Source organism: Allomesorhizobium aridi, assembly GCF_043769475.1.
GTDB lineage: Bacteria > Pseudomonadota > Alphaproteobacteria > Rhizobiales > Rhizobiaceae > Allomesorhizobium.
The window spans coordinates 2,779,217-2,894,559 of sequence record NZ_CP171729.1; the positions used below are offsets into that span (position 1 = coordinate 2,779,217).

At 64.0% G+C, this 115,343-nt stretch carries 93 protein-coding genes, 1 other RNA gene and 6 pseudogenes (2 of these 100 running past the window's edge); 36 read left to right on the forward strand and 64 right to left on the reverse strand.

The annotated features are described in order from the left end of the window. Positions 1–676: the 5' portion of a 16S rRNA (cytosine(1402)-N(4))-methyltransferase RsmH gene (gene rsmH / locus ACG873_RS15760; protein ID WP_394892926.1), read on the reverse strand. It extends 341 nt beyond the left edge of the window; 676 of the gene's 1,017 nt are visible here — the first part of the coding sequence; its start codon is at positions 674–676; its stop codon lies beyond the left edge, outside the window. Further along, positions 673–1,137, reverse strand: coding sequence for a division/cell wall cluster transcriptional repressor MraZ (gene mraZ, locus ACG873_RS15765; RefSeq protein WP_394893537.1), 465 nt, complete (start codon positions 1,135–1,137; stop codon positions 673–675). The genes rsmH and mraZ overlap by 4 nt, the downstream gene beginning before the upstream one ends. 397 nt (positions 1,138–1,534) lie before the next feature. Between mraZ and ACG873_RS15770 the strand changes: the two genes are divergently transcribed. Continuing rightward, positions 1,535–2,650, forward strand: coding sequence for a cystathionine gamma-lyase (locus ACG873_RS15770; protein WP_394892927.1), 1,116 nt, complete (start codon positions 1,535–1,537; stop codon positions 2,648–2,650). Positions 2,651–2,696: 46 nt separating this feature from the next. On the opposite strand, the gene rnpB is transcribed toward ACG873_RS15770, so the two are convergent. The 4 genes from rnpB to ACG873_RS15790 form a co-directional block, all read right to left on the reverse strand. Continuing rightward, positions 2,697–3,092, reverse strand: an RNA gene (rnpB, locus tag ACG873_RS15775) — RNase P RNA component class A. Between the two features lie 83 nt (positions 3,093–3,175). Continuing rightward, the gene (locus ACG873_RS15780) at positions 3,176–3,775 is read right to left on the reverse strand and encodes a lytic transglycosylase domain-containing protein (RefSeq protein ID WP_394893539.1); all 600 of its coding nucleotides are present in this window, start codon (positions 3,773–3,775) and stop codon (positions 3,176–3,178) included. Positions 3,776–4,407: 632 nt separating this feature from the next. Next, positions 4,408–5,172, reverse strand: coding sequence for an N-acetylmuramoyl-L-alanine amidase (locus tag ACG873_RS15785; RefSeq protein ID WP_394892929.1), 765 nt, complete (start codon positions 5,170–5,172; stop codon positions 4,408–4,410). Continuing rightward, positions 5,169–5,888: a TerB family tellurite resistance protein gene (locus ACG873_RS15790; RefSeq protein WP_394892931.1), complete on the reverse strand. Its 720-nt coding sequence runs from the start codon at positions 5,886–5,888 to the stop codon at positions 5,169–5,171. The genes ACG873_RS15785 and ACG873_RS15790 overlap by 4 nt, the downstream gene beginning before the upstream one ends. Positions 5,889–6,035: 147 nt before the next feature. Here ACG873_RS15790 and ACG873_RS15795 point away from each other — a divergent pair, with 147 nt between their 5' ends. Then, the gene (locus ACG873_RS15795; RefSeq protein WP_394892933.1) at positions 6,036–6,938 is read left to right on the forward strand and encodes a DMT family transporter; all 903 of its coding nucleotides are present in this window, start codon (positions 6,036–6,038) and stop codon (positions 6,936–6,938) included. 48 nt (positions 6,939–6,986) lie between these two features. Here the strand turns inward: ACG873_RS15795 and ACG873_RS15800 are convergent, their stop codons facing one another. After that, positions 6,987–7,166 (reverse strand): hypothetical protein, encoded by a 180-nt coding sequence (locus tag ACG873_RS15800; RefSeq protein WP_394892934.1) that lies wholly within the window; start codon positions 7,164–7,166, stop codon positions 6,987–6,989. 357 nt (positions 7,167–7,523) lie between these two features. On the opposite strand from ACG873_RS15800, the gene ACG873_RS15805 reads away from it, so the two are divergent. Together ACG873_RS15805 and ACG873_RS15810 are read left to right on the forward strand one after the other, a co-directional pair. Further along, on the forward strand, positions 7,524–8,768 hold the full coding sequence (locus ACG873_RS15805) for a DUF3419 family protein (protein ID WP_394892935.1): 1,245 nt from the start codon (positions 7,524–7,526) through the stop codon (positions 8,766–8,768). Next, positions 8,768–9,427: a class I SAM-dependent methyltransferase gene (locus tag ACG873_RS15810; protein ID WP_394892937.1), complete on the forward strand. Its 660-nt coding sequence runs from the start codon at positions 8,768–8,770 to the stop codon at positions 9,425–9,427. Before ACG873_RS15805 ends, ACG873_RS15810 begins: the two co-directional genes overlap by 1 nt. 7 nt (positions 9,428–9,434) lie before the next feature. Here the strand turns inward: ACG873_RS15810 and ACG873_RS15815 are convergent, their stop codons facing one another. Beyond that, positions 9,435–10,823: a serine hydrolase domain-containing protein gene (locus tag ACG873_RS15815; protein ID WP_394892938.1), complete on the reverse strand. Its 1,389-nt coding sequence runs from the start codon at positions 10,821–10,823 to the stop codon at positions 9,435–9,437. A 222-nt stretch (positions 10,824–11,045) separates the two neighbouring features. Between ACG873_RS15815 and ACG873_RS15820 the strand changes: the two genes are divergently transcribed. Both ACG873_RS15820 and ACG873_RS15825 read left to right on the forward strand, forming a co-directional pair. After that, on the forward strand, positions 11,046–11,834 hold the full coding sequence (locus ACG873_RS15820; RefSeq protein ID WP_394892939.1) for a GH25 family lysozyme: 789 nt from the start codon (positions 11,046–11,048) through the stop codon (positions 11,832–11,834). Between the two features lie 183 nt (positions 11,835–12,017). Further along, entirely contained in the window at positions 12,018–13,220 is a 1,203-nt protein-coding gene (locus tag ACG873_RS15825) for a lytic murein transglycosylase (protein WP_394892941.1), read from the forward strand. Between the two features lie 80 nt (positions 13,221–13,300). On the opposite strand, the gene ACG873_RS15830 is transcribed toward ACG873_RS15825, so the two are convergent. Further along, positions 13,301–14,521, reverse strand: coding sequence for an alanine racemase (locus ACG873_RS15830; protein WP_394892943.1), 1,221 nt, complete (start codon positions 14,519–14,521; stop codon positions 13,301–13,303). 190 nt (positions 14,522–14,711) lie between these two features. Here ACG873_RS15830 and ACG873_RS15835 point away from each other — a divergent pair, with 190 nt between their 5' ends. After that, complete coding sequence (locus ACG873_RS15835) at positions 14,712–15,629, forward strand: DMT family transporter (protein WP_394892944.1); 918 nt, start codon at positions 14,712–14,714, stop codon at positions 15,627–15,629. A gap of 350 nt (positions 15,630–15,979) precedes the next feature. Here the strand turns inward: ACG873_RS15835 and metF are convergent, their stop codons facing one another. Together metF and ACG873_RS15845 are read right to left on the reverse strand one after the other, a co-directional pair. Next, on the reverse strand, positions 15,980–16,915 hold the full coding sequence (metF, locus tag ACG873_RS15840) for a methylenetetrahydrofolate reductase [NAD(P)H] (RefSeq protein ID WP_394892945.1): 936 nt from the start codon (positions 16,913–16,915) through the stop codon (positions 15,980–15,982). Continuing rightward, positions 16,915–17,919 carry an ArsR/SmtB family transcription factor gene (locus ACG873_RS15845; RefSeq protein ID WP_394892947.1) on the reverse strand — a complete coding sequence of 335 codons (1,005 nt, stop codon included), beginning with the start codon at positions 17,917–17,919 and terminating at the stop codon, positions 16,915–16,917. Before ACG873_RS15845 ends, metF begins: the two co-directional genes overlap by 1 nt. A 117-nt stretch (positions 17,920–18,036) precedes the next feature. On the opposite strand from ACG873_RS15845, the gene tsaA reads away from it, so the two are divergent. From tsaA to ACG873_RS15860, 3 genes are all read left to right on the forward strand, one after another. Beyond that, positions 18,037–18,546, forward strand: a complete 510-nt coding sequence (tsaA, locus tag ACG873_RS15850; RefSeq protein ID WP_394892949.1) for a tRNA (N6-threonylcarbamoyladenosine(37)-N6)-methyltransferase TrmO — start codon at positions 18,037–18,039, stop codon at positions 18,544–18,546. After that, positions 18,543–18,857, forward strand: coding sequence for a DUF2293 domain-containing protein (locus ACG873_RS15855; RefSeq protein ID WP_394893540.1), 315 nt, complete (start codon positions 18,543–18,545; stop codon positions 18,855–18,857). Before tsaA ends, ACG873_RS15855 begins: the two co-directional genes overlap by 4 nt. Positions 18,858–19,030: 173 nt before the next feature. After that, positions 19,031–19,897 (forward strand): aminotransferase class IV, encoded by an 867-nt coding sequence (locus tag ACG873_RS15860; protein ID WP_394892950.1) that lies wholly within the window; start codon positions 19,031–19,033, stop codon positions 19,895–19,897. A 28-nt stretch (positions 19,898–19,925) separates the two neighbouring features. On the opposite strand, the gene ACG873_RS15865 is transcribed toward ACG873_RS15860, so the two are convergent. The 3 genes from ACG873_RS15865 to ACG873_RS15875 all read right to left on the reverse strand — a co-directional run bounded on the left by ACG873_RS15865 (position 19,926) and on the right by ACG873_RS15875 (position 22,587). Beyond that, positions 19,926–20,543: an MOSC domain-containing protein gene (locus ACG873_RS15865; protein WP_394892952.1), complete on the reverse strand. Its 618-nt coding sequence runs from the start codon at positions 20,541–20,543 to the stop codon at positions 19,926–19,928. A gap of 140 nt (positions 20,544–20,683) precedes the next feature. Next, entirely contained in the window at positions 20,684–21,349 is a 666-nt protein-coding gene (locus ACG873_RS15870; protein ID WP_394892954.1) for a hypothetical protein, read from the reverse strand. Positions 21,350–21,465: 116 nt separating this feature from the next. Further along, positions 21,466–22,587 carry a beta-ketoacyl-ACP synthase III gene (locus ACG873_RS15875; RefSeq protein ID WP_394892956.1) on the reverse strand — a complete coding sequence of 374 codons (1,122 nt, stop codon included), beginning with the start codon at positions 22,585–22,587 and terminating at the stop codon, positions 21,466–21,468. 233 nt (positions 22,588–22,820) lie between these two features. Between ACG873_RS15875 and ACG873_RS15880 the strand changes: the two genes are divergently transcribed. After that, the gene (locus tag ACG873_RS15880) at positions 22,821–23,234 is read left to right on the forward strand and encodes a hypothetical protein (protein WP_394892957.1); all 414 of its coding nucleotides are present in this window, start codon (positions 22,821–22,823) and stop codon (positions 23,232–23,234) included. Positions 23,235–23,254: 20 nt separating this feature from the next. Here ACG873_RS15880 and ettA read toward each other — a convergent pair whose 3' ends face one another. The 3 genes and pseudogenes from ettA to ACG873_RS15895 form a co-directional block, all read right to left on the reverse strand. Beyond that, positions 23,255–24,904, reverse strand: a complete 1,650-nt coding sequence (gene ettA, locus ACG873_RS15885) for an energy-dependent translational throttle protein EttA (RefSeq protein WP_394892959.1) — start codon at positions 24,902–24,904, stop codon at positions 23,255–23,257. 157 nt (positions 24,905–25,061) lie between these two features. Next, positions 25,062–26,096: pseudogene (locus ACG873_RS15890) on the reverse strand (ATP-dependent DNA ligase); the annotation flags it as partial. Positions 26,097–26,329: 233 nt separating this feature from the next. Beyond that, positions 26,330–27,022, reverse strand: a complete 693-nt coding sequence (locus ACG873_RS15895) for a DUF2461 domain-containing protein (RefSeq protein ID WP_394892960.1) — start codon at positions 27,020–27,022, stop codon at positions 26,330–26,332. A 597-nt stretch (positions 27,023–27,619) separates the two neighbouring features. On the opposite strand from ACG873_RS15895, the gene ACG873_RS15900 reads away from it, so the two are divergent. The 3 genes and pseudogenes from ACG873_RS15900 (at position 27,620) to ACG873_RS15910 (ending at position 31,469) form a co-directional block, all read left to right on the forward strand. Further along, positions 27,620–28,582, forward strand: a complete 963-nt coding sequence (locus ACG873_RS15900) for an alpha/beta fold hydrolase (RefSeq protein ID WP_394892962.1) — start codon at positions 27,620–27,622, stop codon at positions 28,580–28,582. A 63-nt stretch (positions 28,583–28,645) separates the two neighbouring features. Then, entirely contained in the window at positions 28,646–29,821 is a 1,176-nt protein-coding gene (locus ACG873_RS15905; RefSeq protein WP_394892964.1) for a CaiB/BaiF CoA transferase family protein, read from the forward strand. After that, positions 29,818–31,469: pseudogene (locus tag ACG873_RS15910) on the forward strand (thiamine pyrophosphate-binding protein). Before ACG873_RS15905 ends, ACG873_RS15910 begins: the two are co-directional and overlap by 4 nt. A gap of 53 nt (positions 31,470–31,522) precedes the next feature. On the opposite strand, the gene ACG873_RS15915 reads toward ACG873_RS15910, so the two are convergent. From ACG873_RS15915 to ACG873_RS15935, 5 genes are all read right to left on the reverse strand, one after another. Then, the gene (locus tag ACG873_RS15915) at positions 31,523–31,963 is read right to left on the reverse strand and encodes a CHRD domain-containing protein (RefSeq protein ID WP_394892965.1); all 441 of its coding nucleotides are present in this window, start codon (positions 31,961–31,963) and stop codon (positions 31,523–31,525) included. A gap of 146 nt (positions 31,964–32,109) precedes the next feature. Next, on the reverse strand, positions 32,110–33,081 hold the full coding sequence (locus ACG873_RS15920) for an ABC transporter substrate-binding protein (RefSeq protein WP_394892966.1): 972 nt from the start codon (positions 33,079–33,081) through the stop codon (positions 32,110–32,112). Between the two features lie 26 nt (positions 33,082–33,107). Continuing rightward, the gene (locus ACG873_RS15925; protein WP_394892968.1) at positions 33,108–34,229 is read right to left on the reverse strand and encodes an ABC transporter permease; all 1,122 of its coding nucleotides are present in this window, start codon (positions 34,227–34,229) and stop codon (positions 33,108–33,110) included. Beyond that, positions 34,226–35,104, reverse strand: a complete 879-nt coding sequence (locus ACG873_RS15930) for an ABC transporter permease (protein ID WP_394892970.1) — start codon at positions 35,102–35,104, stop codon at positions 34,226–34,228. Before ACG873_RS15930 ends, ACG873_RS15925 begins: the two co-directional genes overlap by 4 nt. Positions 35,105–35,300: 196 nt before the next feature. Beyond that, positions 35,301–36,092 (reverse strand): ABC transporter ATP-binding protein, encoded by a 792-nt coding sequence (locus tag ACG873_RS15935; protein ID WP_394892971.1) that lies wholly within the window; start codon positions 36,090–36,092, stop codon positions 35,301–35,303. A gap of 111 nt (positions 36,093–36,203) precedes the next feature. On the opposite strand from ACG873_RS15935, the gene ACG873_RS15940 reads away from it, so the two are divergent. Next, positions 36,204–36,614 carry a cupin domain-containing protein gene (locus tag ACG873_RS15940; RefSeq protein ID WP_394892972.1) on the forward strand — a complete coding sequence of 137 codons (411 nt, stop codon included), beginning with the start codon at positions 36,204–36,206 and terminating at the stop codon, positions 36,612–36,614. A gap of 2 nt (positions 36,615–36,616) precedes the next feature. Here ACG873_RS15940 and ACG873_RS15945 read toward each other — a convergent pair whose 3' ends face one another. The 4 genes and pseudogenes from ACG873_RS15945 to ACG873_RS15960 form a co-directional block, all read right to left on the reverse strand. After that, complete coding sequence (locus tag ACG873_RS15945) at positions 36,617–37,000, reverse strand: hypothetical protein (RefSeq protein WP_394892973.1); 384 nt, start codon at positions 36,998–37,000, stop codon at positions 36,617–36,619. Between the two features lie 3 nt (positions 37,001–37,003). Continuing rightward, positions 37,004–38,452 carry a dihydropyrimidinase gene (gene hydA / locus ACG873_RS15950; protein ID WP_394892975.1) on the reverse strand — a complete coding sequence of 483 codons (1,449 nt, stop codon included), beginning with the start codon at positions 38,450–38,452 and terminating at the stop codon, positions 37,004–37,006. 51 nt (positions 38,453–38,503) lie between these two features. Then, positions 38,504–39,755, reverse strand: a pseudogene (locus ACG873_RS15955) (Zn-dependent hydrolase). 77 nt (positions 39,756–39,832) lie between these two features. After that, positions 39,833–41,161, reverse strand: a complete 1,329-nt coding sequence (locus tag ACG873_RS15960) for an aspartate aminotransferase family protein (protein WP_394892976.1) — start codon at positions 41,159–41,161, stop codon at positions 39,833–39,835. Positions 41,162–41,401: 240 nt separating this feature from the next. Between ACG873_RS15960 and ACG873_RS15965 the strand changes: the two genes are divergently transcribed. Beyond that, positions 41,402–42,046: a TetR family transcriptional regulator C-terminal domain-containing protein gene (locus ACG873_RS15965; RefSeq protein ID WP_394892977.1), complete on the forward strand. Its 645-nt coding sequence runs from the start codon at positions 41,402–41,404 to the stop codon at positions 42,044–42,046. On the opposite strand, the gene ACG873_RS15970 is transcribed toward ACG873_RS15965, so the two are convergent. Continuing rightward, positions 42,043–43,815: a cation:proton antiporter gene (locus tag ACG873_RS15970; RefSeq protein ID WP_394892978.1), complete on the reverse strand. Its 1,773-nt coding sequence runs from the start codon at positions 43,813–43,815 to the stop codon at positions 42,043–42,045. The genes ACG873_RS15965 and ACG873_RS15970 overlap by 4 nt on opposite strands. Before the next feature lie 83 nt (positions 43,816–43,898). Beyond that, entirely contained in the window at positions 43,899–44,270 is a 372-nt protein-coding gene (locus ACG873_RS15975) for a DoxX family membrane protein (protein WP_394892979.1), read from the reverse strand. A gap of 317 nt (positions 44,271–44,587) precedes the next feature. On the opposite strand from ACG873_RS15975, the gene ACG873_RS15980 reads away from it, so the two are divergent. Continuing rightward, the gene (locus ACG873_RS15980; protein ID WP_394892981.1) at positions 44,588–44,896 is read left to right on the forward strand and encodes an EthD family reductase; all 309 of its coding nucleotides are present in this window, start codon (positions 44,588–44,590) and stop codon (positions 44,894–44,896) included. Between the two features lie 20 nt (positions 44,897–44,916). Here ACG873_RS15980 and ACG873_RS15985 read toward each other — a convergent pair whose 3' ends face one another. From ACG873_RS15985 to ACG873_RS16020, 8 genes are all read right to left on the reverse strand, one after another. After that, complete coding sequence (locus ACG873_RS15985; RefSeq protein WP_394893541.1) at positions 44,917–45,294, reverse strand: DoxX family protein; 378 nt, start codon at positions 45,292–45,294, stop codon at positions 44,917–44,919. 61 nt (positions 45,295–45,355) lie between these two features. Continuing rightward, positions 45,356–45,814 (reverse strand): carboxymuconolactone decarboxylase family protein, encoded by a 459-nt coding sequence (locus tag ACG873_RS15990; RefSeq protein WP_394893542.1) that lies wholly within the window; start codon positions 45,812–45,814, stop codon positions 45,356–45,358. A gap of 11 nt (positions 45,815–45,825) precedes the next feature. After that, the gene (locus tag ACG873_RS15995; RefSeq protein WP_394892983.1) at positions 45,826–46,344 is read right to left on the reverse strand and encodes an RrF2 family transcriptional regulator; all 519 of its coding nucleotides are present in this window, start codon (positions 46,342–46,344) and stop codon (positions 45,826–45,828) included. A 100-nt stretch (positions 46,345–46,444) separates the two neighbouring features. Beyond that, positions 46,445–47,758, reverse strand: a complete 1,314-nt coding sequence (gene preA / locus ACG873_RS16000) for an NAD-dependent dihydropyrimidine dehydrogenase subunit PreA (RefSeq protein WP_394892985.1) — start codon at positions 47,756–47,758, stop codon at positions 46,445–46,447. A gap of 2 nt (positions 47,759–47,760) precedes the next feature. Continuing rightward, a complete protein-coding gene (locus ACG873_RS16005) occupies positions 47,761–49,125 on the reverse strand; it encodes an NAD(P)-dependent oxidoreductase (protein WP_394892986.1) in 1,365 nt (454 codons plus the stop codon). A gap of 687 nt (positions 49,126–49,812) precedes the next feature. Continuing rightward, entirely contained in the window at positions 49,813–50,487 is a 675-nt protein-coding gene (locus ACG873_RS16010) for an isochorismatase family protein (RefSeq protein WP_394893544.1), read from the reverse strand. A 20-nt stretch (positions 50,488–50,507) separates the two neighbouring features. Continuing rightward, positions 50,508–52,931, reverse strand: coding sequence for a GcvT family protein (locus ACG873_RS16015; protein WP_394892988.1), 2,424 nt, complete (start codon positions 52,929–52,931; stop codon positions 50,508–50,510). A gap of 329 nt (positions 52,932–53,260) precedes the next feature. After that, positions 53,261–54,799 (reverse strand): trimethylamine methyltransferase family protein, encoded by a 1,539-nt coding sequence (locus ACG873_RS16020; RefSeq protein ID WP_394892990.1) that lies wholly within the window; start codon positions 54,797–54,799, stop codon positions 53,261–53,263. Positions 54,800–55,089: 290 nt separating this feature from the next. On the opposite strand from ACG873_RS16020, the gene ACG873_RS16025 reads away from it, so the two are divergent. Next, entirely contained in the window at positions 55,090–55,683 is a 594-nt protein-coding gene (locus ACG873_RS16025) for a hypothetical protein (protein WP_394892991.1), read from the forward strand. A gap of 196 nt (positions 55,684–55,879) precedes the next feature. On the opposite strand, the gene ACG873_RS16030 is transcribed toward ACG873_RS16025, so the two are convergent. The 4 genes from ACG873_RS16030 to ACG873_RS16045 all read right to left on the reverse strand — a co-directional run bounded on the left by ACG873_RS16030 (position 55,880) and on the right by ACG873_RS16045 (position 62,310). Further along, complete coding sequence (locus ACG873_RS16030) at positions 55,880–58,354, reverse strand: dipeptide ABC transporter ATP-binding protein (protein WP_394892993.1); 2,475 nt, start codon at positions 58,352–58,354, stop codon at positions 55,880–55,882. A 13-nt stretch (positions 58,355–58,367) separates the two neighbouring features. Further along, positions 58,368–59,519, reverse strand: coding sequence for an ABC transporter permease (locus tag ACG873_RS16035; RefSeq protein ID WP_394892994.1), 1,152 nt, complete (start codon positions 59,517–59,519; stop codon positions 58,368–58,370). 2 nt (positions 59,520–59,521) lie between these two features. Further along, positions 59,522–60,559, reverse strand: coding sequence for an ABC transporter permease (locus tag ACG873_RS16040; protein ID WP_394892996.1), 1,038 nt, complete (start codon positions 60,557–60,559; stop codon positions 59,522–59,524). Positions 60,560–60,654: 95 nt separating this feature from the next. After that, positions 60,655–62,310, reverse strand: a complete 1,656-nt coding sequence (locus ACG873_RS16045) for an ABC transporter substrate-binding protein (RefSeq protein WP_394892998.1) — start codon at positions 62,308–62,310, stop codon at positions 60,655–60,657. A gap of 547 nt (positions 62,311–62,857) precedes the next feature. Between ACG873_RS16045 and ACG873_RS16050 the strand changes: the two genes are divergently transcribed. The 3 genes from ACG873_RS16050 to ACG873_RS16060 all read left to right on the forward strand — a co-directional run bounded on the left by ACG873_RS16050 (position 62,858) and on the right by ACG873_RS16060 (position 71,225). Continuing rightward, entirely contained in the window at positions 62,858–68,332 is a 5,475-nt protein-coding gene (locus tag ACG873_RS16050; RefSeq protein ID WP_394892999.1) for an MG2 domain-containing protein, read from the forward strand. Between the two features lie 151 nt (positions 68,333–68,483). Continuing rightward, positions 68,484–70,574, forward strand: coding sequence for a penicillin-binding protein 1C (gene pbpC / locus ACG873_RS16055; protein ID WP_394893001.1), 2,091 nt, complete (start codon positions 68,484–68,486; stop codon positions 70,572–70,574). A gap of 201 nt (positions 70,575–70,775) precedes the next feature. Beyond that, positions 70,776–71,225 carry an RrF2 family transcriptional regulator gene (locus ACG873_RS16060; protein WP_394893002.1) on the forward strand — a complete coding sequence of 150 codons (450 nt, stop codon included), beginning with the start codon at positions 70,776–70,778 and terminating at the stop codon, positions 71,223–71,225. Here the strand turns inward: ACG873_RS16060 and ACG873_RS16065 are convergent. From ACG873_RS16065 to ACG873_RS16075, 3 genes are all read right to left on the reverse strand, one after another. After that, entirely contained in the window at positions 71,209–72,168 is a 960-nt protein-coding gene (locus ACG873_RS16065) for an LLM class flavin-dependent oxidoreductase (RefSeq protein ID WP_394893004.1), read from the reverse strand. The genes ACG873_RS16060 and ACG873_RS16065 overlap by 17 nt on opposite strands. 113 nt (positions 72,169–72,281) lie before the next feature. Continuing rightward, complete coding sequence (locus ACG873_RS16070; protein ID WP_394893006.1) at positions 72,282–72,419, reverse strand: hypothetical protein; 138 nt, start codon at positions 72,417–72,419, stop codon at positions 72,282–72,284. Positions 72,420–72,454: 35 nt separating this feature from the next. Further along, positions 72,455–72,823 (reverse strand): hypothetical protein, encoded by a 369-nt coding sequence (locus ACG873_RS16075; RefSeq protein WP_394893008.1) that lies wholly within the window; start codon positions 72,821–72,823, stop codon positions 72,455–72,457. 26 nt (positions 72,824–72,849) lie between these two features. On the opposite strand from ACG873_RS16075, the gene ACG873_RS16080 reads away from it, so the two are divergent. From ACG873_RS16080 to lpdA, 4 genes and pseudogenes are all read left to right on the forward strand, one after another. Further along, the gene (locus ACG873_RS16080) at positions 72,850–74,082 is read left to right on the forward strand and encodes a 3-methyl-2-oxobutanoate dehydrogenase (2-methylpropanoyl-transferring) subunit alpha (RefSeq protein WP_394893010.1); all 1,233 of its coding nucleotides are present in this window, start codon (positions 72,850–72,852) and stop codon (positions 74,080–74,082) included. A gap of 3 nt (positions 74,083–74,085) precedes the next feature. Continuing rightward, positions 74,086–75,099, forward strand: coding sequence for an alpha-ketoacid dehydrogenase subunit beta (locus ACG873_RS16085; protein ID WP_394893011.1), 1,014 nt, complete (start codon positions 74,086–74,088; stop codon positions 75,097–75,099). Positions 75,100–75,298: 199 nt separating this feature from the next. Continuing rightward, a complete protein-coding gene (locus ACG873_RS16090) occupies positions 75,299–76,639 on the forward strand; it encodes a dihydrolipoamide acetyltransferase family protein (RefSeq protein WP_394893013.1) in 1,341 nt (446 codons plus the stop codon). Positions 76,640–76,643: 4 nt separating this feature from the next. Continuing rightward, positions 76,644–78,040 (forward strand): annotated as a pseudogene (gene lpdA, locus ACG873_RS16095) (dihydrolipoyl dehydrogenase). Positions 78,041–78,195: 155 nt separating this feature from the next. Here the strand turns inward: lpdA and ACG873_RS16100 are convergent. Together ACG873_RS16100 and ACG873_RS16105 are read right to left on the reverse strand one after the other, a co-directional pair. Continuing rightward, complete coding sequence (locus ACG873_RS16100) at positions 78,196–79,623, reverse strand: aldehyde dehydrogenase family protein (protein ID WP_394893014.1); 1,428 nt, start codon at positions 79,621–79,623, stop codon at positions 78,196–78,198. A 132-nt stretch (positions 79,624–79,755) separates the two neighbouring features. Then, positions 79,756–80,784: a histone deacetylase family protein gene (locus tag ACG873_RS16105; protein WP_394893015.1), complete on the reverse strand. Its 1,029-nt coding sequence runs from the start codon at positions 80,782–80,784 to the stop codon at positions 79,756–79,758. 144 nt (positions 80,785–80,928) lie between these two features. Between ACG873_RS16105 and ACG873_RS16110 the strand changes: the two genes are divergently transcribed. The 6 genes from ACG873_RS16110 to ACG873_RS16135 all read left to right on the forward strand — a co-directional run bounded on the left by ACG873_RS16110 (position 80,929) and on the right by ACG873_RS16135 (position 87,864). Continuing rightward, positions 80,929–82,593, forward strand: a complete 1,665-nt coding sequence (locus ACG873_RS16110; RefSeq protein WP_394893017.1) for an amidohydrolase — start codon at positions 80,929–80,931, stop codon at positions 82,591–82,593. A gap of 145 nt (positions 82,594–82,738) precedes the next feature. Then, positions 82,739–83,839 (forward strand): ABC transporter ATP-binding protein, encoded by a 1,101-nt coding sequence (locus tag ACG873_RS16115; RefSeq protein ID WP_394893018.1) that lies wholly within the window; start codon positions 82,739–82,741, stop codon positions 83,837–83,839. A 1-nt stretch (position 83,840) separates the two neighbouring features. Beyond that, positions 83,841–84,767: an ABC transporter permease gene (locus tag ACG873_RS16120; protein WP_394893019.1), complete on the forward strand. Its 927-nt coding sequence runs from the start codon at positions 83,841–83,843 to the stop codon at positions 84,765–84,767. After that, complete coding sequence (locus tag ACG873_RS16125; RefSeq protein WP_394893021.1) at positions 84,760–85,563, forward strand: ABC transporter permease; 804 nt, start codon at positions 84,760–84,762, stop codon at positions 85,561–85,563. The genes ACG873_RS16120 and ACG873_RS16125 overlap by 8 nt, the downstream gene beginning before the upstream one ends. A gap of 23 nt (positions 85,564–85,586) precedes the next feature. Continuing rightward, the gene (locus ACG873_RS16130) at positions 85,587–86,621 is read left to right on the forward strand and encodes an extracellular solute-binding protein (protein ID WP_394893022.1); all 1,035 of its coding nucleotides are present in this window, start codon (positions 85,587–85,589) and stop codon (positions 86,619–86,621) included. A 67-nt stretch (positions 86,622–86,688) separates the two neighbouring features. After that, on the forward strand, positions 86,689–87,864 hold the full coding sequence (locus ACG873_RS16135; protein WP_394893023.1) for a serine hydrolase domain-containing protein: 1,176 nt from the start codon (positions 86,689–86,691) through the stop codon (positions 87,862–87,864). Between the two features lie 4 nt (positions 87,865–87,868). On the opposite strand, the gene ACG873_RS16140 is transcribed toward ACG873_RS16135, so the two are convergent. From ACG873_RS16140 to ACG873_RS16170, 7 genes and pseudogenes are all read right to left on the reverse strand, one after another. Next, positions 87,869–89,647, reverse strand: a complete 1,779-nt coding sequence (locus ACG873_RS16140) for an SLC13 family permease (protein ID WP_394893024.1) — start codon at positions 89,645–89,647, stop codon at positions 87,869–87,871. 76 nt (positions 89,648–89,723) lie between these two features. Beyond that, positions 89,724–90,938: an MFS transporter gene (locus tag ACG873_RS16145; protein WP_394893025.1), complete on the reverse strand. Its 1,215-nt coding sequence runs from the start codon at positions 90,936–90,938 to the stop codon at positions 89,724–89,726. Between the two features lie 122 nt (positions 90,939–91,060). Beyond that, the gene (gene ilvD / locus ACG873_RS16150; protein ID WP_394893026.1) at positions 91,061–92,896 is read right to left on the reverse strand and encodes a dihydroxy-acid dehydratase; all 1,836 of its coding nucleotides are present in this window, start codon (positions 92,894–92,896) and stop codon (positions 91,061–91,063) included. Positions 92,897–93,559: 663 nt separating this feature from the next. After that, the gene (locus ACG873_RS16155; RefSeq protein ID WP_394893028.1) at positions 93,560–94,435 is read right to left on the reverse strand and encodes a transglutaminase family protein; all 876 of its coding nucleotides are present in this window, start codon (positions 94,433–94,435) and stop codon (positions 93,560–93,562) included. A gap of 5 nt (positions 94,436–94,440) precedes the next feature. After that, a pseudogene (locus ACG873_RS16160) lies at positions 94,441–96,853 on the reverse strand (circularly permuted type 2 ATP-grasp protein). A 6-nt stretch (positions 96,854–96,859) separates the two neighbouring features. After that, a complete protein-coding gene (locus tag ACG873_RS16165) occupies positions 96,860–100,210 on the reverse strand; it encodes a DUF2126 domain-containing protein (protein WP_394893030.1) in 3,351 nt (1,116 codons plus the stop codon). Positions 100,211–100,687: 477 nt separating this feature from the next. Beyond that, positions 100,688–101,212: a hypothetical protein gene (locus ACG873_RS16170; protein ID WP_394893031.1), complete on the reverse strand. Its 525-nt coding sequence runs from the start codon at positions 101,210–101,212 to the stop codon at positions 100,688–100,690. 197 nt (positions 101,213–101,409) lie between these two features. On the opposite strand from ACG873_RS16170, the gene ACG873_RS16175 reads away from it, so the two are divergent. Beyond that, complete coding sequence (locus ACG873_RS16175) at positions 101,410–101,763, forward strand: hypothetical protein (protein ID WP_394893033.1); 354 nt, start codon at positions 101,410–101,412, stop codon at positions 101,761–101,763. Positions 101,764–101,772: 9 nt separating this feature from the next. On the opposite strand, the gene ACG873_RS16180 is transcribed toward ACG873_RS16175, so the two are convergent. From ACG873_RS16180 to ACG873_RS16235, 12 genes and pseudogenes are all read right to left on the reverse strand, one after another. Then, entirely contained in the window at positions 101,773–102,171 is a 399-nt protein-coding gene (locus tag ACG873_RS16180) for a cupin domain-containing protein (RefSeq protein ID WP_394893034.1), read from the reverse strand. A 151-nt stretch (positions 102,172–102,322) separates the two neighbouring features. Further along, positions 102,323–102,550: a hypothetical protein gene (locus ACG873_RS16185; protein ID WP_394893036.1), complete on the reverse strand. Its 228-nt coding sequence runs from the start codon at positions 102,548–102,550 to the stop codon at positions 102,323–102,325. Between the two features lie 103 nt (positions 102,551–102,653). Next, complete coding sequence (doeB, locus tag ACG873_RS16190) at positions 102,654–103,655, reverse strand: N(2)-acetyl-L-2,4-diaminobutanoate deacetylase DoeB (RefSeq protein ID WP_394893037.1); 1,002 nt, start codon at positions 103,653–103,655, stop codon at positions 102,654–102,656. A 3-nt stretch (positions 103,656–103,658) separates the two neighbouring features. Next, on the reverse strand, positions 103,659–104,840 hold the full coding sequence (doeA, locus tag ACG873_RS16195; protein WP_394893038.1) for an ectoine hydrolase DoeA: 1,182 nt from the start codon (positions 104,838–104,840) through the stop codon (positions 103,659–103,661). A gap of 40 nt (positions 104,841–104,880) precedes the next feature. Next, entirely contained in the window at positions 104,881–105,873 is a 993-nt protein-coding gene (gene eutC / locus ACG873_RS16200; RefSeq protein WP_394893040.1) for an ectoine utilization protein EutC, read from the reverse strand. After that, positions 105,870–106,868: a hydroxyectoine utilization dehydratase EutB gene (gene eutB / locus ACG873_RS16205; RefSeq protein WP_394893041.1), complete on the reverse strand. Its 999-nt coding sequence runs from the start codon at positions 106,866–106,868 to the stop codon at positions 105,870–105,872. The genes eutC and eutB overlap by 4 nt, the downstream gene beginning before the upstream one ends. A 7-nt stretch (positions 106,869–106,875) precedes the next feature. After that, positions 106,876–107,655 (reverse strand): ectoine utilization protein EutA, encoded by a 780-nt coding sequence (gene eutA, locus ACG873_RS16210; protein ID WP_394893545.1) that lies wholly within the window; start codon positions 107,653–107,655, stop codon positions 106,876–106,878. 21 nt (positions 107,656–107,676) lie between these two features. Continuing rightward, positions 107,677–108,336, reverse strand: coding sequence for an ectoine/hydroxyectoine ABC transporter permease subunit EhuD (ehuD, locus tag ACG873_RS16215; protein WP_394893042.1), 660 nt, complete (start codon positions 108,334–108,336; stop codon positions 107,677–107,679). After that, positions 108,336–108,995 carry an ectoine/hydroxyectoine ABC transporter permease subunit EhuC gene (ehuC, locus tag ACG873_RS16220; protein WP_394893043.1) on the reverse strand — a complete coding sequence of 220 codons (660 nt, stop codon included), beginning with the start codon at positions 108,993–108,995 and terminating at the stop codon, positions 108,336–108,338. Before ehuC ends, ehuD begins: the two co-directional genes overlap by 1 nt. Positions 108,996–109,157: 162 nt before the next feature. Beyond that, on the reverse strand, positions 109,158–110,018 hold the full coding sequence (gene ehuB / locus ACG873_RS16225; RefSeq protein WP_394893045.1) for an ectoine/hydroxyectoine ABC transporter substrate-binding protein EhuB: 861 nt from the start codon (positions 110,016–110,018) through the stop codon (positions 109,158–109,160). A 65-nt stretch (positions 110,019–110,083) separates the two neighbouring features. After that, positions 110,084–110,868 (reverse strand): annotated as a pseudogene (gene ehuA, locus ACG873_RS16230) (ectoine/hydroxyectoine ABC transporter ATP-binding protein EhuA). An 83-nt stretch (positions 110,869–110,951) separates the two neighbouring features. After that, positions 110,952–111,458, reverse strand: a complete 507-nt coding sequence (locus ACG873_RS16235) for an Lrp/AsnC family transcriptional regulator (protein ID WP_394893547.1) — start codon at positions 111,456–111,458, stop codon at positions 110,952–110,954. An 82-nt stretch (positions 111,459–111,540) separates the two neighbouring features. On the opposite strand from ACG873_RS16235, the gene ACG873_RS16240 reads away from it, so the two are divergent. From ACG873_RS16240 to ACG873_RS16255, 4 genes are all read left to right on the forward strand, one after another. Beyond that, entirely contained in the window at positions 111,541–112,926 is a 1,386-nt protein-coding gene (locus ACG873_RS16240) for a PLP-dependent aminotransferase family protein (RefSeq protein WP_394893046.1), read from the forward strand. 201 nt (positions 112,927–113,127) lie between these two features. Continuing rightward, the gene (locus ACG873_RS16245; protein WP_394893048.1) at positions 113,128–113,370 is read left to right on the forward strand and encodes a type II toxin-antitoxin system Phd/YefM family antitoxin; all 243 of its coding nucleotides are present in this window, start codon (positions 113,128–113,130) and stop codon (positions 113,368–113,370) included. Further along, positions 113,367–113,789 carry a type II toxin-antitoxin system VapC family toxin gene (locus tag ACG873_RS16250; protein ID WP_394893049.1) on the forward strand — a complete coding sequence of 141 codons (423 nt, stop codon included), beginning with the start codon at positions 113,367–113,369 and terminating at the stop codon, positions 113,787–113,789. Before ACG873_RS16245 ends, ACG873_RS16250 begins: the two co-directional genes overlap by 4 nt. Positions 113,790–113,912: 123 nt before the next feature. Beyond that, positions 113,913–115,343, forward strand: partial view of an NAD-dependent succinate-semialdehyde dehydrogenase gene (locus ACG873_RS16255; RefSeq protein WP_394893051.1) — the 5' portion only. 63 nt of this gene lie beyond the right edge of the window; only the first 1,431 of its 1,494 coding nucleotides appear in the window; its start codon is at positions 113,913–113,915; its stop codon lies beyond the right edge, outside the window.

Sequence of the window (115,343 nt, forward strand, 5' to 3'; positions counted from 1 at the left end):
CGGCGAGTTCGCCGAGCTCGTCGTTGACGAAAATGCGCAGCGCCTGGAACACCCTGGTCGCGGGATGGATCTTGTCCTTGGGATTGCGTCCGACATGGTCGGCGATCGCTTCGGAGAGATCGCGCGTGCGTTCGAACGGCCGGACCGCCCTGCGCTTCTCGATCATCCGCGCGATGCGGCCGGCATGCCGTTCCTCACCGAGGAAGCCGAAGATGCGGGCCAGGTCGCCTGACTTGAAGCGGTTGACCACGTCGGCGGCGCTCAGGCCCTCCTGCGCCATGCGCATGTCGAGCGGGCCGTCATTGCGGAAAGAGAAGCCGCGTTCGGCCTGGTCGAGCTGCATGGAGGAAACGCCGATGTCGAGCACGACGCCGTCGGCACCCTGCGCATGCTGGTCGAGTTGCGAGAACGGCGCCTGGACCAGCGTCAGGCGTCCGCCTGATGCCTGCTCCATCGCCCGCCCGGCCGCGATCGCATCGGGATCGCGATCGATGGCAATGACAGACGCGCCGGTTTCCAGGATCGCGCTCGTGTAACCTCCCGCGCCGAACGTGCCGTCGACGATCAGCTCGCCCGGTTTCGGCTTCAGCGCCGCCAGCACCTCATTCAGGAGCACCGGAACGTGGCGCGCCGGTCCGCCAACCACGGGTTCGTTCCCGCCGTGACCCGCCATCATTCCGTGCTCCCGGAGGCTTTCGCCCCCAAACCCTGCCGCAGCTTCAAAAGCCGCGCACGCGCTTCCGCGCCATAGGCCGCCAGCCGGCCCGGCTCCCATATCTGGAAAAAATTCCCGCGCCCGACGAAGGCCACTTCCGCCGAAATGCCGGTGTGCTCGCGGATGAACTCCGGCACCGTGATGCGGCCGTCCTGGTCGAGCTTCAGGAACGTCCCGTCGCCATGGCAAAAGAACGACATGTCGTCCGCCGTCTGCAGGAACGGATCTTCCTGCGCGATCCGCTGCTCGTAGCGGTCGAGCAGGTCGAGCCCACCCACATCCATGGCCGGGATATCCAGCGCCCGTAATGCGTAGAGTTCCGAATAGCCGCGCTTCTGCACCACGGAACGGAAATGCGCCGGCACGGAAACCCGCCCCTTGGCGTCGATCCTGTTCACTGCATTCGACAGAAACCGGTCCATCACTCGATACAGCCGCTTCCGCCGCCGCGCCCTTTTCATTGTTGCGTCCGCGCCGTCGTCGCGCGGCCCTTCTGCGAAAATCCGTTGCGTTCCACGGCCGGAAAAATCGCCCCACGCAGCCGCCCCGACTGCATGTCTGACGAACGCTTTCACCGGAACCGGAACAAAGACTTGATTGTCGAAATGGGATATCATGGGGCAGTATGGGCGTCAACGGGAGCAGGCTTCACAACTTATCTGCGCGGGCCCGTAAACTCGGCTTTGGCAGCTTCCCCAACTTTATCGTCCATTAAGGCTAACGAACCGTTTAGCCACACTTCTTGTTTGCGGCTCGGCTTGCCCGCGGACCAGCCCCGGCATAGCCTTGCAACCGGCATCTCCGCGAAAGAACAACAACATGACCGACAACGCTCAAGCGCGCGCCGCGCACCTCATCCACCTGCGCCGCAGCGGATATTCACTCGGCGATCCGGTCGCGCTGCCCCTGACCATGGCTGCGACCTACCACTCGCCCGGCGACGCCACCGGCTACAACCAATATGGCCGGTTTTCCAACCCGACATGGGATGCGGTTGAAAAAGTGCTCGCCCATCTGGAAGATGCGCCTTGCGTGGCCTTCCCCTCCGGCATGGCGGCAATCGCCTCAATATTCTTCGGCTTGCTGAAGACTGGAGATCGCGTCCTCCTGCCGTCGGACGGCTATCATACCACGCGCGGCCTCGCCGACCGCTTTCTTGGAAAGCTTGGCATCGGCGTCGATGTCAGGCCGACAGCGTCCTTTCTTGACGGCGGCTTTGCCGGTTATCGGCTGGTCTTCGTCGAAAGTCCGTCGAACCCGGTGCTCGATATCTGCGACATCGCGGCGGTCGCCCATGCAGTCCATGCGGCGAGTGGAATCCTCGCCGTCGACAACACCACCATGACGCCCTATGGCCAGCGTCCGCTCGACCTTGGAGCCGACATCGTCGTCGCCGCCGACACCAAGGCGCCGAACGGCCATTCCGACGCACTGTTCGGACATGTCGCCAGCCGCAACGCCGACACGATCACAGCGGTCATGGACTGGCGCGAGACTTCAGGCAGCATACCGAGCCCGTTCGACGCCTGGCTGGTGCATCGGGGGCTGGAGACACTGGAGGTGCGGTTCGACCGCATGTGCAGTTCGGCCGAACTGATCGCCGGCCGTCTTAAAGATCATCCGGCCGTTCACGGGCTGCGCTTCCCTGGACTTGAGGGCGATCCTTCCCACAATCTTGCGCGCATCCAGATGCAGCGTTTCGGCTTTCTAATCAGCTTTTCGCTGGCGTCTGCCGAACAGGCGGACGATTTCATCGCCGGCTGCGAACTGATCCAGCCGGCAACCTCGTTCGGAGGCGTGCACACATCGGCCGAACGCCGCGCCTGCCGAGGCGACGCGGTCGGCCCAGGCTTCGTCCGCCTCGCCATCGGATGCGAGCCAGCGGAGGAACTCTGGACGGCGATCAAGGCCTCGCTGGATCGGCTGGGAGGTTAAGCGCCTCGTTTGCCCCAGGCTCTGCAAGAATTTGCAGGTAAAAAAAATTGCCAGCCGGCCTGTAAGCCGGGTTCTGTATGGCCTTCGCGCCTTGCGGCGCGAAAACGTGGCGGCCATTCGTCTTGGGCGCATGTCGCCATGCGCCTCACGCAACCTACCCGGATGGCGGGGCCGGAAACAGCCCTGAGGTTTCCCTCATACCATCCCTATTCGGTCTTGCTCCCGGTGGGGTTTACCGTGCCGCTCCTGTTGCCAGTCGCGCGGTGGGCTCTTACCCCACCCTTTCACCCTTGCCGCGAAAAACGCGGCGGTTTGCTTTCTGTGGCACTTTCCCTGGGGTCGCCCCCGCCGGTCATTATCCGGCACCGTGTATCCATGGAGCCCGGACTTTCCTCACCCGCAGCCTTTCGGCATTTGCGGGTGCGGCCGCCCGGCCGGCTGGCAGTGCGTATAAAGGCATTCGCGCGACAAAATGCAAACAAAAAGCCCGTTCCGGAGAGCGAGCTTTTGTCTGGCAGCTTGCGATCAGACGCCGAGGAAGCGCTTAATCTTGACGCAATAGGCCGACGACACTGGATTCATGCGCTTGGCGGCGTGGCCGGCATTGTATTTCAGGATCGTGCCGCAAGTGGTCCCGCCGCCGAGCTTCTGTGCCTTGGCGAGATACTTCATGCCGAATTTTATGTTGGTTTCGGGATGAAACAGACCCTGGGTGCTGCCTTCGTAGCCCATCATGCGGGCGGTCGAGGGCTTGATCTGCATCAGGCCGATCTCGCCGGCGCTGCCGCGAGCGTTCGGCCGGTAATTGCTTTCGACCTGAATGACGGCGTGGGCCAACGATACGGGCACGCCGTAGGAAGCTGCATATTGCGCGATGATCGCGCTATACTGGCCGCCGGTGCCCTTCACCGTCTTCGCGCCCTTGCTGCCGATCGAAGCGGTTTCGACCAGGTCCAGCGCCGTCGGCTCCTTCACCGCCACCTGCCTGTCACCACCGTCCTTGGGCTTCGATGTGCTCTTTTCCGCGAACTTCTCGGCCTTGGGCGTGATCTTTTCTACGGCCTTCTTGGCTTTGGGAGTGCTCTTTTCCGCAACCTTCTGGGCTTTAGGCGCGCTCTTTTCCACGACTTGCTTGGCCTTAGGAGTGCTCTTTTCCACGACCTGCTTGATCTTCGGCGTCTTCTTTTCTGCTGTATGCTTGGTCTTTGACGAGCTCTTGGTCGCGACCCGCTTCGGCTCGGCCTTTTCGGCTACCCGCTTTTTGTTCGGCTCACTCTTTTCGGCTGCCTGTTTTTTTGCGGGTGCGCGCTTCTCGGCTACGCGCTTGGTTTTCGCCTGACTTTTCTCCGCCGCCTGTCTGGCGACGGCCTTGTTTTGCCTGCTCTTGTCGGACTTTGTCGTCGCCTGTTCCTGCTTCTCGCTTTTGGCGGTGGCTTTGTCTTGCGTTTTTGCCACGGGAGCGGTTTCGGAATCCTCGACCCTGAGGCTCTTGCTCGGATGTGGCGCTGAATTTGCGGCAAAGCTCGTCAGTCCGGCAGCGAATGCTGCCGCTAAAACGGTCAGTTTTTTCATTGTTTCCCGTGTGTATAGAGCCGCACGAAAGATCTTCGCACGACAGCCCAAACCTTAATGACGCTGCTTCTAGGAACAGCTTTGTCATCTGTACAGAAATGGCTTTGACGGTCGAATGAGTAGCTAAAAAGGCGTGGGAAATCACATTATGTTACAGAATGAAGCTTTGGCCGTACTGCCGCACGTCATACAAGACTGGCAGGCAGCGAAGCCAATAGACGGCGCAAGGTCTCGACCGTCGCGCGGTTAGCTATCCCGTCGACCTGCCTTGGGCGAAAATGCCGCTGGAACGCCGCGAGCGCGATCTCAGTCTGGCGGTCAAAAAGCCCGGTAATTTCCACTCCGTAGCCGTACAGCGCCAGCATCGATTGAAGTTCTTCGACCGGTCCGCCGTTGTCGCCCAGGCGAAGAACCGGCCCGCCGCGCAGCCGCGCAGGCTCTACGAAATGGCCGAGTCCGTGGCGTGCCAGAAGCCGCCATGGAAATTTCTCGCCAGGATCGACTTTACGGCCAGGGGCCACATCCGAATGACCTACTATCATCTCAGGCCGCACACCATGCCGGTCACAAATGCCGCGGCAAAGCTTCATCACCGCAAGTATCTGGGCTTCTGGAAATTTCCGATAGCCGAACTCGTGCCCCGGATTGACGATCTCGATGCCAATCGACCGCGAGTTTATGTCGGTCGCACCGCGCCACGAGCTTTTTCCCGCATGCCAGGCGCGATCGCTTTCGCGCACCATCTGCACGATGCGGCCATTCTCGTGCACCAGATAATGCGACGACACTTCGCTTGCCGGGTCGCAGAGCCGGGCTTCGGCTGCCTGTCCGGTCTCCATGCCTGTGTAGTGGAGCACGATCATGTCGGGGCGCGAGACGCCCTGCCGCGGTCCGAAATTGGGCGAAACCCTCACCTCCGCGCCGGAATGATCGGGCGCAAATCCGCTCATAGATGCCGGAAGCCCCGTTCGATCATTTCGTAGGCGGCATTGATGGCCGCGATGCGCGTGGTGGCGATCGCGATGAACTCTTCAGGCAGCCCGCGCGCGATCAACTTGTCGGGATGGTTGTGGGCGACGAGTTGGCGGTAATGCCTGCGCACCTCCTCGAACGGCTTGCCGCGCTCGATGCCAAGTACGGTATAGGGATCGGCTTCGCCGAGATCGAGATGGCGGGCGAGTATGCTCTGATAATGATCTTCGCCGATCATGAAGATCTGCGCCACGCGGTGGAGATACAATCCCTCCCTTTCGTGCAGCAGCCCGTCTGCCTTGGCGATGTGGAACAGGCCGTCGAGTACGTCTTCGAGCATCGCGCAGTTCGGCCGGCCCGACCCGCACAGTCTGGCCATGCGCTCCGCATAGGTCTCGAAACCGGCAACGTCGGCCTGCGCCAGGTCGTAGAGCCTGGCGACATTGCGCGTCTCTTTCGTCGGCACCGAGAATATCTGCTGAAAGGCGCGGATCTCGTCCTGCGTGACGATTCCGTCGGCCTTGGCCATCTTCGCCGACAGCGCGATCATGGCGATCGAGAAGGAAACGCGTCGGCGCAACTCCGCGTCGCCCTCAAAAATCGTTCGCACCGCCTCGACCACGTCCGCGACTCCCGTCGCGGCGGAGGAGGTTACGCGCGCGACGAATTCGCCAATGCGGTCCCAAATCGACATGCCGCTTCATAAACCATCATCCAACGCATTGGCGAGACGCAATACGCCGCGGCTGCGAAGCAGGAGATGCTGCGCGGCTCCGGCATGGCGCGCGTGGACCAAATGATTTGCCGCGACGAATGAACGCCCAGCCGTTATCCAGCCGCCATGAGCGACCCCGCTGAACTTGCCGGCAAACCGGCTCTATCGCGCGAGACCGCCGGTCTGGCGCTCGGCCTGCTTGGCGTCGTGATTTTCGGCGGCACGCTGCCCGCAACCCGCGTCGCGCTGCAGACGTTCAGCCCATGGTTCATCACTCATGGCCGCGCCGCGCTCGCTTCGGTAGCTGCTGCCATCCTGCTGGCGCTCATGCGCAAGCGTTTCCCGAGAGAGGATGCGCCGGCGCTTTTGCTTGCCGGCCTGCTCCTGGTCTTCGGATTTCCGGTCCTGTCCTCCATCGCCATGCAGACCGTACCTGCCGCGCATGGCGGCGTCGTGCTCGGCATATTGCCGCTCGCCACCAGCATTTTCGCCGCCCTGATCGGCGGCGAGCGGCCGTCCGTGCTGTTCTGGATTTGCGGGGTGGCGGGCGCGGCCATCGTGGTGACCTTTGCGGTGCGCGACAATGGCATGCAACTCGTTTCGGGCGACATCTGGCTTTTCCTGGCAGGAATTTCCGCCAGCCTGGGCTATGTCGTCTCCGGCAAGGTGTCGCGGAAGATGCCGGGTTGGGAAGTCATCTGCTGGGCGCTCATCCTAACCGCTCCGGTCACAATTCCCGGCACGGTACTGACCTTCCGGCCGGAATTCGCCCAAGCGGCGGCGCCGCAAATCCTTGCGTTCCTCTATCTCGGTTTCGGCTCGATGTTTTTTGGTTTCTTCGCCTGGAATGTTGGCCTGGCCATGGGTGGCATTGCACGCGTCAGCCAGGTTCAACTGATGCAGGTTTTCGTCACGCTGACGATTTCGGCGACGCTTCTCAGCGAGCGCATCGGCGGCGAGACGTTGCTGTTCGCACTGGCCGTGGTGACGGTGGTTATGATCGGACGCAAGGCGCGGGTCGCCCGCTGACCGCAGAAAAAGGCCGGGCAGGCCCGACCTTTTCTGCGTTGGACGCCGTTACTGGGCAGGCGCCGGAGCCGGCTCGGCCGGCGGGGTTGCCTCGGGCGCCGGAGCCGGCTGCGTGGTGTCGGCCGGCGGGGTGGTGCTCTGGGTGGTCGAGTTATCGGCCGTATCGCTGCATGCTGCCACGCCAAAGAGCGCGATTGCTGAAACGAAGGCCAAAATCAAATTTCTCATACCATTTTCTCCTCAAACAAACCCCCCGGTCGCACCTCATAATGCATTACGAACGGAAACGTTGCGTCACATCTACTGTCGAAACGTAATAATCTGTCAGACCCGAACGTCGGTCCGCCCGAAGAGCAAACCTCGAGCGCCGAACCTCGCGGCGGTTCGTCGCGTCACATGATCCGGTCGAACTCCGCGATATCGGCAGCTTCGATGGTCGGTGCTTCGGCGACGCAGGTGCCGACGATACGCCCGATGGCGCCGGGAGTTGCGCGCCCTACGCCCGGCCTTTCAAGCGACTGTCACGGGCCTGTCATGGGCTTCCGGTACCCGCTTGCGTTGACGCACAACCGGATTCGCCTCGCAATGACCGACCTTTCTTCGGAACTTGGCTTTCCTCGAAACAGGCGGCTCGGCAAGGCGGTCTACCAGAACCGCGCGTTGTCAAAAGCCGGCCTCTCGGAGCGCCTGTTCACATTCCTCTTCTCCGGCCTCGTCTATCCGCAGATATGGGAGGATCCCGAGATCGACATGGAGGCGATGGCCCTCGCCGAGGGCCATCGTGTCATCACCATCGCGTCGGGCGGCTGCAACGTCCTTGCCTACCTGACGCGCTCGCCGGTGCGGATTGACGCCGTCGACCTGAACACTGCCCACATCGCGCTTAACCGCATGAAACTGGCCGCGGTCCGCCACCTGCCCTCCCAGGCCGACCTGTTCCGCTTCTTCGGCGAGGCTGGCAACCGCCACAACTCCTCGGCTTATGACCGATTCATCGCGCCACATCTCGACCGGGCCAGCCGGGATTATTGGGAAAAACGCAACTGGCGTGGCAAGCGCCGCATCGCGGCCTTCGAGGACAACTTCTACCAGCGCGGGCTGCTCGGCCTGTTCATCGCCGCAGGCCATCGCGCGGCGAGGCTCTACGGCGTCGACGTCTCCAGGATCATGGCGGCCGAAACGCTGGACGACCAGCGCGCCTATTTCGAGAAGCACCTGGCCCCGGTGTTCCGGCGTCCGCTCATCCGCTGGGCCACTTCGCGCAAGGCATCGCTGTTCGGCCTCGGCATTCCGCCTGCACAGTACGATTCGCTGATAACCTCCGGCGACGGCACGATGGCCAGCGTGCTCTCGGCAAGGCTCGAAAAGCTCGCCTGCGATTTCCCGCTGAAGGACAATTATTTCGCCTGGCAGGCTTTCGCCCGCCGCTATCCCTCGCCCGGCGAGGCTACCCTGCCCGCCTATCTCGACGCCGCGAACTACGCGACGATCCGGCGCAATCTCGGCCGCGTTTCCGTCCACCACGCCAATTTCACCGAACTGCTGGCGCAAAAGGGCGCGGGCCAAGTCGACCGTTTCGTGCTGCTCGACGCACAGGACTGGATGAGCGACCGCCAGTTGAACGAACTCTGGACCGAGATCACCCGCACCGCCGCCCCCGGTGCGCGTGTTATCTTCCGCACCGCAGCCGAACCCAGCCTGCTGCCCGGCCGCGTCTCTCAGGCGCTGCTAGACCAATGGAGCTACGAGGAGGCGCAGTCGAAAGACTTCTCTGCCCGCGACCGCTCCGCCATCTATGGCGGCTTCCATCTTTACGTGAAGAAGCCCTGATGAGCGCCGCTGAAAGCGGCCATGCCGCGCTGATGGACGGCGTCTATCGTCATCAGCGCCATGTCTACGACCTCACCCGCAAATATTACCTCCTCGGGCGCGACCGGCTGATCGAAGGCTTGCACGTCCCGCCGGGCGGAACCGTGCTGGAACTCGGCTGCGGCACCGGCCGCAACTTGATCCGGGCGGCGCAGCGCTATCCCGACGCCCGCTTCTTCGGCATCGACATTTCACATGCGATGCTGGAAACGGCCTCGGCCGCGATCTCCCGCCACGGCCTTTCCGGCCGCACGGCGCTCGCAAAGGGCGACGCCACCGCCTTCGACGCGAAAGCGCTGTTCGGCCAGCCGGCCTTCAACCGCGTCTTCATCTCATATGCGCTGTCGATGATCCCCGGCTGGGAGAAAACCATCCCTGCCGGTCTCGCCGCGCTAGCGCCGGGCGGGTCGCTGCACATCGTCGATTTCGGCCAACAGGAGCGGCTGCCGGGCTGGTTTCGCTCGGGCCTGCGCGCATGGCTGGCCAAATTCCACGTCGAGCCGCGTGATTCATTGCGCGAAGCGCTGGAATCGGAATGCCAGCGGACAGGTTCAAGCCTTTCCATTCAAACGCTTTATCGCGGCTACGCAGTTCATGCGGTCGTGACGCGGGCAAGCTGAGAACACGCTATTCCACCGCTTTCGCCAGCGCCTCGAGCATCCCCTGCGGCTTGTAGCCGAGTTTCGACGGCGTCAGCCCGAGCCGTACCACGACCAGCCTCTTCGAAGGCGCGACCGCGATCGACTGGCCGTCATGGCCGAGCAGCCAGAACGCGTCTGCTGGCAGATCGAAGCCGGCGTCCGGATCCTGCCCCTCAGCCGTGCCTGCCACCGGTCCGTGCAGCCACACCTGTCCGCGGCCGTATTCGCCGTTCGAAGCCGGCGCCGGTTCCCTCATCCATGCCGCGAAACCCGGCGGCAGAAGTTCTGCACTGCTCCAGATGCCGTCCTGCAACAGGAATTGCCCGAACCGCGCCCAGTCACGCGCCGTCGCATACATGTAGGATGAGCCGACGAAGGTGCCGCGCGCATCGGTTTCCATCACCGCACTGGTCATGCCCAGCGGCCCGAACAGCGCCTCCCGCGGCCAAACCAGCGCCTGTTCCGTGTCGCCCGCCGCCTCCTGCCACAGTCGCGACAGCATCACCGTCGTGCCACTCGAATAGGAGAACGCCTTGCCGACTTCGTCCGCCAGCGGCTTTGCCGCGGCGAAAGCGGCCATGTCCGGCTCGAGATAGAGCATGCGCGTGACATCGGTGACGTCGCCATAGTCCTCGTTGAATTCCAGCCCGCTCGACATCGCCATCAGGTCGGAGATCTTGATCGCCGCGCGTCCGTCGCCGGCCCAGGCTTCGAACAGGCGCGCCCGCTCGACATCGAGCCTGTCCTCCTTGACCAGCGTGCCGATGATCGCGGCGGTCACGCTCTTGGCAATCGACCAGCCGAGCAAGGGCGTTTCGGCCGAAAACCCGGCGCCGTAGCGCTCGCCGACAATGCGCCCGTCTTTCACCACGACGACGGCGCGCATGCCCGGCCCGGTCATCGCCGGGTCGTCGAGAATTTCCGTGATCCGGGGGTGCTGCGACGGTTCGACCCGGTTGCCCTCGGGCCATATTCCATCAGGAAGTTCTGCCGGCAGCTGGATTGCGATGTCGGTCACCTGCGCCGAAGCCAGGTCGCCGTCTGGAACCGCCGCGCAGCCGAAGCCTGTTCGGTCCACGGCCAGTCCCTTCCCGAACAGGCCGAACAGCCCCGCTGAAACCGTTCCGGTACTATCGTCGACATCCACGGAGATCAGCTTCAGGATCGGATGGCCGGGCGCCTGCACATCGGCCTGCAGCACCTCGCCGGCGTCGCGCCCGGCTATAAAGACGTTGGAGCAGACGATTTTGGCCGAGTAACCAGCCGCTACCCGGATCATCGCCGGCGGCGCGAAATAGAGCCATGCCGCGAGCCCGATGAGCACCGCGATGGCCAGCCCCGCCAGCCATTTCGCTATTTTCGCCGCAATCCTCATCCCATCTCGCCCCTTCGCCCGCCCGCCGCCATCGTTCCGCCGCAATTCCTCACGGAAATTTCGCTGCCTGTCGAGCGGGGATCAACCGTTTGTCAACCATGATCGGCCAAGACTGGAATATTCCGGCCTGTCACGAGATGGCGGCCCGGCTGCGCGTCCAAGGGGGACACGCATACTCGATGAATATCCGGATGGGCTGAGGTCCGTCCAACAGGAGACGCGATGCGCCGTTTTCCGGCCCTGATCCTGCTGGCGCTGCTTGGCGCCTGTTCAACCGTCGAGGATCTATCGCCGGTCGCCGGCAGCACCGAGGTCTCGGTCGGCTATCCGCGCTTCGACGACAGCGACCCGCATGACTGGACGGGCCGCACGCCCTGGAACCATGCCGTGCACGGCACCGACGTATCGAAATACCAGTCGTCCATCGACTGGCACACCGCCAAGACCAGCGGCATTTCCTTTGCCTTCATCAAGGCGACCGAAGGCGGTGACCGTATCGACGACTATTTCGCCGAGCATTGGCGCGGAACCAAGGCCGCCGGCGTGCCGCGCAGCGCTTATCACTTCTACTATTTCTGCCGCCCCGCCGCCGAGCAGGCGGCCTGGTTCATCCGCAACGTGCCGCGCGACCGGTCGTCACTGCCGCCGGTGCTGGACATGGAGTGGAACCCGCAATCGCCGACCTGCAAGCTCCGTCCACCCGCCGCCACCGTGCGCAGCGAGATGAAGATTTTCCTGGAGATTGTCGAAAGGCACTACGGCAAGAAGCCGATCATCTACACCTCGATCGATTTCTTCGACGATAACGGCCTCGCATCCTTCACCGGCTACCCCTACTGGCTTCGTTCGGTCGCCGGCCATCCGACCGATCGCTACGGCGGGCACCCCTTTGTGTTCTGGCAATATACGGGAACCGGCGTCGTTCCCGGCATCAAGGGCAATGCCGATATCAACGTGTTCAACGGCAGCCCCTCCGCCTGGAAGAAGTGGCTGAAGGCGAATACGATCTAGAGGCGAACCGAAGGTCGCGTAGCGAAAATTGCGGACTTTTCGGGCAAGATCATGCGGAATCAACAAATTGCAATCCCGTTCCGATTTCTTCGGAACGGATCAGGCACTAATCCCCCCGCCTCGCCCGCTTTTCGCCACGACTTTTGGGCAGACGACAGCCTGCAATCAGGCGGAGCATTGAATATGAAATCGCGGACCATGGCGCTGGCGCTGCTTGCCGCCTTCGCGGCCTCGCCCGCAGCGGCGCAGCAATGCGGCGGTGACTTCGACGCGTGGAAGCAGACGGTCGCCGCGGAGGCAAGGGCGGCCGGCGTAGGCGAAACAGGCCTAACGGCCCTGGCGCAGGCTGGCGTCGACCGGAAGGTGCTGGAGCACGACCGTGCCCAGGGCGTTTTCACCCAGAGCTTCATCGAGTTCTCCTCCCGTATGATCTCCGACTACCGGCTGCAGCAGGGCAAGGCCAATCTGGAGAAATATGCCGACATCTTCGCCCGCGCCGAACAGGAGTTCGGCGTGCAGGGCCCGGTCATCGCCGCCTTCTGGGCGCTGGAGACGGATTTTGGCGCGGTCCAGGGCGATTTCGACACGGTCAATGCGCTGCTGACCCTTGCCCATGACTGCCGGCGGCCGGAACTGTTCCGCCCCCAGGTGGTGCCGCTGCTCACCCTCATCGACCAGGGCATCCTGCCCGCGGGCGTCAAGGGTGCCTGGGCCGGCGAAGTCGGCCAGACGCAGCTCCTGCCCTCCGACTATCTGGCGCGCGGCGTCGATGGCGACGGCGACGGCCTCGTGGACCTGCGCAACAGCGCCCCCGACGTCATCATGACCACGGCCAACAAGATCCTGTCGCGCGGCTGGAAGAGCGGCGCGCCGTGGATCGAGGAAGTCCGCGTGCCCGAGGCGATGCCGTGGGCACAGACCGGCCGCACCAACAAGCTGCCTCTGTCGCAATGGGCGGCGTGGGGCGTGACCCGTCGCGACGGCACGCCACTGACCGACAACGGCCTGAAGGCCGGACTGGTCCTGCCGATGGGCCACAAGGGCCCCGCATTCCTTACCTACGATAATTACGACGTCTATCTCGAGTGGAACCAGTCGATCACCTACACGATGACTGCCGCCAATTTAGCCGCCCGGCTTGCCGGCGCGCCGGCCTATGACAGGCGTAATCCCGAACCCGGGCTCGATGGCGGCCAGATGAAGGAGTTGCAGCACAGGCTGCAGGCGAAAGGCTATGATGTCGGCGGCATAGACGGCATCCTCGGCACCAACACCCGCGAGGCTGTCCGCCAGGAGCAGATGCGCCTCGGCCTGCCGGTGGACGGCTGGCCAACGCCGGCGCTGCTGGCGGGATTGGATCAGGGGAGTAGGGGAGTAGGGGAGTAGGGAAATCGCATTCGCCAAGCCGAAACAAGCTTTTCCCACTGCCTACTGCCTGCTGCTTACCGCCCTACTCCCGCACTCCCTCAATCCGCCATCGTCTCCAGCGTCGCAAAGCTCTCTGGCGCCTCGCCCTCGTCGAAAGGCGTCGCCACTTCCACGAACGTGTCGGGATAGAACCCGTTGAAGCGCGTCCGGAGCGACAGCGAGTATGCGCCGATATGGCCGATCTCGACCCAGTCGCCGGTGTCGATCGTCTCCGGCAGCCAGAACGGCCGCGACAGTATGTCGACGGAATCGCAGGTCGCGCCGCACACCTTGAACGGCACGATGTTCCTTTCCTCGCCGTTGCGCGAGCGGATCGCCGGATCGGGAATGAAGCGCGCCGGCAGCGTGATCTTGCCGGTCCAGCTGTCGGACAATGACGCCCAGATGCCGTCATTGATGTAGAGCCGCCTGCCCTTGCGCAAAAGCACCCGCACGATCAGCGAGAACGCGCGTGCGACAATGACGCGGCCTGGCTCCGCCACCAGCGGCACCTCATCGAACCCATATTCCTTCAGGTCGCCGCGCAGCCGCGACATGATCTGGCCGATCGAAGGCATCTCGACCTTCTTGCGATTGGGGTCGCGGCCGTATTCGGCCGGGAAGCCGCCACCGACATCGAGCCCCGCGATCGGAAAGCCCATGCGGTTGCGAACCCAGTCGGCCGACGCCAGCGCCCGCTCATAGGTGTCGGGATCCTCGATCTGGCTGCCGACATGAAAGCAGATGCCGACCTTGTAGCCGTTGCGATGCAGCCTGTGCGCCAGTTCCACCGCATAGGCGGGCCCGGCGCCGAATTTCTTCGACAGTTCGTAGGCCGCAAGTCCCTTGGTCTGTATGCGCACGAACACCGTGATCACGCCAGGATCGATGTCCAGCGCCCGCACCACCCGCGTCAGCTTGGTGATCTCATCCTCGTGGTCGAGCGCGATCACGCGGATGCCGTATTTTTCGAGCGCCAGCCGGATATCCGACTGCGCCTTGACCGGATGCATGTAGAGCATCTCGGCATCCGCGGAAACGGCGCGGACCGCCGCGAATTCGCCTGGCGAGGCCACGTCGAACGCCGTGACGCCGGCCTCGACCAGCGTCTTCAGCACCATGTGCTCGCCATTGGTCTTGACCGCATAAGCGGTTTTGCCCGGAAACATGTCCATGAACTGGCGGCAGTCGGCCTTCAGCACTTCGGGGCGAAAGCAATAGACCGGATCGTCGGGACGAAGCGCGAGCGCGGCCTCTTTCGCATTCTCGAATCGCTGCATCAGGTGCTCCTCGGCCAGTCGCCGTTACTTAGAGCACGTTCGCCGCAAAGGGAACGATTGTGTGCCCTGCGTTGAGCTTCCGCAGCCGCTGGCCGTGGCAGGAGAAAGCCCTACGCAAACGGGAATCGGGTGGCAGCGGCAGGTGAATGCCGCTAAGGCTTGGTGCGGACAAAGCATCCCAGAGGCTTCGATGACAGCGGTTCCGGCGGCGGTGGCCCCGCAGACGACAATGACAGCGCGGGATTGGGGCCAGCTTCTGCTGCTGGGGGCGATCTGGGGCGGATCGTTTTTCTTCGCTCGCATCGCGGTCGCCGAGATTCCGCCGCTGACGCTGGTCCTGTTTCGCGTGGCGATCGCGGCCATCGCCCTGCATCTCTATCTCCTGGTGCGTGGGCCTTCCTTCAAGCTCGCTTTGCCCCACGCGGCGGCCTTCTTCCTGCTCGCGCTGCTCAACAATGTCATCCCGTTCTCGCTGATCTTCGCCGGCCAGACCGTGCTCGGAGCCGGCCTTGCCTCGGTGCTCAACGCCACCACGCCGTTCTGGACGCTGATCGTCGCCAACGCGCTTACCAGCGACGAGAAGCTGAGCTGGAACAAGGTCGCAGGCATCCTGCTCGGCATCGCCGGCACGGCGGTGATGATCGGGCCCGGCCTGATCGCCGGCCTGGGAGGGCCGGTCTGGGCCAAGTTCGCGCTTGTCGGCGCTTCGCTTTCCTACGCCTTCGCGCTGATCGTCGCCCGCCGTTTCAAGGGCGTGCCGCCATCCGTCGTGGCGGCCGGCCAGCTCACCGCCTCGACGGCGATGATGCTGCCGGTAGTGCTGATCATGCACGGCACGGCGGGACTGTTCGAGGCAAGCGCGCCGGTATGGACGGCGGTGCTGGCTCTGGCGCTCATCTCCACTGCCTTCGCCTACATCCTCTATTTCAACGTTATCGCCTCGGCGGGTGCGACCAACGCCTCGCTGGTTACGCTGATCGTGCCCGCAAGCGCCATTCTTTTGGGCATCACCTTTCTCGGCGAAAGGCTCGATCTGTTCGAACTAGCCGGCATGGCGCTGATCGCGTTTGGCCTTGTCACCATCGACGGCAGGCTGTTCCGCCGGTAACGGTCCGAATTTTTTGTTCACAGCCCGTGAAGCCGATTTTAGCCGAATATTTTCAAGAACTAACGCGACGCAACGGGTCGGATTTTTCACAATCCTGCCGCAATGCAGCACGTTTTCCGCTTGCCTGTTGCACAAAGTCCCCTAGACTCGGCGGATAGCTCTTAATCAGGAGGCTACGCATGGGACTTACTCGGCCGATCAATGCATTGATGATTTGTGCTGCGTTCGCTTTTATCGGCGCCCTCATCATGGGAGTTCTTCCTTAAGCCACCGAAGCTTGGAGGAGGCCAGCTAGTCTGGCAGGGATTTAGGAAAAGGCCGGGCCACACGCCCGGCCTTTTCTTTGCCCCTCACGCCGCCGCGGAACCGGCCGCGGCAGCCGCCGGCATTGCAGCCGGTTCGTGGGCGCGGATGCCGATCATGTGGCAGACCGCGAACGCCAGGTCGGCGCGGTTCATTGTATAGAAGTGGAAATCGCCGACGCCGCGCTCGATCAGGTCCATCACCTGCTCGGCCGCAACCGCCGAAGCCACCAGCGCATGGGTCTGCGGGTCCTCGTCCAGGCCCTCGAAGCGTTCGGCCAGCCAGGCCGGAACATGCGCGCCTGCCCTTGACGAAAAGTTTGCCACCTGCCGGAAATTGTGAACCGGCTGGATGCCGGGCACGATCGGGATATAGATGCCGGCCCGGCGCACCCGCTCGACGTAGCGCTCATAAATGTCGTTGTCGAAGAAGAACTGGGTGATTGCGCGCGTCGCGCCATTGTCGACCTTGCGCTTCAGCATTTCGATGTCGGTCGCGAAATCCGGGCTTTCCGGGTGTTTCTCGGGATAGGCGGCGACGGAAATATCGAAATCGGCGATCGATCTCAGGCCGGCCACCAGTTCGGCGCCGTTCTCATAGCCGCCGGGATGGGGCGAATAGGCTTGGCCGACGCCCGACGCCGGGTCGCCGCGCAGGGCGACGAAACGTTTGATGCCGAGCGCGTCGTATTCGCGGATGACCGCGTTCACCTCGTTCCTCGACGCACCGACGCAAGTCAGGTGCGCAGCGGCAGGAATGCCCGTCTCGGTCAGAATGCGCTTGACCGTGCGAGCGGTGCGCTCGCGCGTCGAGCCTCCGGCGCCATAGGTGACCGATACGAATTCCGGCTGCAGCGGCTCCAGCCGCGTGACCGTGTTCCACAGCCGCGCCTCCATCTCGTCCGTCTTCGGCGGGAAGAACTCGAACGATACGCTTACCCGTTTGCCTATGTCGGGACGGCGTGAAAAGCGGAACTGGTTCATCAGGCGGTTTCCCTCTGCTCGGCGCCCTGCGCGGGGTCCGCGATTAAAAGTCGGCGATCGCGTCCAAGCCACAGCTTCACGGTAAGCTTCGCGTCAGGCGTGGCGCGCGGTTCGAATTCCAGCGTCTCCTCGAGGTCGAGCCCGGCCTCGGCGAACCATTCCGCGATCTGGCGATCGGAAAAGCCGAGCCTGATATGGGCATGCTCCTCGCGCAGGAATTCCAGCGCATGCGGCGCGAAATCGACGATGACCAGCCGGCCCGACGGCCGCAGCAGGCGCGCCGCTTCGCGAATGCCCGTCGCCGGATCATCAAGATAATGAAGAACCTGATGCATGGTCACCAGGTCGAAGGCGTCACGCTCCACGGGCGGCGCAAAGATATCGCCCTGCCGTACCTGTGCGTTGGATACGCCGGCCTTGTCGAGATTGGCTCGGGCGACGGTCAGCATTTCGCGCGACATGTCGATGCCGACGCCGCGTCGGTAGAGCGGCGCGAACAGCTCCAGCAGCCTGCCAGTGCCCGTGCCGAGATCGAGCATGGACTGGAATGGCCGCTTGCCGACGAGCTTCAGCAGCGCCGCCTCGACGGCTCGGTCCGGCGCGTGCAGTGAACGTATCTGATCCCAGCTCGCGGCGTTGCGGCTGAAATAGGAAGCGGCCCGCTCCTGGCGCTTGCGCTTGACGCCTGCCAGCCGCTCCAGGTCGCGCTCGATCTGTGGATCGCCGTCATGCACGCGCGACACCAGGCCGTGCACGAAGTCGCGGGTCGCGTCGTCGTCCGACAGGCGAAAAAACGCCCAGGAACCCTCCTGATAGCGTTCGATCAGCCCGGCTTCGAGCAGCAGCTTCAGATGGCGCGAGACGCGGGGTTGTGACTGGTTGAGGATTTCGGTCAGGTCGGAAACGGTGAGGTCGCCGCGCGAAATCAGCGCCAGGATTCTCAAACGGCTGGATTCGGCCGCCGCCTTCAATGTATCAACCATCAGGTCCAGGGTTACGCGCATCGCTATTGATTTATCCAAAAAGACATAAACATATCTTTATGTGAAAAGTTGACGCCATGCAACCGCAATGTCGCGGACTGGCCAGAAAATGACGCGACCGTATCGGGAGGCGCCGGCATGTTCGAAAAACGCGACGGCGAGATTGCGCTTGCCGACGATCCGGCGGCGATGCCGGCCGACGGCCATGTCGTGTTCATCGGCCGCATCCGCTCGCCCTGGACCTCGCGCGCCGACTGCCCGAAGAACATGGCTGCCGCCCGCGAACGCGGGCTGATGGCTACGGTCGAGATCGACGAGGCCTTCCGCCCCGGGCTGGAACGGCTGGACGGCGCCAGCCACGTCATCATCCTGTCCTGGTTCCACCATGCGCCGCGGAATCTGATTGTCCAGAAACCGCGCCATGCCTCTGAACCCAAAGGCGTTTTCGCCCTGCGCTCCCCTGCCCGGCCGAACCCGGTCGGCCTGCATGTGGCGAAGCTGCTCGCGCTCGACGTTGCGGCCGGCCTGCTGACGCTCGACGCCATCGACGTGCTGGACGGCACGCCGGTGATCGACATTAAACCCTACTTCGCGTCGATCGACGCCTTCCCCGACGCAACGATCGCCCGTCGCGAAAGCGGCGAATAACGATGGCGACCGGCCGCCAGCGCGCGATCGCCAAGGCGCTGACGGCGCTGCTGCCGCTTGCCCCCTATGCCGACACCGAAAAGATCCGCGCCGAGGCCGGCGCCCGGCATCTGAAGACCATGCCGCCGGCGATCGCCGTCTGGCTCGCGGCCATCGCCCACATTCGCCACGAGCACACCGATTACGAAAAACTGCTCGGCGAAGGTTACGACCGCGATTCGGCCCGCTTCTTCGTCGTCGACCAGACCAACGAAGTGCTCACCCGCTGGCGCGCGACGAGACTGCTCGATCCGGATGAGGACGAAGAATAGCAGCGCTTTCGCGGGGTTTGGCTCTATGCGACGATTTCCAGCAAGAGCATCGAGACGTGTAGCCAATCCAAGAAACCTGGGATGAACTGATGGTCGAACCCCGTGCCAATTCGCTTCCGCAAGTCCTGAGCCGTCACGCAGACCCGCATAGCTACCCCAACGGAGTAGCTTTCATGGACAGCCAGTATCTGCCTATGTCGGAGGCAAAGATTTCAGTACTCGATTGGGGTTTTCTGCATTCCGACGCCACGTACGACACGGTCCACATTTGGGGCGGGCGTTTCTTCCGCCTCGACCTTCACCTCGACCGCTTCTTCGCCGGGCTCGAAAAATTGCGCATGACGATCCCCTTCGATCGCAATGGCGTCGCCGAAATCCTCCACAATTGCGTGGCCCTTTCGGGCCATCGCTCTTCCTATGTCGAGATGATCTGCACCCGTGGCGCATCGCCCACCTTCAGCCGCGATCCGCGCGATGCGGTCAACCGCTTCATGGCCTTCGCCATCCCTTATGGCTCGGTCGCCGATGCGGAGCAGATGCAGCGCGGATTGCATGTCGCCATCAGCCAGACCGTGCGGATTCCCGCGGCCTCCGTCGACCCGTCCATCAAGAACTATCATTGGCTGGACCTCGTCCGCGGGCTTTTCGATGCCTATGACCGCAATGCCGAAACGGCGCTGATCCTCGACACGGCAGGCAATGTCGCCGAAGGTCCGGGGTTCAACGTCTTCATCGTCAGGGATGGCGCCCTGACCACGCCGGCGACCGGCGTGCTGCCCGGCATCACCAGACGGACAGTCTTCGACCTCTGCGCCGAGCAGGGTATTCCGGTCACCGCCGGCGAGGTGAGTGTCGATGCGCTCCGCAAGGCCGACGAAGTTTTCATCACCTCGACCGCCGGCGGCATCATGCCCGTCACGGCGTTGGACGGTCAGCCCGTGGCGGATGGCAAGGTCGGGCCCGTCACCATGCGCCTTACGGCGCTCTATTGGGAAAAGCATGCTGATCCGGCCTGGTCTACGCCGGTGCGCTATCCCTAAACCGATGGAACGCGAAAGCCTCGCGCGATCAGGCCCCGTAAATCCACTGCTCCGGCACGCGCGCCGAAACCTCCTCGCCGGACGCAATCGTGCCCGGCTTCTCGACCCAGGCGACCAGCCCGCGCAGGCGTTTCGCCGCTTTGGGAAACAGGAGCGAGCCGGCTTCGATGTCAGGCATCTCCGCGCGCTCGGCGATCTGCCGGCCCGCGATCCGGCACGGGCCGTTCTGCGCATCCACCTTGAGCGTCACGCCGCCCTTGAAGAACAGCATGGTGCCCGAAGGCAGCATCGATAGATGCGGCACGCCGGCCAGAAGCAGGTTGGCGCCTATCCATTCCGGCCTGATTTCGGCGAGCCCCATGCGCGCGGCGACGATATCGAGTTCGTCCGGCGCCACGATTGAAAGCTGCCGCTCGTTGCGCATCTCGGTGCCGCGCGGATACCAGGGTTCGCGCCCGCCGGACCTGCGCGTATAGCCCGCGTGGATATCTCCTTCGATCCCCTCGAAGCCGAGCCTCAGCATCTCCGTTGTAACCGTCTCGAAATGGTCCGCCGGCGCGACATAGAGGCCCGCGACCCTGCCGGCGAGCTTTCGTGCGGGAAGGATTTGCGGCTCTCCGTTCAGCGGAGCGAGCAGGTCGAGCATCGGCGTTTCCCTGGTTGAGGATTTCGCGAAACTGCCGTCGAACGGCTTCGGCGTCCAGCCAAAAAGCCTGATCGGTTTATGACAGCCGCTGATGCGACCCTGCGGTTTTGCTGAATCCTCGCGCGCCGAACTGCCGCCGCTCAGAACTCGCACGCCCCGGGTAGAATGTCTCCCGTCCAGTCCGCAAGCTTCACGGGCGTGAACGTCCCTTCGATTGGTTGATTCTCTTCGTCCAGACCTTGCGTCACGACGCCTTTCCCGGCGAGAAAATCGATCTCGCAGCCCCCTATGACCGTCTCCACATTGCCGTCCGCGGTGTGGGTGTTCCAGTCCCAATCCTTGGCGTAGTCGGCCACCACGAACTCGCCGTCGCGGTAGGCGATCGTCAGCGTCTCTCCCCATGTCTTGCTGGCACCCCAGCCATAGACCGACGTGACAGCCAGCGATCCGTCGCCATCGCTTTCGAGAGGCTGGACCCAGGGCGTGCGATCCGTATCGGCGATCGCCTTTTTTGCGAACGAAGGCTTGCGTGAAAGATCGAGTTTTTCCTCGCCTCCGGCCAGATAGATGTTCAGGTCGACCCGTTCGCCCGGGCTGAGGCCATACCGCTCTTCGGTCAGCGGATGAAAATCGGTGCGGCCTGGTCCCACCAGCACAAGCACGGCCCGGTCCATCTTGCCGTCCCTGTCGAGGTCCAGCGTGGCCTCGTAAAGCGCTTCCGTCTTTTCCTCCGCGAGGGCAGGCGGCGCGAAAGCCGCCAGCACGGCAATTAGGAACAAGGCCGCGTGTCGAGACGATGTCTTCATGGCCAAACTATCCGGGCTTCGGTCCAGCCACGATAGCACCGGTCGGGTGAGGACGAAACTCGCGAACAACTGTGGCGAGTGGTGAAAACTCGGAGAACTCGCCGGCAAGGCTCCTGTCAGAGCTTCCTCAGCAGCGCGCCGCCGATCGAGTACCCCGCCCCGAAGGCGCAGAGCAGGCCGTAGTCGCCCGCCTTCATGTCCTCGTGGTTTTCCTTGAACGCGATGATCGCGCCGGCCGCGGCGGTGTTGCCGAGCCGCTCCAGCACCATCGGCGCGCGGTCGTGACCGACATCGTGGCCGAAGGAGAGCTTCAGGATCATGGCGTTCATGCGCGCATTGGCCTGATGCAGCCAGAACCGCCTGATGCCATGCGGCGTCAGGCCGTGCTCGGCAAGGAAATCCACGATGAAGCGATGGCCGGCCACCGTCACCTCCTTGAACACCTTGTTGCCGACCTGCTTGATCATGTTGCCGCGCATGTCGATCGCGGAGGTGTCCTCCTGCCCGGCCCGCAGCAGGAAGCCGAGATTGGTGCGGATGTTGCTGGAAAACTGTGTCCAGCCGCGCGTGTCGAGCACCTCGAACTTGCCCGGCCGGGTCTCGCCCTCCTCCAGCGCCTCCACAACCATGGCCGTCGAGGCGTCGCCGAAGATGAAATGCGTCTGCCGGTCGCGGAAGTTCAGATGCCCGGTGATGATCTCGGGCGTCACCACCAGCACCCGCTTCTGCCCGCCCGCCCGCACCAGGTTCGACGCCACATGCAGGCCGGCGGCGGCCGACGAGCAGCCGAGGCCCATGTCGAAGGCCGCGCCCTTGATCCCGAGCGCATTCTGGATTTCGATCCCGATCGCCGGATAAGGCCGCTGGTGATGCGAGGCCGCGCAGATGACGAGGTCAATGTCTTCGGGGCCGAGCCCCGCATCGTCGAGCGCGCGCCGCGCCGAAGCGACGCCGAACTCCGCCATCACCGACAGTTCGTCATCGCCGCGCGGCGGGATGCGCGGCGTCATCCGCTCAGGATCCAGAATCCCGTCCAACACTAGTACGTGGCGCTTCTTGACCCCCGACGCATAGACGATGAAGTCGGTATCGGACTTCGCCAGCTTCTCTTCACCGGTGATCTCGCGGCGCGCGTTCTCGGCGTCCACCCAAATGTTGAAGCTGTCGACGAGCTCCTCATTGGTGATGGAGGCCTCGGGGATGACGACGCCGACGCCGCTGATGATGACGCGATGCATGCTGCTGAACGATCCCCGTGCGGTTGCCGCGACCCTGCCCACGCACGCCCTACAGTTTCGCGGTCTCCCGGTCGACACTTTTGCCGTGTAGCAGTTTACGCCGGCTTAAGCGCCACGCCCGCGATCCTGTCAAGCGCCACGCCGATCTTTCGGCCGCAGCCGACGCTTTACGCTCACGCTGGCCAGGCGTATCGTCGCTGCGGGCCGGGAAGAGCAATGCGTCAGGAGGGTTCATGATGCGCGCGACTTCCATAGTTCCTGCAATTATGTCGATTCTAGGCATTGCCGCGCCGGCCGTGGCGGCCGACGTCGCCTGCAACGGCCTCGTCACCTCTGGCGACACCATGATCTGCTCCGGTTTCGAGCCGAACTGGGCGGTCGAGCTGAGTTGCGTCGGCGGGACGATGCAGTCCTCCTTCATCGACGCATTCTCCGGCGACGGCATCCAGACCACGCCGGGCACTGTAACCTTCTCATCCGAAGACCCATGGACCTTCGAGACCAGCCACGGCATCCGCGGCACGATCGCTGCGACGCCGGGCGGCTGCACCGACGAAAGCGACGCCGTGCGCGACTACACTTTTACGCCGACCGCCGTGCCGGGTCTGAGCGGCCCGTTTTTTCCGTTCTGCTGCCGGATGAGGTGAGCGACGCCGTCCGGATCGACCTACCTTGTCAGCCGCTTATACGTCATCCGGTGCGGATTGACCGCATCCGGCCCGAGTCGTCTGATCTTGTCCTGCTCGTAATCCTCGAAATTGCCCTCGAACCATTCGACATGGCTGTCGCCCTCGAAGGCGAGGATGTGCGTGGCCAGCCGGTCGAGGAACATGCGGTCGTGCGAGATGATGACGGCGCAGCCGGCATAGTTTTCCAGCGCGTCTTCAAGCGCGGCCAGCGTCTCGGTGTCGAGGTCGTTGGTCGGTTCGTCGAGCAGAAGCACGTTGCCGCCGGTCTTCAGCATCTTGGCCAGGTGCACGCGGTTGCGCTGGCCGCCAGACAGATTGCCGACCTTCTGCTGCTGGTCGCCGCCGCGGAAATTGAACGATGAGCAGTAGGCGCGGGTGTTGACGTCGTGCTTGCCGAGCTTGACCACTTCGGCGCCGCCGGAAATCTCCTCCCACACGGTCTTTGACGGGTCGAGCGTGTCGCGGCTCTGGTCGACATAGCCGAGTTTCACCGTCTCGCCGACGCGGATCGTGCCCTCGTCGGGTGTCTCCTGGCCGGTGATCATGCGGAACAAAGTCGTCTTGCCGGCGCCGTTCGGGCCGATCACGCCGACGATGCCGCCGGGCGGCAGCTTGAATTCCAGATCCTCGATCAGCAGCCTGTCGCCATACCCCTTGTTCAGGCCGGCCACCTCGATCACGACATTGCCGAGACGCTCCCCATGCGGAATGACGATCTGCGTGTCGGAAGGACGGCGCTTGTCGGCCTGCTCCAGCAGATTCTCGAACGCCTGGATGCGGGCCTTGGACTTGGTCTGGCGCGCTTTCGGGCTGGAGGCTATCCACTCGCGCTCGCGCGTGATTGCGCGCTGGCGCGCATCGTCCTCGCGGCCCTCCTGCTTCAGCCGTTTGGCCTTGGCTTCCAGATAGGCGGTGTAGTTGCCCTCGTAGGGAATGCCGCGGCCGCGGTCGAGCTCGAGGATCCAGCCCGTCACATTGTCGAGGAAGTAGCGGTCGTGGGTGATGATCATCACCGCGCCCTTGTAGGCGCGCAGATGTTTTTCCAGCCAGGCCGTGGTCTCGGCGTCCAGATGGTTGGTCGGCTCGTCGAGCAGCAGAAGGTCGGGCTCGCGCAGCAGAAGCTGGCACAGCGCCACGCGGCGGCGCTCGCCGCCCGAAAGGTTGGTCACGTCGGCGTCCTTGGCCGGGCAGCCCAGCGCTTCCATCGCCATCTCGACCTGCTGTTCGAGATCCCACAGGTTCAGTCGGTCCATCTCGTCCTGGAGCTTGGCCGACTCGTCGGCCGTCTCGTCGGAATAGTTCATCATCAGCTCGTTGTAGCGGTCGATGATTGCGGTCTTCTTGGCAACGCCTTCCATAATGTTGCCGAACACGTTGAGCGCCGGGTCGAGCTCCGGCTCCTGCGCGAGATAGCCGACGGTCGCGCCCTCGGCGAGCCAGGCTTCGCCGCTCCATTCCGTGTCGATGCCGGCCATGATCTTGAGCACGGTCGACTTGCCGGCGCCGTTCGGGCCGAGAATGCCGATCTTGGCGTCGGGGTAGAAGGAGATGTTGAGGTTTTCGAGGACCTTCTTGGTGCCGTAGGCCTTGGTCAGGTCGGCCATGTGATAGATGAACTGGCGTGCCACGCGCGCATATCCCGTAATGTTGAGGAGAGTTGGGCGCTATGTAAGCGAAGCCACCCGCAACGGCAATGCTTTCGCGCCGGTTGGGGCGCCATGCCGCGTCGCACGTCAGGCCGGTGCGATCACCTCCCCGATCAGTTCTGCCCGGCCGCGCCTCGCGCTCCAACTGCTCAAAGGTGCATTGGCGCGGCGCCTTGTCCGGCCGCCAGCGCAGGAGTTTGGTGCCGTGGCGGAAGCGGTCGCCTGTCACATGATCGTAGCGCACCTCCACCACCAGTTCCGGCCGCAGCTTCTCCCATTGCGCCGAGCGCTCGGTCGACCAGCGGCTCGGCCCGCCCGGCGCGCGGCCGGTGAAGCCGGTCCCGCCCTTCAGAGCCTCCAGCTTCTCCGTCAACTCAGCCCGCTCCGCATCGTAGATCGTCGAGGTGAAGCCGACATGGTGGAGCAGGCCGTCATCGTCATAAAGGCCGAGCAACAGCGAGCCGACAAGCGTGCTTGCCGAGCCGTAGCGAAAGCCGCCGACCACGCAGTCGGCCGAACGCATTCGCTTGACCTTCAGCATTGCGCGCTCGCCGCTTTCATAAAAACCGTCGAGCTGCTTGGCGACGACGCCGTCGAGCGCTCCGCCGGCCCGCGCCAGCCAGGCCGCCGCTTCCTCGCGGTCGCGCGTGAAGGGCGAAAGCCGCAGCCCCGACGCATGCCCGATCCGCGCGAAGAAGCTTTCCAGCCTGGCGCGCCGTTCGGTCAGAGGCGCCTTTACCAGGCTTTCGCCGCCGGGCGCCATCGGCATGTCGAACAGGATGAACATCGCCGGCGTCTCGCGCGCCAGCTTGCGTATCCGGCTTTCGGCGGGATGAAGCCGCATCTGCAGCGCATCGAAGGACAGCGTGTCGCCCTCGGGGATGGCGAGTTCCCCGTCCAGCACGAAATCCTCGCCGGGCAGGTTTTTGACGGTCTCGACCATTTCCGGAAAGTAACGCCCCAGCGGCTTGCCCGATTTCGCGTAGAGTTCGACCTCGCCGCCGGCCTTCACGGCCAGGCAGCGAAAGCCGTCCCATTTCGGCTCGAACTGCCAGCCGGGTTCGTCCGGCAGCTCGTCGACCTGCTTCGCCTCCATCGGCTCGATCGGCGCTGAGAGCGGAGGTGCAGTTCGGCTGTCGGCAGCAATTTCGTCACGGGCGGGCATGGACGGCATCCTTGTGCTCGATAAGACCCAGCACTCCCGGTTGTTCCAACAGACGCGGCAGTGGTTCAGGCTCCAGGGTGTGTTGAGATTCAGGTCAGGCCAAGTCGGAATCGAAGAGGGCGCGCAGCGACCAAAATGGTGGATTTCGAGAACCGGAGCGGAGCGTACGTTTAGGTACGTGAGCACCGGAAGCGCAGAAAGCCGCCATTTGCAGACCGGCATCACCTGAATATCAACACACCCTAGTTCGCCACCTTGTCGAGCAGCCAACTGCCGACTGGCCAGCTCGCGGCGAAATGCGCCAGCGCGCGCTCGGCGAAACCGGGCGTCGTGGCCTCCTCAGCCGGAAGTTCCTTTCCGGCGTAAAGCCCCTCATGCAGCAGAAAGCGGGCGCGCTCATGGGCGCCGTCATAGCCGCGCGGGACGCTTTTGCGCGTTGCTCCGCCGATCTCGTAGCCCGCCGCCGCAACCGAGCCGGCAATTTCGGCGAGTTCCCGGCCCGACCGCCCGTCGAGCGCGGCCAGCCGAAAACGCTCCAGCATCTCGTCCTTGAGAACATGCATCCCGCTACCGATGAAGATCGTTTCCGGCGCGATGCGCAGATAGAAGCCGGGCCGGTCCCAGCCTTTCTTGTCGCCGTGCCAGAACCAGATATCGAGATGATCCTTGTAGGGCCGCTTGTCCCTGGAGAAGCGGATGTCGCGATTGATGCGGGCAATCGAACCGTTCACTTTCGGCTCGTAGCGCACCCTCTCTGAAACGCCCGCGAGCTTCGGACCGACCGTCTCCACGAAACGTCGCGCCGGCTCGACATAGCCCGCCTCGTAAAGTGCGCGGTTGGCCTCAAACCAGTCCCTGGAATTGTTGTCAGCGATCCCCCGCAGGAATGTGAGAGTTTCGTCCGGAAACCGCGAGAACTCCTTGCCGGCCATCATCTCCCTCCCGAACTTCGACAAACAACCATAGCACGACGACATCTAGGCGCATCCGACGTGAATGGAATCCACTCCCATTTTGGCTCCAGTGAAGAAATACGCTTCGAAAATCAATGGGATGCACGATTTTTGAAGAATCTTCGCACCCGTGTTTATCCACACCCCCTGCCACCTCCACCATACTCGATCCCGGCAGCTTGCTGGTGGGAACGGGTGTACACGACCGGCATCCAGGCAAGTGTGGCGCCGGAGATGATTCCCGCATGGTCGCGCGGGGCGCTCCGGCCCCGGGTCGAACCTGTGCGCCCGCGCTCCGTCCCACATTACCGGGACGGGGCATGGGCCGGGAGCGGCAAGGGGATAAAACGTCGGCGGCGCATGGCAGCGCGTCAAATAACTAAATTGATCCGGCGTGGTTGCCATGCGCCGCTTCCCACAATGGCCAGACCGGAAACGGGGCGTGGCGCCGGAGAGGTGCGTGCCGGAGCGAATGCCGGGGACATCGGCGGCAACCTCATCTCCTGCCGAAGACCGACGCGGAGCAACACCTTGACGCCCTGCCCATCTTCGCCAACAGTCCTCATCGGGGGAGAAAACATGCCTTTCGACGACCAACGCACGCTCGCCTCGCCAACCGGCGCAGCCCTCAATCTTTACCTGAAGCAGGCTGACGGCCCGGCGCGCGGCGTCGTTCACATCAGCCACGGGCTTGCCGAGCACGCCGAACGCTACGCCCGCTTCGCCGATTTCCTCAGCCAGCGCGGGCTCCACACCTACGCCCACGACCATCGCGGCCACGGCTTCACCACCGCGCCGGGCGCGCCGCAAGGCATGTTCGGCAGCCCCGATGGTGGCGCGAAGGTCCTGGCGGATATCGGCGCGGTCCACGACCTCATCGCCCGCGAACAGCCCGGCCTGCCGCTGATCCTTTTCGGCCATTCGATGGGCGGCATCGTCGCGCTCAATTTTATCCTACGCCATTCCGCGCATCTGCATGCGGCCGCGATCTGGAATGCCAACTTCTCCGCCGGCCTTCTGGGCCGGGTTGCGCAGGCCATCCTTGCCTGGGAGCGGTTTCGGCTGGGCTCCGACGTGCCGTCCCGCATGCTCCCCAAAATGACCTTCGTCGATTGGGGAAAGAAGGTGCCGAACCACCGCACCCTGTTCGACTGGCTGTCGCGCGATCCCGAGGAAGTCGACAAATACATCGCCGACCCGCTCTGCGGCTGGGACGCCTCGGTGTCGCTCTGGCAGGATGTCTTCCGCTTTGTCTTCCATGGCGCGGACGACGCGAATTTTGCCTCGATCCGCAAAGACATGCCCTTCAGCCTGGCAGGCGGCGAAAGGGACCCTGCGAGCGACGGCGGCAAGGCTGTCGAGGCGCTCGCCGCCCGCATGCGGCGGATGGGCTTTTCGAATCTGGTTTCAAAGGTTTACGCCGACACCCGCCACGAAAGCCTGAACGAGGTGAATCGAAACATCATCATGGAGGATTTTGCGGAGTGGGCAGACGCAATCCTGCCAAAGCCAGCGTCGTCGAGCGTCGGCGCAACGCAATGAGATGACATGCCGGGGCGAGACCTGTTAGAGCCTTGCGCCGAACCTGTTCAAACACGGTATGAAATGCCCAACCCCCCGCTCCACGGCGTCCGCGTCATCGAACTCGCCCGCATCCTGGCCGGCCCCTGGGCGGGTCAGCTGCTTGCCGATCTGGGCGCCGACGTCATCAAGGTCGAGAGCCCGGACGGCGGCGACGACACCCGCAAATGGGGGCCACCATTCGTCACCGGCAAGGACGGCGAGAATTTGTCGGCCGCCTATTATCATTCCTGCAACCGCGGCAAACGCTCGATCGCCATCGATTTCTCGAAACCCGAAGGCGCCGAGACGGTCCGCAGGCTGATTGCCACCGCCGACGTGATGATCGAGAATTTCAAGCTTGGCGGCCTGAAGAAATACGGCCTCGACTATGAGAGCCTGAAAAAAATCAACCCGAAGCTGGTCTATTGCTCGATCACCGGCTTCGGCCAGAACGGCCCCTACGCGCCGCGCGCGGGCTATGATTTCATCATCCAGGGTATGTCCGGCATGATGTCGATAACCGGGGCTGCCGGCGGCGAGCCGCAGAAGGCCGGCGTCGCCATCTCCGACATTTTTACCGGGCTCTATTCGGTCATCGCCATACAGGCAGCACTCCGCCATGCGGAAGCAACCGGCCAGGGGCAGTATATCGACATGGCGCTGTTCGACACGCAGATCTCCGTGCTCGGCAACCAGAACCTGAACTATCTCGTCTCAGGAAACTCGCCGGTTCAGATGGGCAACGCCCACATGAATATCGCGCCCTATGAAGTGGTGCCGGTGAGCGACGGCCATATCATCCTGGCTGTCGGCAATGACAGCCAGTTCCAGCGCTTCTGCGCAGTAGTGGGCCTGGATGAGCTGGCTGCCGATCCCGACTTCGCCACCAATTCGGCCCGCGTCACGAATCGCGCCAGATTGCGCGAGACGATCATCGAGCGACTTGCGGCCCGCAGCCGCGACGAACTGCTTTCGGCGCTGGAAGGGGCCGGCGTGCCGGCGAGCCCGATCAACACGATCGGCCAGATGTTCGCCGACCCGCAGACCATCGCCCGCGGCATGCGGCTCGATCTGGACGACGGCCACGGCAACACGCTGCCCTCGGTGCGCGCGCCGATGGTGATGTCGGAAACGCCGCTCGTCTATGAACGCCCCTCGCCGCGGCTTGGCGAGCACACGGCCGAAATCCTTGCCGAACTGGAGAGAACCGGATCATGAAAACCGGCGGAAAGCTGATCGTCGAGGCGCTGGAAACCAACGGTGTCGACCGCATCTATTGCGTGCCCGGCGAATCCTACCTTGCCGTGCTCGACGCGCTGCACGATTCGAACAGCATCCGCACCATCGTCTGCCGGCAGGAGGGGGCGCTGCGATGATGGCCGATTGCCACGGCCGGCTGACCGGCAAGCCCGGCATCTGCTTCGTCACGCGTGGCCCCGGCGCCACCAACGCCTCGGCCGGCATCCACATCGCCATGCAGGATTCGATCCCGCTGATCATGTTCATCGGCCAGGTGGCGAGCCATGCCAGGGAACGCGAGGCCTTCCAGGAGGTCGACTACCGGGCTTTCTTCGGTCCCCTCGCAAAATGGGCGACCGAGATAGACAACGCCGCGCGCATTCCCGAGATCGTCACCCGCGCATTCTCAGTCGCCACCTCCGGCCGGCCCGGTCCGGTGGTGATCTCGCTGCCGGAGGACATGCTGACCAGCCTCGCCGACGCGCCCGACGCCCTGCCCTTCACGCCGGTGGAGACCCGTCCGGGCGCCGAGGAAATGGCGCGGCTGGAGGAGCTTCTCGGCAAGGCCGAGCGCCCGATCGCCATTCTGGGCGGCTCGCGCTGGAGCGCCGAGGCGAAGTCGAAATTCGAGCGCGCCGCCGAAGCCTGGGCGCTGCCGGTCGGCTGCTCCTTCCGCCGCCAGATGTTGTTCGACCACCTCCACCCCTGCTATGCCGGCGATGTCGGCATCGGCCCGAACCCGAAGCTCGCCGCCTACATCAAGACGGCCGATCTCGTGCTCTTGATCGGCGGCCGCTTCGGCGAGATGCCGTCCTCCGATTACACGCTGATGAAGAGCCCATACCCGGACCAGACGCTGGTGCATGTGCACCCGGACGCGAACGAACTCGGCCGCGTCTATCGGCCGGCGCTGGCGATCAACGCCTCGCCCGATGCGTTCGTCGAAGCCTTTGCCGAAACGGGACCGGAGGCCGTGCCGGACTGGTCTGTCGAGACCCAGCGGCTGCATGGCCACTATCTCGACTGGTCGACGCCGCCCGAGACAGGGCCCGGTGCGGTGCAGATGGGCCCGATCATGACGTATCTCGAGTCGGTGCTGCCCGATGACGCGATCATGACCAACGGCGCGGGCAATTACGCCACCTGGGTGCATCGCTTCCACCGCTTCCGCCGCTACGCCACGCAGGGCGCGCCGACTTCGGGTTCGATGGGCTACGGCACGCCTGCGGCGGTCGCGGCAAAGGCGCTGTTCCCGGAGCGCGAAGTTATCTGCTTCGCCGGCGACGGCTGCTTCCTGATGAACGGCCAGGAATTCGCAACCGCCGTGCAATACGACCTGCCGATCATCGTGATTGTCGTGAACAATGGCATCTACGGCACGATCCGCATGCACCAGGAGCGGGAATATCCCGGCCGTGTCGTCGCCACCGACCTAAGGAATCCGGATTTCGCGGCCCTTGCCCGCGCTTATGGCGGCCATGGCGAGACGGTGGAGGCTACCGCCGAATTCGCTCCCGCCTTCGAACGCGCGCGGGCGGTGGGAAAGCCCACGATCATCGAGATCAAGCTTGATCCCGAAGCGATCACGCCGACGCGGACGATGACCGACATTCGCGAAAAGCGGTGACACAAAAAGGAGGCGTTGCCCGCCTCCTTTTTCAACGGGACCAAGCCCGCGTGTTACATTGCGGATTTCTCCACCTGGCCGCGGATTTCGCCATCGGGATGCGCCGCCGTGTGGATATTGACGTAGTACCTGCCCGCCGTCAGGTCGGCCGCCTGCGCATCGGTCAGCGTCGCCGTCCCGGTTGCGCCGCTTTTCGTATCCTCGATCGGCACCGCCACATCGGCATTCTCGCCTTTCGGCGCCGGCCCGTGGAAATGCGCGCCGGTCGCGTCGCCGGTCAGGCCGGAATATTCGATCGTCCAGTCGAGCTTCTTGGATTCTGTGTCGAAGGTGATGTCGGCGGTGCCCTTGCCGGCGCTGTCGTTCGGCGGCACCTCCTGAGCGGATTCCAGCGTCGCCGACATTTTCATCATTTCGGCCAGCGCCGGCGACGCGGCAAAGATTGCGGCGGAGATTGCTAGGCCGGCGGCAAGCGGCGAGAGATGGATGCGCATTTCATTCCTCCCGTGATGTTCTTTGCGAGAGCCGTGCGGATTTCCGGCGGCTGCGCAGCTAACGGCGTGCAACGGGATAAGTTTCCTGCACACGAAAAAAGGGGCGGTTTCCCGCCCCTTTTCCGGCTTGCCTGGTTGGACAGAAGCTACTGGATCGCCTTGTCGGTGATCGCCGAGGTCCAGGCGCCGGTCGGCTCCTTGGAGATGATCTTCTGGTCCTGCAATGCCTTGGCGGTGCGCTCGTAAGCCGCTTCGACCAGTTTGCCATCGGCATTGTCGATGAGCTTGGCGACCTCGCCCATCATGCGCTTCTGGTGGTTCTCGTCCTGCCCGCCATTCTCCACGACGATATCCGCCGCCTCATCAGGGTTTTCGACGGCGTATTTCCAGCCCTTCATCGAGGCGCGCACGAAGCGGACCATCTTATCCTCGAAGGCCGGATCCTTCAGCTTGTCTTCCATCGCGTAGAGGCCGTCCTCGAGCAGGTCGTTGCCCATCGCCGAATAGTTGAAGACGATCAGGTCTTCCGGCTTGTAGCCGGCGTCGATGAGCTGCCAGTACTCATTGTAGGTCATCACCGAGATGCAGTCCGCCTGCTTCTGGATCAGTGGTTGCACGTCGAAGCTCTGCTTCAGCACCGTCACGCCGTCGGCTCCGCCTTCCGTCGACAGGCCGAGCTTGTTCATCCAGGCGAAGAACGGATATTCGTTGCCGAAGAACCAGACGCCGAGCGTCTTGCCCTTGAAGTCGGCTTCGGACTTCACCGGGCCGTCCTTCGGGCAGACGAGCTGCATGCCCGCCTTCTTGAAGGGCTGGGCGATGTTGACCAGCGGCACGCCCTTTTCGCGTGCAGCCAGCGCGCCACCCATCCAGTCGACGATGACATCGGCGCCGCCGCCGGCGATCACCTGCTCGGGAGCGATGTCGGGCCCGCCCGGCTTGATCTCGACCTCGAGGTTCTCCTCCTCGTAGAAACCCTTGTCCTTGGCCACGTAGTAGCCGGCGAACTGGGCCTGCGTGACCCATTTCAGTTGCAGGGTCACCTCGTCGGCGGCCCATGCCTGTACGGCAGCCAGCGACATCGCGCCGGCAAGCATGGAAACAATCAGTTTTTTCATTTTTTCATTACCCTCTGAAGTTTCGTCTATCCCCCACGGACAGACGGATGCCAAAACGTGGTGGCCCTTTCGATCAGGGCGATCACGCCATAAAAGACCGAACCCGCGAGCGCCGCAACCGCGATTTCGGCCCATGCCATATCGACCCTCAAGAGGCCGATCTCTGTGGAGATGCGGAAGCCCATTCCCACGACCGGCGTGGTGAAGAACTCCGCCACGATGGCGCCGATCAGCGCCAGCGTCGAATTGATTTTCAGCGCGTTGAAGATGAAGGGCGCCGCCGCCGGAAGGCGCAGCTTGAACAGGGTCTGCCAATAACTCGACGCATAGGTGCGCATCAGGTCGCGCTCCATGTGGCCGGAGGCGGTCAGGCCAGTCACCGTGTTCACCAGCATCGGAAAGAAGGTCATGACCACGACCACGCCGGCCTTGGACGGCCAGTCGGGACCGAACCAGGTGACCATGATCGGCGCGACGCCGATGATCGGCAGCGCCGACATCATGTTGCCGATAGGCAGCAGGCCGCGGCGGAAGAACGCGATGCGATCGGCAAGAATGGCGACAAGGAAGCCCGCCGAGCCACCGATCACATAGCCGGTCAGCGCCGACTTGAAGATGGTCTGGTTGACGTCTGCGGCCAGCATCGGCAGCGAGGTGACAATGCGGGCGGCAATCGCGCTTGGCGGCGGCAGGATGATCGCGGATACGCCGGCGCCCCTGACGATCGCTTCCCAGATGACCAGGATCCAGACACCGAACAGCAGCGGAACGGCCAGCCGCACGAAGGTCCGGCCCTGCGCCGTGACAGGCCGAAGGTGTGAGAGAACGCTGACGGTGCGCCAAGCCAGCAGCCATGTCGCCGCCAGAAGCGCGAAATACGACAACCGCGCCGTGCCTTCATAGCCGGCGAGACCGGAAATCAGCAGCCACCCCGCGCCGTGCGTCGCAGCGAACAGCAGGAACACCGAGCTCGGCCGGAAGCCGCTGCCGGCCGAAAAGACGATCGCGGCGAGGATCATGGCAAAGATTTCCGCTGTCGCCACCGCGCTCATGCCCGGCTGGGCGCCGAACAGGGGCAGGCCGAATGCTGCGCCGACGCACAGAACGAGCGCCGAGAGCGCCTGCCAGGACAGCCCAAGACGGGTCATGCCGGCCGCCCTCCCATGCTCTTTTCGACCTGCCTGCCGGCGAACCCGACAATGCCGACCAGGATCAGCGCCACCACCGACCCGGCGATGAGCGCCGCCCAAATGTCGATGGACTGGCTGTGATAGGCGCCGATGAGCAGCTTCGCGCCGATGCCGGCGACCGCGCCGGTCGGCAGTTCGGCCACGATCGCGCCGACCAGGCTGGCCGCGATCGCGACCTTCATGGAGGTGAAGAGGAACGGCACCGAGGCCGGGACGCGCAGCTTCCAGAAGGTCTGCGACGGGCTGGCATTATAGGTGTGCATCAGATCGAGATGCATGATCTCGGGAGAGCGCAGCCCCTTCACCATGCCGACCGCGACCGGGAAGAAAGACAGGTAGGTTGAGATCAGCGCTTTGGTCACAATGGCGGGCGTATTGAACGGACCGAGCAGGAGGATAACCATCGGCGCCAGCGCGATGATGGGAATGGTCTGCGAAACGATGATCCAGGGCATCAGGCTGCGGTCGAGCGCCGTGACGTGCACGATGCCGACCGCGATCAATATGCCGAGCGCCGTGCCGAAAGCGAAGCCGAGCAGCGTCGACGAAAGCGTGACCCAGCCGTGGTAGACGAGGCTGCGGTTGCTGGTGATCTTCCGCATAAACGTGTTTTCGAAGAAATTCTGCGCCACCTGATGCGGGGCGGGCAGCGTCGGCTTGGGCTGCGACAGCGTCTTGCCCAGAAATTCCGTGAAGCCCGGCGTTTCGCCGGCACGGCGGTCGAGGTCGCGCTGGAACGGCGCGTTCAGGAGAATGGCGAAGCCGTACCAGACGACGACCAGCGCCGCGAGGATCGCGGTGACGGGGATGATCTTGTCGCGCAGGCGGTCCATCTAGCGAGGCTCCATTCCTCGCCCCTGCGAAGCGGGGGAGAGGTGCCGAGCAAAGCGAGGCGGAGAGGGGGTCAGCGGTGGCAATCCTGTCTCTGATTGCAGACGTCCAGAGGAAAAAGCAGCCCCCTCTCCGGTTTGCTTCGCAAACCACCTCTCCCCCGCTTCGCAGGGGCGAGGAACCGCTGCCTTGCCCCCCTCAATCTTCATAGCTGTGCCCTGCCCTGAGCCCATCACGCACCCGGGCCGCTATCGCCAGGAACTCCGGCGTCTCCCGAATGTCGAGCGGGCGCTCCTTCGGCAGCGTCGATTCGATCACGTCAGTGACGCGCCCCGGCCGCGGCGACATGACGACGATGCGCGTGGACAGATAGACCGCCTCGGGAATGGAGTGGGTAACGAAGCAGATCGTCTTGTTGGTCCGCCGCCAGAGTTCCAGCAATTGCTCGTTCAGGTGGTCGCGCACGATCTCGTCGAGCGCGCCGAACGGCTCATCCATCAGCAATAGGTCGGCGTCGAACGCCAGCGCGCGGGCGATGGAGGCGCGCTGCTGCATGCCGCCTGAAAGCTGCCACGGATATTTCTTTTCGAAGCCGGTGAGGTTGACCAGGTCGAGCGTCCGCTGGACGCGGTCCTTCTGCTCTGCCCTGGAAAGGCCCATGATTTCCAGCGGCAGCGAGACGTTTCGCTCGATAGTGCGCCACGGAAACAGCGCCGCCGCCTGGAATACGTAGCCGTAAGCCCGGCTCTCGCGCGCCTGTTCCGGCGTCATGCCATTGATCTCTATCGTGCCGTCAGTCGGCTTTTCGAGGTCGGCGATCACTCTGAGAAACGTCGTCTTGCCGCAGCCCGACGGCCCGATGAAGGAAACGAACTCCCCTTTGCCGATGGTCAGGTCGACATCGGAAAGCGCCCGTACCGGCCCGTCATTGGTCTCGAAGGTCAGGCCGAGCTTCCTGGCGGAGACAACCGCTGGCGAAGCATCTCTCATATCATCGCTTCGGCCTCGTGGCTCCAACCCAAAACTCATTGCATTTGTATTCGTGCTGATCTTCACTGCCACCGCGCCTGTCAGAAACATTTTCTTGGAAGCTATGCCACTATGACGGTTCAATCAAAACCCACCTGCCGTCTGGTTCGCCCCGACAGTTCCTATTACGGGAAGCAGGGCTTCAGCTACCTTGCCGGGATCGCCGCCGAAACAGTCGGCTCGTCGGGCATCTGCATGCACCTTCTCACCATTCCGCCGGGAGGACGCGCCAAGGCGCATATGCATGAAAGCCACGAGACGGCGATATACGTTCTGAGCGGTGAAACGCATACCTGGTACGGCGATAATCTTGAGCATCATGTTGTCGTCAAGGCCGGCGACCTCTTCTACATTCCGGCCGGCGTGCCGCATTTGCCAGCCAACCTCAGCGACAAGCCGGCCTCGGCGGTTATTGCCCGCACCGATCCCAATGAGCAGGAAAGCGTCGTGCTGCTGCCACATCTCGACGCACTGGTGCGATAGCCTCACGGGCACTTCCTGACCTCGCCCCAAGGCTCCCCGTTGGACGCTCGGATGCGGGTCAGCGCCGGATCGGTCATATCCTTTTCGACGATGAAGGTCTCGACCGTCCGGTAATCTTCGCCTTCGTGGCTGCAGAGCCCGGTTGCAACCTGGGTGCCGTCCTTGGCAGTCGACACCTGCAGCCAGTCGCAGCCGATTACATAGCGCTCGACGCCCTCGGCCTTCAGCACCAGCATTTCGTCATTGTCGTAATTGCCGTCGCGTACGAACTTGCAGCCGGCCTCGTTGCCCCAGGCACCCTCCAGGGCAAGGGTCTGTGCCTGCGCTGGACCAGCTACTGCGGCAACGATCGCTACTGCGAAAGTGATCTGGATATGCGGACCCAAGCCTTAAACTCCCGCCGGAATACCGGTTCGTTCCACCTTGCGCGGGGCGACGACTTCCTTCCATTTCGACAGCGCGCGATTGACCGCCGCATTCGGCTCGCGTCCGACGAACTCGCCATGGCCGGGCTTGGCCATCACGTCAGATTCCTGGATCACCAGTTCGCCGCGCGACAGCACGAAGCGCGGCATGCCCGTCACCTCGAAACCTTCGAAGACATTGTAGTCGATCACCGACTGCTGGTTCTTCGCCGAAATCGTCTTCTTGCGCTTAGGGTCCCACACCACGATGTCGGCATCCGCGCCTTCGACGATGGCGCCTTTTTTCGGGTACATGTTCAGTATTTTGGCAATGTTCGTCGATGTCACCGCAACGAACTCGTTCATTGTCAGCCGGCCGGTGTTGACGCCCTTGGTCCACAGCACCGGCATGCGGTCCTCGAGCCCGCCGGTGCCGTTCGGAATTTTCGTGAAATCGCCAACACCAAAACGCTTCTGCTTGGTCGTGAAGGCGCAGTGGTCGGTCGCCACAACCTGCAGCGAACCAGCTTGAAGGCCGGCCCACAGCGAATCCTGATGCAGCTTGTTGCGGAAAGGCGGGCTCATCACGCGCCGCGCAGCGTGGTCCCAATCCTTGTTCATGTATTCGCTTTCATCGAGCGTCAGGTGCTGGACCAGCGGCTCGCCGAAAACCCGCATGCCCTTTTGGCGCGCCCGGCGGATCGCCTCGTGCGCCTGCTCGCAGGACACGTGCACGACATAGAGCGGCGCGCCCGCCATGTCGGCGATCATGATGGCGCGGTTGGTCGCCTCGCCTTCCACCTCCGGCGGCCGCGAATAGGCGTGCGCCTCGGGACCGTTATTGCCTTCGGCAAGGAGTTTCTGCTGCAATTGCGCGACGACATCGCCGTTTTCGGCATGAACCAGCGGCAACGCGCCGAGCGCCGCGCAGCGCTGGAACGACGAATACATCTCGTCGTCGTCGACCATTAGCGCGCCCTTGTAGGCCATGAAGTGTTTGAACGAGGTGATGCCCTTGTCGACCACCTCCGCCATTTCGTTGAACACCTGCTCGCCCCACCAGGTGATCGCCATGTGGAACGAAAAATCGGCGCATGCCTTCGAGGTCTTGTTGTCCCACATCTGCAGCGCTTCGAGCAGCGACTGGCCGGGCGAAGGCAGGCAGAAATCGACCACCATGGTGGTGCCGCCGGCGAGCGCCGCGCGCGTGCCGCTCTCGAAATCGTCGGCCGAATAGGTGCCCATGAACGGCATTTCGAGATGCGTGTGCGGATCGATGCCGCCCGGCATCACGTAGCAGCCGGTCGCGTCATATTCATGGTCGCCATGCAGGTCCGGCCCGATGCCGATGATCTTGCCGTGCTTGACCAGCACGTCGCCCTTCCAGGTGCGATCGGCCGTGACGATGGTGCCGTTCTTGATGACTTTGGACATATTTTCGGTTCCCTGTTCTTGTCGCGCGCTTCTGCGAGCGCGTTGACGCCGTTACTCAACAATCACCGCCGTTTCGACCACGGCGTGGAACAGCACGTCGCAGCCGGCGGCGGCCCATTCGGGGAATATCTCCTCGGCCTCGTTGTGGGAAAGCCCGTCGACGCAGGGACACATGACCATCGCCGTTGGCGCCACCCGGTTGATCCAGCAGGCATCGTGGCCGGCGCCCGAGACGATGTTGCGGTGCGAATAGCCGAGCCTTTCGGCCGCTTCTCGGATTGCCTTGACGCAGCCCTCGTCGAAGGTGACGGGATCGAAATGGCCGACCTGCTCGATCTCGAATTTTATGTCGAGCGCCTCGCAGATCGTGGCGATGCCGTCGCGGATGCGAGCATCCATCTCGTCGAGCACGTCCTTGTTGGGCGAGCGTATGTCGATGGTGAAGACAGTCCTGCCGGCGATGATGTTGCGCGAATTTGGATAGGCTTCCATGTGGCCGATCGCGCCGACAGCGTCCGGCTGGTAGTCCATCGCGATCTCGTGCACGAGTTCGGTGACCCGCGCCATGCCGAGCCCGGCATTGCGGCGCTTGGGCATCGGTGTCGACCCGGTATGGCTTTCCTTGCCGGTGAGCCGCACCTCGAGCTCACTTCAAACCCTGGCCGTGGGTGACCACGCCGATGTCGATCATCTCGTCCTCGAGGATCGGCCCCTGCTCGATGTGAAGCTCGAAGAACGCCTTCATCTTGCGGGCGCCGACTTCCTCGTCGCCCTTCCAGCCGATGCGCTCCAACTCGTCGCCGAAGCGCTTGCCTTCCTTGTCTTTACGATCGTACGCAAAGTCCTGCGTGTGCACACCAGCGAAAACGCCGGAAGCGAGCATCGCCGGTGCGTAGCGCGTGCCTTCCTCGTTGGTCCAGTTGGTCACGACGATCGGATGTTTTGTCTTGATGTCGAGATCGTTCAGGGTGCGGATGATTTCCAGCCCGCCCAGCACGCCGAGCACGCCGTCGAATTTGCCGCCGGTCGGCTGGGTGTCGAGGTGGCTGCCGACATAAACTGGCAGGGCATCCGGGTCCGTGCCCTCGCGGCGGGCAAACATCGTGCCCATCTGGTCGACGGCCATTTCGAGGCCGGCTTCCTTGCACCATTTCTGGAAGAGATGGCGGCCCTCGCCGTCCTCGTCGGTCAGGGTCTGGCGGTTATTGCCCCCGGCGACGCCGGGACCAATCTTCGCCATCTCCATGATGGAATCCCACAAACGGTCTGAATTGATTCGCAGATTCTCGCCCGGGGCGGCCATGCGCTTATCGTCCTCTCATTTCACTTCGCGGAAAGGTCGGCGGTTCCCGACGCCGACCTTCCTGTTCTTCCAGTGATTCATTCCACGAGACGCAACACCTCGCGCACGTGGTCGATCAACTCGTCGATTTGGCCTTTGGTGATGATCAGCGGCGGCGACAGCGCGATGATGTCGCCTGTGGTGCGGATCAGCGCGCCGCGCTCGAACGCTTTCACGAAAGCCGAGAAGGCGCGCTTGGTCGGGCTGCCGGCGATGGGCGCAAGTTCGATCGCGCCGATCAGGCCGATATTGCGGATGTCGATGACATTCGGCTCGCCCTTGAGTGAATGCAGCGCATCCTCCCAGTAGGGGGCGAGTTCGGCCCCGCGGGTGAGCAGGCCCTCTTCCTTGTAGGTGTCGAGCGTGCCGAGTGCGGCCGCGCAGGCGATCGGGTTGCCCGAATAGGTGTAGCCGTGGAAGAACTCGATCGTGTGCTCCGGGCCGGTCATGAAGGCGTCGTGGATTTCCTTTGTGACGAACACCGCGCCCATCGGGATGACGCCGTTGGAGACGCCCTTGGCCGTCGTAATGATATCTGGCGTGACGCCGAAATAGTCCGCCGCGAACGGCGTGCCTATGCGGCCGAAACCGGTGATGACCTCGTCGAAAATCAGCAGAATGCCGTGCTTGGTGCAGATTTCGCGCAGCTTCTGCAGATAACCCTTCGGCGGGATGAGCACGCCGGTCGAACCGGCCACCGGCTCGACAATGACGGCGGCGATCGTCGATGCGTCGTGCAGCGTCACAATGCGCTCGAGTTCGTTTGCGAGTTCCACGCCATATTCCGGCTCGCCGCGGGTGAATGCGTTCTTCTCCGGCAGGTGCGTGTGTGGCATGTGGTCGACGCCGGCCAAAAGCGTGCCGAACATCTTGCGGTTGGTGACGATGCCGCCGACCGAGATGCCACCGAAATTGACGCCGTGATAACCGCGCTCGCGGCCGATCAGCCGGGTGCGCGAGCCCTCGCCCTTTACCCGCTGATAGGCCAGCGCCATCTTCAGCGCCGTGTCCACCGATTCGGAGCCCGAATTGGTGAAGAACACATGCTCCATGCCGGCGGGCGCAATATCGACCAGCCGGTTCGCCAGTTCGAACACGATCGGATGGCCCATCTGGAAGGCTGGCGCATAGTCGAGTTCGGCCGCCTGGCGCTGGATCGCCTCGGTGATTTTCGGCCGGCAGTGGCCAGCATTGACGCACCAGAGACCGGCGGTGCCGTCGAGGATCTTGCGGCCGTCACTGGCCGTGTAGTGCATGTCCTTGGCCGCGACCATCATGCGCGGCGCTTGCTTGAATTGCCGGTTCGACGTGAACGGCATCCAGAATGCGCTGAGATCGTTCGGCGCGACATTCGTTCTGTTGGACATGACCAAGCCTTCCCTTGAATCCCCTGTTTCGATACGGCCAACGCTTGGTCTTGGCTGCGTTTTCGTGCTACGCAAATTTTTGACCGATTGGACAAACGTTAGCACCGCCAGATCGGCGGTCAAGGAAATAGTAGCGGAAATGGCCGGGCGAAATCGCGCTCCACAAGGCAGGTTGAACTGGTCCAGCCGATTGGGCCACAGAACCGATTTCGCTGCTATATCGCGAGGAGCGGCATAGGCATGGACACCAAGGCGCTCCGCCCGAGGACACGCATCCAGACGGAAAAGCGCGAACTTATCCTGGAGGCGGCGCTCGAGGTTTTCTCGGCGCACGGCTTCCGCGGATCGACCATCGACCAGATCGCCGAAGCGGCGGGGATGTCCAAGCCGAACCTGCTCTATTATTTCCGCCGCAAGGAGGAAATCCACGAGACGTTGATGCAGCGCCTGCTCGACACCTGGCTGGCGCCGCTGAAGGAACTCGACGATATCGGCGACCCGCTGACCGAATTGCGCAGCTACATCAGGCGCAAACTCGAAATGGCGCGGGATTTCCCGCGCGAAAGCCGGCTCTTCGCCAACGAAATATTGCAGGGCGCGCCGCGCATCAAGCCGATGCTGGAAGGTGAACTGAAAACCCTTGTCGACGAGAAGGCCGAGGTGATCAAGGGCTGGATGCGCGCTGGAAAGATCGTCAAGACCGATCCCTGGCACCTGATCTTCTCCATCTGGGCGACAACCCAGCACTATGCCGATTTCGACGTGCAGGTGCGCGCCGTGCTCGGCCCCGACCGCGGCGGCGACGGCCGCTTCGATGATGCGGCCCGGTTTCTGGAACAGCTATTTCTCGACGGGCTGAGGCCAAGGCCGGACCGGCTGGCCTAGCGATCCGTGGCCGCGGCCCCCTGGTCAAGCCGCTCGTCGCGATACTCCGAACCGTTCGCGGCAGCGCGGTTCATGGCGAGACGCTCTTCCGCCATCGCCTGCACCGCAGCCCGCACCGCCGGATGCCGCGACATGAAGAGCCTGAAGTCGCGCAGCGACAGAACGAGGAAGTTGCAGTAGTCGACGGCCGTTACGTCGGCGGTACGCGGATCGCCCGTGAGCAACGCCATTTCGCCAAAGAACGACCCTGCTTCGAGCTTCACGGCGGTGCCGTTGACGTCCACCTCGACGGTTCCGGAAACGACGAAATACATCGCGTCGCCTTTCTCGCCGACGCGCACGATCCGGTCGCCCGGCGAGGCCGCCTTCGGCACGAAGAGCAACAGCAGTTCCTCCTGATCATCGGGCTTGATTGCCTTGAACAGCGGGAAGGTCTCGATGAACTCCGTAATCTTGCGGGCCTGCTCGTGCTCACGCTTCCTGGCCTGAACCTGGATGCGGTCGAGTTCCACGGCCAGCACGCGTCCGCGCCGCTTGCCGAAATTGGCCGACCACTGCGGGAAGCGGCCGCTTATCCACCGCTCGAGCGCCTCCGCCGTGGCAAAGGCAAGCGGATTGATGGTGATGGCCAGGAGTGCGGCTGCGAGGATGAGGCTCTGGCCCTCCTTGGTCACCAACCCGTAGGCGGCGCCGAGTCCAGCGAGAATGAAGGAAAACTCGCCAATCTGCGCGATGCCCGCCGCTACGCCGAGCGCCAGCCGGACCGGATAGCGCAGCGCAAGGATGAGCAGGAAAGCACCGATCGGCTTGCCTAAGGCTATGACCGCAACCACTGCGAGCACCTCAAGGGGCTTTTCGACGAGGATGGCCGGTTCGAACAGCATGCCGATCGAGACGAAGAACAGGACCGAGAAAGCGTCCTGCAGCGGCAGGGAATTGGCCGCGGCGCGGTGGCTGAGCTGCGACTCGCCCATGATCACGCCGGCGAAGAACGCGCCGAGCGCGAAAGACACTCCAAAGGCTGCCGCCGAACCGAAGGCGATGCCCAGCGCCAGCGCCAGAACCGAGAGCGTGAAGAGTTCGCGCGACCCGGTGCGCGCCACCTTTATCAGGATCCAGGGCACGATCCTCGGCCCGATCAGGGCTGCAACCAGCGCAAAGCCGGCGACCTTCGAGAGCGTGAGAAGAATCGTGAGGGCGATTGGCGCGCTCGAGGTCCCGCCGCCTGCCTCGGCATTTCCGCCCATGGTCTCGGCGAAGGCCGGCAGCAACACCAGCGCCAATACCATCGCCAGGTCCTCGACGATCAGCCAGCCGACCGCGACCCGTCCCTGAGTCGACTGAAGGAGATTGCGCTCCTCCAGCGCCTTGAGAAGCACCACTGTGCTCGCAACCGAAATGCACAGTCCGAAGACGATGCCGTGGCCGGTGTTCCATCCCCAAAGCCAGCAGAGGCCGAAGCCGAGCAGGGTTGCGAGCAGTATCTGACCCAGGGCGCCTGCCAAGACCACTCCGCGCACGGCGAGCAGGTCGGAAGCCGAGAAATGCAGGCCGACGCCGAACATCAGGAGAACGATGCCGATCTCCGCGAGTTGCCCCGCCATAGCCGCATCGGCCACGAAACCGGGCGTAAAGGGTCCGATGAAGATGCCGGCGACGAGATAGCCGACCAGAGCCGGCAGCCGCAGCCGGTCGGCCAGATAGCCGAAGATGGCCGCCAGCACGAAGCCGATGGCAATCGTTGCGACAAGGTTCACATCATGCGGCAAGGCTCGACCTCAACAGTCTTGCTCCCCTTCTGTCGGCGCAAGTTGGTGTAGTCAAACTATTTTCGCCGCTTGTCCGACCCAAATCAGCTAACGTCGGCCATGACGAGAAGCAGGCCGGCGGCCAGCGTTATGTTGACCAGGGTGAGGTATAGATGCGGGTCGCGCTCCTTGCCCCGGAACAGAAAAAGATTGTGGTAGAGCGAGGTCGCCAGAACGAGAAAGACGATGAGTGTGATCGCCGCCGGCACGGTCCAGACACCGAGGATCAGCGCCAGTCCGCCGAGCAACTGCACGGCGAAACCCGCCGCCATGATCGGCGCGGGCAGCTTCCAGCCGTAGTTGGTTGCGCCCTCCCGCCGTTCGCCGAAATGCAGCAAATTGCGGATGCCGGCGATAAGGAAGAAGCCGCCGAACACTAAGCGTCCGATGGTCATCAGAACTGCAGTCGTCGTCATTTGCGTACTCCCCTTCAGTCTTCCGATAGCCGGTTAGGTCCATGAGTGGAAGGGGCGGCCGTTCAACGGCCCGATGCTATGCCGATTTCGACGTGCAGGTGTGCGCCATGCTCGGCTCCGACCGCGGCGGCGACGCCGCCGCATTTGAGGGCGTCACGCACTTCGAACAGCTTTTCGCGGATGCGTTGCAACCGAAGCGCTGAACTCCTCCTACTATCGGTCAGACCGGCGGTTTCAGCTTGTGTTTGGCAGCCGTTGCACGCAGCCTTGCGGCGGGCGCCAGACACCGGAAATGCGACAGCGCGAGGAGGAAACCGATGGCGAAGCTCGTCGTTCTCTACAAGACACCCAAGGATACCGCCGCGTTCGACCGTTATTATGCTTCGACCCACATTCCGCTGGCCAGGAAAATTCCCGGCCTGCGGAGCTACGACATCAGCGACGGCGCCGTCGCGACCCCGGCCGGACCGTCGGGCGTGCACCTCGTGGCGACGCTCACCTTCGCTTCCATGGCGGACCTGCAGAAAGGCCTTGCCTCGCCCGAGGGCCAGGCGGCGGCGGGCGATCTCGCCAATTTTGCCGACGGCGGCGCGGACCTCCTCATGTTCGAGGCCAGGGACGCCTGACGTTCAGCGCCGGCGTATTTTCAAGATGCGCTGGCGATAACGACGAGAAAGCCGCCGATCAGCGCGATATTGCCGACGACGCCGTTGATCTTCGCCGCCCGTTCCTGGCCCTGATGATCCCAGAAATTGTGGAACATCGGTGTGCCGACGAGCAGGAAGAGGATGAGGCCCAAAGCCGCGGGCGCTGTCCATATGCCGGCGATCAGCAGCGCGCCGGCCGCGATTTGCAGGACTATGCCGAGCCACAGCATTGTTCGCGCCTGTGGCACACCGCGCGCCGACATGAGCTGCGTCAGCAAGGCCGCGTTGAGAATATTGCGAATGCCGGCAAACACGAAGGCGCCCCCGAGCAACAGGCGCCCGGCGAAAATAATCTCTACTGAAAGATCTGCACTCATCATCTTGTTCTTTCGATGAAAAATGGCCCGAGGCAGCAAAGCCCCAGGCCTGATCGGATGCTTACGCGGCGTTCGCCGCCGGCATCGGATGGACGGCATGGAAGCTGACGCAGAGCCGATTCCAGATGTTGATCATGCCCGTCGCCACCGTAAGCTTGGTGAGTTCCTCTGCGGAGAAATGCTGGAGCGTCTTCTCGTAGAGTTCGTCCGCAACCCCGGCTTCGGCGATCCTGGTCACCGCCTCGACCCAGGCAAAGGCCGCGCGCTCGCGATCGGTGAACAGCGGCGATTCCTTCCATGCGGAGACAAGATAGAGCCGCTGCTCGGTCTCGCCGTCCGCGCGCGCCTCGCGGCTGTGCATCTCGACGCAGAACGAACAGCCGTTGATCTGCGACGCCCGCAGCTTGATCAGATGGAGCAGGCTTTTTTCGAGCCCGCATTCGTCGACCGCCTTGTTGAGCGTGACGACCGCCTTGATCAATTCCGGCGCCTGACCATAGAAATTCAGCCTGGGCTTCATCTTCATTCCTTTCACTTCCTGCTGGTTGAAACGGATTTCTGCGGCCGCTGATGGCGCTCGACGAAAGCGCAGCCTGCGGCGACCGAACGCGGATCGGCTTCGGTCATGAAGTTTTGCACGATGTCGGACAGGCGCTCGCCGGCGAGTGCGGAGCGATACGCCTTTTCAGCCCTGAGCATCGCGGCATTGATGCCGCACGGCTTCACATAGGCGGACCGATCCAGCTTCACCGGGCCGTTCTGGCGGATTTCACCGCAGCGAAAGGCAGGCTCCGGCCCTTCCACCGCCAGCACGATATCGAGCAGCGATATGCGGTCGGCCGGACGCGCAAGCCTGTATCCGCCATAAGGCCCCGGTACCGATTCCAGAATGCCTGCCGCCGTAAGCGCATTGAGGTGCTTCAGCAGGTAGCTCGGCGACAGGCCGAACTGCTCGGCCAGCGCGCCGCCCGGTATGGTGCCCTCGCCTTCCACACTGACCAGCGTTGCGGCGCAATGGATCGCCGCTTCCACGCCCTCGCTCAGCTTCATCTGGTTGACCTCTTATTCATGGATATTCACTATCCTGGATATTTTATATCGTCAATAGGCATGTAAAAAAGGCGCGGAGGAACCGCGCCTTTGAATCCATCTACTCCGCCGCGACCTTGGCCATCGGGTTGTTCGGGTGCTGCGTCCAGTTGGCGTAGACCGGCGAAACCGGCATGCCCGTGCGCTTATCCATCACACCGGCGGCCAGCGGCTCCAAGGTGATGCAGTTCTCGACCGGGCAGACATTGACGCAGAGATTGCAGCCGACGCACTCCTCTTCGATGACCTCGAAGTGACGCACGCCATCCACCATCGCGGTGATCGCCTGGTGCGAGGTGTCCTCGCAGGCGATGTGGCAGCGGCCGCATTTGATGCAGGCGTCCTGGTCGATATGCGCCTTGGCGACGTAGTTGAGGTTGAGATATTGCCAGTCGGTGACGTTTGGCGTCGCGCGGCCGACGATGGCGTCGAGATCGGCGTGGCCCTTCTCGTCCATCCAGTTCTCCAGACCGGCGATCATCTCCTGGACGATCTTGAAGCCGTAGGTCATCGCCGCCGTGCAGACCTGCACGTTGCCGGCGCCGAGCGCCATGAATTCGGCAGCGTCGCGCCAGGTGGTGATACCGCCAATGCCGGAAATCGGCATGCCGCGCGTCTCCGGATCGCGCGCGATCTCGGCCACCATGTTGAGCGCGATCGGCTTGACCGCCGGGCCGCAATAGCCGCCATGGCTGCCCTTGCCGTCGATCGATGGATCCGGCGAGAAGCTGTCGAGATCGACCGCCGTGATCGAGTTGATCGTGTTGATCAGCGACACCGCATCGGTGCCGCCGGCAAATGCGGCCCGCGCCGGCTTGCGCACATCGGTGATGTTGGGCGTGAGTTTGGTGATGACCGGCATGCGGGTGTTGGCCTTGCACCAGCGCACCACCATCTCGATGTATTCCGGCACCTGCCCGACCGCGGCGCCCATGCCGCGCTCCGACATGCCGTGCGGACAGCCGAAATTGAGCTCGATGCCATCGGCCTCGGTTTCCTCGACCAGCGGCAGGATCGCCTTCCAGCTTTCCTCCACGCACGGCACCATCAGCGAAACGACGATGGCGCGGTCGGGCCATTCCTTTTTGACCTGCTTGATCTCGCGCAAATTCACGAACAGGTCGCGGTCGGTGATGAGCTCGATATTGTTGAGGCCGAGCAGGCGACGGTCGGCGCCCCAGATCGCGCCGTAACGCGGGCCGTTGACGTTGACGACAGGCGGCCCCTCCTCGCCGAGCGTCTTCCACACCACGCCGCCCCAGCCAGCCTTGAAGGCGCGGATGACGTTGTAGGCCTTGTCGGTCGGCGGCGCGGAGGCGAGCCAGAACGGGTTCGGCGATTTGATGCCGACAAAATTGTTGCGGAGATCTGCCATGCTCATGCCCTCCCGTTCGAGGTAAGTGCCCGGTGGATGCTTTCTGCCGCGTCGCGCCCCTGCGCGACGGCCGATACTGTCAAATCCTCGCCGCCGGCGATGCAGTCGCCGCCGGCCCAGACTTTCGCCAGCGAGGTGCGGCTCTCGGCGTCGACGGCTATCTTGCCGCCGTTCATAGCGATTGCCGCGCCGCTACCGTTCAGGCCGGCCGGATCGAAGGTCTGGCCGATCGCCTTGAAAATCTGGTCGGCCTCGATATGCATCGTCTGCCCGGTGCCGATCAGCTTGCCGTCGACCAGTTCGGTGTATTCGAGTTCGATGCCGGCGGCCTTGCCGAACTGCACCACGACGCGTTTCGGCTGCAGCCAATGGCGGATGACCACTCCTTTCGAGGTCGCCAGATCCTGCTCGAACTCCGACGCGTTCATGTGCTCTTTGCCGCGGCGGTAGCAGATCGTCACCTCCTCGGCGCCGAGCAGTTTCGACTGGACCGCGGCGTCGATCGCCGTCATGCCGCCGCCGATGACGACGACGCGGCGGCCGACTTCCAGTGCCGCCAGGTCCTGAGCCTGCCGAAGATCAGCGATGAACTCGACAGCGTTTTCGACGCCCTCGCTGTCCTCGCCCTCGGCCCGGAGCGCGTTGATGCCACCAAGGCCCATGCCGAGAAAGACGGCATCGTAGGTCGCGGTCAGGTCGGACAGGAAATAGTCGCGGCCGAGCGCCTTGCCTTCAACGATGTCGATACCGCCGATGGCGGTGACGTAATCGACTTCGGCCTGGGCAAAATCGTCGGTCGCCTTGTAGGCGGCGATGCCATACTCGTTGAGCCCGCCTGCCTTAGGCCGGGCTTCGAGCACCGTTACTTCATGGCCGTAGCGAGCCAGGCGATGCGCGGCGGCGAGGCCAGCGGGACCGGCGCCGACAACGGCTATCTTTCTGCCGGTGGGGGCGGCGCGCTCGTAAAACTGCTTGTCTTTCGCCATGGCGACGTCAGTGGCGTAGCGCTGGAGCCGACCGATCTGCACCGGCTTGCCTTCCGCAACCTCGCGCACGCAGACCTCCTCGCACAGCGTCTCGGTCGGGCAGACGCGGGCGCACATGCCGCCCAGAATGTTCTGGTCGAAGATGGTCTTGGCCGAGCCGAGCGGATTGCCTGTGGCGATCTGGCGGATGAAAAGCGGGATGTCGATGGAGGTCGGGCACGCATTCATGCACGGCGCGTCGTAGCAGAAATAGCAGCGGTCGGCCTCGACCAGCGCCTCATGATGATCGAGCGGCGGGTGCAGGTCCGAAAAATTCTCGGCGTATTTTTCCGGCGCGAGCCGGCCGCCGGCTATGCCTTCCCTGAATAGACCTTCGGCCATTTTCAGAATTCCCCATTTATTGGTTTTGAGGAAGGCTAGCACGTTTTGTTTTTTTATCAATCGGTCAAATTTTGCCAAGTAACTGGGAAGGCTAGATAATATGAGTATTACTGTCATGTTTATCGGAGCCCGGTTGGTGGCGGCGTCCTTCATCGTTGCCACGCTGCCTTTCGGCCCTGGCCATTGCGAGAGCCCTTCGACAGGCTCAGGAGTCGGGAAGACGGGCGGGCAGGAAAGCGCCGCACGAATTCGTAAGAAAAGAACAGGCACTCCCATGCCCGCCCGTCCGGTGTCTGTCGCCCCAGTCGACCGGTCACGCGCCCCGCTCCATGTTCTTTCCATGGACAATGACGCGCGGATGATCCGCCTTCCGTTCACGAAGCCTTGACGCTTCGCTCGGAATGCCGGCCCGTCGGACGCCCTCGGAGACGTGGATACCGAACCCACGCCGGGAGGTCACCGCCGTTCTGCCTGACACCCGGTGCGCACCAGGTCCCGCCAGAACGGTGAGGAGATTATGCACGAGGCGCAGGATGTGTGAACAAATCAGGCTGCGAAAAATTTTCGAACGGCTGTTATACCATTGATCCGCAACAGTTATTTTCGAGAACGAGCCGGAATGGAGGTCGATTCTGTCCACACCCACCGTCTTGGCCAGCGCGCATTGAGCGCGCCAGCAGCCGGCGGTCAAAGTGCGTCGAACAGCCGGGCCGCGTTGTCGAAGGTGAAGCGAAGCGGCACCGGACGGTCGGGCTGCCAGGCCTCGACGGTCTCGCCGGCCATCATAAGGCAGGCCGCGGCAGTATCCGTTACGGCGCCGCCATAGAGCCGGTTCGCGAGGTTCAGGATGCCGGTCTGGTGCATGGCGACGGACCCGCTGGCGCAGGCGTCCTTGACCAGCACGACGCGAAAGCCGAGTTTCAGCGCCGACTTCACGCTGGCATCGACGCAAGCCTCCGTCCACACGCCGCAGACGAACAGCCACTCGATGCCCGCCGCCTTCAGCTCGTCGCCCAGGCCGGCGCCGAAAGCGCTGGCCTCCGACTTGACGACGAGCCGCTCCCCATCCATTGGCGCAACTTCCGGGCAGATGGCCGTCAGCGGATCGTCCTTGTCGCTGAAGGCCGAACGGCCGTTCGGAAGTTTCGGATGATGAGGAAGCGACGCGGTGACATCGACGATATAGGCGAAGTGATAAAGCAGGATCGCATTGGCGCGCGCGGCATCCTGCAGAAGCCGGACGTTCGCAATGACGCCGTCGAAGCCTACGGCCAGAAGCCGCTGGTCCTGGCGATGCTCTTCCTGCAGGTCGATGCAGAGCAAGGCCGACCTGCCGGCCGGAGTTGAAAGAGGCTTTCTCAGGGACTCTAGGATCTGCCTGCTCATCCGCGCATCCGCTCGAGATTGGCGTCGAACAGCGGCGCGGGCTGGAGACGCGCGGCGTGGCGCTTGCCCAGCAGCTCGATCTCGAATCCGCCCGCCTCGTCGGCGATCTCCTTCGGCACGTAGCCCATGGCGACGGAGGCTCTCGAGCCGTGCGCGTAGCCGCCGGAAGTGACCCAGCCCCTGACCGCGCCGTTGAACCAGATCGGCTCGTCGCCGATCACGTCCGCATATTCGGCCTGCATGATGAACGCTCGCAGGCGCAGTCTGCCGCCCGTCCGCCTTTCCTCGATCGCGGCCGCCTTTCCGATGAAATCGGCGTCCTTGGAATAGGCGACGAAGCGGTCGAGCCCGGCTTCGAGCGAGCCGTAGATCGGGCGGTATTCGCGCGCCCAGGAACCATAGTTCTTTTCCAGCCGAAGGGCGTTGAGCGCACGTGAACCGAACAGGCCGATGCCGAACTCTTCACCTGCCGCCATCAGCGTGTTGAAGACGGCGCGCTGGTATTCCGGCTCGACCCAGATCTCGTAGCCGAGATCGCCGGTGTAGCTGACGCGGCCGACGAGACACGGCGCCATGCCGATGTCGATCTTCGTGATGTCCATGAACTTGAAGGCGGCTGCGGAAATGTCCGCCCGCGTGACCTTGGCGAGCAGGTTTCTCGCATTCGGCCCGGCAACAGATAACCCGGTGAGTTTCGCGCCCAGCGCTTCGATCACGACAGAACCATCCTTCGGCAGATGCTTTTCGAACCAGCGCATGTGGTACTGTTCGGCGATGCCCGAACCGGCAATGAACCAGCCGTCGTCGAGATTGGCGAGCGAGAAATCGCCGATGAGCTTGCCGTCCTCCTTCAGCATCGGGGCGAGCGTCATGCGGCCGGGCTTCGGCAGCTTGCAGGCAAGCATCCTGTCCAGCCAGGCCTCGGCGCCCTGCCCCAGCACACGATATTTGGCGAAGTTCGATATTTCCGACAGGCCGACGCGCTCCCGCACGGTGCGCACCTCGTTGGCGACATGCTCGAAATCGGTCGAGCGCCGCCACGAGAACTCGTCCTTGACGCCCTCGGGCGCGTACCAGAGCGGCACTTCGAGACCGTAGGACACGCCCCATTGCGCGCCTTTGGCCGACAGCAGGTCGTAGACCGGCGTGGTCTTGAGCGGTCGGCCGGCAGGCAATTCCTCGTTGGGGAAGCGGATGGAAAACCGGCGGGAATAGTTTTCTCGCACTTTTGCGTTGGTATAGGCCATGGAAGCCCAGTCGCCATAGCGCGACACGTCCATCGCCCATATGTCGGCGCCCGGATCGCCATGGATCATCCAGTTGGCCAGCGCCAGGCCGACGCCGCCGCCCTGGGAAAAGCCGGCCATGACGCCGCAGGCGCACCAGAAGCCCGGCAGCCCACGCACCGGGCCGACCAGCGGGTTGCCGTCAGGCGCGAAGGTGAACGGGCCGTTGATGATCTGTTTTATCCCCGTGTTCTGGAAAGCCGGGAAGTGGCGGAAGCCGACCTCGAGCGACGGCGCGATGCGGTCGATGTCCGGCTCCAGAAGCTCATGGCCGAAATTCCACGGCGTCTGGTGCTCCGACCACGGTTTTCCTGCCTTCTCATACGTGCCCATCAGCATGCCGCCGCGCTCCTGGCGGAGATAGAGCTCGCCGTCGAAGTCGACCGCATGGATGATCTCGGTGCCGGTCTTGTCGTTCCAGGCCTTCACCTCGGGCATGTCCTCGGTGATGAGGTACATGTGTTCCATGGCGAGAACCGGCAGTTCCAGCCCGACCATGCGGCCGACCTCGCGCGCCCACAGGCCGCCGGCGTTCACCACATGCTCGGCGACGATCTCGCCCTTGTTGGTGATGACGCGCCATTTGCCGTCCGGCAACTGCACGATGTCCTCGACCTTGGTGAAGCGCTCGACTTCGGCGCCGAGTTTCCGCGCGGCCTTGGCGTAGGCATGGGTGACGCCGGACGGGTCGAGATGGCCGTCCTCGGAATTGCGCACCGCGCCGACGAACTGCTTGGGATCCAGCAGAGGCATCAGCTCGGCCGCCTCTTTCGCCGAGATCTCATCGAGGTCAAGTCCGAGATAGCGGCCCTTGGCGACAAGGCCACGCAGCCAGTCCATGCGGGCCTCGGTGGCGGCAAGCAGCACGCCGCCGGTGACGTGCACGCCGGTCGCCTGGCCCGAAAGCTCCTCGATCTCCTTGTAAAGCTCGATCGTGTATTTCTGCAGCTTGGCGACGTTGGGATCGCCGTTGATCGTGTGCATGCCGCCGGCGGCGTGCCAGGTGGAGCCGGAAGTAAGCTCGTCGCGCTCCAGAAGCACTACATCGGTCCATCCGTGCCTGGCCAGGTGGAACAGCACCGATGCGCCGACAACGCCTCCGCCTATGACCACGACCTGTGTGTGCGATTTCATGATTTTCTCGTTGTTTCAGTGGGTTGGGACAAGAATGGGAAGCAAGATGGCAGCTCGTTGAATCAAGACCTCAGGTTTGGACCGCAGCGCATTGCGTGAATGTCACGGCATGGATCCTAGGGTCTCCGCGACGGCCTTCGGCCTGCTCCGCCCTAGGATGACGAATGCAAAAGGGTCCCCGGCTAATCGCCAACCTTGGAGATTGGCGGAAAACGCCCATCCATTCGTCATCCCAGGGCGGAGCAGGAGCGAAGCGAACTGTGCAGACCCTAGGATCCATGCCGTAGCCTCTCCGCTTCGGCCGCGGTCCAGAAAACGCGCCCGCACCCTCACGGCTCGCCCGCCCCGATCTCTTCCTTGCGCCTCGCGACATACGCCTCCAACTCCTCGCGCACGGAAATATCCATCGCCGGCTCGACATATTCCTCCAGCGCTTTCTTCCACAGGCGCGTCGCGCGGGCCGTGGCATCCAGCCCACCGGCTTCCTGCCACGCCTCGTAATTCTGCCAGTTGGACAGCATCGGCTGGTAGAAGGCAGTCGAATAACGCTCCAGCGTGTGCGGCTCGCCGAAGAAATGGCCGCCGGTCGGAACGCCGCCGAGCGCGTCGAGCGCGAGTTCGCCCTCGTTGACCTCGATGGGGCGCAGGAACTCCATCATGTGCTGGATCATCTCGACATCGATAATGAACTTTTCGAAGGACGCGGTGAGCCCGCCTTCCTGCCAGCCGGCGGCGTGGTAGACGAGGTTGCCGTGGCCGAGCACCGCGCCCCATAGCGCCATCATCGTCTCGTAGGTGCCTTGAGCGTCGGCAGCGTTCGAGGCGCTGCCGGGGGTGGTGCGGTACGGGAGAGAATAACGGCGGGCGAGCTGGCCCGAGGCGATGTTGGCCTTGGTGTTTTCGGGCGTGCCGAAGGCCGGCGCGCCCGAGCGCATATCGACATTCGAGGTGAACGCGCCGTACATCACCGGCGCGCCGGGGCGGACAAGTTGCGTCAGCACGACGCCGAACAGCGCCTCGGCGTTCTGCTGCGCGAGCGCGCCGGCAAGCGTCACCGGGCTCATCGCGCCCATCAGCGTGAACGGCGTGACGGCGACGGACTGGCCGAATTCGGCCATGGTCATCAGCCCTTCCGACATGGCATCGTCGAAGCGGCGCGGCGAGTTGACCGAAATGATGGTGGTGACGCCGGGGTCGCGCGCCAACTCGTCGATCGTAATTTTTCGCGAAATCGCCATCATCGCAATGCCGTCGAGCGCCCTGCCCCGGCCTATCGCCGAGACGTGGAAAGCCTTGTCGGTCAGGGTCAGGTTGGCGAAATAGGTGTCGAGATGGCGCGAATTGGCCGGCATCTCGACCGGCGCGCAGACCTGGTTGCCGATCATATGGATGCAGTTGAAATGCTGCGCCAGCCGGACGAGGTCGGAATAATCGCGAAGATTTCCGGCGCGCCGGCCGCGTTCCATGTCGTGGACGTTGGGCGGGCCGGCGACGAGGGTGAAATTGATTGAATTGCCGCCGAGATGGATTGTCCGCTCGGGATTGCGCGGGGTGAGCGTGTAGCTGGATTGCGTCGTCTTCAGCGCTTCATCGATCAGGCCCCGGTCGAGCCACACCGTTTGCGTCGCGTGATCGACCTTGGCGCCGGCCTTGTCGAACAGCGACAGCGCCCGTGCGCTCATCACCTCGATGCCGAAGTTTTCCAGAATGTGCATCGAGGCTTCGTGGATCGCCTCGATCTGGTCGTCCGACAGCAGCGCCATCGGCGGATAGGGATTGCGCACGCTGCGCAACGGCAATTGCGGGATTGCGGCTGGTCCGCGGTTGCTGGTCCGCTCGGCGCCGCGCTTTCGTCTGGGTTCGGTCATGCCGCCATTTGATAGACCGCTGTCGCGCTCGGACTGTCAGAAAAGCGCCCCTTCCGGACGAGATTTTATCTGCGGCGGCACCTCTTGGACGACACTTTCACTGCAGCGTCATGCCATGTCGCTTTTCCGAGCTTAGGTTTTGGATGCTGGAAATTGGTTGTCTCCGGCTCTTTGCACGAGGGCAGCGCTGGTTTTTCGAAGGTCGCGCGAGAACGGCAAGGTGCGGCACCGCCGCATGGTTAACCCCGCCCGCAAGATTCCTTTTATGTTTTGCGCCTAAAGCTGGCGCGATGCGTGTGTCGAGTTTTAGTAAAATTGTACCGGTCGCCCTTGGACTGGCGCTGTCGGCCTGCGCCACCGCCCCAAGCCACATCAACGATGTGTGCGCCGTGTTCGAGCAGAACGACGGCTGGATCAACAATTGGCACCGCGAGGCCAAACAGGCCGAGCGCAAGCATGGCGTGCCGGTTCCCGTGCTCATGGCGACGCTTCGCAAGGAATCCGGTTTCAAGAGCAACGCCAAGCCGCCACGCACCAAGCTGCTCGGCTTCATACCATGGAAGCGCCAGTCCAGCGCCTACGGCTATTCGCAGGCGCTGGACGGAACATGGACGCAATACAGGACCGAAACCGGGAATTTCGCCGCCCGGCGCAACAGTTTTGCCGACGCCGTGGATTTCGTCGGCTGGTACCATTCCAAGACGGCCGACACATACGGCGTCGCCCGCAACGACACGTTCAATCTATACTTGGCCTACTATGCCGGCTGGGGCGGCTACAAGCGGGGCGACTGGCGCAGCAATGCCAGCCTGCAGCGCTACGCCCGCGACACCGAAGCAATGGCGCAGAAATACGCGGCGCAGCTGGGGCAATGCGGCGAGTAGGCGTCGACCTCAGTTAACGCAAGCTCGGAGCCCCTCAAGCGTGAAAGACGGCTGAACCTTACCTGCAGCCAATCGGGACAAACTCTGTTTCTCCAATGGCGAGGCATGCCTCAACGTTACCAAATCAAAGCCGGTTCAACTCTGTCCAATACGGCACTTTGAGAGCTGACGAATCCCTTCGATCCCACCTGCACCACTATTTCTTCTTCTTCGCCTCTTCCTCGTTTTCCTCTTCGGTCGGCTCGAAAGCAGAAGGCACGTCGGCGTCGTCGGCCTGCCTGCCGTCGCCTACCTGCAGCGGAGTGGCGGGCAGCGCCGAGGAAGGATCCGACGGATCGATGTCGGCGCCCTGCCCGCCGGTGTCGTCGCGAACCTCCTCGCGGCGGGCACGGGCCGAGGCCTCGGTTTCCTGGGCTGCCGCGCCGGCCATGCCAGCTTCGGGGGTTGCAAGCTTGCCGTGCGGACGCTGGGGCGGAGCGCCCGCGAAGCCAGGATTGGCGCCCTTACCCTCCGGCCGTAGCGGCGCGTCTTCGGGAACCGGATCCGACACCGGAGCTGTGTCCTCGCCCTTGGCGAAGCTGATCACCGGCTCCATCGTCGCCAGAACGTCGTCGTCGAGCCAGCACAGGCTGCGATGTCCCCCGCCGAGATCCTTGAACGGCGGCAACTCCGTCTCGCAGAGATTGTCCGGAACGAGATGCTTGCGCGGGCAGCGGGTCTGGAAAGGGCAGCCGCTCGGCGGGTTCATCGCCGAGGGAATATCACCTTCGAGCACTATGTGCTTCTTCACCACGGAAGTGTCGGCGATCGGGATCGCCGATAGCAGCGCCTCGGTATAGGGATGATAGGGCGGCGAGAATATCTGGTCGGTCGTGCCCTGCTCGACGATGTGCCCGAGATACATGACCACGACGCGATCGGCGATGTAGCGCACAACCGACAGGTCGTGGCTGATGAACAGCATCGTCGTCTTCGACTCGCGCTGGATATCCATCAGGAGTTCGGTGACGGCTGCCTGCACCGACACGTCCAGCGCTGACACCGGCTCGTCTGCCACCACCACCTGCGCTCGGCCGGCAAAGGCGCGCGCCACGCCGATGCGCTGCTTCTGCCCGCCCGAAAGCTGGCGCGGCATGCGTTCGGCGAAAGCGCGTGGAAGCTTGACGAGATCCAGCAGTTCCAGCATGCGCTGCCGCCGCTCGCCGGGGTTCCTGCCGACGCCAAATTTTTCGAGCGTGCGGATGATCTGCGAGCCGACCGAATGGCTGGGGTTCAGCGTGTCGAACGGGTTCTGGAACACCATCTGGATCGACGAGACGGTCTTCACGTCGCGCTCCTCGATCCCGGTCGACTGGATTTCGCTGTTGCCTAGCGTGACCGTACCCGAGGTCGCCGTCTCCAGGCCAAGCAGTACCTTGGCGAGGGTCGACTTTCCGCAGCCGGATTCGCCGACGATGGCGACGGTCTCGGATTCGCGCGCCTCGAAGCTGACCGCCTCGTTGGCTTTGACAACGCGGCCCTCGCCGCTGCCGCCAAAAATCTCGTTGGCGGAAACCTTGTAGTATTTTTTCAGATTGTCGATCTTGAGAACGGGCGCGCCCGGCGTTACCGGCTCCTTCCGCGTCTTGGCGCCTTCCGGCACCGCCGACCAGTCGATCTCGTTGAAGCGCACGCAGCGGCTGAAATGATTGTCGTGGCCGGCGACCGGGATCATCGGGATCTCGGCGGCGTTGCAGACACCCTCGACGAAATGGTGGCAGCGCGGGCCAAAATTGCAGCCCTTCGGCCGCTCGTGCGGCAGCGGCAACTGGCCGGGGATCGAGATCAGCGGCCGCGAATTCTTGTCGGCGCCCGGCAGCGGGATCGAGCGGAACAGCCCCTGCGTATAGGGGTGGCGCATGCGGTCGAAGACATCCTTGATGTTGCCGGTCTCTACCGCCTCGCCCGAATACATCACCGTGATGCGGTCGCAGGTCTCGAGGATCAGGCCGAGATTGTGCGACACGAAGATCATCGACGTGCCGAACTCCTTGCCCAGCCCCTTGACCAGTTCGACGATGCCGGCCTCGACGGTGACGTCGAGCGCGGTCGTCGGCTCGTCCAGAAGCAGCAGCGCCGGCTTCGACAACAGCGCCATCGCGATGACGATGCGCTGCTGCTGGCCGCCCGAAAGCTGGTGCGGATAGGATTTCATCATGCGTTCGGGATCGGGCAGCCGCACTGATTTCAGCATGGCGAGCGAGCGATTGTAGGCTTCCTCCTTCGACACCTTGTCGTGGAGCAGCGGCACTTCCATCAACTGCTGGCCGACCTTCATGGCCGGGTTCAGGCTCGCCATCGGCTCCTGGTAGATCATCGCGATCTTGTTGCCGCGGATCGCCTGCAACTCCTCCTGGGACATATCGCCCATGTCGCGGCCCTGGAATTTGATCCGGCCGCCGACGATTTTGCCGATGTTGGAGAGGTCGCGCATGATGCCGAGCGACACCGTCGACTTGCCGCAGCCGGATTCCCCGACGATGCCCATCGCCTCGCCGGGCATGACCGTGCAGGAGAAATCCATGACGGCCGGTATCTCGCCGCGGCGCGTGAAGAAGGAGATGGAGAGGTTTTCGATCTCGACGATCGGCTGAGCGTCTTTGATGTTCGTGGCTTTGACGGCTTCGTTCATCTGGGGACTCCCGTCAGTCTTTCATCGATTGTTCGCGCAGCGCGTCGGCGAGAAGATTGAGGCCGAGCACGAAGGACATCAGCGCGATGGTCGGCGGCAGCGCCGGGTGGATGAAGGAGCGCAGGAGCCGGCTGGCGTCCTTGATCGCGGTTCCCCAGTCCGGGCTTTCCGGCGCCAGCCCCAGGCCGAAATAGCCGAGCGTGCCGAGCAGGATGGTGGTGTAGCCGATGCGCAGGCACGCATCGACGATCAGCGGCCCCCGCGCGTTGGGCAATATCTCCCATAGCATGATGTACCACGGGCTTTCGCCGCGCGTCTGGGCGGCGGCGACGTAGTCGCGCGTCTTGATGTCCATGACCAGGCCGCGAACGATGCGGAATACGCCCGGGCTCGACGCGAACACCACGGCGACGAAGATGTTGAGCTGGTTCGGTTCGATCGAGACGATGCCGAACGGGTCCGCATCGAAGACCAAGCCGGCATAGATCCAGCCGCCGATCAAAAGCGTCAGGCCGATCTGGATGTAGACGCGGTCGGGGCGGTTCTTGAAGCGCGTGTAGAACAGCGCGGAAAAGAAGATGATCGGGAACAGGAAGAACAGTCCGGCCATGCCGTAGGGGATCGGCGTCTCCATGATGCCCGGGGTCACCAGCAGGTAGAAGAGCAGGATGACGGGGAATGCCAGCACCAGATTGGCCAGGAACGAGAGCACCGAATCGATGCGTCCGCCATAGTAGCCGGCAGGCAGCCCGAGCGTGATGCCGACCATCAGCGCGAACGCGGTGGCCGCCGGCGCGATGATCAGCACGATCTGGCTGCCATAGACCATGCGGGAAAACACATCGCGCGCCAGCTTGTCGCCGCCGAACAGATAGACCTGGCCGGATGCGGCGTCGATCGCGCCCGGCATGGCGTCCTTCATGATCGGGATTTGCGCCAGCGGATCGAAAGGGGCGATCGTGCCGGCGAAAATCGCCGTGAACAGCCAGAAGAAGCAGATGCCGACACCGACAATACCGACGCCCGAATCGAACAATTGTCCGTAGAGACCAAGCTTCTTCTTGTATGCGAAGCTTGCGCCCATGATGATCGCCAGCGCCAGCCAGACCGGCCAGAAGCGGGCGAGAACGCCGAGAAAGACCTGGAATCCGCCGATATGCTCCATGCCTACTGCACCCTTATGCGTGGATTGAGATAGGCGTAGCCGACATCCGAGATCAGCTGCGTGAACAGCACCACGAACACCGACACGAGCGAGCAGCCGAGCAGGAGGTCGATGTCGTTGTTGCCGGCGGCCTCAACCAGCGTGTAGCCAAACCCTTGATAGCGGAACATGACCTCGACGATGACGACGCCGGTCAGGAGCCACGGGAACTGCAGCATGATGACGGTGAACGGCGCAATCAGCGCATTGCGCAGCGCGTGCTTGATGACGACGCTGCCGAAGCTAAGCCCCTTGAGCCGGGCCGTGCGGATATATTGCTGCGTCATGACCTCGACCATCGAGGCCCGGGTCATGCGGGCGATGTAGCCGATGCCGTAGATCGCCATGGTCATGACCGGCAGGGTGAAATTGTAGAAGGTGATGCCCTGCCCCGTCGCCGAGGCGGCCGAGCCGTTCAGCCAGCCGAGCCATGAGGCGAAGATGACCGTGAAGATAACGCCCGAGACATATTCGGGCGTGGCTGTCGTGGCGATGGACGCCACGGAGAGACTTCGGTCGGTCCTGGTGCCTTCGCGCATCCCGGCCAGAATGCCGATGAGAAGCGAAATCGGAACCATCGTCACCATCACCCAGAACATCAGGATACCGGTGGCGCCGAGTGCGGGGAACAGCTTCGCGGCGACAGTGGTCTTGAATTTGGTCGAGCAACCGAAATCACCCTGGAGTACGCCAGAGAAGCGCGTCTCCGCGGGCTCGTTGCAATAGTTGAAGCGCGACACGGCCTTGCCGGTCGCGGGATCGATATTGGGATATTTGGGCCAGACGCCAAGCCACTGGCCGTAGCGGACGAAGAAGTTCTGGCGGTAGCCGTTCTTGACCAGCCAGCTTTCGATATGCTCGTCCGACGAGCGCATGTCGAGCTGACTGATCGACAGCTTGCGCAGGTTCGGCTCGAGATTGATCATGAAGAACACGACCATCGTCAGGCACAGCATGGTCATCACCATGGTGCCCAGACGGCGCAAAACGAAAGCAAGCATGTTCGCCCCCTGCCAGTCGGGTTGGGGTCAGATGCGATCAACCCATGAAAGTGTGGAGGGGAGCATGACGCTCCCCTCTCGACATTCGTTGCGGATCAAGCTTCGTCGAGCCAGACCTTGCCGAAATCATGCTCGAAGGTCGGGTGCATGCCGTGGTTCTTCACGGAAGCGGCCGAGTGGTTGTAGAGCTTGCGCCAGTAAGGCTGGATGATGATGCCCGAATCCTGCAGGATCTTCTGGATGTCGGCCATGACCACCTTGCGCTTCTCGGCGTCGGCGATGGAAAGCGCTTCGCCGATCTTGGCATCAAGATCCGGATTGGAGTAGGCGGCCTCATTCCATGCCTCGCCGGTGCGGTATGCGATCGAGATGACCTGGATGCCGAGCGGACGCATGTTCCAGTTGGTCATGGAATATGGATACTTCGTCCAGTCGTTCCAGAAGGTCGAGCCCGGCAGAACCGTGCGCTTGACCTTGATGCCGGCCTCGCGAAGCTGGGCGGCGATCGCATCGCCGGTGTTCTTGTGCCAGTCCTCGTCGACCGTGATCAGGTCGTGCTCGAAATCCGCCTGGCCGGCTTCCGCCATCAGCGCCTTGGCCTTTTCCATGTCGCGGGCGACCTTGGGAAGTTCCACATATTCCGGGTGGATCGGGCAGACATGGTGGTTTTCGGCCACCTCGCCGGCATTGCCGTAGCCGAGCTGGAGCACGACCGCGTTGTCGACCGCGAGCTGCAGTGCGTTGCGCACCTTCTGGTCTTCATAGGGCTTGTTGGCGACGTTGGTGCGCGCCACGATGGTCGAGGCGGTCACGACCTCCGACGTGGTGAGCCCGACGCCCTCGAGGATCGAGACATAGTCGGCGGTCGTCTCGTGGTTGGTGTGGACCTCGCCGGCCTCGAATGCCGAAACCATGGCCGAGGGATCGGTGCCGTAGTCGATGAACTCGACGCCGTCGAGCATGACGTCGCCGCCCCACCATGCGCCGTTCTCGCGGCGTTTGTAGACGACCTTCTGGCCGACATCGTAGGAGACCAGTTCAAACGGGCCGGTGCCGATGGGATGCTGGGCAAAGTTGGCGCCCTTTTCGTCGAAGGCGCGGTGCACGATCAGGCCGGGATAGTCGCATAGGTTCGGGATGAGCCCGATGTCCGACTTGGTCAGGGTGAGCTTCACCGTGTGGTCATCGACCTTGGTGATAGAGCCTTCGCGCAGCTTGCCCGTAGCCTCGTCGACCAGCGTGCCGAGGCGGCCGGGCATGGAATTGCCCTCGGCGCTCTTGTCGGCCCAGCGCGTGAAATTGTAGATCACATCGTCGGCGTTAAATGGATCGCCATTGGTCCAGGTGACGCCCTGGCGAACTTTCAGCGTATATTCGGTGGCTTCGTCGTTCACTTCCCAGCTTTCGATGAGGTAGGGCTCGAACGTGAAGTCGCGCGTGTATTTGACCAGCGGCTCGAGAGTCTGGCGCTGGGCGTTGGCGATCTCGGACCAGTCTGCGGTGCGCGGATCCTTCGGATCCTTGATCGACATGGCGACCTTGATGACGCCGCCTTTCTTGGGAGTCTCCTGCGCGACGGCAGCCGTCGGCGCGGCAAGCCCGATCATACCGTAAGCCATCGCCGTCGAGGCGCCGAACACGCTAGCCATCGCAAGAAATTCGCGGCGATCTATGCCGCCCGCCTTCACGCTTTCCGCCATCTTGACGATGTGATCCGGAACGCGATCCCCATTACTCTTGTAGAACGTCATCGCAAACTCCCATTGTTGGCTTTCTGCCGATTATCATTCCGCATCCGGCCAACGATGTCAAAGAAAGGCCGGGTTGGGAACCCCGCTGCGGAATGTGCAACTTTGATTGGGAAGCAGTTCGCGCGAATGCGACAACGTTGGCGCAAAATTGCTATTGCGCGGCGGATTCGGGCGGAATCTTTCGTCAAATTAAACTGTGACATTCGCAGCGGTTTCGACAGCGCCAGAACGGCAAGCCCGTGATGCCACCGGCATCGACGCGCGCCGACCATGCGGCCGGCGGGCGTATGGCCATCCGTTCGCCGATGCGCTAATTCACAACCTGAGCTTGAAATAAATCGGCGCAAGTCCACCGGTCATTCGCAAAGCGGCCACAATCGGCAAATCAGATTTGCCGCGCGGCGAAAGATCATTGCGGGCAGAGCCGTAGGTTTCACGCCAGCAACGTTGTTATCCGTGACAGGCGGGGGTCCTGTCCCGTTTCGATTTGACAGGCTATATTGAAGCTACGTCACGTCGTTCACGGCAGCAGCATTTGGAGGGGATTATGTCACTGCGCGCGGTTCGTGGTTTTTCTGCTTTCCTTTTCCTCTTCTTTTCCTGGCTTGCGCCAGCCCTGGCCGCGGATGCGAGAACGGTCGTCACCACGCAGAACCAGGACTATTTTGGCTTCGACCTGCGGTCCGAGCAGAACGTCACGCTCGACCAGTGCAAGTCCACCTGCCTCGGCGATTCGGCCTGCCGCGCCTTCACCTACAATACGAAGGCGAAATGGTGCTTCCTCAAGTCGGATTTCGCGACGCTTAAGCCGTTCAACGGTGCGGTTGCCGGCAAGGTCGTCACGATCGGCAGCGATCCGGATATCGGCGCGCCGCCGGAACTGGCCTTCCTGCCGCAATGGCTGCCGGAAGAAGCCGCAAAATATCGCGGCCGGCTGACCAATGGAATGAATGCGGTCGGCGAAGAAGGGCTCGCGGCGCTGACGGAGGCCGGCGAATACGCCATGCTGACCGGCGATCCGCGCGCCGCCGCCCAGAAATTCCGCGGCGCAATCGCTATTTCGCCTGACGACGGCCGACTGTGGCTCGGTCTCGCCCGCGCGATCATGACGGAGCCGGCGGCGGACAGCGCCAAAACCGCCGAGCGCGAGCGCGACTTCACCGATGCGGCGCTGAACGCCTACAAGCTTCTGCGCACCGCCGCCACGCGCGCCGACGCGCTGGCCGTGCTCTCTGTCGGCCTCGACCGCCGCGAATTCCATCGCGACGCGCTGCGGGCCTACGAGGCGAGCCTCGCCTTGGTGAATTCGGCGGAGGTCCGGGCCGAATACGACGACCTGAAGGCGCGCAAAGGCTTCCGCGTCGTCGAGCATTCCATCGAGGCCGACAGCGCCTCGCCGCGCGTCTGCGTGCAGTTTTCCGACGAACTGGTCAAGACCGGCGTCGACTATGCGCCCTTCGTGACCATCGACGATGCAGCGCCCAAGGCCATCGAGGCCAATGGCCGGCAGATCTGCGTCGAGGGCCTGGAGCACGGACGCCACTACCGCGTAGCGTTCCGTCCCGGCCTGCCCGCCGCCTTAGGCGAGGTCATCGGAACGCCGGTTGTGCTGGAGGTCTATGTCCAGGATCGCGCTGCGTCCGCCCGCTTCACCGGCGACAGCTTCGTCCTGCCATCTAGCGCGAGGCGCGGCATTCCGATCGTCACCATCAACATGACGACGGCCGACCTAAAACTCTTCCGCATCGGCGACCGCTCGCTCGCCCAGCTCCTGACCGGTCACCAATTCCTGCGCCAGCTCGACGGCTACGACATCGGCAATATCCGCGACCAGATCGGCGAGCCGATCTGGGAAGGCCGGATCGAGATCGCCAACGAGCTGAACAAAGAGGTGACCACTTCGTTTCCGGTCGACGAAGCTTTGCCGAACCGCGAGCCAGGCGTCTATGTGCTGACGGCGCAGCCGCAGAACGACACCGGCGAAGACTGGGATTCGCGTGCCACGCAGTGGTTCGTCGTCTCTGATATCGGTCTTTCCACCTACACCGGCCAGGACGGGCTCAACGTCTTCGCCCGCTCGCTAGGATCAGCCAAGCCGCTCGCCGACATCGAACTGACGCTGCTGGCCCGCAACAACGAGATCCTCGGCACCGCCACCACCAATGCCGAAGGCCGCGCAATTTTCATGCCCGGCCTGACCCGCGGCGACGGCGGCATGGCGCCGGCGGTGCTGACGGCGAGCCAGGACGACAAGGATTTCGTCTTCCTGGACATGACGCGCGCCGGCTTCGACCTGTCGGATCGCGGCGTGACAGGCCGCGCTGCGCCCGGCGCGCTCGACGTCTATGCCTGGACCGAGCGTGGCATCTACCGCGCCGGCGAGGAAGTGCATGTCGCGGCGCTCGCGCGCGACGACACGGCAAAGGCCGTCGAGAACCTGCCGCTCACCTTCATCTTCTCGCGCCCCGACGGCGTCGAGGACCGCCGCATCATCTCCGACGGCGTCAATGCCGGCGGTCATGCGGTCGACCTGACGCTTTCGCCCAACGCCATGCGCGGCACCTGGACGGTCAACATCCACACTGATCCGAAGGAAGCCGCGATCGTAAGCCATATGTTCCTGGTCGAGGATTTCGTTCCCGACCGGATCGAATTCGACCTGACCAGCGATACCGACGAGATCGCGGCGGGTGAGACCGCCAACGTCACCGTCGACGGACGCTTCCTTTATGGCGCGCCGGCGGCGGGCCTGGCGCTCGAAGGCGAGGTCACGCTGTCCACGATGCGCGAATGGGAGCGCTTCGACGGCTATTCCTTCGGCCTGGTCGACGAGCAGGACGATGGCGCCAGCCGCATGCCGCTGACCGGATTGCCGCTCGTTGGCGACGACGGCAAGGCGACCTTCCCGGTCCAGATCGGGCAACTGCCTTCTACAACGCGCCTGCTCAACGCCGAAGTAACGGTGCGCATGCGCGAGAGCGGCGGCCGCGCGGTCGAGGAGGCGATCGACATCGAAATCCGCCCGCAAGGCACGATGATCGGCATCAAGCCCGAATTCTCCGGCGATGAGGTCCCGCAGGGCTCGACCGCCAAGTTCGGAGTCATCGCCGTCGATCCGGACGGCAACCGCCAGGCGCTGACCGGTGCGCAATGGTCGCTGGTCAAGGTCGAGCGCAATTATCAATGGTATCGCAACGGCTCCTACTGGAATTATGAGCCGGTAACCTTCACCAAGGCCGTCGCCAACGGGCAGGTCGATATCGGCGCCGACGGCGCGGCTGAGGTGTCTGTGTCGGTCGACTGGGGTCGCTACCGGCTCGAGGTCGAAACCGCCGACCCGGCCGGTCCGGCGACAAGCGTCGAGTTCGACGCCGGCTGGTATGTCGAGGCCTCGTCGACGGAAACGCCGGACGCGCTCGAGATCGCGCTCGACAAGGAGAGCTATGCGGCGGGCGAGACCGCCAAGCTTCAGGTTTCGCCGCGCTTCGCCGGCGAGCTCCTGGTCACCGTCGGCGCCGACAAGCTCCTGACCACGGTCACGGCTACGGTTCCCGAAGGCGGCACGACCGTCGATATTCCGGTCGGCGCCGACTGGGGCGCGGGCGCTTATGTCACCGCCACGCTCTACCGGCCAGGCGAGGCGCAAGAATCGCGCATGCCGGCCCGCGCCATCGGCGTGAAATGGCTGTCCGTCGATCCCGGCGCGAAAAAGCTCGCAGTGGCGATAACACCGCCCGAAAAAGCCTCGCCGCGCCAGACCCTGTCGATCCCGGTCGCTGTAACCGGCGCCGCTCCGGAAAGCGACGCCTATGTGATGGTCGCCGCGGTCGACGTCGGCATCCTCAATCTGACGGACTACAAGACGCCCGATCCGGAAGCGTGGTTCTTCGGCCAGCGCCAGCTCGGCCTCGAACTGCGCGACCTTTACGGCCGGCTGATCGACGGCTCGCTGGGTACGGCCGGAAGACTACGCACAGGCGGCGACGGCGCGGCGATGACCGCCGAAGGCAGCCCGCCGACTGAGAAGCTGGTCGCTTTCTTCTCCGGCCCGGTGAAGCTCGATGCCGACGGCAAGGCCATCGTCGGCTTCGACATCCCGCAGTTCAACGGCACCGTGCGCATCATGTCGGTCGCTTGGACGAAGGAGGCCGTCGGCCATGCTTCGGCCGATGTGATCGTGCGTGATCCGGTGGTCGTCACCGCCGGCCTGCCACGCTTCCTCGCTCCCGGCGACGCCGCCGTGATGCGGCTCGACATCGCCAATACCGATGCGCCGGACGGCGACTATTCGCTCGCCATCGAAACCACCGGTGACCTCTCAACCGGCAGCGCCGCGCTGCCGGACAAGCTGCAACTCACCGCCGGCAAGCGCCAGACGCTGACCGTTCCGCTGATCGCCCAGACGGCGGGAGATGCGGGCATCACCATCCGCCTTGCCCATGCCGGCGGGCTGACGGTCGAGCAGAAGCTCTCGATCCCGGTCCGTCCGGCGGCGATGCCGGTCACCACCCGCATGGTCGTCGATCTTGGGCCAAACGGCAAAAGCCTGCGCATCGACCGCGAATTGCTGGCGGCGAGCCTGCTGCCCGGCGCCTATGTCAGCGTCGGCGTTTCGCCGGCTTCCGCCTTCGACGTGCCTTCGCTGCTGATGACGCTGGACCGCTATCCGTATGGCTGCGCCGAGCAAACCACCAGCCGCGCGCTGCCGCTGCTCTATGTCAGCGAGCTTTCGGCCACCGCCGGCATGGAGGACGATCCGAACCTGCGCGGCCGCATCCAGGAAGCGATCTATCGCGTGCTCAACTATCAGTCCTCGACGGGCAGTTTCGGCCTGTGGTCGCCGGGTTCGGGCGACCTCTGGCTCGATTCCTACGTCACCGACTTCCTGACCCGGGCGCGCGAACAGAAATACGACGTGCCCAGCGAGGCCATGATGCTGGCGCTGAACAACCTCCAGAATTCGCTGTCCTACGACATCGACCTGGAAGACCGCGGCAGCGAGATCGCCTATGCGCTCTATGTGCTGGCGCGCAACAAGAAAGCCTCGGTCGGCGATTTGCGCTATTATTCCGACACGCAGATCGAGGCGTTCTCGAGCCCGATGGCTGTCGCCCAGCTTGCGGCGAGCCTCGCCCTTTATGGCGACGCGCAGCGATCCGCGTCGGCCTTCACGACCGCGCTGCAATTGGCCAAAGCCAATGCCGAGCACAACTACTACCGCTCCGACTACGGCTCGCGGCTTCGCGACGGCGCGGCGATGCTGGCGCTGGCGGCCGAAAGCCGCCCGATGCCGGCCGTGGTTCCCGAACTGATCGAGCTCGTCTCGGCTGAACGCCGCGTGGCGTCCTACACCAGCACCCAGGACGAGGCCTGGATGCTGCTCGCCACCGGCGCCATGAAAGCCAACAGCGAAGCTATCAAGCTGACGGTCAATGACGCGACGCACACCGGCGCCTATTCCGAGCGGCTGACCGGGACGGAACTCCTCGACAACCCGCTGGTCATCGCCAACACCGGCCCGGACCCGGTGCAGGCGGTGATCACCACCGTCGCCGCGCCCGCACAGCCCTTGCCGGCCGGCGGCGACGGCTTCACCATAGAGCGCACTTACTACCGCCTCGACGGAACCGAAGCCAATGTCACCCAGGCGACGCAGAACGAGCGCTTCGTCGTGGTGCTGAAGGTCGCGGAACTGAGCGACTGGCCGTCGCGAGTCCTTATCACCGACCTGCTGCCCGCCGGCTTCGAGATCGACAATCCGCGCCTGATGTCGAGCGCCGACCTCGCCAACTTCTCGTGGCTTGCCCGAACGGAGGCGGCGCACCTCGAATTCCGCGACGACCGCTTCGTCGCGGCGTTCAACCGCGAGCAAGGCAGCGACCGGTCCGTCACGGTGGCTTATGTGGTGCGCGCGGTGACGCCCGGCGTCTATGCGCATCCGGCAGCGAGCGTGGAAGACATGTACCGCCCGCAATTTTCGGCGCGAACGGCGACGGGCATGATGGAGGTCAAGGCGCCGTGAGGCGCCCCAAACTGGCGAACATGACGCTGCCCCTCACCTGCCTGCCGGCATCCTCTCCCCGTAAAAACGGGGAGAGGAAAGACTACCGCAACGTCGACGCCCCCCTCTCCCCGTTCTTCACGGGGAGAGGGTAAGGGTGAGGGGCAGCGCCATGCCGGCCCGCAAAATTCTTAGAAAAGCGTCTCTCGCCTGCGCCGCCGGTGCCGGTTTCATCGCCTTGACCTTTGCCACCCTTCACAGCCTCGACCGCGCCTTCCCGCCTCCGCTGCCGGAAAAACTCGCCGTCTCGACCGAAGTCGTGGACCGCGACGGCGCGCTGCTGCGCGCCTTCGCCACGCCGGACGGCCGCTGGCGGCTGGCGGCGAACCTCGACCAGGTCGATCCGCAATTCGTCGAGATGCTGATCGCCTATGAGGACAAGCGCTTCCACGAGCACAAAGGCGTCGATCCGCTGGCGCTGCTGCGGGCGGCGGGGCAATTCGCAGGCAACGGCCGCATCGTCTCCGGCGGCTCGACGCTTTCCATGCAGCTTGCCCGGCTGATCGAGCCGCGCGCAAGCCGCAGCATCGCCTCGAAGCTGCGCCAGATTGCTCGAGCCGTCCAGATCGAGCGGCGGCTGACGAAGCGCGAAATCCTCGAGCGCTACCTGACGCTGGCGCCCTATGGCGGCAATCTCGAAGGCGTGCGCGCCGCTTCGCTCGCCTGGTTCGGCAAGGAGCCGAAACGGCTGAGCGTTTCGGAAGCGGCCCTTCTCGTCGCACTGCCGCAGCTGCCCGAAAAGCGCCGGCCGGACCGTCATCCGCAAGCCGCGCATGCGGCGCGCGATCGCGTGCTCGAACGCATGGTGGCGGCCGGATTGCTCGGCGAACGGGAAGCCGTCCGCGCCGCGACCGAGGATGCTCCGGGCAGACGCCTCGCGCTGCCGGCGCTCGCCGCCCACGCAGCCGACGCCGCCCTGCGCACCGAGCCGGAGAAAACCCGGCACCAATTGACCCTGAAGACGAGCGTCCAGCAGGGACTGGAAGCGGTCGCGCGCGACGCGGCGGCAAAGCTCGGGCCGCGCATTTCGGTGGCCATGGTGCTGGCAGACGCCCGCACCGGCGAGATTCTCGGCGAAGTCGGATCGGCCGATTATTTCGACGCCAGCCGGTCCGGGTGGATCGACATGACGAAGACGCGGCGTTCGCCCGGTTCGACGCTGAAACCCTTCATCTACGGGCTGGCTATCGAACAAGGGCTGGTGGCGCAGGAAACGCTGATCGAGGATCGCCCCGCCGACTTCGCCGGCTACCGGCCGAAAAATTTCGACATGAGCTACCAGGGCGATGTCAGCGTCAGGCAGGCGCTGCAGCTTTCGCTCAACGTGCCGGCGGTGCGGCTGCTCGACGCGGTCGGGCCGGCGCGGCTCGTGGCGCGCTTCCGCCAGGCCGGCGTGACGCCCGAGCTTCCGCCGGGCGAGACGCCCGGCCTTGCCATCGGCCTCGGCGGCGTCGGCGTGTCGCTGCGCGATCTGGTGCAGCTTTACACCGGCTTTGCCAATGACGGACGGGCGAAGCATCTGCGCAACGGGACGGAGGCCGAGGAGCCGCCGTCTGCCGAGGGCGTCATTCTGGAAGCGCAGGCGGCGTGGCAGGTAACCGACATGCTGGCCGGCGTCAGGCCGCCGGAGGGTGCCGCCCCGCGCGGCATCGCCTACAAGACCGGCACCTCCTACGGCTACCGAGACGCCTGGTCGATCGGCTATGACGGCCGCCATGTCCTCGGCGTCTGGGTCGGACGTGCCGACGCCGGCTCCGTGCCCGGCCTGTCCGGCTATGTCTCGGCGGCGCCCATCCTGTTCAAAGGCTTCGCCAAGTCAGGGCTTGCAGCTGTGCCCCTGCCCCGCGCGCCGGCCGGCGTTTTTCATGCCAAGCGCGAGGACCTGCCGGTCACGCAGGAACGCTTCGGTCCGGGCGGTGACGGAGTTGCCGTCGCCGCGATCTCCGAGCCTGCACCGCAGATCGTCTTTCCGCCCGACGGGGCGCGCGTCGAACTCGGCGCTTCCTCAGCCGAGGCGACGCCATTGGTCCTGAAATTGCAGGGCGGCCGCGCGCCGTTCCGCTGGCTGGCCAACGGCAAGCCGCTGACCGAGACCATCCGCCGCCGCACGGCCACGTGGCAGCCGGACGGTACGGGCTATTCGACACTGACGGTGATCGACGCAGCCGGCCGCGCGGCCAGCGTTCGGGTGTTCGTGGAATAGGGCTTCGCTGCCGCGAATTGCATGAGATCACCGGGCAGTTGAGCGCTGGCTGAAACTCACGAAAAATCAACAAGTTTAGTCTTGTATTTCAAGTTGGCCGATTTTATTCCGGATTGGGCGAAACGGGGCGTTCCGCCATGATTTGCGCACAAACGATCGCCATGGGCGGATGCGATCGAATTCTCATGAACCGTCTCCGGCATGCTCACTAGAAAAGGCAAATACGGCCTGAAGGCTCTCGTGCATCTTTCGGGAATGCCGGTTGGCCAGCTTGCGTTCGTCAACGACATCGCCGTTGCCAACAACATTCCCAAGAAATTTCTCGACGCCATCTTAGGCGAGCTGCGCAATGCCGGATTCGTGCAAAGCCGCAAGGGCAAGGAAGGCGGATACCGCCTCGCCCGGCCGGCCGCCGACATCAAGATCGGCCATGTCATACGGGTGCTGGACGGTCCGCTCGCGCCGATCCCCTGCGCCAGCCGCACACGCTACCAGCGCTGCGACGATTGCGACGAGGCAACCTGCCAGGTCCGGCACATGATGATCGATGTCCGTCAGGCGATAGCGGAAGTGCTGGACAACCGCAGCCTGGCCGCCATGCGCGATGCGGCCAACGACGAGCTGCTGGCGGACGTCAAGCATAGTAGCTGACGCGGGTTCGCGGGCTGGAGAGGAACACGCCTGTCGCCCGGAATTCTCCGGCTCCTTCCATCCGGCCCCTGACCCGCGGCGCAACCTCCCTCACGAAGGTTTCGATGTCGCGCGGCTGCGCAAGGTCGTGGAGCACGAACGCGCTTACGCCGAGAGCACGGTAATCGTTGAGCGCCCGGGCGACCTGCTCGGCGGTCCCGACAAGGCGCGTGGCCTCGGTTGCCGCCGGAAGCTGCTCGGCCCTCGCCAAAGCCTCTGCTCGCGTCGCTGCCACAATCGGCTGAACCGGAGCCGAATACCTGATCTTGTCTGCCCTGCCGTGGTGGGCCGCCGCCGCCTGCACCCGCGAAACGATCTGCCGCGTCTCCGTGATCGATCCCGCCGGCAGCGCAAAGATTTCGGCATGCCTGGCCGCGACCTTGATGGCGGTTCCGGAGGCTCCGCCGAGCATCAACGGCACCTGCGCCCGCCCGAAAGGCTTCGCGCCGACGTGGCCGTTCCTGATGCTGTAGAACGGGCCTTCGTGGTCGAACGGCTTGTCGTTGGCCCACAAGCGCTTCAGCAGAACGAGGTACTCGTCGGTGCGGGCGAACGCCGCCTCATGGTCGAGGTCGCATTGCCCGGCGACGACCTGGATTGCCAGGCGTCCGCCGCTCAACTGGTCGAGCGTGGCGAATTGCTGGGCGGCGACAGTCGGCGCGACGATGTCGGCGCAGTGCGAGACGATCACGCCCAGCGATGCCGTGTTGTGCAGGATGAACGAGGCGAGCTGCCCGTTGTCCGGCAGGCCCAGCGGATCGGCAATCAGAAATCGCTCGAAACCAGCGCGTTCGACGGCGCGCGCCTGAGTACGGATTTCATTCTGACGGGTCAGAAATTCCGGCGATTGCGCCGCCTGCGGGATGGTCCATCGTTCGGCGCGGCTGGTGAATTCGACATGCATGGCACTCTCCTTCATCATCGTCCCGGCCGCGAATCCGTACGGATTTGCGGCAATCGATTGTCGATATCGGAATGCTTGCTTTGCGCTTTCTCTACCGGTTCAAGCCGGGTTTCTCAGGGGACCAGCCCGAGGACGAGCGCCACCGTGAACCCGAAGGCCACGGCAAATACAACCGTTTCGATGCGCGAGCGAACCGTCGTGGTGTGGGCGCGGAACGCCTGCCGGCCGGCTTTGACAGAAGTCTGCAGCATGATCGACCTCCCTTATTCGGGTTAGTCTATGAATTTTATAGACATTGTCGATTGCAAAATTTTCGCCGTTCCTGGTGAATTATTCCCAGTGGACCGAAACCGGCAGCAAACGCTTCCCGAAGCTTCTGGTTCCGCGTTTTTTCGAGCTTTCCGCTTTTTTCGAGCCCGCGTCCGGCAAACCGGGTTTCCCAAAATAATTTCACGGATCTCGACGGCCACAGGAAGACCGGAAAAATCCGCGCCAGGACATACCGCGACATGAATGGCTGGCATGGCACGGCGCTCGCGCCATATAATTTCGCGCCGATGAATTCGTTCCTGCCGACGCCGCCGTCGCCGCCGATCAGGCGGGCCAGGTGGGCTTGATCGCCGGTTGCGGCGGTGGAATGAATGCCTGCAGCCACCCGTCCGTCGGCTCGGAGTATCACGGATGCCCCTGGAAAAAGTTCTCAGCCTCCACGTTCCGGAACCGGAAGTGCGGCCGGGCGGTACGCCTGATTTCTCCAACGTTCCGATCCCCAAGGCGGGTTCCGTTCCGCGGCCGGAGGTGGATGTCGATCCGCGCGAGATCCGCGACCTCGCCTATTCGATCATCCGCGTCTTGAATCGCGAAGGCGAAGCGGTCGGGCCATGGGCCGGCACGCTGACCGACGAGGAACTTTCCGAGGGCCTGCGCCACATGATGACGCTGCGCTCCTTCGACGCCCGCATGCAGATGGCGCAGCGCCAGGGCAAGACCTCCTTCTACATGCAGCATATGGGCGAGGAGGCCGTAAGCTGCGCCTTCCGCAAGGCGCTCCTGCCCGGCGACATGAACTTTCCGACCTACCGCCAGGCCGGCCTGCTGATCGCCGGCGGCTATCCGATGGTCGAGATGATGAACCAGATCTATTCCAACGAGCGCGACCCGCTGAAGGGGCGACAACTGCCGGTCATGTATGCCTCTAAGGATCACGGCTTCTTCTCGATCTCCGGCAACCTGACCACGCAGTATATCCAGGCGGTCGGCTGGGCGATGGCCTCGGCGATCAGGAACGACACGAAAATCGCGGTCGGGTGGGTCGGCGACGGCGCCACCGCTGAGAGCGACTTCCATGCCGCGCTGGTCTTCGCCTCGACCTACAAGGCGCCGGTCGTGCTCAACATCGTCAACAACCAGTGGGCGATCTCGACCTTCCAGGGCATTGCGCGCGGCGGCTCCGGCACGTTTGCGGCGCGCGGCCTCGGCTTCGGCATTCCGGCGCTCAGGGTGGACGGCAACGACTATCTGGCCGTGCACGCCGTCGCCAAATGGGCGACCGAGCGCGCGCGCAGAAACCTCGGGCCGACGCTGATCGAACACGTCACCTACCGCGTCGGCGCGCATTCGACCTCCGACGACCCGTCCGCCTACCGGCCAAAGGAGGAATCCGCGGCATGGCCGCTGGGCGACCCGGTGCTGCGGCTGAAGAACCATCTGATCGTGCGCGGCCTCTGGTCGGAGGAACGCCACAAGCAGGCGGAGGCCGAAATCCTCGATACGGTGATCGCCGCGCAGAAGGAAGCGGAGAGCCACGGCACGCTGCACGCCGGAGGCAAGCCCTCGGCGCGCGACATGTTCGAGGGCGTCTATGCCAAGATGCCGCCGCATCTGCGCCGCCAGCGCCAGCAGGCGGGGGTGTAGTCCATGCCACGAAAAACCATGATCGAGGCGATCCGCGACGCCATGGACGTGTCGATGGGCAAGGACGACAACGTCGTCGTGTTCGGCGAGGATGTCGGCTATTTCGGCGGCGTGTTCCGCTGCACTCAAGGGCTGCAGCAGAAATACGGCGTCACCCGCTGCTTCGATGCGCCGATCAGCGAGTTGGGCATCGTCGGCGCGGCGATCGGCATGGCCGCCTACGGCCTGCGCCCCTGCGTCGAGGTGCAGTTCGCCGACTACGTCTATCCGGCCTACGACCAGATCGTCTCGGAAGCCGCGCGCATCCGCTACCGCTCCAATGGCGAGTTCACCTGCCCGATGGTCATCCGCATGCCGACCGGCGGCGGCATTTTCGGCGGCCAGACCCACAGCCAGAGCCCTGAAGCGCTGTTCACCCACGTCTCGGGCCTCAAGGTGGTCGTCCCCTCCAATCCGCACGACGCCAAGGGGTTGCTGATCGCCTCGATCGAGGACCCCGATCCGGTCATCTTCCTGGAGCCGAAACGGCTCTATAACGGCCCCTTCGACGGCCATCACGAGCGGCCGGTGACGCCGTGGTCGAAGCATCCGCTCGGCGAGGTTCCGGACGGCCATTATTCCACTCCCCTAGGAAAGGCCGAGATCAGGCGGCAGGGCGCGGACGTGACCATCCTCGCCTACGGCACCATGGTCTATGTCGCCGAAGCCGCGGCCGAGGAAACCGGCATCGACGCCGAGATCATCGACTTGCGTACGCTCCTGCCGCTCGACCTCGACGCCATCGTCGCCTCGGTGAAAAAGACCGGGCGGTGCGTCGTCGTGCACGAGGCGACGCTGACCTCCGGCTTCGGCGCGGAACTGGCGGCACTGGTGCAGCAGCACTGCTTCTACGAACTCGAAGCGCCGATCGCCCGCGTCACCGGCTGGGACACGCCATATCCGCATGCCCAGGAATGGGACTATTTTCCGGGTCCGGCCCGCGTCGGCCAGGCGCTGCGCGAAACGATGGAAGCTTAGATGTCGAAAGTCCCGCCAAGAACTTGCCCCTCACCCTTACCCTCTCCCCGTGAAGAACGGGGAGAGGGAGACATCTGCGTCGCTGCCATTCGCCAACGTCAGAGACTGGCAGCAGCGTTGACGCCCCCTCTCCCCGTCCGTCACGGGGAGAGGGTAAGGGTGAGGGGCAGCGTCAACCTATCCGGCAGGGGGCTTCGTCATGGGTGAACACACGATCAAACTCCCGGACGTCGGCGAAGGCGTGGCGGAGGCCGAACTCGTAGAATGGCATGTCAAGGTCGGTGATCTGGTGCGCGAGGATTCGATCCTGGCAGCCGTCATGACCGACAAGGCGACCGTCGAAATCCCCTCTCCCGTCGACGGCGAGATCACCTGGCTGGGCGCGGAGATCGGCGACACGGTCGCCGTCGGCTCGCCATTGATCCGGCTGAAGGTGGACGGCGATAAGGAAATTCCCGCCGTGGAAGCGGCGCCGGCGAAATCGGCCATGGATGACGGCCAGGAGGAAGCGCCGCTGGCAGACGGCTTGGCTGAAGAGGGCGAGACAGTCCCGCCGCCTCCGGCGAAGCCTGCCACAGCCGCTCCGGTTAAAGTCGCCGCGGCAAAGCCCGCGGCGCCGGCGAAACCGGCTGCGAGGCCCGCAATCGGGGGCGCGCCGCGCCCTGAGGGCGAAAGGCCGCTCGCCGCGCCTGCTGTCCGTCTCCGGGCGAAGGAGGCCGGCGTCGATCTGCGCCAGGTTCCGGGCAGCGGCCCCGCCGGCCGCATCACCCATGAAGACCTCGACGCCTTCATCGCCCGGGGCCCGCAGGCGGCGCGTCCAACCGGCCTGCAGCGCAACGACACGGTCGAAGACATCAAGATCGTCGGCCTGCGCAGGAAAATCGCGGAAAAGATGGCGCTGGCGAAATCGCGCATTCCGCACATCACCTATGTCGAGGAGATCGACGTGACGGCGCTGGAGGATCTGCGCGCGGCGCTCAACAAGGGCAAGCGCGCCGACCAGTCCAAGCTGACGGTGCTGCCCTTCCTGATGCGCGCGATGGTCAAGGCCATTGCCGAACAGCCGGGCTTGAACGCCATTTTCGACGACGAGGCCGGCATCGTGCACCGCCATGGCGGCGTCCATATCGGCATCGCCGCGCAGACCGCGTCGGGGCTGGTCGTGGCGGTCGTCAAGCACGCCGAGGCGCGCGACCTCTGGGACTGCGGCGCCGAGGTCAACCGGCTGGCCGAAGCGGCCAAGGCCGGCACGGCCACCCGCGAGGAACTATCGGGCTCGACCATCACCATCACCTCGCTCGGCGCGATGGGCGGCGTTGCGACCACGCCGGTCATCAACCATCCGGAAGTGGCGATCGTCGGGGTCAACAAGATGATGATCCGCCCTGTCTGGGACGGAACGCAATTCATCCCGCGCAAGATGATGAACCTGTCGTCCTCCTTCGACCACCGCGTCGTCGACGGCTGGGACGCGGCGGTGTTCGTCCAGCGCATCAAGACGCTGCTGGAAACGCCGGCGCTGATCTTCATCGAAGGCTGAGAGCATGAAAGAAATCTCCTGCAAGCTTCTGATCGTCGGTGCGGGTCCGGGCGGCTATGTCTGCGCCATCCGGGCAGGGCAGCTCGGCGTCGACACCGTGATCGTCGAGGCGAAGAAGCCGGGCGGCACCTGCCTGACCGTCGGCTGCATCCCTTCCAAGGCGCTGATCCACGCCGCCGAGGAATTCGAGAAGATCGCCCACATGGCCAACAGCAAGAGCCCGCTCGGCATCTCGCTGTCGACGCCCAAGCTCGACCTTGCGAAGACAATCGCCTGGAAGGACGGCATCGTCGGTCGGCTGACCGGCGGGGTTTCGGGCCTGCTCAAGAAGGCGAAGGTGAAGACGGTCCATGGGTGGGCGAGATTCCGCGACGGCAAGACGGTCGAGGTCGAGACCGAGACCGGCATCCAGGTGATCCGCGCCGAGACGGTGGTGATCGCCACCGGCTCCAACTCGGTCGAACTGCCGTCCCTGCCCTTCGGCGGTCCGGTGATTTCATCGACCCAGGCGCTGGCGCTGACGAAGCTGCCGGAACGGCTCGTCGTGGTCGGCGGCGGCTATATCGGGCTGGAGCTAGGCACCGCCTTTGCCAAGCTCGGCTCGAAGGTGAGCGTCGTCGAGGCCGAGCCGCGCATCCTGCCGCAATATGATGCCGAACTGACCCGTCCGGTCGCCAAGCGGCTTTCCGAACTCGGCGTCGAGGTGCTGACCGGGGCCAAAGCCAAGAGCCTGTCGCCGAAGGGCGACGCGCTGCTGGTCGAGGCAGCCGAGGGGACCGGAAAAAACTCGCCGCCGACAAGGTGCTGGTGACGGTCGGGCGCAAGCCCGCGACGGAAGGCTGGGGGCTCGAAGAACTCGTCCTCGACAGGGCCGGAAAGGCGATCCGCATCGACGACCAGTGCCGCACCTCGATGCGCGGCGTCTATGCGATCGGCGACGTCACCGGCGAGCCGATGCTGGCGCACCGGGCCATGGCGCAGGGCGAGATGGTCGCCGAGATCGTCGCCGGCCACAAACGGAACTGGGACAAGCGCTGCATACCGGCGATCTGCTTCACCGACCCGGAAGTTGTGACGGCCGGCTTGTCGCCTGACGAAGCGAGGAAGGCGGGCGCCGAGATCAAGGTCGGCCAGTTTCCGTTCTCGGCCAATGGCCGCGCCATGACCAAGCTCGGCGAGGAAGGCTTTGTCCGCGTCGTCGGCCGCGCCGACAATCACGTCGTGCTCGGCATCCAGGCCGTCGGTCACGGCGTCTCCGAGCTATCGACCGCCTTCGGCCTAGCGATCGAAATGGGAGCGCGGCTGGAGGACATCGCCGGCACGATCCACGCGCACCCCACGCAGGGCGAGGGTTTCCAGGAAGCCGCGCTCAAGGCGCTGGGGCACGCGCTCCATATTTGAGGGCGTGGGTTTTTCCGCCACGGTCAGTGCCGCCCCTCACCTGCCTGCCGGCATCCTCTCCCCGTGAAGAACGGGGAGAGGAGAGATTGCCGCAACGCTGACGCCCCCCTTCACGGGAGAGGGTAAGGGCGAGGGGCAGGCGCCGTACTCTTCCGTTATTCCCCGTACCCAACGATCCCCTTGATCTCGAGAAAATCGTGGATCGCCCAGTCGGCGTATTCGCGGCCGTTGCCGGACTGCTTGTAGCCGCCGAACGGGGCGAACGTGTCCCATTCCGGGTAGTTGAGGTACACCGAGCCGGCGCGCATTTTTGACGCGACGCGGCGGGCGCGCTCGATATTTTCCGACTGGACGTAGGCGGCGAGGCCGTAGACCGTGTCATTGGCGATGCGGATCGCGTCCTCCTCGTCCTGGTAGGACATGATCGAAAGCACCGGCCCGAAAATCTCCTCGCGTGCGATGGTCATATCGGGCGTGACGTGGCCGAACACGGTCGGCCGCACATAATAGCCGCGGTTGAGGTTTTCGGGACGGCCCGGTCCGCCAGTCACCAGCGTCGCACCTTCCGAAATGCCGCTTTCGATCAGCCGCTGGATCTTGTCGTATTGAAGCTGGCTGACCACCGGCCCGAGTTTGGTTTCGGTCGAGCGCGGATCGCCGACACTGTGGGCATCGGCGGCCTCCTTGGCCACTGCCAGTGCTTCGTCGTGGCGGTCGGCTGGAACCAGCATGCGGGTCGGTGCATCGCAGGACTGGCCGCTATTGCCGAAGCAGCCATTGACGCCCTCGCGCACCGCATGGGCGAAGTTCGCGTCGGGCAGGATGATGTTGGGCGATTTGCCGCCGAGTTCCTGCGCCACGCGCTTGACCGTATCGGCGGCGGTCTTGGCCACGATGATGCCGGCGCGGGTCGAGCCGGTGAACGACACCATGTCGACGTCGGGGTGGCCGGCCATGACCTGCCCGACTTCGGGGCCGGTGCCGTTGACGAGGTTGAAGACGCCTTTGGGCACGCCGGCCTCGTGCATGATCTCGGCAAAGACGATGCCGCTGATCGGCGCGATTTCCGAGGGCTTCAGCACAACGGTGCAGCCGGCGGCGATGGCCGGTGCGACCTTGCATACGATCTGGTTGAGCGGCCAGTTCCACGGCGTGATCAGCGCGCAGACGCCGATCGGTTCCTTCACGACCATGGTCGTGCCGCGCTTTTCGCTGAACTCGTAGTCTTCGAGCGCCTTGATGGTCGATTCCAGATGCGCCCGTCCGGCCCAGGCCTGCGCCTCGCGCGCCCAGGTGATAGGCGCGCCCATTTCCTGGGAGATTGCCTGCGCCACGTCCTCGTAACGTCTGTTGTAGACTTCCAGAACCTTGCGCAGCAGCGCCAGGCGCTCTTCCCTGGTGGTCTGCGAGAAGCCCGCGAACGCCGCGCGGGCCGCCGCGACGGCCTTGTCGACATCGGCCTTCGAGCCGGCGGAAATCGCGGTGTAGGCCTCCTCGGTCGACGGATCGATCACGTCGAGCATCGCCGGGACGACCGGAGAAACCCATTTGCCGTCGATGTAGAAATTGCGATGGTTGCTCATGTTCGGTGCTCCGGGTGGGTTTTCTTCAGGGCCAGTATGACCGGGATAGCGTCCGCACGGTGGCTTATATCCGCCGCCGGGTTTAGGAAAATGGCCGAATCGCCGCATCTCGGCGCAGCTTGGGCCGAGATGCTAGCTCTCGAAGCCGGTGAGCACGCCGACGGCGTTGATGCCGATCTCGTCGACCGCATAGCCGCCTTCCATGACGAACAGCGTCGGCAGGCCGAGCGCGGCTATCCTCTTGCCGATCTTCGGGTAGTCCGCGCTTTTCAGCTTGAACTGGCTGATCGGATCCTTCTCGAAAGTATCGACCCCGAGCGAGACGGCCACCACGTCAGGCGCATAGGCCAGGAGCTTGCCGCAGGCGTCGTCGAGCGCCTCGCTCCAGCGCTCCCAACTCGTACCGAACGGCATCGGGTAATTTTGGTTGAACCCCTCGCCCTCGCCTGCCCCGCGCTCGTCGGCATGACCGAGGAAGAACGGATATTCGGTCATCGGGTCGCCATGCAAATTGAGCACCTGCACGTCGCCGCGCCGGTAGAAAATCTCCTGCGTGCCGTTGCCGTGGTGGTAGTCGACGTCGAGTATCGAGACGCGCGCCGCACCCTGGTCGCGGAACCACTGCGCGGCGACCGCAGCGTTGTTGATGTAGCAATAGCCGCCCATGAACGCCGCCCCGGCATGATGGCCTGGCGGACGGCAAAGCGCGAAGGCGGCGCGCTCGCCGGCCTTGACGATGCCGGCTGCGGTCATTGCAACGTCGTAGGACGATTTGATCGCCTCCCAGGTGCCTTTCACGAAGCTCGCGCCGCCGTCGAAGGAGTAGTAGCCGAGCAGCGCGTCTATGGTTTTTGGCCTGACGTCGCCGCGCAGGCCCCGCGTCGGCCAGGTGAACGGGATCGCCGAGCCGGATTTCCCAGAAGCCTCCCAGAGCGGCCAGACAGTCGGCAGGAAATCGAGATAATCCTGCCGGTGGACGCGCGCCGCGGCTGCGAGAGGGTGCGATACGGGCGTAAGGATCGGCCCGAGCTTCTCGCTCTCGACACGGCCCCTGATGATCTCCGCGCGGGACGGCTTCTCGAAGCCAGGCACGATCGCGCCGGCCACCAGTTCCATTTGCCCGCCATGGCCCGCATGCAGCGGCGAATAGACTGTCTTCATGATTGCCCTGTGTTTTGAAAGCCGCGCGAGCCTAGCCGCAGGCGCTGGCACTTCACAAGCGCCGCTCTTGGGCCAAGACCGATCTTCCGGCTGGTCTGGCTTTCGGACGCGAGGCGGTGCTAGCCTCCTGACAACGGAGCCTCCATGCCAGCTTTCGCAGACCTGATCGTAACCAATGCGCGCGTCCTCACCATGGACGGCGAAAATCCGGCCGCGGAGGCCATTGCCGTCAACAACGGTTTGATCCTGGCGGTTGGGGATCGGCGCTCGGTGCTGGAGGCGCGCGGACCGGCGACGGAGATGATCGACGCCGGCGGCGCCTCCGTCATTCCGGGCTTCATAGAAGCGCATATGCACCTTTTCTCGGGAGCGGCCGAGCTTGCGCATTTGCAGCTTGCCGGCATCTCCGGCTTCGACGCGCTGCAAAGCGCGATCCGCGGCTACGCGGTTTCCAACCCGGACAGGAAAATGCTGGTCGGCCAGGGCGTCGACTATACGGTGCTGGGAAGCGAGCGCGTCACCCGCCACCATCTCGACCGCATCCTGCCCGACCGCCCTTTCGCCATGGGCGCGCCCGACCACCATACCATGTGGGCCAACACCAAGGCCCTGCAGATGGCGGGTATCTTGCACGGCAGGACGCTCGGACCCGGCAACGAGATCGTCATGGGCGATGATGGCCTCGCCGAGGGCGAGTTGCGCGAAGGCGAGGCGTTCGGGCCGGTCGTGGCGCTGGCCGGCGAGGAGCGCGCCAGGCTCGGCCTGTCGACCGGCGGCGAGCCCGATCCTGCGCCGACGGCGGCGGAACGGGCTGCCGATCGCGACATCCTGCGGCGCGGGCTCGCCTGGTGCGCGAGGCACGGCATCACGTCGATCCAGAACATGGACGGCAATCTCTACCAGCTCGAACTGCTGTCGGAGATCGAGGCGGAGGGCGGACTGACCTGCCGAGTGAAAATACCGTTCCACTACAAGAACTTCATGACGCTCGACATGCTCGAGAAGGCGTCCGCCATGGCAGAGCGCTACGACGGCGAATGGCTGTCGTCCGGCATGGTCAAGGTCTTTTACGACGGCGTGCTGGACTCATGGACGGCAGTGATGGTCGAACCCTATGCCGACCGGCCGGACTGGCGCGGCGAGCCGCTGTTTTCGCCGGAAGAGTTCGCCGAAATCGCCATGGAAGCCGACCGTCGCGGCCTGCAGATCGCCGTGCATGCCATCGGCGACGGTGCGGTGCGCGCCGTGCTCGACGGCTATGAGGCGGCGCAGCGCAAGAACGGCAAGCGCGACAGCCGCCACCGGATCGAGCATATCGAAGTGACGACCGAGGCCGACGTGCCGCGCTTTGCCGAACTCGGCGTCATCTGCTCAATGCAACCGCCACATCCGCCTGGCGCCATGGGCCTGCCGCTCGAGCCGACGATTTCGCGCATCGGCCGCAAGCGCTGGCCGCTGAGCTACGCCTGGCGCACGCTGAAAAACGCCGGCGCGCGCGTCGTCTTCGCCTCGGACTGGCCGGTTTCGCCGATAGACCCGATCGCCGGCATCCAGGCGGCGGTTCTGCGCAAGCCTTGGGCAGAAGGCATGCCGGACCAGCACTTTTCACTGCACGAGGCGCTGGCGAGCTACACCGTCGAGGGCGCTTATGCCGGTTTCATGGAACACCGCAAGGGCATGCTGAAGCCGGGCTATCTGGCCGATATCGCCGTGCTTTCCGGCGACATCGAAGCGACCGCGCCCGAAGCGTTGCACGCAATCCGCGTTGCGACAACGATCTGCGGCGGAAGGATCACCTGGCGGCAGTGATGGCACGGCGATTGCATGGCGATAGGGGCGCGTTGAATCGCGGTTCAGAAGGCCGGTTGCCAAGCATGCCGGCATGTGATGACAATTGAAACGGGAACACCGCCCGGCCGCAAAGAGCCGGGATGGACAATGAGCGGGGCGTTTTGTGCCGGCAGCACCGGGTAGGAATGCGATTGAAGTTCGCGGCGTCAGCAAGCTGTTCGGTACCGGCGAAGCGCAAGTGGCGGCGCTCGATAATGTCTCGGTAGCGATACGGGAAAACGAGTTCTTCACCCTGCTCGGGCCGTCCGGATGCGGCAAGACCACGCTGCTCAGGCTGATCGCCGGCTTCGACTATCCGACCGAGGGCGAGATCCTGCTCTACGGCCAGGACATCGCGCCGCTGCCGCCCTTCAAGCGGCCGGTCAACACGGTGTTCCAGAGCTACGCGCTGTTCCCGCACATGACCGTCGGCCAGAATATCGGCTTCGGGCTCGAAATGCTCGGCAAGCCGAAGGCCGAGGTCGAGGCGCGGGTTTCGGCCATGCTCAAGCTGGTCAAGATGGAAGCGCTTAGGGATCGCCGAACCAGCCAGATTTCGGGCGGCCAGCAGCAGCGCGTGGCACTTGCCCGGGCGCTGGCGCCGCAGCCCAAGGTGCTGCTGCTCGACGAGCCGCTGTCGGCGCTGGACTACAAGCTGCGCAAAGAGATGCAGATCGAGTTGAAGCGGCTGCAGAACGAGACCGGCATCACCTTCGTCTTCGTGACGCACGACCAGGAAGAAGCGCTGACCATGTCGGACCGCATCGCGGTCATGTCGTCGGGCAAGATCCTGCAGGTCGGCTCGCCCTGGGACATCTACGACCGCCCTGCGGAGCGCTTCGTCGCAGACTTCATCGGCGAGACCAATTTCCTCGGCGCCGACGTGATCTCGGTCGGAGAGGACCGCGCAAAGGTAAGGCTTGCCTCGGGCGCCGAAATTGCCGCCACCTTTCCGCAAGGCGCGCCGCCCGAAGGCAAGGTCACCATCGTAGTGCGTCCCGAGCATGCGCAGGTCGTGGCGAATGGCGGAAAGCCGGCGCTGCAGGGCGTCATCGAAAACATCGTCTATCTCGGCACCGACACGCATTTCCACGTCCGGCTAGAAGAGGGTCCGGCGTTCATCGTGCGCCAGCAGAACAGCAGAAGCGGATCCTGCGGCTTCTCGAAAGATGAACGCGTGGGCATCGAGATCAGCAGCGACGTCGCGCAGATCCTGAGGGACTGACATGGCCCTTTCGAATGCTCGCGAAGCAGCTGCCGAAGCAGACCGGAAGGACATCCGCAACCGCTGGCTGCTTTCGGCCCCTGCCCTCATCATCATCCTCATCGCCGCGACCGGGCCGTTGTTCATCGTGCTGGTCTATTCGTTCCTGACGCCCGGCCCGTATGGCGACGTCGAATGGGCTTTTTCTACCGACGCATGGCTCGGCGTGGTGCTGGAGCGCGACATTTTCGACGAGACGCTCTCGCTCGCCGACGCGCATCTGTCGATCTTCTGGCGCTCGGTGAAGCTCGCGCTGGGAACTACGCTTTTGACGCTGCTGTTCGGCTTTCCCACCGCCTATTTCATCGCCACGCGCCCCGAAAATACCCGTGAAATCTGGTTGTTCCTGATCACCATCCCGTTCTGGACCAACCTTCTGATCCGCACCTTCGCGGTGCTGGAGATCATCCGCAACGAGGGCATCGTCAATTCGCTGCTGCTGAGTTCTGGCCTGATCGAGCGGCCGATCCAGATGCTGTTCACCGATTTCGCCATCATGATCGGCATGGTCTATGTCTACCTGCCGCTGATGGTTCTGCCGCTCTACGCCAGTATGGAAAAGATCGACTTCCGGCTGGTCGAAGCCGGCTACGACCTTTACGCCACGCGCTTCAGGGTTCTGCGCCGCATCATTTTCCCGCTGGTCAAGCCTGGCGTGATCGCGGGCTCTATCCTGGTGTTCATTCCCTCGCTCGGCGCCTATGTCACGCCGAGCGTTCTGGGCGGCGGCAAGAACCTGATGCTCGGCAATTTGATCGAGCTGCAATTCGGGCAGGGGCGCAACTGGCCGCTGGGCGCGGCGCTGTCGATCACGCTGATGGCCATCGTCATGGTGGCGCTGCTCGCCTATGTCCGCAACGCCGGCTCGTCGGAGATGCGGCATGGCTAGAGCCAATTTCTCGATCAGGCGGCAGACGGGTTTCACGACGATCGCGGTGATCTGCTTCGCGGCGCTTTACACCCCGATCTTCATCCTGGTCGTCTACTCGTTCAATGCCGGCAGATCGATCGCGAACTGGGAAGGTTTCTCCCTGCGCTGGTTCGAAAGCGCCTGGAACAACAATCAGGTCATCGAGGCGTCGCTGCGTTCGCTGCAGATAGCCACGGCTGCGGCAATCGTGGCGACGATCGCCGCGACCATGGCGGCGCTGGCAACAACGCGCACCAACCCTTATCGTGGCCTCACCTTCAAATACGCCTTCATCAACCAGCCGCTGATGGTGCCGGAAATCGTCACCGCGGTAGCGCTGCTGATCTTCTTCTCGCGCGTCAAGGTCTTCACCGGCTATTCAGGGCTCGGCTATCTGATCGCCGCGCATACCGCCTTCTGCCTGCCTTTCGCTTATCTGCCGATACGGGCGCGGCTGGAAAGCATGGATCTGACTTTGGAGCGCGCCGCGGCCGACCTCTACGCCACGCCATGGCGAACCTTCCGGCGCATCACCCTACCGCTGCTCTGGCCGGGAATCCTGGCCGGATTGATGCTGGCCTTCGTCATTTCGCTGGACGACGTCGTCATCACCAACTTCGTGAAATCGGGCGGCCAGGACACGCTGCCCACCTACATGCTCGGGCAGCTCAGACGAGCCATCACGCCCGAGATGAACGCGATCTCGACCGTATTCCTGCTCATATCGGTCGGCATCGTCACATTGTTCTTTTTTGTCAGCAGGAAACGGACCTGAACGGGAGAAATGGGAGAATGATCATGAACTTCAGGAAGACAGCGACGGCCGCCGGCCTTGCGTTGCTGGTTTCGACCGGCATCGCCAGAGCCGAAGGTGAGCTCAACATCTACAATTGGGGCAATTACACCTCCCCCGAAATGATCAAGAAGTTCGAGGAGGCCCACAAGGTCAAGGTGACGATCACCGACTACGATTCCAACGACACCGCGCTGGCCAAGATCCGCCAGGGCGGCCATGGCTTCGACATCGTCGTGCCGTCGCAGAACTACGTCCCGATCTGGATCGCGGAAGGCCTGCTGCTTGAGACCCGGCCGGACCAGATGGAGAACTTCAAGAATGTCGCCGAGGAATGGAAAGGCACGGATTTCGATCCGGGCCGTCATTACACCGTGCCGTGGGCGATGGGCACGGTCGGCGTCGTCGTCAACACCGACGTCTACAAGGGCGACATCAACACCTGGGGTATCATCTTCGACACGCCGGACGAACTGAAGGGCAAGGTCAACGTCGTTCCGGAAATGACCGACGTCATCGATGCCGCCGTTCTCTACCATGGAGGCGAGAAGTGCACCGGCGACAAGGAAATCCTGAAGAAGGTCCGCGACACGCTGGTCGCCGCCAAGCCGAACTGGGTGGCGATGGAATACGGCACGATCGAGAAAATGCTGGCCGGCGACTTCGCCGCAGGCAGCGACTGGAACGGCTCGGCATTGCGCCAGCGCCTGCAGAACCCGGCGATCAGGTACGGCTACCCGAAGGAAGGCTTCGTGAACTGGAGTGACAACGTCGCCGTGCTGAAGGACTCCAAGAACGTCGAGAACGCCAAGCTGTTCCAGAACTTCATGATGGATCCGGAAAACGCGGCCATGAATTCTGCCTTTCACCGTTATGCCAACGGCATCGCGGGGTCGGACAAGTTCATGCCGGCCGACATGAAGGACGCGCCGGAGGTCATCGTCCCCGAGGAGTTCAAATCCCTCGGCGTGGCGTCGAAGACCTGTGCGCCTGAGGTGCAGGAACTCTACACCCGGATCTGGACCGAGCTTCAGAAGTAAGCCCTTGTGGCAGTGCGACCCGGCGGGCGACCGCCGGGTCTTTTTGCGCCTACAACAGGAGAGGCCAATGGCGAATCCGACGGCATTCGAACAGCGTTACGGCTTTCCCCGCAACGAGGCGACGCTGGCGAACTGGCGGCTTGCACCCTACAGCAGATGGTCGTTCCAGAATGCCGGCGAGTTCGTGCCGTCGGCGGGGATCGCCTGCGCCGGCGGCGCGGTCGAGTCTCTTACCGTCGACCCGACGAATCTGCTGGCGCAGTCAATCGCCATCGAAGGCCGGCGGGAAACGATCGCGGAATTCCTGCGGCGTTCAGACACCGACGCGTTCGTTGTAATGAAGCGCGGCGAATTCGTCGGCGATTATTTCGCGCCGCATATGGACGACGACGCCGCCCACATCGTCTTTTCGATCAGCAAATCGCTGACCGCCATCCTCTCCGGTTCGCTCCAGGCTGACGGGCTGCTCGATCCGGCAGCGCCGGTCACGCGCTACATTCCCGAAGCCGAAAGCTCGGCCTATGGCGACGCGACAGTGCAGCACCTCCTGGATATGACGGTCAGCCTCGATTTCGACGAGGCCTATCTCGATCCCGCGGGCGCTTTCGAGCGCTACCGCCGCGCCATGTTGTGGAACCCGGGCGGCGGCGAGGCGCTGCTCTCATTCATCCTGACCATCCGGAAAGGCCCGCATCCTCATGGCGGACCGTTCCGCTACCGCTCGCCCAATTCCGACCTGCTCGGCGTCATTATCGAGCGCGCCTCCGGCCGCCGCTATGCAGAGCTGATGTGCGAGCGCCTCTGGCTGCCGCTCGGCGCGAAAAGCGCGGCTTCTGTGACGGTTGACGGCGAAGGCACCGCGCGCGCCGCCGGGGGCGTGTCGGTCTCGCCGCGAGATCTTGCCCGCATCGGCGAGATGATGCGGCTCGGCGGAAGTATCGACGGTCGACGGATTATGCCGGAAAGTTGGGTGCGCGATACGCTGACCGGCGGCAGCGCGGCGGCCTGGAAAGCCGGCGACTTCGCCCATCTGGTCGAGAACGGCCGCTACCGCAACAAATGGTACCAGACCGGTTTCGACAGCGGCGCGTTCTTCGCCATCGGCATTCACGGCCAGTGGCTCTATGTCGATCCTGCGACCGAAGTCGTCATGGTCAAGATGTCGTCGCAGCCCGAACCGGTCGACGACCCGCTCGACCGGCAATGCGTCGCCTTTTTCCAGGCGGTATCGGCCATGCTGTAGCGGATCAATTCAACGGCCAGACCAGCATCAGCATCGGCACTGCGACCAGAACCACGATGAAGGACAGCGGCAGGCCAAGCCGGGGATAGTCGCTGAACTTGTAGCCGCCGGGGCCCATGACCAGCGTGTTGCACTGGTGGCCGATGGGCGTCAGGAAATCGCAGCCCGCCCCGATCGCCACCGCCATCAGGAACGCCTCGGGCCGGAAGTCGAGGCTGGCTGCGAAGCCCGCCGCGATCGGCGCCATCACGAGCACGGTCGCGGCGTTGTTGAGGAAGGGCGTGATCGCCATCGCCACCACCAGGATCAGCCCCAGCGCGCCATAGGCGGGCAGCGTGGCGCCGATGCCCGCCAGCCAGCCGGCGATGACATCGGTGGCGCCGGTGCTTCTGAGCGAATCGCTGACCGGGATGAGCGTGGCCAACATCACCAGGATCGGCCCGTCGACCGCGGAATAGATCTCGCGCATGGGAAGGACCTTGAACAGGATCATCGCCACGGCCGCGGCGAAGAAGGCGATCTGCACCGGCAGCAGCCCAAGTGCGGTCGATCCCATGGCGCCGGCCAGGATGAGCACCGGAACGATGCCGCGCCGCACGGTGCCTAGCAGGATCGGGCGCTCGGCGAGCGGCAGCAGGCCGAGATCGCGCAATATCTCCGGCAGCGCCTGCCGGTTGCCCTGAAGCACGATGACGTCTCCCAGGCGCAGCGTTATGGCGCCCAGCCGCTGCGACAGCCTTTCGCCTTTCCTGCTGACGGCAAGGAGATTGACGTTGAAGCGGTCATAGAGTGCGAGGCGCTGCGCCGACCATCCGATCAGGATCGAATGTTCGCCGATAACCGCTTCGATGGCGTCCACTTCCTCGACCGCGCCCTGTTTGCTGGCAGGCTTGCGTTTGTCGGTCAGGCTGAGCTTGGCCTGCGCCACCAGCCGGTCGAGCGCCTCGGGCGCGCCTTCCATAAGCAGGATGTCGCCCTCGCGCAGCACCGCGTCCGGCAGCGGCGTGATGCGGACGTCGCGCGAACGCAGGATCGAGGTGACGACCGCGCTGCCGTCCGACATTTTCATTAGTTCGCCCACGGTCTTGCCGAGTACCGCTGACCCCTCAACGACTTTGCCTTCGGCCATGTAGTTCTTGATGTCGATCGCCTCGTTCATGGAAGCGCTTTCGCGCTGCCGGGATGGCACAAGCCCGTAGAACAGGACGAGAAAGACGGTGCCTACAGCCGCGAGTCCTGCCCCTACCGGCGTGAAGTCGAACATCCTGAACGGCATTCCGGTGATATCGTCGCGAAGCTGCGAGACGACGATGTTCGGCGACGTACCGACCAGGGTCATCAGGCCGCCGAGCAGCGACCCGAACGCCATCGGCATCAGGAATACCGAGGGCGACGCGCCGGAGCGACGCGCGAACTGGAATGCGATCGGGATCATGATCGCCAGCGCGCCGATATTCTTGACGAAGGCCGACAGCACCGTGACGACGATGACCAGCAGGGCCAGCTGCGCCCTGACCGACGTAACGTTCGGCGCATAACGCTGGATGGTGAATTCCATGATGCCCGAGCGGGCGACGCCCGCACTGACCAGAAGCGCGCTGCCTACGATTATGACGATGTCGTTGCTGAAGCCGCTGAACGCCTCGTCGTAAGGCACCACGCCCAATGCCAGCGCCACGAGCAGCGCGCCGGCGGCGACGAGGTCGTAGCGGAAGCGGCCCCAGACGAACGCCGCCATCATCGCCGCGATGACACCGATCGATAATATCTGGTCAAGTGTCATTCGTGGGATGCCCCCGGCCGCCGCGGCGCGGCAAAACGGAACGCGCCGGCTGCGACTTGGTTGCGCGGCCGAAGCTTCAGGCCGCGGAAGTCCGCATTTCCCGCTGGCTCGGCAGGAAGATCGTCAGCAAGCCGAGCAGCGGCAAATAGGAGCAGACCAGATAGACGAATTCAATACCTCTGGCGTCGGCCACCACGCCGAGCACGGCTGCGGCGATGCCGGCCATACCGAAAGCGAAGCCGAAGAAGATGCCGGCGATCATACCCACCCTTCCCGGCACCAGTTCCTGCGCGAACACCACGATGGCCGGAAAGGCTGAAGCCAGGATCAAGCCGATCAAGCCGGTCAGGACCATCGTCCATTCGAGGTTTGCGTAAGGCAGCGCCAGCGTGAAGGGCAACACGCCGAGGATTGAGAACCAGATCACGAATTTCGGGCCGAAACGGTCGCCGATCGGACCTCCCGCCACGGTGCCGACGGCAGCCGCTCCGAGGAAGATGAACAACATCAGCTGCGATTGTTGCACCGTCACGCCGAATTTGTGGATGACGTAGAAGGTGAAATAGCTCGACAGGCTGGCGAGATAGATGTTCTTGGTGAAGACCAGCAGCGCCAGCACCACCAAGGCGATGACTATCTTGCGGCGCGGCAGCGCGACTGTGGCGGCGCTTGCCATGCGCTTTGCGCTGCGGATCCGGTAGCGGCTGTACCAGTTGCCGACCTGCCAGAGAATGATCATGCCGAGCAGCGCCGCGGCCGAGAACCAGGCGATGCTGCCCTGCCCGCGCGGCACGACGATGAAGGCCGCCAGAAGTGGCCCGAGCGCCGAGCCGAAATTGCCGCCGACCTGGAACAGAGATTGCGCCAGGCCGTAGCGCCCGCCGGAGGCGAGCCGCGCCACGCGCGAGGATTCGGGATGGAAGATCGCCGAGCCGATGCCAATGAACGCGGCGCCCACGATCAGCAGGACATAGTGCGACGCGAAGGCGAGGACAAACAGCCCGATCATCGATGAACCCATGCCGACCGGCAGCGAATAAAGCATCGGCCGCTTGTCGGTGATCATGCCGATCAGCGGCTGCAGCAGCGAGGCGGTGACCTGGAACGTCATCGTGAGCACGCCGATCTGCCAGAAGTCGAGGCCGTAATCGGCCTTCAGCATCGGATAGATCGCTGCCAGCAGCGACTGCATCACATCGTTGAGCAGATGGCAGAAGCTTACCGCCAGGATGACGGCGTAGGCCGTATTGTCGGCCTGCATCCGATCGGCGGTCGCCGAGGCGTCGGTCATGATTTCGTTCCGTGAACTCAGACGGGACAAAAGGGTCCTGCCCGCCGGTCACATAGACCGTGCGGACCGATGCTCCTTGGGACAGATCGCCGTTCTTTGTGGCGCAGGGCCGCGCCCGTCCGTTATTCCGGAACCACGCGCACGGCGCCCTTGTCGGCGCTCGTCGCGAAAGCAGCGTAGGCGCGCAGCGCCGTGGTCACGTTGCGCCTGCGCTTTTCGGCAGGCTTCCAGCCCCTGGCGTCCTGCTCGGCGCGGCGGGCGGCGAGTTCTTCCTCCGAAACGGCGAGATTGATCGTGCGGTTCGGGATGTCGATCTCGATCCGGTCGCCGGCGCGCACCAGGCCGATGGCGCCCCCGGTCGCCGCCTCCGGCGAGACGTGGCCGATCGATAGACCCGACGTGCCGCCGGAAAAACGCCCGTCGGTGAGCAGCGCGCAGGCCTTTCCGAGCCCCTTCGACTTCAGGTAGCTGGTCGGATAGAGCATCTCCTGCATGCCCGGGCCGCCCTTCGGCCCCTCGTAGCGGATGACAACGACGTCGCCCTCCTTGACCTCGTTGGAGAGGATGCCCTTAACCGCGGCGTCCTGGCTTTCGTAAACAACCGCGGGTCCGGTGAATTTCAGGATCGATTCGTCGACACCGGCCGTCTTCACCACGCAACCGTCGAGCGCGACGTTGCCCTTGAGCACGGCAAGTCCGCCATCCTTGGAGAAGGGATGTTCCGCCGAGCGGATGACGCCCGACTTGCGGTCAAGGTCCAGCTCGGCCCAGCGGTTCGACTGCGAGAAGGCCTGCGTGGTGCGCACGCCGCCGGGCGCCGCCAGGAAGAACTGGCGCACATTCTCGCTGTTGGTGCGCGAGACGTCCCATTGGTCGAGCGCGTCGCCCATGGTGACTGCGTGGACGGTCGGCTCGTCGCGGTTGATCAGCCCGGCGCGGTCGAGCTGGCCGAGGATCGCCATGATCCCGCCGGCGCGGTGCACGTCCTCGACATGCACGTCGCTCTTGGCAGGGGCCACCTTGCAAAGCACCGGCACGCGCAGCGACAACGCGTTGATATCATCCAGCGTGAAGTCGACGCCGCCCTCATAGGCGGCGGCTAGGATGTGCAGAACCGTGTTAGTCGAACCGCCCATGGCGATATCGAGCGCCATGGCGTTCTCGAACGCCTTCTTGGTGGCGATGGAGCGCGGCAGCGCCGTCTCGTCGTCCTGCTCGTAATAGCGGCGGGCGAGATCGACGACGAGGTGGCCGGCCTCGACGAAGAGGCGCTTGCGGTCGGAATGGGTGGCGAGCGTCGAGCCGTTGCCGGGCAGCGAGAGCCCGAGCGCCTCGGTCAGGCAGTTCATCGAATTGGCGGTGAACATGCCCGAGCAGGAGCCGCAGGTCGGGCATGCGGCCTGCTCGACCTGCGCGACTTCCTCGTCGGTGTATTTGTCGTCGGCCGCCATCACCATGGCGTCGACCAGATCGAGCGCCTGCAGCTTGCCCTTGATCATCGCCTTGCCGGCTTCCATCGGTCCGCCCGACACGAAGACAGCCGGGATGTTAAGCCGCATGGCGGCGTTCAGCATGCCGGGCGTGATCTTGTCGCAATTGGAGATGCAGACCATGGCGTCGGCGCAGTGGCCGTTGACCATGTATTCGACCGCGTCGGCAATGACTTCTCTCGACGGCAGCGAATAGAGCATGCCGTCATGGCCCATGGCGATGCCGTCGTCGACGGCGATGGTGTTGAATTCCTTGGCGACGCCGCCTGCCTTCTCGATCTCGCGCGCGACGAGCTGGCCGAGATCCTTCAGATGCACATGGCCCGGCACGAACTGCGTGAAGGAGTTGACCACGGCGATGATCGGCTTGCCGAAATCCGAATCCTTCATGCCTGTGGCGCGCCACAGGCCGCGCGCGCCGGCCATGTTGCGGCCATGAGTGGTGGTGCGGGAGCGATAGGGCGGCATCGGCGTGGTTCCTGGGCGTCGGCTTATATATGTGTGGGCGAGCGGGCTTACCCGCAACCGTTCCCCTGCTGATAACGAAAAGCAGCGGTCGCGTCACCCGTAATGTGCGGGGCGGTGCGCTCCGTCGTCGCCACGCCCGCCTTCGCGTCTGGCCATTGCGGGAAAATGGGAAGATGGGCGGGCAGAAAGCGCCGCACGAATTCGTAAAAAAGAACAGGCACTCCCGTGCCCGCCCGTCCGGTGTCTGTCGCCCCAGTCGACCGGTCACGCGCCCCGCTCCATGTTCTTTCCATGGACAATGACGCGCGGATGATCCGCCTTCCGTTCACGAAGCATTGACGCTTCGCTCGGAATGCCGGCCCGTCGGACGCCCTCGGAGACGTGGATACCGAACCCACGCCGGGAGGTCACCGCCGTTCTGCCTGATACCCGGTGCGCACCAGGTCCCGTCAGAACGGTGAGGAGATTATGCGGGAGGGGCAGAGGGTGTGAACAAATTAGGGTGCGAAAAAAATCGAGCTGACCGTTATCTCATTGATCCGCAATGGTTCTTTTTGCCAACGGCCGAAATGAAGGTAGATTCTATCCACAGTTGGGTGGCAGCGCCCCTCCCCCGCCTTCGGCGGTCCCCCCGCTGCGCAGGGGAGGATCAGCTGCTCCCGCTCACCCCACCGGAACGACGTCCACCGACTGGTCCCCCACCTGACCGCCCGTCGTCTTCAGGCGTCCGACGATCGGGGCGACGTCGGAATAGTCGCGGCCGTGGCCGACGGTGATGTGGTCGTTGCCGGCGCGCATGGCGTTGGTGGGGTCGAATTCCTGCCAGCCCATTTCGCGACCGCACCAGACTTTTACCCAGGCATGCATGGCGTCGGCGCCTTCGAGCCGCTCCTTGCCCTGCGGCGGGATGGTGCGCAGGAAACCCGAGACGTAGCCGGCCGGAATGCCGATGCCACGCAGGCCGGCGATCATCACGTGCGAGAAATCCTGGCAGACGCCGCGCTTCAGCCTGAAAGCGTCGGCTGCATGGGTTGCCACGGTGGTCGCCTCATTGTCATAGGCGAATTCTTCGTGGAGGCGATGGCAGAGATGGTTGGCGACGGCGAGCACAGAGCCCGATGCGAGGCTTTCCGCCGCATAGGCGGTGATCGCCGGGTCGATGCCGGCCTGGTCGCTGGAGGCGAGGAAATGATGCGGAGCGTCCGGCGCCAGCGACAGCACCTGCCGGATCTCCTCGCGGAGCGCCGGCACGGTTGGTGACACGTCAAGGCCGGGTTCCGGCCGTTTGACGGCGATGCGCGCGCTCATCTTCACGTCGAGCGTCTCATGCGCGTCGCGATAGGCGATGGAGGCGGCGTGATTGCCGAAGAAATCGCTGAAATCCGACCGCTCCGCCGGCTCGGGCGAAAACGACAGGCTGGCGGCAATGACCCGCTGCACGCCCGGGATCGTCTGCGGCATGACGCGGACCTGATGCCTGCCGCCGCCGGCCCAGCCGTCGTAGTCGTAATGGAGGGTGAGGCGGATGTCGTAGTGCATGCCGTTCACCCGAAATACGTCCTGGCGAGCGTTTCGTAGAGGCCGGAGATTTCCCATGCCAGCGCGTCAAGCACTTCAGGGGTCATCTCCGCCGGCTCCCGGATCGCAAGCGAGGTGTGCAGGCGCAGAACCTCCTTCGCGGCGGGCGAGAGATGCCCGGCCACACCCCTGCCCGGCAGCAGATCGATCTCGGACTTCAGCCTTTCGAGCTGGAACAGTACCGAGCGTGGATTGAGCGGGTCGAGCGCCAGCAAGTCGACGACGGTTCGCCGGCCTGAGCGGACATTGTACTGGCGGCGGTGGGTCATGACGCTGTCGCCGATCTCCAGCATCATGTCGAGGGCGCCGTCAGGTGCGTCGTCCCGGGTCACGCGCGAGAGCGTGCGGGCGATCTGGACGGCGCGGCTCGAGCCGCCTCCCGATCTCGAGGAACCGCCAGCCGGTGAAGCGGTACATGTTCTCGTGCAGCAGGCCGGAAAATCCCGCGAGCTTGCGCAGCAGGACCGTCATCGCTCGCGTCGCGTCGTCGCCGGGCGCAACCGTGGCGGCGAACTGGTGCACGGTCTTCGACAGATCGCGCAGCGCCAGCCAGCCATCCGGCGAGAAGCGGTCGCGGATCTGGCCGGCGCTGTAGACGGCGCCGTCGATATTGGAGAGCAGCCCGGCGGGAATGGCCGCTTCAAGGTCGATACCGAACGGTTCGAGATAGTCGCGTATGTCGGCAAGCAGCGGCAGGCCCGGATCGGAGGTCTCGGCGAGGCGCACGTGGTAGGCGCGGAGCACGCGCACCGTATCCTCCGAGCGCTCGATATAGCGGCCGAGCCATGTCAGGTTTTCGGCCGCGCGGCTGGGCAGGCTACCCGGGATGCTGCGCACGAAGCTGGCGCCCGCGCCGGGCAATAGCGTGTCGCGCTCGACCGGCTTGCCGCTCACCACCCAGACGTCGGCGGCGTGGCCGCCGCGCTGCATGGCGATCGCCTTTGCGTCCAGCGTGTCGCCCACGCGCGCGAAGCCGCCGGGCATCACCGCCCAACCCTCCGCGGTGCGCGCCAGATGAACCCGCAAGGTGGCGGGGCGCGGCTCCAGCCGGCCGTCGACGAAGACCGGCGTGGTCGAAAGCGTCACCGCTTCCTGGCCGACGAAATCGCCGCCATTGGCCGAAAGCTTCGCCAGCAGCGTGTGTCTCTGGTTCGGGCTAAGCGAAGCGCCGAGCACGGTCGCGTCGTCGTCCTCGAACGGCAAGCGCGTCGACAGCGCCGGGCCGATCATCATCCGGTCGAGGTTTTCCTTGACATGCCGGCGTTCCTCGTCCTGGCCGCACCACCATGTCGCGATGCTCGGCAAAAGCAAGGCTTCGCCGCGCACCGCCCGCGCAATCCGCGGCATGAACGCGAGAAGCGCGCGGGTTTCCAGGATTCCTGCGCCGAGCGCGTTGACCGAGGTCACGGACCCCTGCCGGATTGCCTCGACCAGGCCCGGCGTGCCGATACGCGAATCCGGGTTGAGTTCGAGCGGATCGGCGAAGGCCGCATCGAGCCGCCGCCAAAGCACGCTGACCGGCTTTAGTCCGGATACGGTGCGCACCATAAGCCGGCCGCTCGAGACCGTAAGGTCCTCGCCTTCGAGCAGCATGATGCCGAGATAGCGGGCGATGTAGGCGTGCTCGAAATAGGTCTCGTTTAGCGGCCCCGGCGTCAGGATAGCGGCGCGGCCCTGCGGATCGGCGACCATGCCAATGAGCGCGTCGCGGAAGCGGCGGAAGAAGCCGGCTAGGCGATGGACATGCATTTCGCCATAGATGTCGGACAGCGCGCGAGTGGTTGCGACCCGGTTTTCCAGCGCGAAACCGGCGCCCGAAGGTGCTTGCGTCCTGTCGCCGAGCACCCACCATTCACCGCCGGGACCGCGGCCGAGTTCGAAGGCGCAGACATGCAGGAAATGACCGCCGGCGGGTTTCACGCCCGCTACAGGCCGCAGATATTCCGGGTTCGATGCGACGAGGCCGGGCGGCAGCAGTCCTTGTGCGACCAGCCTGTTGTCGCCGTAGACATCGGAGACGATAGCTTCCAGGAGGTCGGCGCGCTGGATCAGCCCGGCGCTGATGTCGGCCCACTCGTCCTCACCGATGAGGAGCGGAATATGGGCGAGCGGCCATTCGCGCTCCCTCGCCCCCACATTGTCGTAGAAGCGGTAGTAGACGCCCGCGTCGCGCAGATACTGGTCGGCGCGGGCAAAGCGCTGCGTAAGCTGCTCGGGGCCGAGATTCTCGAGCGCGGCGATGAAATCACGCCAGACGGGCCGCGGATTACCGGCTTCATCGACCATCTCGTCGGCGACGCCGACCACGGGCCGGTAGCTCCCCAGCAGCATGCCGGCGGCCGGCCTTTCTCTCTCGCGCTTCTGATTCCCCTCAGCCATCGCCAATCACAATCGCGGCGGACGCCTGAGGTCAAGCGTCAGGGGAAATTCGTCCGACGGTTCTTCCGACTGGACCTCGAAGGTTGAGGGCGTGTGGCCGCGCGGCTCGAAACGCGCCAGCCGCCGCGCCTCTGCCTCGTTGGCGTTGACCGGAAAAGTCTCGTAGTTGCGCCCGCCGGGATGGGCGACGTGATAGACGCAGCCGCCGACGGAGCGGCCGGACCAGCGGTCGTAGATGTCGAAAACGAGCGGCGTGTTGACAGGCAGCGCCGGATGCATGCCCGAGGACGGCTGCCACGCCTTGTAGCGCACGCCGGCTACCGCGATCTCGCGATTGTCGGTCGCCTTCATCGGCACGACGCGGCCGTTGCAGAGGATGGCGTGGCGCTCGGGATTTAGGCCTTCGGCCTTCACCTGCAGCCGCTCGATTGAGGAATCGACGAAGCGCACCGTGCCGCCGACCGCGCCCTGCTCGCCCATCACATGCCATGGCTCCAGCGCCTGGCGGAGTTCGAGCTTGACGCCGGAGTATTGGATCTCGCCGCAGAACGGGAAGCGGAATTCGAGCTGCGCGTCGAACCATTCCGGGCGGAAGGCAAATCCGTGCTGCGCAAGATCGTCGAGCACACCGAGGAAATCGCACCAGACATAGTGCGGCAGCATGAAGCGGTCGTGCAGCGCCGTGCCCCAGCGGGTGAAACGGCCGTCGAGCGGGTTCTTCCACAGCCGCGCGATGATGGCACGGACCAGAAGCTGCTGGGCGAGGCTCATGCGCGCATTGGGCGGCATCTCGAAGCCGCGGAACTCGACGAGCCCCAGCCGCCCGGTCGGCCCATCGGGCGAAAACAGCTTGTCGATGCAGATCTCGGAGCGGTGGGTGTTGCCGGTGACGTCGGTCAGGAGATTGCGGAACAGCCGGTCGACCAGCCAGGGCAGCGGCGGATTGTTTTGGTCAGGATGCGGCACCTGCGCCAAGGCGATTTCGAGTTCGTAAAGCGAGTCGTGGCGTGCCTCGTCGAAGCGCGGCGCCTGGCTGGTCGGGCCGATGAACAGGCCGGAAAACAGGTAGGACAGCGCCGGATGGCGCTGCCAATGCAGCACCAGGCTTTTCAGGAGATCGGGACGGCGCAGGAACGGGCTGTCGTTGGGCGTCGCGCCTCCGACAACGACATGGTTGCCGCCGCCTGTGCCGGTGTGGCGGCCGTCGATCATGAATTTTTCGGCGCCGAGCCGGGTCTGGCGCGCTTCCTCGTAGATCGCGGTGGTGGTGGCGACACAGTCCCGCCAGCTCGACGCCGGATGGATGTTGACCTCGATGACGCCCGGATCTGGCGCGACGCGGATGACGTTGAGGCGCGGGTCGTGCGGCGGTCCGTAGCCCTCGATATGGACCGGCAGCCCGGTCTTCCTCGCCGCATTCTCGGCCGCCGCGACCAGGTCAAGATAATCCTCCAGCGCCTCGGTGGGGGGCATGAAGACGCAAAGCCTGCCGTCGCGCGGCTCGACGCTGACCGCCGTGCGCACCGCGCCACCGATCTCGCCTAGCTCCTGCTCGACACGGTCCTGCTGGCCGGTGACGGCGGTGAAGGATGCGGCCGCCTGGCGGCGCGCCATTTCGTCCGCGCCGGCCGCTTCGGCAGGAGACGGGTCGGCCTGGCGCGTAGGCAACGGGCCGCGCGGCACCGATGGATCGACCGGCACGATGAAAGGAAACTGCGACGGCGGCACATAGGGCAGCGTGCCGAGCGGCAGGCGGTAGCCGACCGGGGAATCGCCCGGCACGAGAAAAAGCCGGCCGCGCCGGGTCTCCCACTTTTCCGAACGCCAGCGATGGCCTGCAGCTTGCGCGTTCCAGCGCTGTACCGGAAGCACATAGCCGGACGGCTGCGTCAGCCCGCGCTCGAAAACGCGCGCCATGCGGCTGCGCTCCTCCGGATCGTCAAGCTTCGAGTTGGACGGGTCGACGTTTTCCGGCAGCTTGCCTTCCTTGAGCAGCCACTCGGCCGGATCCTCATAGGCCTCGGCGACCATGCCCGGCTCGATGCCGAGTTCGCCGGCGATGGCTGTGAGCAGTGTCTCCGCGTCCTTCGCGGTGGTCTTGGCATCGCTCTTTTCGGCGGCGATCAGTGACGGATCGCTCCACACCGGTTCGCCGTCGGCGCGCCAGAACAGCGAAAAGGTCCAGCGCGGCAGGGATTCGCCCGGATACCACTTGCCCTGCCCGTAATGGAGAAAGCCGCCCGGCGCGAATTTTTCGCGCAGGCGGCGGATCAGGAGATCGGCCTTTTCGCGTTTGGCCGGTCCGACCGCGGCGGTGTTCCACTCCTCGGATTCGAAGTCGTCGATCGAGACGAAGGTCGGCTCGCCGCCCATGGTGAGCCTGACATCCTGCGCCTGAAGCACGGCGTCGACCTCCCCGCCGAGCGCGTCGAGCGCCTGCCAGGAAGCGTCGGAAAACGGCTTGGTGATGCGCGGATGCTCGGCGACGCGGTCGACGCGCATGTCGAACTTGAAATCGACATTGGCAAAGCTAGCCATGCCGGAAATGGGCGCCGCGTTGCCGAAATGCGGCGTCGCGGCCAGCGGCACGTGGCTTTCGCCGGTCAGCAGCCCGGATGTCGGGTCAAGTCCGATCCAGCCGGCGCCCGGAATATAGACCTCGCACCATGCGTGGAGGTCGGTGAAATCCTGCGTGGTGCCGGCGGGACCGTCGAGCGCGACCAGGTCGGGCTTGAGCTGGATCAGGTAGCCCGAGACGAAGCGGGCGGCGATACCGAGATTGCGCAACGCCTGCACCAGGAGCCAGCTTGAATCGCGGCATGAGCCCCTGGCCAGCGCCAGCGTTTCTTCCGGCGTCTGCACGCCGGTTTCGAGGCGCACGATATAGGCGACCTCGCGCTGGATCTGGGCGTTCAGCGCGACGATGAAGTTCACCGTATTGGTATGCGACCGGTCGATCGTCTTTAAGAATGCAGAAAGCAGCGGCCCGGCCGGCTCCGGCGTGCGATAGATCGCCAGATCGTCGCGGATGTCTTCGGGATAGTCGAAGGGAAAGCTTTCAGCCGACGGTTCGACGAAGAAGTCGAACGGGTTGTAGACAGTCATGTCGGCGACGAGGTCGACCTCGATCTTCAGCTCCGTCACCGGCTCCGGAAAGACGAAGCGGGCCAGGAAATTGCCGTAGGGATCCTGCTGGAGATTGGCGAAATGCTCGGCCGGACCGACTTTCAGCGAGTGGCTGAGCACCTTGGTGCGGGAATGCGGCGCCGGCCGCAGCCGGATCACCTGTGGCCCTAGAACGACCGGCCGGTCATAGACGTAGTGGGTCAGGTGATAGACGGCTGCCAGAATTGCCATGTGTGCCGGGGGCCTCACCTCTTTATTGGTAAGCCACCTTTTCACACTTCGTCCGGGGCCGCCAAGGACTTATTGCACTGCGAAGAGGGCGGGCGCGGTGGATGGCGCGGTACGACAGGCTACTTCGTATGGGAGGTTCTGCTTCAGAAGGAGGATGTCCAATCCTTTCCTTGCTCCGTTCCCGATGTCTTATCGTTCCGGCATGGATTCCCGACACTCTCCGCTCGTTCCTCGCTCACGAGGTCGGGAATGACGAATTGCATTAGTGGCTTCACCAAACACCAACGTTGGCGATTTGCAGAAGCGCTCAGGAAGCCGTCATTCCCGACCTCGTGAGCGAGGAACGAGCGGGAGAGTGTCGGGAATCCATGCCGGAACGAGGAAACTCTAAGGAACAGGGCAGAATAGTCGCCGTTCAACTGCCGTTGTGGCCGGCATCCTGACGCCGCTTTCCCTCGCACCTCACTCATGGAGAGGCTACTCGTCCTTCTCCGGCTTGTCGCTGTCGCCTTCTTGAGCCTTTTCCTCGGCCTGCTTTGCCCTTTCCTCGGCCTGGCGGCGCAGCACCTCATCGGTTCCGACGATCGTCGTCTTGGTGGCGATGGTGGTCGAAACGACGGAGACCGGGTCGCTGGCGGGGAATGTGTCCTGCAACCCTTCATCGAGCTGTTCTTCGAGCGTCTCGCGATCCTCGGCCCGGCCCTCCGTCTTCCGCCCCATTTCCTCGGCATGGCGCTTCCGCTCCTCGGCCTGGCGGCGAAGCACCTCGTCGGTGCCGACGATCTTCTTGGCCTTGTCGGTGCCGACGACCTTCCTGGCTTTCGAGGCGATGGTGGTCGAAACCACGGAAACCGGGTCGCTGGCCGGGAAGGTATCTTTAAGCCCTTCCCTCAATTGCTCCTCGAGAGTGGCGCGGTCCTCGGCGCGGCCTTCGGTCCGCCGTGGCTTCTCCTCGCAATCGTCGCGGGTGGGGCTTGTCCTGTGTTCGCGCGCGTCTGACATGACTTGCTCCATCGCTAAGGGCATGATCCCGAATGTTTCTGGACGAGACCATGCGGCCCAATAGAAAATCCATCCCGGTTCCGCCAGAACGGACTCGGCCTTAAGTTCACAGAAACGAATGTCCGCCGATAACGTTCCGCTTTGCCGTGTTAGATGCAACAATGGCCTCGAGGGGCGCAATTCGGCTGGTGAGTGCAATGGCTTCAGCATTTCGTTACGTGGTGATCATGCTTGCCGCGATGCCAGTGTCCGGTTGCTCGTCGCTTCCGGCCGCGATCGAGGCCGAGGTCGTGCGCTCCACCGTCTATGACGAGGTTCCCTGCGCAAGCCTGAAGGCGGAACGCGACGCGCTGGTCGGCCGATATGGCGATCCGGCAAAGGAACCCGACAAGCGGCAGCCCGGCGAACCCATCACGCCGACTGGTATGAGCGTCATCACGCCCGATTTCCGCTCGGCGGCCGAAAAGGAGCGCGGCCTCGCTTGGGGCAAAATCAAGGCGATGACGTCCTCGCTCGAGCGGCGGCAATGCGAGGAGCCGGCCGGAAATTAGAGCGTCACTTTAGGCCGCCGAATACTGCTCGTCGCTGACGTGCTCCATCCATTCGACGGCGACGCCATCCAGCGCCTCCTGCATGGCGATATGCGTCATCGAATTGGCCGGCCCGGCGCCGTGCCAGTGTTTTTCGCCCGGCTCAAACCACACCGAATCGCCGGCGCGGATGTCGAGGACCGGCCCGCCCCAACTCTGCACCCTGCCGAAACCGGAGACGACATAGAGCGTCTGGCCAAGCGGATGCGTGTGCCAGGCCGTGCGGGCGCCGGGCTCGAAGCTCACCACCAGCGCCCGGATGCGCGCCGGCGCGTCGGCCTCGACGATCGGCTCCTGCCACACCGTCCCGGTGAACCATTTGTCCGGCGCGCGGCGTGACGGCACGGAACCGCAAGGTGTGATTTTCATAGGTTTTTTCTCCAAAAGCCGGCAGAGGTGTGCTGCCTAACAATAGAGCGGCTGTCGGCGGGAGGGAAATGCCTGTCACTGGAAATGGGCAGGTGTCGCCGAATTCTCTTTTCTCCCTTTGAGGGAAAGCAAGAATCCGGCGCTGCTTTCCCTAATGAAGCTCGTCGACCTGATCTTTCCGCCTAATGATCTGGCCCGCCTTGTCGACCGCGGGCTCGACGCTGTTGCTGCGCGGACCCGGCTCCACGTCGCCAGAAATCTCGGGATCCTGCACTTCGGAGACGCGGCTGCGAGTCGTCGAGTCGCGATCGTCGCGGCGCTTTGCCGGCTCGCCGTCCGGCGGCGGCGGCTGCTTCTTCCTGGGCGGCATATCGATCATGGCGTTTCCCTTTCGAACGGATCGGAAGAAAAACGCCGCGCCGGAGGATGAGTTGCACGATTCGGTTTTCCCCTCCCGTTGAAGGGGGAGGGGAAAAACCGCCCTACCCCTCCACCAACGCAAGCACGGCGGCGCAGTCGCCGGCCTTGACCAGGCCCGGAAAATGCCGCGCGGTGAGCACACCAGCCATTTTGGCGCGAATTTCCTGCGGCGCCCCCCCCGTGCGCCCGACCGGGTGGATGCGCGCAACGACCGTGCCTTTCTCGACACTTTCGCCAAGATCGACCACCGTCTCGATCATCCCATCATCTTCGGCGAACGAAAAACAATCGCCCGACGGCATGTCGAGCCAGCGCGTCGGCTGGGTCTCAACGGCGCCCGACACAATACCGGCATGGCGCAGCACATTGAGCGTGCCGCGCCGGGCGATCCGCACGGTTTCCGCGCGCGAGGTGCCGCCGCCGCCGAGTTCGGTGGTGACGAACACCTTGCCCATTTCCTCGGCTGCCGTGTCGTACATGCCGACGGTGTCGATCTCGATCATCCGCATCGAATAGGGCGCGGAGAACGCCGCGACCGCGGCGAATGCCTTCCGCTCCTGCTCCTTGTCGGGCAGCACATGGGCCGCGCAGAACGGCAGGAAGTCGAGCGTCTTGCCGCCCGAATGGAAGTCCAGCACTATGTCTGCACGGGGCAAGAGATGCCGCTGGAAATAGTCGGCGATCTTTTCGGTCACCGTGCCATCCGGGCGGCCCGGAAAGCTGCGGTTCATGTTGCCCTTGTCGATCGGCGAGGTGCGCGTGCCGGCGCGGAAGGCCGGATAATTCATCGCCGGCACGATGATGACCGTGCCTGAGACATCCTTCGGGTCGAGCGTGCGCGCCAGATCGTAGAGCGCCAGAGGCCCCTCATATTCGTCGCCATGATTGCCGCCGGTGAGCAGCGCAGTCGGCCCCTCGCCGTTCCGGATCACGCAGATGGGGATCATCACTGATCCCCACGCGGAATCGTCGCGGCTGTAGGGCAGCCGGAGGAATCCGTGCTGGACGCCTTCCGCGTCGAAATCGACGGTCGGGGTTATGGGGGAGGGACGCAGGTTTGGCATGGCTCAGTTCTTCACGAAAAGCTGGCGCGGGACATTGGCCAGGCACTCGACGCCGGTTTCGGTGATGACGATGCTCTCGGTGATTTCCAGTCCCATCGTTTCCAGCCAAAGGCCGGTCATGAAGTGGAAGGTCATGCCGGGCTTCAACTCGGTGCGGTCGCCGGGGCGCAGGCTCATCGTGCGCTCGCCCCAGTCCGGCGGATAGGAAATACCGATCGGATAGCCGGTGCGGTTGTCCTTGACGATGCCGTATTTCTTCAGCACCGCGAAGAAGGCGTTGGCGATGTCCTCGCAGGCATTGCCGGGTTTGGCCGCCGCCAGGCCCGCTTCCATGCCCTCCAGCGTCGCCTTCTCGGCGTCGAGGAATTCTTGCGTCGGCTTGCCGAGGAAGACCGTGCGCGAGAGCGGGCAGTGATAGCGATTGTAGCAGCCGGCGATCTCGAAAAAGGTGCCCTCCCCGCTCTTCATCGGCCGGTCGTCCCAGGTCAGATGCGGCGCGGAGGCGTCGGCGCCTGACGGCAGCAGCGGCACGATCGCCGGATAGTCGCCGCCGATGCCGTCGACGCCGCGCGTGCCGGCGTCATAGATCTCAGCGACGAGATCGCATTTGCGCATGCCAACTTCGATCTTGTCGACGATGCGCTGGTGCATGGATTCGACGATCCGCGCCGCCTTGCGCATATAGTCGAGCTCGGTCGGGCTCTTCACCGCGCGCTGCCAGTTGACCAACGCGGTCGTGTCGACAAACCGTGCATTGGGCAAATGCTTCGTCAGCGAGGCGAAGGCAGCGGCGGAGAAATAATAATTGTCCATCTCGACGCCGATTTTTTTCGCCCCCCAACCCCGATCCGTCAGCACCTGCGACAGGTAATCCATCGGATGGCGCTCGGTCGATTGGACGTAGTGATCGGCGTAGCCGATGATGTTGTTGTAGTCGAGATAGGCGGTGCGCTTGGCGCCGTTGGCGTCCTGGCCGCGGCCGAACCAGACCGGTTCGCCATCCGGCGGCACGATGACCGCCTGGTGGACATAAAACGACCAGCCGTCATAGCCGGTCAGCCAGGCCATGTTGGACGGGTCGGTGACGATCAGGAGATCGACGCCCTTGGCGTCCATCGCGCGCCGCGTCTTGGCGAGGCGATCCGCATATTCGCCGCGCGAAAACTTCAAATTGGGTCCGTTCATTTTCTTGAAAATCCTCGTTTGTTGGGCCTTGCGGCCGGTATCAGCTTTCGAAAATCGTGCCGGCGCTCGCCGCCCGCGCCCTGTCGCGCGCCAGCGTGGCGATTGCCGTATCCTGCACCCCGGTTCCGGTAAGGTCGGCGAGCGTGATCTGGATGGGTGAACTCCGTCCGGCACGCAGGCCGGCGACGACCTGCCCGAGTTCGGCAAACTCCGCCTCGGCCGCGACCAGCCCCGCCTTGATGGCGTGATGCAATTCGCCGAGCCGCCTTGTCTGCCTGAGGCTGTCGGCGACGTAGAGGCCGGCCTTCGCCACCAGCGCCGGCTCGATCTCGTTCTTGTGCTCGGCATCCGAGCCCATCGCCGTGACATGCTGGCCGGGCGAGAGCCATTCGGCTTTCAGGATCGGCCTCTCCGACGGGGTCGTGGTGACGATGACGTCGGCACCCTTGACGGCCTTCGCCGGATCGCTTTCAGCCCGAACCATGATGCCCAGCCGCTCACGCAACGCGGCGGCTGCAGCCTCGGCCTTGACCATGTCGCGCGCCCAGATACGAGCCTCGCGGATCGGCCGGACGAGCGTGAGCGCCTCTAGCTGCAGGCCGGCCTGCACGCCCCCGCCGAAAATGGCGGCCACGCTTGCATCCTCGCGCGATAGGTGCTTCGCCGCGACGGCGCCCGCGGCGGCCGTACGCACGTCGGTCAGGTAGCCATTGTCGAGCAGCAGCGCCTCGACCAATCCGGTGCGCGACGAAAGCAGCACCATCATGCCGTTGACGCTCGGCAGACCGAGCTTCGGATTGTCGAAGAAGCCGGGGCTGATTTTTATCGCAAAGCCGTCAATGCCCGGCACATAGGCGGTCTTGACATCGACCTCGCCGCGATGCTCGGGAATATCGAGCCTGAGGATCGGCGGCATGGCGACCGGCAGTGTCGCCAAAGCGCGAAAGGCATTCTCGACGCAGGCGACCGCATCGAGGTCCAGCCGCACGATCCCGCGCAATTCGGCTTCGGTCAGGATGGTCATGCGGCTCATGCGGAAATTCCCCCCAGAGGATCCGGCTCGCCGCAGATCACCCGGCGATGCAGCGTCATGTCGATGTTGCGGCCCGAAAGGAAGATCACGATCGGCCCCTTCGCGATGATTTTGCCGGCGAGCAGCGCAGCGATGCCGACTGCCCCTGCACCTTCGACGATCTCGCGTTCCTCGGCATAAGCATGCGCTATGCCGGCGGCAATCTCGTCCTCCGAGACGAGCACGATACCGTCGAGAAGGTTTCGGATCATGGAAAATGTCAGGCGGTTTTCGAGGCCGATGCCGCCGCCGAGAGAATCCGCCAGCGTCGGCATTTCCTCGACCAGCACCGGCTTTCCGGCGGCGAGGCTGGCCTGCATGGCGGCGCCGCGCTCCATCGAGATGCCGATTACTTTTACGGACGGCTTTCGCCCCTTGATGGCAGCAGCGACGCCGGCTGCGAGCCCCCCGCCCGAAACCGGCGCCACCACCATCGCGGCGTCCGGCACATCGTCGAGCATTTCCAGCCCGACGGTGCCCTGACCCGCGATAACCGCCGCATGGTCGAAGGGCGGCACCATTGTGAGCCCTTCTTCCGCAACCAGCCGGTCGACTTCCTCCTGCGCATCGTCCTGGGATTTCCCGACGATGCGGATGTCGGCGCCGAGCCGGCGGATTTCCGAAACCTTGTTCTCCGGCACCAGCCGCGACATGCAGATGACCGCGCGAATGCCTTCGAGTTTTGCCGCATGCGCCAGCGCCCGCCCGTGATTGCCGGTCGAGGCGGCGACCACGCCCCGGCGTCTGTCGTCAGCGGTAAGCGAGGCGATGGCGTTGGACGCACCGCGCAGCTTGAAGCTGCCGGTGGTCTGGCGGTGTTCGAGTTTCAGGTGAACCGGCACGCCCAACCGCTCGGAAAGATTCGGTGAAAGCACGGTCGGCGTGCGCACGATCTTGCCGGCGATGCGCTCGCGCGCCGCCTGGATGTCGGAGAGTGTGACGGTTTGGTTGGTCATGACGAAATCAGCCTCGCGCTATCGGCATGGTCATCAGCCGCCCGAACTCCGGCCGCGGTGTGTTATCCCCGCAGAGGCGAAGGCATGACCATGCGCTCGCCAGATTGCTGGAGACAAGTGGCCGGCCGATCGCCTTCTCGATGTCGATAGCAGCGAGTGCGGCGCGCACCGCCGTGCAGGAAATGAACAGCGCGTCGGCATCATTGGACGTCGCGCCGCGTGCAAGTTCGACGAGCGCTGCCGGCGAAATCCGCGCCATGTCGCGATCGTCGTCGAGACCCAGCGCGGTGAAGCTGGCTATGTCGAAACCGTGGCCGGTGAAATAGTCCGCCATCGGCCGGCTCGTCTCGACTGTATAGGGCGTGAGCACGCTGATCCGCCGCGCGCCGAGCGCTTTCAAGCCGCGCACGCCGGCCAGCGGTGGCGTCACAACGGAAACGCCGGGTTTCGCCGCCTGGATCGCCGCCTCGATCTCGGCGTCGCCGATGACGACTGAGGCGGAGGTACAGGAATAGCAGATCGCGTCCAGTTCCTCGCCGGGCAGGATGAGCGCCGCGGCTTCGGTCAGCGACGGCTGCATGGCGCGCAGATTGTCCGGCGTCACCGGATTGGCGAAGGGAATCCGAGCGACATAGACGCCGATATTTTCGCTCGCAACCATGCGCTGGAAATCCGGCTCCGTCGTATGATCCGTTGCAAGGATGATCAGCCCGACGCGCTTCTTCAGCGGCCGCGCGTCCAGGGCGGGACGCACCGGATGCAGGCGGATTTCGACGGGTGACTTCATGTGAGCGGACATGGTTCTGTTCTAGCGCTCGATCCGGCCGTAGCGGCGCTCAAGCCAGCGCAGCGCGATCACCGAGAACAGGCTGATGACAAGGAAGAACACGCCGACCAGCGTTATCGGTTCGATATAACGATAGCTGGAATTGGCCACGCTTTTCGCCTGGTTCATCAGTTCGAGTACGGTGATGGCCGAAAGCAGCGGCGTTTCCTTGAACATGGCAATGAAATAGTTGGCCAGCGCCGGAATCATCGGCGGCAGCGCCTGCGGCAGGATAATGCGCGTCCATGTCTGCGTCGAACTGAGATTGCAGGCTTTCGCCGCCTCCCACTGGCCGCGCGGCACGTTCTCAATGCCGGCGCGGTATACCTCCGCCGTGTAGGTTCCATAGTGCAGGCCAAGGCCGATCACCCCGGCCACCAGCGGCGAGAGCAGGATGCCGATGTCGGGCAGCACGAAGAAGATGAAATAGAGCTGAACCAGCAGCGGGGTGCCGCGGATGAATTCGGCGAGAAAGCCGACGGTGCGCGACAAAAGCCGGTTCGGCGAGCGCCGCGCCAGCGCAATTCCCAGCCCGACGATTGCCGCCAGCACCGAACCGAGCAGCGTTGCCAGGATGGTGATCTTCACGCCGTCGACAAGCGTCGGGAAAATCTCGCGAACAAAATTCCAGTCCCATTCCATCAGACGCGCACTCCGTCGAGGCCGCGCGCCATGCGGCGCTCAAGTCCGCGCACACCCCATGAGATGACGCAGGCCATGGCGAAATAGAGGAGCAGGATGGTCGTAAACGGCACCAGCGTGTTTCCGGTCTGGGCGCGCACCACCTGCGCCTGGAAAGTCATGTCGGTGAGCGAGATCAGCGACACCACGGCGGTCGCCTTCAAGAGCTCGATCGCATTGTTTCCGAAGGTCGGCAGCATCACCAGGAGCGCCTGCGGCAGGATGATGTGGCGCATGCATTGCCAGCGGCCGAGATTGAGCGCGGTGCATGCCTCGTACTGCTCGCGGCCGACCGACTTGATCGCACCGCGCACCACTTCCGCGCCATAGGCGCCAACATTGAGCCCCAGCGCCAGAATGCCGGCCTGCAGCGGCGTCAGCGAGATGCCGAAAAAGGGCAGCACGAAATAGGCCCAGAAAAGCTGCACGAAAATCGAGGTGCCGCGGAAGAATTCGATATAGGCGGTGGCCAGCGCGCGCACCGCGAAGAAGCGCGACAGCCGGCCAAGCCCGGCCAGGAACGCCATGACCAGCGCCAGCGCCGATCCCATAAGCGTGAGCTGGATGGTGACCAGCGCGCCGTCGAGAATCAGTCCTATGTAGCCGGACCAGTTGATCATGGAGGGATTCTATCGTTTCCTGAATTAAGGTGAGCGCTGCCCCTCACCTGCCTGCCGGCATCCTCTCCCCGTAAGAACAGGGAGAGGAGAGACGGCCGCAACGCTGGCGAACCCCCTCTCCCCGTCCTTCACGGGGAGAGGGTAAGGGTGAGGGGCGATCTGCTACTGCGCCGCGCAGAGCTTTTCGCGCGTGGTCGACATCGCCGCCGCGGCCGAGAAGCCGTAGGGCTCGATGATCTTGGCGAACTCACCCGATTCCTTCAGCTTGGCGAGCTCCACGTCGTAGGCGTCGCGCAGCGCCTCGTCGCCCTTCCTGAAGGCGGCGCCGTCGCAATAGACGGGAGCGCCCTCGACCGGTGCGACCACTTCGAGGTTCGGGTCGTTGGCCTTGCCGGCAAGGTCATTGATCGACAGGACCGGCAGCGAATAGGCGTCGATGCGGCCGTCCTGCAGCATCTTCAGCCCGCTCTGGCCGTCCGGCACCACGATCACCCGCTCGCGCGGCACGCCGGCTTCGAGCGCCAGCTTTTCCTCGGTGCCGCCGCCTGGCGCGCCGATCGTGCCGGTCGGGTCCTTGGCGATGTCGGCAAAGCTCTTGAAGCCCTTCGGATTGCCCTTCTTGAGCAGGAAGGCTTCGGCATCGCACAGCACCGGCTCGGAATAGGCGACGGCGGCGCAGCGCTCCGGCTTCATGAACAGGCCGGCGGTGACGACATCGTGGCGTCCGGCCTGCAGGCCGGGGATCATCGCGCCGTATTCGGAAATCGAGGCGACGATTTCGGGAACGCCGAGCTTCTGGAAAATCACGCGCGCCACGTCAGGAGCAGCGCCCGAGACCTTGCCGTCGGCGCCGACCGCGGTGAAGGGCGGTTCGTTGGCGATGGCCACGCGGGCAAAACCCTGCGCCTTCAGTTCTTCGAGCTTGTTTTCGTCGGCAACGCTCGACCCGGACGCGACGAATGCCGCCAGAACGGCCGCGGCCGCTACGCCGGCAGCGCCGGCCAGAATTGCTATTTTTTTCACTGTTCCCAACTCCATGGTTTTCTTTTGTGGTTCACTGCTTGCGGCTTTTTCGCCGCCCATTGCGGTCAGACCCGATGTCCGGCCGCGATGATCTTTTTCAGGAAGGCCTGCGTGCGCTCCTGCTTCGGATGCCTGAATATGTCGTCGGGCTTGCCCTCCTCGACGATCCTGCCCCGGTCGAAGAACAGGATTCGGTCGGCAAAATCATGGGCGAAGTCCATCTCGTGGGTGACGAGCAGCATGGTCATGTCGGTTTCGGCGGCGAGCTTGCGCATAACATTCAGCACCTCCTCGACCAGTTCCGGGTCGAGCGCCGAGGTCACCTCGTCGAACAGCATGATCTTGGGCGAGAGCGCCAGGGCGCGGGCGATGGCGACGCGCTGCTTTTGCCCCCGGAAAGCTGCGCCGGCATGGCCTTTGCCTTGTCGGCCATTCCGACCATGTCGAGGAGTTCCATCGCCCGCTTCTCGGCCGCGGCGCGCGGCATGCCCTTGGTCAGCATCGGCGCCAGCGTGACGTTGTCGAGCACGCATTTGTGCGGAAACAGGTTGAAGAGCTGGAAGACCATGCCGATCTTCTGGCGCATCCTGGTCAGATGGCGCTCGTCCGCCGGCCGCAACCGGCCGTCGCGCTCCATGTGATAGAGCTGTTCGCCGTCAACCTGGATGTGCCCGTCGTCGATCCTTTCCAGCGTCATGAGGATGCGCAGGATGGTTGTCTTGCCGGATCCGGACGGGCCGATCAGCGCCAGCTTCTCACCGGGCATCACTTCCATCGACAGCCCGTCCAGCACCTTGAAAGAGCCGAAGCTCTTGGAAATGTTATCTATTTTGATGATAGGCGCGGGCATGTGTTTCCCCGACGGAGGGCCGATAGCCTCGACGATGGGGAAGTTACAAAATCATGTCAATTGCGAAAATAAAATCATGACAATTATTTAGCGAAGCCATCCCGATCCTGCCCAATCAACTCCGCCACCGGCAGCGCCGTGTCTTCCTTCACCGTCTTGGTGACGATGTAGGTGAAATAGCGGTCGATGCCGATCTCGCGCTCGAGCAGGCCGTCGACCAGCCGCTGATAGGCGTCGATGTCGCGCGCCATGACCTTCAGCACGTAATCGACGCCGCCGCCGACCGACCAGCAGGCGACGATCTCCGGGATGTCGCGGATGACGCGCTCGAAACGGTCGAAATCGGCCTGCCTGTGCGCGCCGAGCGTCACTTCCATGAGCACGGTGGCGACCGGCGCGATCTGGCGCATGGCGATCCTGGCGTGGTAGCCGGCGACGATGCCGGCCTTTTCCAGCTTTCTCAGCCGCATCCAGCACGGCGTCGGCGACAGGCCGACGCGCTGGGCCAGCGCCAGTTTGGTGATGCGCCCGTCGCGCTGGATGGCGTCGAGGATGCGCAGGTCGATCGGGTCGAGCTTCATGCCGGACATGGACGGGAGAATTGTCATGCGCCAAGCATGATCCCGCATTTTTTCGATTGTCAATTGCACTGATTCTGATCTCTTATGAGTCATGACATTGTGGCGCCCCGATCCGGACCTCATCAGACGCCCCGCCTATCTCTCGCTGGCCGAGCAGATCGCGCGGGCGATCCATGAAGGGCGGCTGCAAAGCGGCGCGCGGCTGCCGACGCATCGGGGCATGGCCGACGATCTGAGGCTGTCGGTGCAGACGGTCAGCCGCGCCTATGAGGAACTGATCCGGCGCGGGCTGATCTCGGGCGAGATCGGCCGCGGCAGCTTCGTGCAGACCCGCCGCCGCGAGCCGGACCCGCCCTACCTGCCGGAGCGGCTGGGCGAGGTCATCGACCTGTCGATCCTGAAGCCGGTATGCGAGCCGATGCATCTCGACAGGATGAAACGCGCGCTGGGCTGGCTGGCGGAAAACCTGCCTGCGAGTTCGGCCCTGTCGTTCCGGCCGAATGTCGTGTTCCCCCGCCATCGGGCGGTGGCTGTGGAGTGGTTGAAGGCCTGCGGCCTCGACGTTTCGCCGCAGAATGTAAGCCTTACCAACGGCGCCACGGCGGGCATGACCGTGGCGCTGATGAGCGTCGCGCCGCCCGGCTCCACGGTGGCGACCGAGGCGATTGGCCACCACACGCTGATCCCGCTGGCCACCTATCTCGGCTTCAACCTTGAAGGGCTGGCGATCGACGACCAGGGCATGATCCCCGAAGCGCTCGACGCGGCCTGCCGGGAATCGCCGATCCGCGCGGTTTTCGTGCAGCCTTCGGTGATCAATCCGACCGCGACCCTGATGAGCGCCGAGCGGCGCGAGGCTATCGCGGCGGTGGCGCGCACGCACGATCTGGCGATCATCGAAAACGACGTGCTCGGCCCGCTGGTCGAGAACAGGCCGCCGCCGGTGGCGGCTTTTGCGCCGGAGCGCACGCTCTACGTCACCAGCTTCACCAAGATCGTGGTGCCGGGGTTGCGCATCGGCTATCTCGCCGCGCCCGACCGCTACGTCGCGGCGGTCGCCAACCGCCATCTCGTCTCCAACTGGATGGCGACGCCGATGGTTGCCGAGATCGCCACCAAATGGGTGGCCGACGGCACCGCCATGGAACTCGTCGAATGGCAGCGGGCCGCACTGGGCCGGCGCCACGACATCGCCGCCGAAGTGCTCGCCGACCTGCCCTATCGCGCGCACCGCAACGGCCTGCATGTCTGGCTGCCGCTGAGCGGCGAGCGCTCGGAGGAAGGGTTCGTGGCGCAGGCGAGGCTGCAGGGTGTGGCGATCGCGCCGGGCGCCTCGTTCAGGATTTCGCAGGACGAATGGCGGCCGGCGGTGCGCATCTCGCTCGGCTCGACCACGGAAGACGAGCTTCGCGCGGGCCTCGGCGTGGTGTCGAAGCTGCTTCTCGGCGACCCGGAACTGCTTCTGCTGGCGATCTGAACCAGCCCACCATGGTGTGGATGGAATCGAGCGCTCCGCAGAAGTTGAAACGGATTTTCTCCTGCGATCTCAGGACAATTCATCGTGCGGAATTTGTTCACAATGCCCTTCGTCCTGCACTCTCAGGCCGAAATAGCTGAAATTTGCGCTCCCTTGCGGCATATGCGATAAGTGACCAACTAAGTGGTCAGGAGTAGTGTCATGACGACGATCAGCCTCGCCGAGGCAAAGGCCAAGCTCAGCGAACTCGTCGAACGTGCGGCGGCCGGTGAGACGGTAGAGATCACCAAGCGCGGGAAGCCGGTGGCTCAGATCGTGCCGGTGAAGAAGAAATTGAAACCAATCGATTTCGAGGCGCTGAGGAAGATTGCCGACTCGATACCTTACCAAGAGGAATCGGCCGGCGACTTCATGCGCCGGTTGCGTGATGATGCGCGCTATTGACCCTCTACCTCGACACCTCCCTCCTGATTGCCATCTTCACTCATGAGAGTGCATCGGAAAGATCCCGTGCGTGGCTGCGTGAGCGTGAACACGAGCCCAAAGAAATTAGCTGGTGGGTTGAGACAGAGGCCGCCGCGGCCCTGTCGATGAAAATCAGAACCCGTCAAATCGACCCCGCACAGCGTTCTCTGTTGGCGGCGGGGATCAGGCAACTCGTTTCAAGCTCATTGACCGTCCTCGACGTGAGACATGATCACTTTTTAGCCGCAGCACGTTTGGCCGACGGTGCTAGAGGTCTTCGTGCTGGCGACGCCCTGCATCTCGCCATAGCGGCGGAACGCGGTTCCGTGCTCTGCACGCTGGATAAAGATTTGGCCGAGGCTGGCGTCGAACTGGGAATCGCAACCGAACTCGTCTGAGCATCCCATTAGATGGTCTCTTTTCCCGACGCCTAAGAGAGAGTCTCTCTCCCGTCGGAACTTTAATCAGCCACTCTCTCGTTCTCGTGCGTCTATGCTTCCCGGCAACGAGGAGGCCCTTCCATGTCCGCGCATTTCGCACGACCGCACCGCCACGACGCGCTCGACCGGCTTTCCGACCGAAGACTGCTGCGCGAACTCGCCTATGTCGACGGACACTGGACGGCGAGCGAGGCCGGCCGCACCTTCGAAGTGCGCGATCCCGCGACCGGCGATGCCGTCGCCTGGGTGGCGGCGCTCGACGCCGGGCAGACCACGGCTGCGGTGGATGCGGCGGCCAAGGCTTTTCCGAAATGGAAGGCGCTGCTGCCGCAGCAGCGCTCGGCCATATTGCGAAAATGGTTCGAGCTGATTGTCGCCGCCAAGGAAGATCTGGCGCTGCTGATGACGCTGGAACAGGGCAAGCCGCTGGCGGAATCGTGCGGCGAGATCGATTACGCCGCCTCCTTCATCGAATGGTATGCCGAGGAAGCGAAACGGCTGAACGCCGAGAGCGTAACCAGCCACCTCCCCGGGGCGGAAATGATGGTGCGGCGCGAGCCGCTTGGCGTCGTCGGCGTGGTAACGCCGTGGAATTTTCCTTCCGCCATGCTGACCCGCAAAGCCGCCGCCGCACTCGCCGCCGGCTGCACCATCGTCGCCCATCCCTCCTCCGAAACGCCGCTGTCGGCGCTGGCGCTGGCCGAACTCGGCGAGCGCGCCGGCCTGCCGGCGGGCGTGTTCAACATCGTCACCGGCGACGCCGCGACCATCGTCGGCAGGATGTGCGAGGACGCCCGCGTTCGCGCCCTCTCCTTTACCGGCTCGACCGAGATCGGCCGGCTGATCGCAGCGCAATGCGCGCCGACCATGAAGCGGCTGGTGATGGAGCTCGGCGGGCATGCGCCGCTGATCGTCTTCGACGATGCCGACCTCGACCGCGCGGTGAAGATCGCCATCGACGCGAAGTTCGCCACCTCCGGCCAGGATTGCCTTGCCGCGAACCGCATCTACGTGCAGCGTGGCATCTATGATGCTTTCTGCGAGGCCTATGCCGAGCGCATTGCCATGCTGAAGGTCGGACACGGTCTCATGGAAGATGCCGACATCGGCCCGCTGATGCACGAGCGCGCCGTGGTCAAGGTCGAGGAGCAGGTCGCAGACGCCATCGAGCGCGGCGCCCGGCTCGTCACCGGTGGCAAGCGGCATCCGGCCGGAAAACTGTTCTTCCAGCCGACGCTGATCGCCGATGTCGGCGACGACGCGCTGATCATGCGCGAGGAGACGTTCGGCCCGGTCGCGGCGGTGACGCCTTTCGACACGGAGGCGGAGGTCGTCGCCCGCGCCAACGACACCGAATACGGCCTCGTCGCCTACGTCGTGACCGAGAACGGCGCGCGCCAGTTGCGCATGGGCCGCGCGCTGGACTACGGCATGGTTGCGATCAACCGCGTGAAGATCACCGGCGCGCCGATCCCGTTCGGCGGCGTGAAGCAGTCGGGCATCGGCCGGGAA

Bases quoted from the DNA above. Each gene is read 5' to 3' on its own strand.
- ACG873_RS16120 (WP_394893019.1), top strand. From the start codon at position 83,841: ATGGCCCTTTCGAATGCTCGCGAAGCAGCTGCCGAAGCAGACCGGAAG.
- ehuD (WP_394893042.1), bottom strand. From the start codon at position 108,336: ATGGAATGGGACTGGAATTTTGTTCGCGAGATTTTCCCGACGCTTGTC.
- ACG873_RS15870 (WP_394892954.1), bottom strand. From the start codon at position 21,349: ATGAAGACATCGTCTCGACACGCGGCCTTGTTCCTAATTGCCGTGCTG.
- ACG873_RS15905 (WP_394892964.1), top strand. From the start codon at position 28,646: ATGCCCAACCCCCCGCTCCACGGCGTCCGCGTCATCGAACTCGCCCGC.
- ACG873_RS16185 (WP_394893036.1), bottom strand. From the start codon at position 102,550: ATGATCGATATGCCGCCCAGGAAGAAGCAGCCGCCGCCGCCGGACGGC.
- ACG873_RS16080 (WP_394893010.1), top strand. From the start codon at position 72,850: ATGCCCCTGGAAAAAGTTCTCAGCCTCCACGTTCCGGAACCGGAAGTG.
- ACG873_RS15895 (WP_394892960.1), bottom strand. From the start codon at position 27,022: ATGATGGCCGGCAAGGAGTTCTCGCGGTTTCCGGACGAAACTCTCACA.
- ACG873_RS16045 (WP_394892998.1), bottom strand. From the start codon at position 62,310: ATGACGTTCTACAAGAGTAATGGGGATCGCGTTCCGGATCACATCGTC.
- ACG873_RS15985 (WP_394893541.1), bottom strand. From the start codon at position 45,294: ATGAGTGCAGATCTTTCAGTAGAGATTATTTTCGCCGGGCGCCTGTTG.
- preA (WP_394892985.1), bottom strand. From the start codon at position 47,758: ATGGCAGATCTCCGCAACAATTTTGTCGGCATCAAATCGCCGAACCCG.
- ACG873_RS16155 (WP_394893028.1), bottom strand. From the start codon at position 94,435: ATGCACTACGACATCCGCCTCACCCTCCATTACGACTACGACGGCTGG.
- ACG873_RS15900 (WP_394892962.1), top strand. From the start codon at position 27,620: ATGCCTTTCGACGACCAACGCACGCTCGCCTCGCCAACCGGCGCAGCC.
- ACG873_RS16100 (WP_394893014.1), bottom strand. From the start codon at position 79,623: ATGAGCAACCATCGCAATTTCTACATCGACGGCAAATGGGTTTCTCCG.
- ACG873_RS15925 (WP_394892968.1), bottom strand. From the start codon at position 34,229: ATGACCCGTCTTGGGCTGTCCTGGCAGGCGCTCTCGGCGCTCGTTCTG.
- ACG873_RS16180 (WP_394893034.1), bottom strand. From the start codon at position 102,171: ATGAAAATCACACCTTGCGGTTCCGTGCCGTCACGCCGCGCGCCGGAC.
- tsaA (WP_394892949.1), top strand. From the start codon at position 18,037: ATGTTCGAAAAACGCGACGGCGAGATTGCGCTTGCCGACGATCCGGCG.
- ACG873_RS16235 (WP_394893547.1), bottom strand. From the start codon at position 111,458: ATGTCCGGCATGAAGCTCGACCCGATCGACCTGCGCATCCTCGACGCC.
- ACG873_RS15790 (WP_394892931.1), bottom strand. From the start codon at position 5,888: ATGTCGATTTGGGACCGCATTGGCGAATTCGTCGCGCGCGTAACCTCC.
- ACG873_RS15770 (WP_394892927.1), top strand. From the start codon at position 1,535: ATGACCGACAACGCTCAAGCGCGCGCCGCGCACCTCATCCACCTGCGC.
- ACG873_RS15920 (WP_394892966.1), bottom strand. From the start codon at position 33,081: ATGAAAAAACTGATTGTTTCCATGCTTGCCGGCGCGATGTCGCTGGCT.
- ACG873_RS16125 (WP_394893021.1), top strand. From the start codon at position 84,760: ATGGCTAGAGCCAATTTCTCGATCAGGCGGCAGACGGGTTTCACGACG.
- ACG873_RS16105 (WP_394893015.1), bottom strand. From the start codon at position 80,784: ATGAAGACAGTCTATTCGCCGCTGCATGCGGGCCATGGCGGGCAAATG.
- ACG873_RS16245 (WP_394893048.1), top strand. From the start codon at position 113,128: ATGACGACGATCAGCCTCGCCGAGGCAAAGGCCAAGCTCAGCGAACTC.
- ACG873_RS16085 (WP_394893011.1), top strand. From the start codon at position 74,086: ATGCCACGAAAAACCATGATCGAGGCGATCCGCGACGCCATGGACGTG.
- ACG873_RS16145 (WP_394893025.1), bottom strand. From the start codon at position 90,938: ATGACCGACGCCTCGGCGACCGCCGATCGGATGCAGGCCGACAATACG.
- ACG873_RS15880 (WP_394892957.1), top strand. From the start codon at position 22,821: ATGATGCGCGCGACTTCCATAGTTCCTGCAATTATGTCGATTCTAGGC.
- pbpC (WP_394893001.1), top strand. From the start codon at position 68,484: ATGCCGGCCCGCAAAATTCTTAGAAAAGCGTCTCTCGCCTGCGCCGCC.
- ACG873_RS15980 (WP_394892981.1), top strand. From the start codon at position 44,588: ATGGCGAAGCTCGTCGTTCTCTACAAGACACCCAAGGATACCGCCGCG.
- ACG873_RS15810 (WP_394892937.1), top strand. From the start codon at position 8,768: ATGAGCGCCGCTGAAAGCGGCCATGCCGCGCTGATGGACGGCGTCTAT.
- ACG873_RS16050 (WP_394892999.1), top strand. From the start codon at position 62,858: ATGTCACTGCGCGCGGTTCGTGGTTTTTCTGCTTTCCTTTTCCTCTTC.
- ACG873_RS16005 (WP_394892986.1), bottom strand. From the start codon at position 49,125: ATGGCCGAAGGTCTATTCAGGGAAGGCATAGCCGGCGGCCGGCTCGCG.
- ACG873_RS15915 (WP_394892965.1), bottom strand. From the start codon at position 31,963: ATGCGCATCCATCTCTCGCCGCTTGCCGCCGGCCTAGCAATCTCCGCC.
- ACG873_RS15990 (WP_394893542.1), bottom strand. From the start codon at position 45,814: ATGAAGCCCAGGCTGAATTTCTATGGTCAGGCGCCGGAATTGATCAAG.
- ACG873_RS16110 (WP_394893017.1), top strand. From the start codon at position 80,929: ATGCCAGCTTTCGCAGACCTGATCGTAACCAATGCGCGCGTCCTCACC.
- ACG873_RS15940 (WP_394892972.1), top strand. From the start codon at position 36,204: ATGACGGTTCAATCAAAACCCACCTGCCGTCTGGTTCGCCCCGACAGT.
- ACG873_RS16030 (WP_394892993.1), bottom strand. From the start codon at position 58,354: ATGAACGAAGCCGTCAAAGCCACGAACATCAAAGACGCTCAGCCGATC.
- hydA (WP_394892975.1), bottom strand. From the start codon at position 38,452: ATGTCCAAAGTCATCAAGAACGGCACCATCGTCACGGCCGATCGCACC.
- ACG873_RS15935 (WP_394892971.1), bottom strand. From the start codon at position 36,092: ATGAGAGATGCTTCGCCAGCGGTTGTCTCCGCCAGGAAGCTCGGCCTG.
- ACG873_RS15785 (WP_394892929.1), bottom strand. From the start codon at position 5,172: ATGAGCGGATTTGCGCCCGATCATTCCGGCGCGGAGGTGAGGGTTTCG.
- ACG873_RS15875 (WP_394892956.1), bottom strand. From the start codon at position 22,587: ATGCATCGCGTCATCATCAGCGGCGTCGGCGTCGTCATCCCCGAGGCC.
- ACG873_RS16020 (WP_394892990.1), bottom strand. From the start codon at position 54,799: ATGACCGAACCCAGACGAAAGCGCGGCGCCGAGCGGACCAGCAACCGC.
- ACG873_RS15865 (WP_394892952.1), bottom strand. From the start codon at position 20,543: ATGCTCGACCTGCTCGCTCCGCTGAACGGAGAGCCGCAAATCCTTCCC.
- ACG873_RS16140 (WP_394893024.1), bottom strand. From the start codon at position 89,647: ATGACACTTGACCAGATATTATCGATCGGTGTCATCGCGGCGATGATG.
- ACG873_RS15930 (WP_394892970.1), bottom strand. From the start codon at position 35,104: ATGGACCGCCTGCGCGACAAGATCATCCCCGTCACCGCGATCCTCGCG.
- ACG873_RS16135 (WP_394893023.1), top strand. From the start codon at position 86,689: ATGGCGAATCCGACGGCATTCGAACAGCGTTACGGCTTTCCCCGCAAC.
- ACG873_RS15965 (WP_394892977.1), top strand. From the start codon at position 41,402: ATGGACACCAAGGCGCTCCGCCCGAGGACACGCATCCAGACGGAAAAG.
- ilvD (WP_394893026.1), bottom strand. From the start codon at position 92,896: ATGCCGCCCTATCGCTCCCGCACCACCACTCATGGCCGCAACATGGCC.
- ACG873_RS15830 (WP_394892943.1), bottom strand. From the start codon at position 14,521: ATGCAGCGATTCGAGAATGCGAAAGAGGCCGCGCTCGCGCTTCGTCCC.
- ACG873_RS16165 (WP_394893030.1), bottom strand. From the start codon at position 100,210: ATGGCAATTCTGGCAGCCGTCTATCACCTGACCCACTACGTCTATGAC.
- doeA (WP_394893038.1), bottom strand. From the start codon at position 104,840: ATGAACGGACCCAATTTGAAGTTTTCGCGCGGCGAATATGCGGATCGC.
- ACG873_RS16025 (WP_394892991.1), top strand. From the start codon at position 55,090: ATGCGTGTGTCGAGTTTTAGTAAAATTGTACCGGTCGCCCTTGGACTG.
- ACG873_RS16065 (WP_394893004.1), bottom strand. From the start codon at position 72,168: ATGCATGTCGAATTCACCAGCCGCGCCGAACGATGGACCATCCCGCAG.
- ACG873_RS15995 (WP_394892983.1), bottom strand. From the start codon at position 46,344: ATGAAGCTGAGCGAGGGCGTGGAAGCGGCGATCCATTGCGCCGCAACG.
- ACG873_RS15975 (WP_394892979.1), bottom strand. From the start codon at position 44,270: ATGACGACGACTGCAGTTCTGATGACCATCGGACGCTTAGTGTTCGGC.
- eutB (WP_394893041.1), bottom strand. From the start codon at position 106,868: ATGACCAACCAAACCGTCACACTCTCCGACATCCAGGCGGCGCGCGAG.
- ACG873_RS16040 (WP_394892996.1), bottom strand. From the start codon at position 60,559: ATGCTTGCTTTCGTTTTGCGCCGTCTGGGCACCATGGTGATGACCATG.
- ACG873_RS15815 (WP_394892938.1), bottom strand. From the start codon at position 10,823: ATGAGGATTGCGGCGAAAATAGCGAAATGGCTGGCGGGGCTGGCCATC.
- ACG873_RS15800 (WP_394892934.1), bottom strand. From the start codon at position 7,166: ATGAGAAATTTGATTTTGGCCTTCGTTTCAGCAATCGCGCTCTTTGGC.
- ACG873_RS15960 (WP_394892976.1), bottom strand. From the start codon at position 41,161: ATGTCCAACAGAACGAATGTCGCGCCGAACGATCTCAGCGCATTCTGG.
- ACG873_RS15860 (WP_394892950.1), top strand. From the start codon at position 19,031: ATGGACAGCCAGTATCTGCCTATGTCGGAGGCAAAGATTTCAGTACTC.
- ACG873_RS16170 (WP_394893031.1), bottom strand. From the start codon at position 101,212: ATGTCAGACGCGCGCGAACACAGGACAAGCCCCACCCGCGACGATTGC.
- eutA (WP_394893545.1), bottom strand. From the start codon at position 107,655: ATGAAGTCACCCGTCGAAATCCGCCTGCATCCGGTGCGTCCCGCCCTG.
- ACG873_RS15805 (WP_394892935.1), top strand. From the start codon at position 7,524: ATGACCGACCTTTCTTCGGAACTTGGCTTTCCTCGAAACAGGCGGCTC.
- ehuC (WP_394893043.1), bottom strand. From the start codon at position 108,995: ATGATCAACTGGTCCGGCTACATAGGACTGATTCTCGACGGCGCGCTG.
- eutC (WP_394893040.1), bottom strand. From the start codon at position 105,873: ATGAGCCGCATGACCATCCTGACCGAAGCCGAATTGCGCGGGATCGTG.
- ACG873_RS15835 (WP_394892944.1), top strand. From the start codon at position 14,712: ATGACAGCGGTTCCGGCGGCGGTGGCCCCGCAGACGACAATGACAGCG.
- ACG873_RS15820 (WP_394892939.1), top strand. From the start codon at position 11,046: ATGCGCCGTTTTCCGGCCCTGATCCTGCTGGCGCTGCTTGGCGCCTGT.
- ACG873_RS16090 (WP_394893013.1), top strand. From the start codon at position 75,299: ATGGGTGAACACACGATCAAACTCCCGGACGTCGGCGAAGGCGTGGCG.
- doeB (WP_394893037.1), bottom strand. From the start codon at position 103,655: ATGCCAAACCTGCGTCCCTCCCCCATAACCCCGACCGTCGATTTCGAC.
- ACG873_RS15795 (WP_394892933.1), top strand. From the start codon at position 6,036: ATGAGCGACCCCGCTGAACTTGCCGGCAAACCGGCTCTATCGCGCGAG.
- ACG873_RS16130 (WP_394893022.1), top strand. From the start codon at position 85,587: ATGAACTTCAGGAAGACAGCGACGGCCGCCGGCCTTGCGTTGCTGGTT.
- ACG873_RS16240 (WP_394893046.1), top strand. From the start codon at position 111,541: ATGACATTGTGGCGCCCCGATCCGGACCTCATCAGACGCCCCGCCTAT.
- ACG873_RS16070 (WP_394893006.1), bottom strand. From the start codon at position 72,419: ATGCTGCAGACTTCTGTCAAAGCCGGCCGGCAGGCGTTCCGCGCCCAC.
- ACG873_RS15845 (WP_394892947.1), bottom strand. From the start codon at position 17,919: ATGCGCGTAACCCTGGACCTGATGGTTGATACATTGAAGGCGGCGGCC.
- ACG873_RS16035 (WP_394892994.1), bottom strand. From the start codon at position 59,519: ATGGAGCATATCGGCGGATTCCAGGTCTTTCTCGGCGTTCTCGCCCGC.
- ACG873_RS16175 (WP_394893033.1), top strand. From the start codon at position 101,410: ATGGCTTCAGCATTTCGTTACGTGGTGATCATGCTTGCCGCGATGCCA.
- ACG873_RS16015 (WP_394892988.1), bottom strand. From the start codon at position 52,931: ATGAAATCGCACACACAGGTCGTGGTCATAGGCGGAGGCGTTGTCGGC.
- ACG873_RS16060 (WP_394893002.1), top strand. From the start codon at position 70,776: ATGCTCACTAGAAAAGGCAAATACGGCCTGAAGGCTCTCGTGCATCTT.
- mraZ (WP_394893537.1), bottom strand. From the start codon at position 1,137: ATGGACCGGTTTCTGTCGAATGCAGTGAACAGGATCGACGCCAAGGGG.
- metF (WP_394892945.1), bottom strand. From the start codon at position 16,915: ATGAACCAGTTCCGCTTTTCACGCCGTCCCGACATAGGCAAACGGGTA.
- ACG873_RS15825 (WP_394892941.1), top strand. From the start codon at position 12,018: ATGAAATCGCGGACCATGGCGCTGGCGCTGCTTGCCGCCTTCGCGGCC.